Raw genomic sequence first — 115343 nt, 5'->3', positions numbered from 1 at the left:
CACGACGCGCAATTGATTCGCGTGATTGCCGACCAGCCGTTGGAAACGTTCGCTATTCAGCGTCCGGGTCGTTGCCAAAACGCCGATCACGCCACACCGACTCAGCGAGGCAGCCGGCTTGACCCCCGGCTCAAGGGCGACGATGGGCAAATCGATGGCTGCGCGAATGGCTTCGGCCGCCGCCGCCGTGGCCGTATTGCAGGCGATGACTAGCGCCTTGGCTCCGCGATGCGCCAATGCCTCGGCAATGACGACCCCCCGCTCGCGGAGAAAGTGCTCCGAACGATCGCCATAGGGTAAAAACCGGGTGTCGGCAAAATAGAAATAATCTTCATGCGGCAAGCGCTCGCGCAGGGCGTGCAGCACGGTCAGGCCTCCCAGGCCCGAATCGAAGACGGCAATGTGCTGGTTATTCAAGATTGGCCTGACAAAAAAGAAGCCCCCTTGGCGGGGGCCTCATTCAATCACAATCGGCAGCGAATTACATCCGGGCGATCATCGCGTCGCCGAATTCCGAGCAGGAAAGCTCGTTGGCACCATCCATCAGACGCGCGAAATCGTAGGTCACCTGCTTGTCGCCGATGGCCGCTTCCATGGAGCGGATGACCAGATTGGCTGCCTCGAGCCAGCCGAGATGGCGCAGCATCATTTCGGCCGAGAGGATCAGCGAGCCCGGGTTCACCTTGTCCAGGCCGGCATACTTCGGCGCCGTGCCATGGGTGGCCTCGAAGCAGGCGTACTTGTCGGAAATATTGGCCCCCGGCGCAATGCCGATGCCGCCGACCTGCGCCGCCAGCGCATCGGAGATGTAATCGCCGTTCAGGTTGGTGGTGGCGATCACGTCGTACTCGGCCGGGCGCAGCAGGATCTGCTGCAGGAAAGCATCGGCGATGGCGTCCTTGATGGTGATTTCGCGACCGGTCTTCGGGTTGGTGAAATGGCACCACGGGCCGCCGTCGATCGGCTCGGCACCGAATTCTTCCTGGGCCAGCTTGTAGGCGGTGTCACGGAACAGGCCTTCCGTGAACTTCATGATATTGCCCTTGTGCACGATGGTCACCGACTTGCGGTCGTTGTCGATGGCGTACTGGATGGCGGCGCGCACCAGGCGCGTGGTGCCTTCGACCGAAACCGGCTTGATGCCGATGCCCGAACTCTCCGGGAAACGGATCTTCTTGACGCCCATTTCCTCCTGCAGGAACTTGACGACCTTTTTCATGCCGTCCGAACCGACGGCCCACTCGATGCCGGCGTAGATATCCTCGGTGTTCTCGCGGAAAATGACCATGTTGGTCAGTTCCGGATGCTTCAGCGGCGACGGAACACCCTTGAAATACTGAACCGGACGCACGCACTGGTAGAGGTCGAGTTCCTGGCGCAAGGCGACGTTCAGCGAGCGGATGCCGCCACCGACCGGCGTCGTCATCGGGCCCTTGATCGAAACCGAATATTCCTTCAGTGCATCGAAGGTTTCCTTGGGCAGCCACTCGTCCGAACCGTACAGGCGGGTCGACTTTTCGCCGGCGTACACTTCCATCCAGTGAATCTTCTTCTTCCCGCCGTACGCCTTGTCTACCGCGGCGTCGATGACCTTCATCATCACCGGCGTGATGTCAATGCCGATACCGTCGCCTTCGATGAACGGAATGATCGGATTGTCCGGAATCGGCTGACCCGGAACGATTTTCGAACCACCTTGCGGAACCTTGATGTGAGAAGTCATAGTCACTCCATGCGTGATTTCGGTATTGCCCGGCGACCGCGTAGCCTTGCCGTCCCGCCGCCAGAGCGGAACATTATGGGCCAAAAGCGGCGGAATCGTTCAATCGCCGCGCCCGTCCCCCCGCTCGCCGCATCGCGGAGCCGGGAGACGAGCTAGGTTCCGACCGCGCCAAAGCGCCGCGACAACCGTGCAGCCGGCGACTCCACCCAGCGGTGGAAGCCCCAGGCGACAGCCAGGCTGCCGGTGAAGGCGACCGCCAGCCCGGTTGCCGCAGCGGCCGGCCAATCCGGCGCGAAGCGTGCCCAGACGGCGCTGACCAGCAGCAGAACGGGAAAATGAACGAGGAAAAGGCTGTAGGAAATGCGCCCTATCCCGGTCAACACACCGCCGCGCGGCCATAGGCGCCCCCAGCCGGTGCGCTGCGCGACGTAGAGCAGCAAGCCGACGGCTATCGCCATGAGCAGCCGCCACCGCCAGGCGAACAGTGCGGCAAGCAGCAGCAAGCCCTGAAAAGCCCAGAATTCGGCTTTGCCATCGAGGCGATGAGCTTTCTGCACCAGCACCCCCAAATAGAAGTAAGGCCAGAAATACAAAGCCCAGGCGTCGCCGGCCGCATCGAGATTGAAATGAAACAGCGCATAAGCGGCGCCCCCCCAGGCCAGCAGGGCAAATGCCGCCTGGCCGTAACGCCCGCAGCCTTGCTGCAGGACCAGCCCGAGCGCATAGGCGACCCCGAGCTGGAAGCTGATGCCGACGAACCACAGGCCCGCCGACAAGGCTTCGTAACCCAGGATGTCCTGCAGCAAGAAAACGTGGGCCACCAACTGCTTCACGGTGGCTGGCTGCCCGAGCAATTCGTCATCGACCCAGCCACGCGCGAAGCCGATGATCGCCGGCATGGCGAACACGACGGCCAGACAGGGTAGGCCCAGCCGGCAGTAACGCTGCAGGGCGAAACGGCCGAGATGACCGAGCGTCCAGTCGCGGCTACCCAGCGTGTGGGCCGCTACGTAGCCCCCGACGACGAAGAACACTTGCGTCGTGCGCGCATACTCCGCCAGCCAGTCCAGCACACCGCCCTTCAGCGGCGCCGCCCAATCGCTCGATGGCACATACAGGGCGAAATGATGAAACACGATGGACAACGCCGCGAATGCGCGCAGCGCCAAAAGAAAAGACGGTTGAATCACAGCGCCGACACGGAAAAACACAAGCGGCGCATTGTTGCATCCGATGCGTTGAAAACAAGCTGCCTGTCACACAAACAGGTTTCTTTTTCATATTTTCGTCACAGTCGGTCACAAACAAGCAATAGTCAGATGCCAACAAGTATGACCGGGCTTCCACCCTCAGATACCAAGGCGGGGCGACAGCCGCGCAATCCACCCGGAGCGTCGTCGCTCTTGGACCGGTGGTGTACCAAAGGCTACTCGCACGATCGATAGCGAACCCGACCGGCCGATTTTTTGGTCTGCCGGCCCCTTGATTACGCACAAGCCTTTCCGCAAGGTTTTCATGAACAACGCCATGGCAAAGCAAAAGCTCCGATGGTGTGTCGGAAAAGTACGGCGCAGAAAAAAATCCCCGCCCGGCAACCGCCGGACGGGGATTCTCATCTTGCCGGCCGGTTTCCACCGGCCTGGGGATCAGGCGCGAGCGACCTTGAGCGCGGCATTCAGCGTCGGGCTCGGACGCATGACAGCCTTGCACTTCTCCGAATCAGCCTTGTAATAGCCGCCGATATCCGCCGGCTTGCCCTGCACCGTCTTCAGCTCGGCCACGATCTGGGCTTCGTTGTCAGTCAGGGTCTTGGCCAGCTTGGCGAAGTGCGCAGCCAGTTCGGCATCGTCCTTCTGAGCCGCCAGTTCCTGCGCCCAATACATGGCGAGGTAGAACTGCGAACCGCGGTTGTCCAGCTCACCGGTCTTCGGCGACGGCGACTTGTTGTTATCGAGCAGCTTGCCGGTCGCGGCATCCAGGGTCTTGGCCAGCAGCTTGGCGCGGGCGTTGTTTTCCTTGATGCCCAGTTCTTCCAGCGATACGGCCAGGGCCAGGAACTCGCCCAGCGAATCCCAGCGCAGGTGGTTTTCCTGCGTCAGCTGCTGGACGTGCTTCGGAGCCGAACCGCCGGCGCCGGTTTCGTACATGCCGCCACCGTTCATCAGCGGAACGATGGACAGCATCTTGGCCGAGGTACCCAGTTCCATGATCGGGAACAGGTCGGTGAGGTAGTCGCGCAGGATGTTGCCGGTCACCGAGATGGTGTCCAGACCGCGGGCGACACGCTCCAGCGTGAAGCGCATGGCGCGGACCTGCGACATGATGCGAATTTCCAGACCGCTGGTGTCGTGATCCTTGAGGTACTTTTCGACCTTCTTGATCAGTTCGGCTTCGTGCGGACGGTACGGATCCAGCCAGAAGACGGCCGGCGTATTGGAGTTGCGGGCACGGGTGACGGCCAACTTGACCCAGTCGCGGATCGGGGCGTCCTTGACCTGGCACATGCGCCAGATATCGCCAGCTTCGACATTCTGGGTGAGCAACACTTCGCCGGTGGCGTTATCGACGATATTGGCAATGCCGTCCTCGGCGATTTCGAAGGTCTTGTCATGCGAGCCGTATTCCTCGGCCTGCTGGGCCATCAGACCGACGTTCGGCACGGTACCCATGGTGCGCGGGTCGAAGTTGCCGTGCCACTTGCAGAAGTTGATCATCTCCTGATAGATGCGGGCGAAGGTCGATTCCGGCATGACGCACTTGGAATCGTACTGCTTGCCGTCGGCGCCCCACATCTTGCCGCCCTGACGGATCATGGCCGGCATGGAGGCATCGACGATGATGTCGTTCGGGGAGTGGAAATTGGTGATGCCCTTGGCCGAGTCGACCATGGCCAGACGCGGACGGTGCTCCTGGCAGGCGTGCAGGTCGCGGATGATTTCGTCGCGCTTCGATTCCGGCAGCTGCTTGATCTTCTCGTACAGGTCGACCATGCCGTTATTGACGTTGATGCCGAGTTCGGCAAAGGTCTTGGCGTGCTTCTCGAAGGCATCCTTGTAGTAGATCTTGACGCAGTGACCGAAGACGATGGGGTGCGAAACCTTCATCATCGTCGCCTTGACGTGCAGCGAGAAGAGGATGCCGGACTTGCGGCAGTCTTCGAGCTCGGCTTCGTAGAAGTCGCACAGCGCCTTCTTGCTCATGAACATGGAGTCGATGATTTCGCCTTCCTGCAGCGCAAGCTTCGGCTTCAGCACGGTGGTCTTGCCACCCTTGGCGATCAGTTCCATGCGCACTTCGCGCGGCTTGTCGAGGGTCATCGACTTTTCGCCGTGGTAGAAGTCACCGTGGTGCATGTGCGAAACGTGGGTCTGCGACCACTGCTTCCACTCACCCATGGAGTGCGGATGCTTCCGCGCATAGTTCTTGACGGCGCCCGGCGCACGGCGGTCGGAGTTGCCTTCGCGCAGGACCGGATTGACGGCGGAACCGAGGCACTTGCCGAAGCGCGCCTTCAATGCCTTGGCTTCTTCGGTATCGGCGGTTTCCGGGTAATCGGGGATGGCATAGCCCTTTTCCTGTAATTCCTTGACGCAGGCCTTGAGCTGGGCGACCGAAGCAGAAATGTTCGGCAGCTTGATGATGTTGGTTTCCGGCAGCAGGCACTTCTTGCCCAGTTCACCCAGGGTGTTCGGCAGACGCTGCTCTTCAGTGAGGAACTCCGGGAATTCGGCGATGACGCGTGCAGACACGGAAATGTCCGCCTTTTCGACCTCGATGCCAGCCGGACCGGTGAAGGTGCGGATGATCGGCAGGAATGCGCACGTCGCCAGCAGCGGCGCTTCGTCGGTCAGCGTGTAAATGATTTTTGACTTTCCACCAGCCATGTATATCCCCTTGCGTTGGATTGAGTTTTTTAGGCCGAGGGTAAGACTCGACCCTTTGTGAACCGGTTTGCTGAAGCAAAACATTGAGAGTATCGGCCCCCATCGAATCTCAGTCAACGAAACGCGTTTTCACATTGCGATGTCCTTGAAAAATGGCATTTTTTTCCGAACATGGCCGATGCTATATTTCCGCCTGTCTATTGGATCGGGCACCATGAAAATATCGGTCGGACTCTACGGTACCAACGCGCACCAGATTGCCCTGGCCATGATCCAGGGATTCAACAAGCACTACACGCTCTTCCGGCAAACCAGCCGCGAGGCCAAGACACGCTTCGAGCAAAGCGACTGGCTGGGCGTGCACAAGGCTGTCAAGGAACGAATCCGCTTCTACGACGACCGCGTTGACGAATGCGTCGAGCGCCTGCGCAACGAATTCGATGCCGGCTCCATCGATGACGCCACCTGGCAACAGGTCAAGCTGCTGTACATCGGCCTCCTGCTCAACCACAAGCAACCCGAACTGGCCGAGACCTTCTTCAACTCGGTCACCACCAAGATCCTGCACCGCAACTATTTCCACAACGATTTCATCTTCGTTCGCCCCAGCATCTCGACGGAAAACATCGAAAGCGAGGACACGCCGACCTACCGCAGCTATTACGCCAAGGACGACGGATTGCGCGGTGCCATACGCCAAATCGTCAGCGACTTCGACTGGCACCGTCCATTTGCCGATCTGGATCGCGATCTGGAATATGTCTACCAGGCCGTGCTTGGCTACCTGAACGGCATGCCGCGGCGGGAGGTGAATTTCCAGATACAGGTACTCGCTTCCGCCTTCTATCGCAACAAGGCTGCCTACATCCTGGGCAAGGCGATCAACGGCGCAAACGAATACCCGTTCGCCATTCCTGTCCTGCAGGACGGGAACAACCGGCTCTACCTCGACACCATCCTGCTCGACTCCTGGCGGATCGGCCTGCTCTTCTCGCTCTCCCGCGCCTACTTCATGGTCGACATGGAAGTCCCTTCGGGCTATGTGCAGTTCCTGCGCTCGATCATGCCCAACAAGCCGCGCTCCGAGATCTACATCATGCTCGGCCTCGGCAAGCAGGGGAAGACCATGTTCTTCCGCGACTTCATCTATCACCTGCACCATTCGGAAGACAAATTCATCATGGCCCCCGGCATTCGCGGCCTGGTCATGCTGGTGTTCACGCTGCCTTCCTATCCCTACGTCTTCAAGATCATCAAGGACGTATTCGGCAGCTCGAAGGAAATGGATCAGGCCACGGTCAAGCGCAAGTTCATGATGGTCAAGCAGGTCGACCGCGTCGGGCGCATGGCCGATACGCTGGAATTCTCCAACGTGATGTTTCCGCTCAAGCGCTTCGACGACGAGGTGCTGGGCGAACTGCAGAAACTCGCCCCCTCCAAGTTCGAGATCGACGGCGACCAGCTGATCATCAAGCACCTGTACATCGAGCGCCGCATGGAGCCGCTGAACATCCACCTCGACCGCATGGACAAGACCAACAATCTCGACGGCATGGAGCACGCCATCCGGGAATACGGCAGCGCCATCCGCGAACTGGCCCAGGCCAACATCTTCCCCGGCGACATGCTGTGGAAGAACTTCGGCATCACCCGCTTCGGCCGCGTCGTGTTCTACGACTACGACGAAATCGAATACATGACCGACATCAACTTCCGCAGGATTCCGCCGGCACCCGATTTCGAAACGGAAATGTCCGGCGAGGTCTGGTATGGCGTTGCCAAGAACGATGTCTTTCCTGAGGAGTTCGCCACCTTTCTCCTCGCCTCGCCGCAGGTCCGCAAATTGTTCATCAAGCACCACAAGGACTTGCTTTCACCCAAATTTTGGCAGGAATCACAGCAAAAGATCCGCGAAGGACACGTGGAGGACTTTTTCCCCTACCCACAAGCGCTGCGTTTCTGTAACAATCCGACCCAAGCAGACTGACGCATTTTCATCAACAAAAAAATACAGGGGAAAAATACCCTTGTGCTACCCACTGGAGTAACAGCATGCCGCTAAGCATCGCGGTCGTGAGGGAGCGCTCGTCCGGCGAAAGCCGTGTCGCGCTGGTTCCCGAGACGGCCAAGAAGTTCGCCGCCCTCGGCGCCCAGCTCAGCATGGAGCAAAGCGCGGGCATCCAAAGCCACTTCCTCGACTCGGACTATGCCGGAGTCAAACTCGTCGGCGGTATTGCCGATGCCTACACAGGAGCCGGCCTGATCCTGCGCGTCACCCCGCCAAGCGCGGAGGAAATCGCCGCCATGCCGGAAGGCTCGGTTCTCGTCGGTCTGTTGAAGCCCTTCGAGGACAAGGCGCGCCTGGCCGCCCTCAATGCCCGCAAGATAACCGCCTTCTCGCTCGAACTGCTGCCGCGCATCTCGCGCGCCCAGAGCATGGACGCCCTGTCCAGCCAGGGCGCTTGCGCCGGCTACCAGTGCGGCCTGATCGCCGCTGCCCGCTGCACCAAGTTCTTCCCCATGCTCACCACCGCCGCCGGCACCATCCGTCCGGCCCGTGTACTGGTCATCGGGGCCGGCGTCGCCGGCCTGCAGGCCATCGCCACCAGCCGCCGCCTCGGTGCCATGGTCGAAGCCTATGATGTCCGTGCCGCCGCCCGCGAACAGATCGAATCGCTCGGCGCCAAGTTCGTCGACACCGGCGTTTCCGCCGACGGCACCGGCGGCTATGCCCGCGAACTGAGCGCCGACGAAAAGGCCCAACAGGCCGAGAAACTCGCCAAGGCCGTCGCGGCCGCCGACGTGGTGATCACCACTGCCGCCATTCCCGGCAAGAAAGCCCCCGTCATCATCACCCGCGACATGGTCGGGCGCATGAAATACGGCGCCATCATCGTCGACATGGCCGCCGAATCCGGTGGCAACTGCGAACTCACCCAGCCGGGCGAACACGTCGTCGCCAACGACGTGAACATCCACGGCCCCCTCAACCTCCCGTCGCGCATGCCGACCCACGCCTCGGAGCTGTACGCCAAGAACCTGTACAACTTCCTGTCGCCATGGATCAAGGACGGCAACCTGGCTTTCGACTGGGAAGACGAAGTCCTCGCCGGCACCGTCCTCTGTCGTGACGGTGCCACCGTTCATGCCACGGTCAAACAAGTTCTGGGAGAGTCGTAATGGACGGCCTGCTCGCGTTATACATCTTCATGCTCGCCGCCTTCACCGGCTACGAGATTATCGCCAAGGTCCCGGTCATCCTGCACACCCCGCTGATGTCCGGTTCCAACTTCATCCACGGCGTCGTCGTTGTCGGCTCCATGATCGCCCTCGGCAATGCCGATACCGTGCTCGAACAAGCCATCGGCTTCTTCGCCGTCGCCCTCGGTGCTGCGAATGCCGCCGGCGGCTACGTCGTGACCGAGCGCATGCTCGGCATGTTCAAGAAGAAGGAGGCCTGATCATGACGCTACCCGTTTACGTTCAAGGCGCCTGGTTCCTTGGCGCCGCCCTGTTCATCTTCGGTCTCAAGGGCATGAGCTCTCCGGCCAGTGCCCGCAAAGGCATCGTCATCGCCGGCTACGGCATGCTGATCGCCATCGCTGCCACCTTCCTGATCCCTGGCCTGAAGAACCTGGCCCTGATGGCCGTGGCCCTCGCCGTGGGCGGTGCCGCCGCCTGGATCTCCGGCCAGAAGGTCAAGATGACCGACATGCCGCAGATGGTCGCCATCTACAACGGCATGGGCGGCGGTGCCGCCGCCGCCATTGCCGCCATCGAGTTTGCCAAGGGCGATGCGCACAGTACCGTCACCACCATCCTCGCCGTGGTCGGTGCGCTGATCGGTGCCGTCTCCTTCACCGGTTCCTGCATCGCCTGGGCGAAACTGCAGGGCGTGCTGAAGAAGGCCTATCGCCTGCCGGCGCAGAACGCCATCAACGTCCTGCTGGCGCTCAACGCCATCGGCCTCGGTGCGGCGATGGTGGTCATGGCCCCGGCCAAGCCCGAGCTGATCCTCTTCTTCTTCGCCGTCTCGCTGGTCCTCGGCCTGATCGTCACCCTGCCCATCGGCGGGGCCGACATGCCGGTGGTGATCTCGCTGTTCAACGCCTTCACCGGCCTGGCCGTGGGCTTCGAAGGCTATGTGCTGGGCAACCCGGCGCTGATCATCGCCGGTATCGTCGTTGGGGCGGCGGGTACGCTGCTCACCCAGTTGATGGCCAAGGCGATGAATCGTCCGCTGACCAACATCCTCTTTACGCCGATGGTGGCCTCGGGTCCGGGTGAGGCGATCAGCGGATCGATGAAGGAGTTGTCCGGCCTCGATGCGGCGGCGATGATGCGTTATGCCTCCAAGGTCATCATCGTGCCGGGTTACGGCATGGCGGTGGCGCACGCCCAGCACAAGGTATGGGAGATGACCTCCATCCTCGAAGAGGCCGGGGTCGAGGTGAAGTTCGCCATCCACCCGGTGGCCGGCCGCATGCCGGGGCACATGAACGTGCTGCTGGCGGAAGCCGGCGTGCCGTACGACAAGATCTTCGACCTTGAGGAAATCAACGGCGAGTTCGGCCAGGCCGACGTGGCGCTGATCATCGGGGCGAACGACGTGGTCAATCCGAGTGCGCGCACCGACAAGACCAGCCCGATCTACGGTATGCCGATTCTTAACGCCGATCAGGCGCAGAACGTCATCGTGATCAAGCGCGGCAAGGGCACCGGTTACTCCGGCGTCGAGAATGCGCTGTTCTACACCGACAACTGCCGCATGCTCTATGGCGACGCACAACCCATGGCCGGCGAGATCATCCAGCACCTGAAGGCAATGGGATGATCATTTTCAAGACAATCGAAAAGTAGCCAACCAGGCACACTTCTACAATCCAGCCTACCGGACCCCCGTTCATGAAACGAATCGACGACCTGCTGATCTGGGCCTCAATTGCAACCTGCCTGGCGCTCTGGTTGTGGTCGCTCATAGCGGGGCCGGTGACGGCTCATGCCTTCCTTGCGCTCGCCATTCTGCTGCTGACAACCACCGCGCTTTCCCTTCGGGAGCGTCGCAACTGGCAATCGCGGCAGAAGGTCCACTTCCAGGAATTGAACAATGTCATGTCGGAGTACCAGGTACTTTCCGACGAGGCCATGGCCCACGCCAAACTGCAATTCATCTCGCTGGAAACGGAAATGAACGAAGCCCGGGAAATTATCCGCGCTTCGGTGAACCGGATTTCGGGGAGCCTGACCGGTCTTGAATCGCAGTCATCCAACCAACGGCAGGTACTGCGCTCGCTGATCGACCAGATGCTGGAGATGACCGACTCCAATGCTCGAGATCACGAAGAAGTCAGCCTGCAACGCTTTTTCGACGAGACCAATACCCTGATCGCCGAATTTGCCAGCAAGATGACGCATCTGAAGGAGACCAGTCAGGGGATCGCCAGCAGTTTCGAGCAGATGCAGGCGCAGGTCACCCGGATTTCCGGTTCGCTCAACGACATCGCCGGCATTACCAAGCAAACCGACCTCCTGGCGCTCAACGCAGCAATCGAGGCGGCCCGCGCCGGTGAGGCTGGCCGAGGATTTGCCGTTGTCGCCGACGAAGTCCGCAATCTGGCGGCACGGACCGGCGAATTCAACATCGACATTCGCAACGAGCTGACCGAAATTCTCGACTCGCTGCGCGAAGTCGGCGACCGCATCAGCGATACCGCGAACATCGACATGAGCATTGCCGACAAATCGCGCACCATGCTCAACGAACTGGGCGGCGAATTGCTGGAATTGACGGCCAAGGCACGCGAGCATTCGGCGCACATCACTGCCGTGACTGAACAGATGCACAACCTCACCCAGGAAGGCGTGATGGCCATGCAGTTCGAGGATATCGTCAGCCAGATGATGGAACGCGTCGGCCAGCGCATGGCAAACGTCGGCGAGTACATGCATGCGTTCCTGGCATTGCATCAGGACAACGAAAGCGATGGGCTGCAACGTTTCCGCAAGCGCAGCCAGAAACTGGTCGAACTGCTGGTCAATTCGCACGTCAAGAGCGATTCCCTGCGTTCGAGCCACTCGGTCAGCAACGCCAAATCAAACAACGACGGGGAAATCGAGCTGTTCTGACCGATTGGATCGGCAGTACGCCGGCTCGCTGTCCGGCATTTACAGCCCGCGCAGATACTCCGCCACAGCCCGCGCCTCATCAACACTCAGGCGCTTGGCAATATCCTGCATCTGGGCGTTGTCATTGGTCCGCTTGCGCTCCTCGAAGAGGCTCAACTGGGTTTCGATGTACAGCGTGTGTTGCCCGGCAATACGGGGCAACTTGTCCGAACCGGCACCGCTCTCCCCGTGGCAATCGCGGCACGGTAGCAAACCCTTGTCAGGATTTCCCTGCGTGTAAAGCCGCTCGCCCACCGCCCGCATGTCACCGTAGGCCGATTTGCCGCGACTCGGCTGCTGGTGGCTGAAGAAATGCGCTGCGGCGCGCATGTCGTCGTCGCTCATGTCGGCAACGACCTTGCGCATGTCGTTGCTGTCACGCTCCCCAGCCTTGAAGTTGCGCAACTGCTTGAGCAGATAGGCTTCATTCTGGCCAGCCAGCTTGGGATAGAGCGGGCTGGAACTGTCGCCGGTCGCGCCGTGGCACAGAAAGCACTTGCCCATGACCTGCTCTTCCCCACGCTGCATCAATACGGGATCTTCGGCCGCCTGCACCGACAGCGCGCAGCCCGTCACCAGCAGCACGGCCAGCAGGCGCATCAGGACTTGCCCGTACTGCCGAACCCACCCTCGCCGCGATGGCTGGCGTCGAAATCGTCCACGATATTGAAACCGACCTGCAGCACCGGCACGATCACCAGTTGCGCAATCCGATCGAGCGGATTGATGGTGAAGCCGGCATGCCCGCGATTCCATACCGAAACCATCAACTCGCCCTGGTAATCGCTATCGATCAAGCCGACCAGATTGCCGAGCACGATGCCGTGTTTGTGCCCCAGACCCGAGCGCGGCAGGATCATTGCCGCCAGCCCCGGATCGGCCAGATGAATGGCCATGCCGGTCGGCACGAGGGTGGTTTGCCCCGGCTCGACATGCAGCGGTCCGTCGATGCAGGCGCGCAGGTCGAGACCGGCCGATCCGGGCGTCGCGTACTGTGGCGGCGTTTCCCGCAAACGGGTATCGAGAATCTTGACGTCAATGTGATGCATTACATTTTTCCTGTTAACAATTGGGCAATGTGCTCGACCAACTGGCGGGCAAGCACGGATTTGGGCGCCGGTATCAGCGGATGCGTCCCCTTGTCGTCGAACAACACCAGCCGGTTATCGTCACCACCGAATCCATCCTGGATCAGGTTGCCGGCGATTAGAGGGATGTTCTTCTTGCGCCGCTTGGTCTGTGCGTACTCTTCGAGATTGCGGCTTTCAGCGGCGAACCCGACGCAGAACGGGCCTTTCTTCAGGGCAGCGACTTCGGCCAGGATGTCCGGGTTTTCGATCAGTTCGATTGGTGGAATACCGCCGGCATCCTTCTTCAGCTTGTGCTCGGCAGCGTTGTTCACGCGGTAATCGGCCACCGCCGCCACGCCGACGAAGACATCCGCGTCCGCTGCGCGGGCCATCACGGCCGCATGCATGTCGAGCGCGCTCCTCACCTTGACCCGCACGACGCCTTGCGGCACAGGCAGGTCTACCGGTCCGGACACCAGCGTCACCTCGGCCCCCGCCTGCCGGGCAGCTCGGGCCACGGCGTAACCCATACGGCCGGACGACAAATTGGTGATGCCGCGCACCGGATCGATGGCTTCGAAGGTCGGCCCGGCCGTGATCAGCACCTTGCGGCCAGCCAAAACCTTGGCTGCAAAGAAGGCGACAACCTCCTCGACGATTTCCTCCGGCTCGAGCATGCGACCGGCACCAACCTCGCCGCAGGCCTGCTCGCCACTGGCCGGACCAAGGATCTGCACCCCGTCGGCCTGCAGCTGGCGGACGTTGCGCTGAGTGGCCGGGTTCTCCCACATCTGGCGGTTCATCGCCGGCGCCACCAGCAACGGACAGTCGCGGGCAAGCACCATGGTTACCAGTAAATCGTCAGCCATGCCTTGGGCGATGCGTGCCAGAAAATCGGCCGAAGCCGGCGCAACCACGATCAAATCGGCAGCACGCGACAGGTCGATATGCGCCATGGCATTCGGCATGCGCGCATCCCATTGGTCGAGATAAACCGGTTTCCCGGACAACGCCTGGAAGGTGGTCGCCGTCACGAAATGGGTCGCCCCTTCGGTCATCGCCACCTGGACCTCGGCCCCTTGCTTGCCCAGCAGGCGAACCAGTTCGGCTGCCTTGTAGGCGGCAATTCCGCCGGTTACGCCAAGGACGATGCGCTTACCATTTAATTCCATTGTCTTACCGTTAGAATTGGACTCTGCACATTCTACCTTGGAACGAAAATGGCGATCACCGACTGGCCGGAAGGCGAACGTCCGCGCGAACGACTGCTTGCCCACGGTCCGGCGGCACTCTCCGACGCCGAATTGCTGGCTATTTACTTACGCGTCGGCGTGCGTGGCAAAAGTGCGGTCGATCTGGCCCGCGATCTGCTGAATCGCTTTGACGGCCAGCTCGGCATTCTGGTCGAAGCTTCGCTGGATGAACTGGCCAGCGTCTCCGGCATCGGTATGGCCAAGGCAGCCCAACTGAAAGCCAGCTTCGAACTGGCCCGCCGTGCACTGACACAGGAGATGGGTAGTCGGGACAACTTCACCTCTCCCGGAAAGGTTCGCGACTGGCTGCGCCTGAAGCTCGCCCACCGGCCACAGGAAATTTTCATGGCGCTGTGGCTCGACGCCCAGAATCGCCTGCTGAAAGCCGAGGAATTATTCACCGGATCGCTGACCCAGACTTCCGTCTACCCGCGGGAAGTGGTCAAGTCTGCGCTCTCCCATAATGCAGCCGCGGTCATTCTGGCGCACAATCACCCCTCCGGTGTCGCCGAACCCTCCAGAGCCGACGAGATGCTCACCCGCTCGTTGAAGGAAGCGCTGGCCATGGTCGACGTCAAAGTCCTCGATCATTTCATCGTCGCCGGTACGACCCCGCCGCTTTCGTTCGCCGAGCGCGGCCTGATATGAAAATGCAGAAACCCCTTGATCCCATTCAGGACTTTTGGTTATACTCACGGGCTTTCTTCTAGCGAATTCTGGAGCACCATCATGGCGCGAGTCTGCCAAGTAACGGGTAAAGCCCCGATGGTTGGGAACAACGTATCCCACGCCAACAACAAAACGAAGCGCCGCTTCCTGCCGAACCTGCAGTATCGTCGTTTCTGGGTCGAAACTGAAAACCGCTTCGTGCGCCTGCGCGTTTCCAACGCCGGCCTGCGCATCATCGACAAGAAGGGCATCGAAGTCGTTCTGGCCGATCTGCGTGCCCGCGGCGAAGTCTGATTAAGGAAGGATACGAAAAATGGCTAAAGGCGGTCGCGAAAAGATCAAGCTGGAATCTACAGCTGGTACCGGACACTTCTATACCACCTCCAAGAACAAGCGTACGACGCCTGAAAAACTGGAGTTCATGAAGTACGATCCGAAGGCCCGTAAGCACGTCGCTTACAAGGAAGTTAAGCTGAAGTAATTCAGCCAACTCCGGCATTCGACAAACCCGCCTTTCGGCGGGTTTTGTTTTTTCAGTTCCGGAAGCGACTCCGGAAGAGCAGGATGGCGTAACCCACGATACCGGCGAAGACGACAGCCGACCAGTTGGCCATCGACATCCCCAGGAATTCCCAGTCCCGACTGGTACAGAAGCCAGTCGCCAGGAACAGGGAGGGCATCTGCATGCCCAACCAGTCGACCAGGCTCTCGATGGCATTCGGATCGGTAAAACTGCACTCCGGCGCCAGATGCGGATAAGCCTGCATCCAGGTCTGATACGCGGCGACACCCAAACCGAGTCCGGCCAGCCCGACCGTCAGCGCCGACCAGAGCAGACGTCCCGATGGCATGACCCATCCCAGCAAACCGACGACGCCAATGGCGATATAGAGCAGACGCTGAAAGATACAGAGTGGACACGGCGCCAGACGCAACAGATTCTGCAATTCCATCCCAATGGCGACCAACCCAAGACAACCGATCCCCAATGTCGCAAACCAAGCCCTGACGGGCACTTTTGACCAAATCATTCACAAGCTTCCCAAGAGTAACCAACGGATATTCTAAGCCAGCTCAAGGCGTATGCCCCCCTTCGATCATACGGACATCGCCAGGGCAGACTGGACCCGGACCCGGCCGACCGTTAAGATTGCCGGATGAACACACGCATACTTCTTGTCGAAGACGACGAACGGCTGGCCGAACTGACCGCCGAATACCTCACCAAAAATGACCTGCAAGTCGCCATCGAGCCGCGCGGCGATGTCGCCGAGACACGCATCCTGGCGGAGCAGCCCGACCTGGTCATTCTCGACGTCATGCTCCCGGGCAAGGACGGCTTCGAAGTCTGTCGCGCCGTGCGCTCCCAGTACCGTGGCGTAATCCTGATGCTCACCGCCCGCGACGAGGACTTCGACCAGATTCTCGGCCTTGAGATGGGGGCCGACGATTACATTGCCAAGCCGGTTCAACCCCGCGTCCTGCTTGCCCGCATCAAGGCCCTGCTTCGCCGCCTTCCCTCACCCGGCGACACCCCAGCCGGCGAAGCCGACAAAATGATCTTTGGCCAGTTCCGGATCAGCCAGGCAACGCGCACCGCCACACTGGCCGGCGAAGGCATCGACCTGACCACCGCCGAGTTTGACCTGTTGTGGCTGCTCGCCACACATGCCGGCAACGTCCTGTCCCGCGACGACCTGCTACAGGAATTGCGCGGCATCGGTTTCGACGGCCTGGATCGCTCCATCGATGCCCGCATCTCGCGATTGCGCAAGAAGCTGAACGACGACCCGGAAAATCCGACCCGCATCAAGACCGTACGCGGCAAAGGCTACCTGTTCAGCAAACATGACTGGAACTGATTCGCCAGCCGAAAGCAAGGCGGCCAAGGATCATAACCAGGGGCTCGCCCGTTCGCTGTTCCGTGTTTCACTGCCGCGCTGGCGAGGTAGCCGCTACAGCCTGTCGCGGCTGTTCTTCAACTTCTATCTGCTGGCGATGGGCTCGTTCGTGGCCATCGCCTTCACCGCCGACTTTGTCATCTCGACCGCCCAGCGCGGCATTACCGACGATTACGCCCGCCGCTTCATGCGCGGTACGATCACCCTGATCGAGGACGAACTATTCCGGCACCCCCGCCGCGAATGGCAAAAGAAAGTAAGCGAACTCGACGAAAAATTCTCCTACAACCTGGGCATCGTCGAGCGCATCTCGCTCGACCGCACCCTGACGCCATTCCAGGTCAGCAAGCTGGACGCTGGTGACATTGCCATCGATCACGACGGCGACATCATGTACCACCGCCTGGGGACATCCAGTCTCGTCCTCGTGGTTGGACCGCTCGCCTCCGGCCGGAATCCCGAACTGGCCGATCGCCTGCCACTGGAACTCCGCCTCCGCCTCCTGACCTGGAGCCTGATCGGCGTCATTTTCGCAATCGCCCTGTGGTTCTGGATTCGCCCCGTGTGGCGCGACCTCGAAACCCTGCGCCAGACGGCTCGCGATCTGGGTGACGGCCATTTCGATGCCCGCTCGCCGGCCGCCAAGACACAATTGTTCGCACCGCTCTCCGACACGATGAACAGCATGGCCGACCGCATCCGCCAATTGCTGGCCACCCATCGGGAACTATCCTGCGGCATCTCGCATGAACTGCGCACCCCCATCGCCCGCATGCGTTTTGCGCTGGAAATGCTGGCCGAGACAGAAGAAAAGGAAGAACGGGAACGCCTCTGGGCCATGATGGAAGCCGATCTCGACGAGCTCGACCAACTGATCGACACCAGCCTGACCTATGCCCGCTTCGAACGCGAGACACCGGAACCCCATTTCGCCAGCGTCAAATTCGCCGAGTGGCTGACGGACGAAGTCGATTCCGTCCGGCTGCTTGGGCGCCAGCTTGAGGTCGGCGTGGATACCAGCAAGCTGCCCGATGATCTGCATGTCGACCTCGACCGCAAGGCGATGCCCTACGCGCTACGTAATCTGCTGCGCAATGCCTTCAAGTACGCGGGTAGTCGCATTTCGGTCAATGCCGAACTGGCCGGTGACGAGATACGCATCAACGTCGACGACGACGGAATCGGCATCCCCCCCGAAGAGCGCGAACACATCTTCTCGGCCTTTACTCGACTTGATCGTTCGCGCGACCGCTCGACGGGCGGCTACGGCCTTGGCCTGGCGATCGCCCGCCGGGTACTCGAATTGCACGGTGGAAACGCAACCGCCGATGCCTCACCGCTGGGTGGTGCACGCTTCACGCTCAGCTGGAAAGCCCACCAATAGCACCTCTCCTGGTTGTTACAAAGCGTCACACAAGATCAAAACCCGTTACTGCCACGCAACGCTCATACAACAGACGGCGTACTTGCGTCCCTCTAGAATGCGATGCATGTCAGAAAACGAAACCCGCCAAGAGGATGACGAGGAAATGATCAGCATGAATATCAAACAGTTTATCGAAGCAACCCGCCAGTATCTGTTCGCTCTGGTTCCGGCACAACCCGCGCTAGCCACGGTTCCGCTCAAAAAGGACCGTTAATGGCCTTTGCGGATCACCTGCCGATCAGCGAATCGCTCGGCGTCTTCGTAGGCATCGCCGGTTACGACTGGCTTGCCGAAGGCCAGGCGGAACCCCTGAAGGCAGCCATCGCAGCCATCGCAGCCGGCGGCATCATCGCCATCGCCCGCGCCTTGTTGAAACACCGCAACAAGCGCTAAAAGTTACCCTCCTCTCGAATATCCCCCAATTCGAGACCCCCCTGTTACCCCGCCTTCGTGGCGGGGTTTTTTTGGGTTGCCGGCAGGCAATCGTAATCAGAATTCGAGGCGCAGCGACAGCCAATGCACACGGTCAGCCAGGCGATTGATCGTCCGACCCTGCTGCTGCTCATTGACCATCTGCGAGACGTAGGCGATCTCTCCGCCCATCTGCCCAAGACGGAATCCCTTGGCCAGGCGCCAGTCAATCCGTTCGCTGGCTTCGATCGGCGCACTGTCATTTCTGCGCCAGCGCATGGGAGATGCGCGGAAATACATGATCGACGCAGTCACAGCGTAAGGCAGTTGCTGAACCAACATCGCCGTCTGGGAATGCGTAGGTGCCGAATCACGCGTTTGATTGATGATCTTCGGGCCGTTGTTGAAGTCGTCTGCAACCCGGGAGATATCCGTGTAATCCGCCGAAATGGAGATCAGCGCATTGCCATACATCAGCCGCGTCGTCTCGAAAGGACGCCAGTTCAACTGATACTCGTAGCCTTGGATTCGAACATTGGCCAGATTGACCGCGCTATCGGCCCGGCCGTTCGGATAGGCCGCATAATTTATCGAGTTCATCCGCAAAAACTGTACCTCCCGGTCATCCGGGCTACTAGCCGGCAGCGCCAGGGGCAGAATCTGGATGTAGTTGGGAATCCGTTCGCTGAATATCCGGACATCGGCCATTGCCCGATACTCCTTCAGTTCGGCCAGGTAACCCAGTTCCAGCGTATCGATCTGCTCCGGCTTCACACCTTGCGCATGAAAAAGAACGTCGGCCAAACCGGTTCCGCCGACGTCCCGCCTCTCCGAATGACCGGAGGTCTCATACAGGCTGGGATTCCGATGGGCACGCGAAGCAACCAGACGCAAGGTATGTCCGGGCATGACGTGGAAACTGGCACTCATGCGCGGGTCGAACATCGCCCCGGTAATATTGTCATGCTCGTAACTCGCCCCGACGTTGAAAATCAAGGGATCGGCAGCGCGATATTCCAGGTTCCCGAAAACCCGATAGGCGAACCTGCTTTTCCACGCATCCGAACTGAATTGCTCGTAAGACTGCACCTCAGTGGACTTCAGACCTGCGCCCCACATCATGCGCAAATTCTTGCGTGGCGATAGCAAGTGGTCGAACTCGAGTTCGTGCTGCTGCGAACGCCCACCAGGATCGATGATCGGAAAGAAGGTCACCGAGGAAGGCACGGCCAGATTGGTCGTGAAGTTAACCCGGGTACGATACGGTGACTGCGCCCGGTCATCGCGATAACCATAACGCAGCTTGATCTCTTCAGTCGCCGACACGATGCGGCGCCACTGAATGCCGAACGCCGTTGACGATTGCTCCATGTTGCGAATCGGATCGTTGGCATTGGCCGGGCGCCCGAGTTGGGACATGTCGCGGGCAAAAGTACCCGTCAGTTGCAACTCATCCCGGTCACTGAGCGGGATGTCGGCCCGCAGGTCAAAGAGCTGGGACTGGCGGCTGTCTGGCGAATAGGTCCATCTGCCGCTGTAGAAGCCGTACTGGAATCCGTCATCCTGGAAAGAACGCGCGGTGAAGCGAAGATTGGCCTCACCAACACTGCCGCCCCAGCGCAGGACCTCGTCGCGGATGCCGTTGTTGCCGTGATTGGCCGACACCATCCAGCCCTTGGTGAGTGCCGGGTCCATGGTGATGATGTTGACCACACCCATGAAGGCGTTGGAGCCGTATGAAACGGTATTCGAACCGCGGATGACCTCGATACGCTCGATGTTCTCCAGAGCGACCGGCAACAGGTTCCAGTTAACCCCCGACTTGAAGAGGGGCGAATACTGTGAGCGCCCGTCGACCAGCACCTGCACGCGCGGCCCGTATTCCTCGCTGGACAGACCGTAGCCCATCCCATGGTAGGCCACGATGGCGGGATCCTGATTGTGCGAGGTAACCTGGAATCCGGGAACAAGACGCAGCAAATCCTCCACCGTGCGCATACCGGAAGCGCGGATCATTTCCTGATCGATGACCGTAACCGAAGCCGGTGTTTCGGAAAGCTGCTGTGGCAGGCGGCTGACCGATGCGACGACGGGAAGGCTGGAAAAGAAGACGTCGTCCTCTGCGATCACCGGAAACGAGACCAAGGCCCCGAGCAAGGCAGACAGGCATGCGGAACGATGAAAGGGAAAACGAGTCGTTGTATTCACGGCATCCATTCGACGGGAGGTCTGCGACGCCCCCAAAACTTCGCAGGGTCGTTCTGTCTAATTATTGATTCAAAACCCTGAGAGCGGACGCGATTTTAACAAAAACATGCATCGTGCGACCTAGGAGAAAGACTAGGTAAACCCTACTACGTCGCGTTGAGAATACGCACTTCGCGCTGCGGGAAGGGGATGCCGATGCCGTTGTCCTTGAAAGCCCGCCAGATGGCGAAATTCACGTCGGACACGATGTTGCCCCTGCCTTCTTCCGGATCGTTGATCCAGAAGCCGACTTCGAGATTGATCGCGCTGTCGGCGAACTGAGTCAGGAAAACCTTGGGCTGCGGGTCGCTCAGTGCCCTGGGATGGGCTGCGGCGGCATCGACCATCAAGCGGGAGGCCAGGTCGAGGTCGCTGTCGTAGGCCACGCCCACGCTGGTCGCCAGGCGGATACGGGTATTGGAATACGTCTGGTTCTGGACGATCGACCCAATCAGTGTTTCGTTCGGAACGATGAATTCGGTACCGCCGGGGTGCTTGAGCACCGTATAGCGCGTGGTGATCTGCGTCACCTCGCCGCTGTCGCTGCCGACCTGGACGATGTTGCCGATACGGATGGAGCGATCAAGCAGGATGATGAAGCCGGAAACGTAGTTGCTGGCGATTTTCTGCAGGCCGAAGCCGAGACCGACGCCGAGCGCCCCGGTGAACACGGACAAGGCGGTCATGTCGATGCCGACCAGCGCCAGGCTGGTCAGGATGGCCACCACCGTCAATACGGCCTTCGCAACGCGTACGCCGACAATGCGCAGGTTCACATCCAGCGACTGGATGCGCATCAGCTTCGCCTCGATCAGGCCGGCGACCCAGAGCGCAAAGACAACCGTCAGGAAAATGGTGGCGATGCCGCGCAGGACCGTCCACAAGTCGATTTTCTGCTTGCCGACATAAAACTGGATGCTCTCCATCGCATCGATGACGAAAGGAGCCAGATCGGTGATGTAGAGCGCCAGCCAACCCCACACGGTGGCGGCGATGATGCGCTCCCAAGCCGTAAGCCAGGTGGCACGCGGAAAAGCCTGGCGCAGCACGAAGATGACACCGCGCACCAGCGCCATCGAACCGAACAACGGCATCGCCAGCTTGAGCAGGTTGAGATGCATGAAGGAACCGAGCGTGCCCAGCGCGATCCCGGTCAGCAGCATGCCGGTCAAGGGAAAGACCAGGCGCGCGCCCACGTCGCTCAGTCGCCCCTCACCCTCCGTATGGCGGCTCCGCCACCAGTGAGCCACCAGCCATGCCGAACCGATACAGACCACCAGGGTAACGACCTGCCAGATGAAACTCGGGTCCCGCACATCGGCGAGCAGATCGTTGATCAGGCGCAGCGCCTGGTTCTTCTCGCTCATGCCTTGCGCTCCATGGCGGCTGCAAAGAAACCGTCGGTATTGTGCCGGTGCGGCAACAGGCGCAACACCTCGTCCTCGCAGGCAATACCCTGCTTGCCGAGCAGGCCGGCAGCCGGCAACAAGGAGAAATCGGGGTGTTTTTCGAGAAAGGCCGCGACGACGGCATCGTTCTCGACCGTCAACAGGCTGCAGGTAGCATAGACCAGTCGGCCGCCCGGACGGACCAAGGTCGCCGCCGCATCGAGAATCGACGCCTGCTTGAGGGTCAGTTCGGCCACCGAGGTCTCGCTCTGCCGCCATTTCAGATCCGGATTACGGCGCAGGGTGCCGAGCCCCGAACAGGGCGCATCGACCAGTACGCGGTCGGCCTTCCCGGCCAGGCGCTTGATCTTCTGGTCGCGCTCGTGCTCGATGCGACCGGGATGCACGTTGGACAGGCCGGAACGCGCCAGGCGCGGCTTGAGATTGGCCAGGCGCTTGTCGGACACGTCGAAGGCGTAGAGCCGTCCGGTATTGCGCATCAGGGCGCCGAGTAACAGCGTCTTGCCACCGGCACCGGCGCAAAAATCGACCACCATCTCGCCGCGCTTCGGGTCGAGCAGAAAACCGAGCAACTGGCTACCCTCGTCCTGCACCTCGAAAGCCCCCTCGAGGAACAACGGATGCCTGGCCAGCGCCGGCTTGTCGCGCAGACGTACGGCGAGCGGCGACAAGGCACCGGGCTGTGCTGCGATACTGTCGGCGGCGAGCTTGGCAAGCACGGCTTCGCGGCCTGCCTTCAGCGTATTGACGCGCAGGTCGAGCGGTGCAGACTGGTTGATGGCGTGCGCCAGGGCCAGCGTTTCATCGGCACCAAACTGCTGCTCCAGGCGCTGGTACAGCCAGTCCGGCAGGTCGCAACGCACGGCGGGCGGCAGATCGGCCTCCGGCATTGCCTTGGCGGCGGCCAGCCACGCCTCCTCGCTGGCCTTGAGCACCGGCGCCAGTTCGCGCTGGCTCCAGCCACGCACCAATGCCAGCGCGGCCAGCAGGCGACGACGGTCGGAGAGTTGCCCGGCACAGCGTGCCTCGATGCTCCGCCCGCGGCGCAGCACGGCAAAAACGGTTTCTGCCACGAAGGCCCGATCGGCATGACCGAGTTGACGATGCTCCCGGAAATAGCGCGACACGACGGCATCGGCCGGGTGATCGAAGCGCAGCAACTGGCCGAGAACGGCTTCGGCGTGGGCAAAAAGGGCTGGGGTAAAGCGGGCTTTCATGGTGTTCCTAATTCGGTGGCGATCTGCTCGAAAACGTCGCCTTTCTTGTCGGTAAAACGTATTTTAACCGGCAAACGATAATGATCGAGTGCCAGCCAGATTTCGGTGACGCTGTCGGTCATGGCGCGCAGGTGCAGGGTGCGGAAGCGGCCGGCCGGCGTATCGATTTCCTCCTCGCCCAGTGAATCGAGGGCATAGCGCTCATATTTCTTGCCAGTGACCACGCCGACGGAGGCGCCATACTCCGGCCGCGGCACATAGGCAAGGTGATAGTTCAGGGACAGGATGTCCTGCGTACCCGGCGCAACCTGTCTGACCAGGCCGTCGCGGGACAGCTGAACCTGTGCGGCAGGCCAGTCGAAATCGGCGTTCTCGTTGGCATCCTTGCCGTTTTTCCGTGTCAGGTAGCGCTCGGGCTGCAGACCGCCGGCGACCAGCCTCCCGTGGCTTTCGTTTTCGAAGCGAAGCGTTTTGAACAAGGCCACCAAGCCGCTGGTTTCGGTCATCCCGTACAGATGGTAATGGCCGCCCTCGGTAAATTCCCAGCGATGCTCGGCGCGACCGATCGGGAAACCCTGACTGCCCATCAGGATGGAAAAGCGGATGACCCCGTTGGCCGGCAACATCGGCTTGGTCGGTTCAGGCAATGCCACGGATTCTGTCTTGGCCGCCTCGTCGATTACCGGAGGCGGTGCCGGATCGGCGTGTTGCACGACCGGCGCATCCTGAACCGGCTTGCCCGCCATCAGCGGAACCGGATTGGGGCTGGGATTGGGTTTGGCTTTAGGCTTGGCCTTGGGCTTCACCGTCGCCTTCTTCTCTGGAGGCGGCGGCGAAGCAGGCGGCGCCTGCAATTCGGCGTGCAACACCATGGAGTCGTCCGTTGCGCCGCCAAACAACTCGATATCCGGCCCGAACAGGGCGGCGACATGGATACCCAGCGAAGCCGCCAGCGCCAGGACGATGGCGATGGGCATGAGCGGTCAGCGCAGGAGGGGGGAAATGAAGGCGGCCCTGTCATCCAGTTCGGCCGACAGCCGAACCCGAGCGCCGTCCAGGGTCAGCCTGCCCTCGGCAAACCAGCGCACGGCCTGCGGATAGATCAGATGCTCCTGGCGCAGGACACGGGCGGACAGGGCACCTTCATCGTCGCCGTCGAGCACCGGAACGGCGGCCTGGATGATGACCGGACCGTGATCCAGCGTCGGGGTCACGAAATGCACGGTGCAGCCGTGGATGCGCACCCCCTCTTCCAGCGCCCGCTGGTGCGTGTGCAGACCGGGGAAGGAAGGCAGAAGGGAGGGGTGGATGTTCATCAGCCTGCCCTCGTAATGGCGCACGAAACCTTCGCTGAGGATACGCATGAAGCCGGCGAGCACGACCAGATCCGGCACGAAGCCGTCGATGCACTCGGCCAGGGCGGCGTCGAAGGCTTCGCGGCCGGCAAAAGCCTTGTGGTCGATGTAATGGGTGGCGATACCGGCCTTGGCCGCCGTTTCCAGCCCCTTGGCATCGGGCCGGTTGCTGATGACGGCAGCGAGGTTGACGGGCAGATTGCCGGCATCGCGGGCGGCGATCAAGGCCTCCATGTTGCTGCCGCGACCGGAAATCAGGATGACGATCTTCTTCATTTCAAAAAACTCACCGGGAGAAAAATGGTGCTGACCGCGGTCTGGGTCAGCCGGGAAAAGCCACGGCCGTTACGGTCAGCGACGATCTTGGCCATGAAATCGAGCAGGCCCATGACACGGCCGAATTCACGCTCGAAGGACAGATTGCGGTTGACCGGATCGAGCTCGTTGGACAACAGGAATAACTCGCCCGCGGCATTGCGGTCGTGGCCGAGTTTCCAGATGGCGACATCCATGTTGCGCGCCGAATTGTAGAGCTTCATTTCGTTGAGGCTGTCGAGGATGTAGAACTCATCCTTGTACTCGTAGGCAGCATCGACCATCGTCAACAGCCCGAGGACCAGGGCAGCGACCCGGTCGCCCGAGTAGGCTTCGGTGAAGGCCAGCGCCGCCGCCTGGCCTTCGCGCAAACCGTTCATTTCCGGCCAACGCTGGGTATGGCGATGGCGCAGGCGTTCCAGCGCCGCCTCGCGGCTGGGCAGACCGGCCTTCCGCCACTCTTTCGGATTGCGCTTGTAGAGTTTGTCGGCAATCAGCAGCAGGCCATCGACCACCTCCGCGCGATTGGTGTCGGCAATGCGATCGACCTCGGTCTTGGCCAGGTATTTGACGTCGACCGTGGTATCCGTACGACCGTCCTTGCCCAAGCGCGTCGAGCAAGCTGCCGCCAGCACCAGGGCAAGCAGGACGGCCAGGCCGCGCATCAGGCTTCCTTGCTCTTCAGATAACCCCAGCCGATCGGAATCAGCGACGAGATGATGATGCCGATGATGATCCAAGACAGGTTGGCCTTGACCCAAGGCATGTTGCCCAGCCAGTAGCCGGCCAGGCATAGCGATACCACCCAACCCAGCGCACCGATCAGGTTGAACAAGGTGAAGCGGGCGTAGCTCATGGCGCCGATGCCGGCGACAAAAGGCGCAAAGGTCCGGAACAGCGGCAGGAAGCGTGAAATGACCAGCGTCTTTCCGCCGTGCTTCTCGTAAAACGCGTGCGTCTTGACCAGCGCATCGCGGTTGAAGAAGCGGGAATTCTCCCAGTGGAAGACCTTGGGCCCGAGAAAGCGGCCGATCTGGTAATTGAGCGTATTGCCGAGTACGGCCGCGACGACGAGCACCGCCATCAGGGTGAACACGTCCATCCCGCCCTCACCCAGTGCGGCCAGTGCGCCGGCTACGAAGAGCAGCGAATCGCCGGGCAGGAAGGGCGTCACGACAAAGCCGGTTTCGGCAAAAACAATGAAGAACAGGATGCCGTAGATCCACAGTCCGTACTGCTGGACCAACACCGCCAGATGCTTGTCGAGATGCAGGACGATGTCGATGAACTGCGCGAAAAATTCCATGCATCTGCTCCGGGTAAAAAGTCCCGCGATTTTACCCGAAGGCGACTTTATCGACCTGTCGCCACCTCACACCTGGGCAAGTTCAGCGAAAGAACTTTCCGTTCTTGCCGATGATCGTCAAATCGACAAACGACGACGCATTGTGGCTGCTTTTCGAGAAATTGATCGCAAAACCGCCCACATCCGTTTTGCTCATGCTTTCAAGGCCGCTGATCAGCTTGTCCCGCGTCAGGTCCTTTCCGGTACGGCGCAGTCCCTCAACCAGGACCTGGGCTGCGACATAGCCCTCCAGCGAGACGAAATCGATGTTGTCCTTCCCGGCCTTCTTCATCATCTCCTGGTAGTCGCGAACAATCCTGAGCGTTCCTCGCCACGGAAACGGCATCACCTGGGCGACCGCCACGCCACTGCCGTCGGCGCCGAGTTCCTTGGCCAAGGCCATGCTGCCGACGAAGGAAACGTTGTGGAACTGGGTATTGAACCCCTCACGCTTCATGGCTTTGACGAAAGCACTGACGCTCTTGTAGGCACTGACCATGATCACGGCATCGGCTTTTACCGGGCCGATCGCTTTAACGGCAGCAGCCACGTCGGTCGAGTTTCGTTCGACCGTTCCCGTGACCACGGGGGCCAATTTGCGCCGCGCCAGCGCTTCCGTCACCCCTTTCAAGCCCGCCTGGCCATAAGCGTCGTTCTGGTAGAACACGGCAATACGCTTCAACGAGAGGGTCAGCAACTGATTGACGATCTCTTCGGTTTCCTCGTTATAGCCGGCACGCACATTGAAGATGTAACGGTTGAACGGCTCGCGAAGGGCCTGTGCCCCCGTGAACGCACCAAAGAACGGGACCTTCTCCTCGGTGAAGATCGGCAAGGCTGCCAACGAGGTTGGGGTACCCACATACCCGAACAGCGCGAAGACCTTCTCGGCATTGATCAGCTTCAGGGTATTGGCCTTGGCCCGGTCAGGCTCGTAGCCGTCGTCGAGCGACAGCAGGCGGATCTTCCGCCCGTGAATACCACCGTTTTGATTGACGTGATCGAAGTAAACCTTGGCCCCCGCGGCCATCTGCTTGCCCAACTGCTCGGCGGGCCCCGAAAACGCCGCCGACTGGCCGATCAGAATCTCGGTATCGCTCACCCCGGGCTCTGCCCGCAAACCGCTGCTCAGAATAGCCAGGAGAGAAAAAAGACCAACCCACTGTTTAATCGCCACCGTTGCCTCCCTTGAACAGGCCTGCATGCGCCGTTCCAATTGACCGATGGGCTGGATCATACGGCCAATTCCCCTGTGGCGCATCTCCGTCGAACCGGGGATTCTGGGATAATGCACGGATGCCCGTCATCGCCCGCCTACCCGACCTCCTGATCAGCCAGATTGCCGCTGGCGAAGTGGTCGAAAGACCCGCTTCCGTCCTCAAGGAGCTTCTCGAAAACAGTCTGGATGCCGGCAGCAAGGCCATCCAGGTGCACCTGGAGGAAGGCGGCGTCAAGCTGATCCGCATTACCGACGATGGCTGCGGCATTGCCAAGGAGCAACTGGCGCTGGCCCTGACCCGCCACGCAACCTCCAAGATCACCAGTCTCGACGACCTCGAACGGGTCGGCACCCTCGGTTTTCGCGGCGAGGCCCTGGCTTCGGTCGCCTCGGTTGCCCGCCTGACGCTGACCAGCCGCGAACGGGGCGCCAGCCATGCCTGGAAACTGCGTGGCGAGCCAGCCGCCGAACCGGAACCGGCGGCCCTGATGGCGGGCACGGTGGTCGAGATGCGTGACCTGTATTTCAACACCCCGGCCCGGCGCAAGTTCCTGAAGTCCGAAAGCACCGAATTCGCCCATTGCGCCGACGCCGTGCGCCGCTTGGCACTGACCCGACCCGATGTCGCGATCAGCCTGACGCACAACGGCCGCAGTCTGTTCCAGCTGGCCCCGGCCGACCCCGGCCGGCGCATCGCCGACATCCTCGGCGAGGAATTCATCGGCGCCGCCCGCCATATTGAAGCCGCTTCCGGCCCACTGACGCTGGCCGGCTTCGCCATCGATCCGACTCGCGCCACCGATGCCAAGGATGGCCAGTACGTCTTCGTCAACGGCCGCTTCGTGCGCGACAAGATCATCGGCCACGCCCTGCGCGAAGCCTACCGCGACGTCCTGCACGGCAGCCGCCAGCCGGCCGTCTGCCTGTTCGTGAACATCGACCCGGCACTGGTCGACGTCAATGTGCATCCCGCCAAGACCGAAGTCCGCTTCCGCGATTCGCGCGCCGTGCATCAATTCGTCTTCCACGCCATCCAGCGCACGCTGGCGGCGCCGGTTCAGGCCGATACCTCGCCGCGCCCCCCGCTCCCGGCACAAGGCATCGCCGCCGAGGAGAATGCTTCGTCAAGCGCCGCCTCGCGCCCGACCTGGACACCGCCCTACGAACCGCCCAACGAAGCGCCGCGCCAGGCCAGCCTCGGTGTCGCCGAGCCGGCTGCCGCTGCCTACCTCGCCTTTGCCCGCGCCGCCCAAAACATCAGCCAGAACCCGCCCCCGCATCCGGATACCCTGCCGCAGTTCGTACCATCCGGAACCGCCAGCCCGGAAGCGCCGCCGCTTGGCTATGCGCTGGCCCAGCTGCACGGTATTTACGTTCTCGCCCAGAACGCCCGCGGCCTGATCCTGATCGACATGCATGCCGCGCATGAGCGCATCCTCTACGAAAAGCTGAAGACGGCGTTCGACAACCGACAGATCGCCACCCAGAACCTGCTGATTCCGGCCGTATTCTCGGCCGATCCGCTCGACATCGCCGCAGTCGAGGAACATGGCGAGGCCCTGCGCGATCTCGGTTTCGACATCGCTCCGCTCGGTCCGAACCAATTGGGCGTGCGCAGCGTGCCGGCCCTGCTGCAATCCGGCGATCCGGCGGCCCTTGCCCGCTCGCTGATCAGCGAGTTGCGCGAACACGGCATCACCCAGCTGGCCACCGCCCACCGCAACGAACTGCTCGCCACCATGGCCTGCCATGGCGCCGTACGCGCCCGCCGCCAGCTCACCATCCCGGAGATGAACGCCCTGCTCCGCCAGATGAAGGAAACCGAGCGAGCCGGCCAGTGCAACCACGGCCGCCCCACCTGGACGGAACTGACGCTGGACCAACTCGACAAGCTCTTCCTGCGCGGACAGTAGGCATCGCCGTTCTCGGCCCAAGGGAGTCCTCGGGAAAGCTGGCCGAGCACCCCGGCGTGTTAACATTCGCCGCCATGAATGCCCGCCGCCATCCTCCTGCCATCCTGATCATGGGCCCGACCGCCTCGGGCAAGACTGCCGTCTCGATGGCGCTGGCCGACCGCTTTCCGGTCGAATTGATCAGCGTCGACTCGGCGCAGGTTTTCATCGACATGGATGTCGGTACGGCCAAGCCGGACCGCGCGACGCTGGCCCGCTACCCCCATCGCCTGATCGACCTGATCACGCCGGAGGAGCGCTATTCGGCCGCCCGTTTTCGCCACGACGCGCTCGCCGCGATGGCCGAAGCCACTGCAGCCGGCAAGGTTCCACTGCTGGTCGGCGGCACCATGCTCTACTTCCGGGCATTGCTTCTCGGACTGGCCGAACTGCCGCAGGCCGACGCCGCGCTACGTGCCGCCATCGACGCCGAAGCAGCGATCAACGGCTGGCCGGCGATGCATGCCAGGCTTGCCGCCATCGACCCGGAAACAGCAGCCCGCCTGCACCCGACCGACAGCCAGCGCCTGCAGCGCGCGCTGGAAATCTGCACCCTGAGCGGCCGCAAGATGTCGGACCTGCTCGCCGAAAGCGAAAGCCAGAAGCCGCCCTACGAATTTCTGTCCATCGGCCTGCTACCCTCTGACCGCGCCGTGTTGCACGAGCGCATCGCGCAGCGCTTCGACGACATGCTGCACGCCGGACTGGATGAAGAGGTTCGCCGGCTGCGCGAAAAATACACGCTCGATCTCGGACTGCCTTCGATGCGCTGCGTCGGCTATCGCCAGGTCTGGGAAGCCCAGGATGGCCTGATGCCTGCAGGCGAAATGCGCGACCGTGGCATCTTTGCCACCCGGCAGCTGGCCAAGCGGCAGATCACCTGGCTGACCAACTCCTTCGAGGCGGAACACTTCGACTGCCTCGACCCGGCAATGCCCGAGCGGATCGCCGCGCGTACCGACGCCTTCCTCAGTTCCTGAGCAGAACCTTCAGGTCGTCTGCCAAGGCTTCGAGCTGACCGACGATTTCCAGCGAGGCATCCTGCGTTCCGACGACACGCAGCATGAACTCGTTGGCCATGGCACTGATCATTTCTTCCTGGCGTTCCAACAAGCCGAGATGAATGAACGCCTTGGTCAGCGTCTCCTGAAACTCGATCATCACCTGCGTCAGTTCAAAACAATTGCGCCGGTAATTGTTCTGCACGCCGTCCAGCGTACCGTACAGTCTCGGCAGCGCATCCTCGATGCCGGCCCGCCGCCGGCTGGCGAGCACCTCGGTCTCGATGGCCTTCAACCGAGCATCTGCGCCCTCCGCCAGCAAGGCGCCGTTGTCCCGGATACGGCCACAACGGTCCGGATCGTCCATCGGCATGTTGTTGACCAACAAGGTCACGCCGCCGTAGTTGAATACGCAGCGCGACTTGAACTGGAAAATCCGCCCGCTGTCCCGGATATGATTGAGCACCGAAACCTCCAGCGGCAGGTTGCGCCCGTTGGCGCTGAGCGTCAGCATCTCATCGCCCATGCGCATCTGGAGTGCCGATTGCAAATCGTACTGGCGCATCGTCTCGAGCAAGGCGAGCGCCAGTTCCTCCAGCGAATCGCAGGCGAACGACTTGCTCAGAAACTGCAGCACGACACCCAGTTCGCCCATGCTGACCATGGCCGTCATCGCCGTCCGCTGGGCATACCCCGCCTGCTCGCGCAGCGCCTTTTTCTCGGCAAGAATCCGGCCCGCGACGTGGAGTTTGCTCAGCAATTCGGCTAACTCGAAGGGCTTCTGGATAAAATCCTCGCCGCCCGCTTCGTAACAGAGCAGACGCGTTTCCAGCGTATCGCTGGCGGAAACGAAAACGACCGGGATATCCTGCGTCTCCCAGTCGTCCTTCAGGCGGCGACACAAGGCGAAACCGTCCATCACCGGCATCGTCACATCGAGCAGGAAGAGATCCGGCCGCGACACCGACAGCGCATCGAGGCATGCCGCCGCCGACGCGAAGGTCTGCACCCGACAAACGCCAGCCAGGGTCGAACTCAGCACATCCAGCATCAAGGGGTCGTCGTCGACAACAAATACGCGCAAATCGGTATCCATCTCGCCCTCCTTACAATCCGGCATCATTATGGCACATTTGCCATAATTGAAATATGCAATCTGAAAATACGGCTCAGGCGATCAATTGGAAGTGAATGGGAGAAAATCCGGCAGGCGCTGCGCCGGTTCGTCGCAATCGACACAGGAGGTATCGGGTTCGAAAGCGGAGCGACAGGCATCTTCCGCCAACAAGCCATCGCGCCTGACCGGCGCAACCCGAACGAAAACGACCCCGGCACGCAGCATCCCCAGATATTCCGCTACGCCATGCGACACGTCGATCACCCGCTTGCGGTGGCGGGCATGCATACGGTCGTTGATCTTGACGATGGCGCAACGGTCGTTGTCGATCCGACGCACGGCAACCCGTGAGCCGAGGGGAAAACGATTGCTGGCAGCGGTGAATTCGCGGCGGTCGAAGCGCTCGCCTGTCGAGGTCTTGCGCCCCTGAAAGGCCTTGCCGTAGAAACTGGCCTGACCGCGCAAGCCCTGGCCGTCGTCGTCGATAATGTCGGCCGGCCCGAAATCGCCGGCCGGCAAGGCAGCCGGCTTGCGTACTGCCTTCTTGGCCTGCCGGGCTGCTGCCGGCTTGGCCGATTGCTTCTTGCCCGCCGCCCAGACGGTCGACGGGGCTTGGCACAACAGCAGGCCGCAGGCGATTGCCGCGGCCCACCGCGTGATATCAGACCACCACGGTCTGCGCTTCGTCACCCTGGCGGGCCCGAATGACGCCGATGTTGTACACCGCTTCGCCCTGCGCCTTCAGTTCGGCCATGGCGGCATTCGCATCGGCGGCAGCAACAACGATGACCAAACCGATGCCGCAGTTGAAGGTCCGGTGCATTTCCTTCTCGTCCACGTTGCCTTCCTTCTGCATCCAGTCGAACAGCTTCGGACGCGGCCAGGCGGCCTTCTGGATTTCGGCAACGGTGTTTTCCGGCAGCACGCGCGGCACGTTTTCAAGCAGGCCACCGCCGGTGATGTGGGCCATGCCCTTGATGGCGACCTTTTCCATGGTGGCCAGCACCTGCTTGACGTAGATGCGGGTCGGCGCCATGACCACGTCGGCCAGCGAACGGTCGCCGTCGAACGGGGCATTCATGTCCGGGTTGGAACGCTCGATGATCTTGCGCACCAGCGAGTAGCCGTTGGAGTGGGCGCCGGAGGAAGCCAGGCCGAGGACGACGTCGCCCGGCTGGATGCTCTTGCCGTCGATGGCCTTGGACTTTTCGACGACACCGACGGCGAAGCCGGCCAGGTCGTATTCGCCGGCCGGGTACATGCCCGGCATTTCGGCGGTTTCGCCGCCGATCAGCGCGCAGCCGGCCAGTTCGCAGCCCTTGGCGATGCCGCCGACCACGGCAGCTGCGGTGTCCACATCCAGCTTGCCGCAGGCGAAGTAATCGAGGAAGAACAGCGACTCGGCGCCGAGCACCAGGATATCGTTGACGCTCATGGCGACCAGATCCTGGCCGACCGTGTCGTGGCGGTTCAGCTCGAAGGCCAGCTTGAGCTTGGTGCCGACGCCATCGGTACCGGAAACCAGCACCGGCTCCTTGTAGCGCTTAGGCACTTCGAACAGCGCGCCGAAGCCGCCGATACCGCCCAGCACGCCGTCGCGCAGGGTCTTCTTGGCCAGGGGCTTGATACGGTCGACGAGAGCGTCGCCGGCATCGATATCGACGCCGGCATCGCGGTAGGAGAGGGAGGTATTCTGGGTCATGATGGACAAGGCCAAACTGCGGAAAAAAAACGTATTTTACCCGAAACGGCAACGCTTCCCGATACTTGCGATAGCTCGCCATCTGATCAAGCAACACCCTTGCGCCAAGGCACAGAGCAAGCCGGGCAATCGCAAATTATTCGCGGCAGACACCTGAAGACATCTTCACGCGGCAAAATAAGCGGCAGACCTTGCCTGATACAGCGTCCCCTGATCGGCACGCGCCATACCGCAAGAAGGTCATTGCCGCACGCCATGCCAAACGCCTAGAATTCCAGTTCTCCAGAACAACGAGAATTCGATGATGCAGCTTAGCGTGGGCGAAGTCCTGCAACTATCGCCCGACGACTCTTCGGCCAAGGCAGCCAAGGGCCTGGTACAGCCCGGCAAATGGCCGCGCCTGGAGTATGACGAGCATGCCGTCTGGGGCGAATGTCAGGGTAGCGGCAGCAAGCCCTACCAGGTACAGGTGGACAAATCGGGGCCTGCTTTCCGCTGCAGTTGTCCCAGTCGCAAATTCCCCTGCAAACATGGCTTGGCGCTGCTGCTTCTGTTGGCGCAGGATGCCTCGATTTTCTCGGCGGCCCCAGCTCCGGCCTGGGTCGCCGAATGGCTGGCCTCGCGCCGCCAGCGAGCGGAAAAGCAGGAAATCAGGGTTGCCGAAAAACGTGAGGCCCCGCCCGATCCGCAAGCCGCAGCGCGGCGCGAGGAGAGCCGCCGTCAACGCATGGCCGGCGGACTGGAAGAGCTGGAACGCTGGCTCGGCGACCGCCTGCGCCAGGGCCTGGCGCAATTGCCGGGACAAGCGGCAATCTGGGAGGACCTGGCCCGGCGCATGATCGACGCCCAACTCCCCGGTCTGGCCTTTCGCCTGCGCCGGATCGCCGCCCGGGTCGGCCGGGATGAAGCTTGGCCGGCCCAGGTACTGGGCGGTCTCGGGCAACTGCGCCTGCTGGTCGATGCCTTCCGCCGTCTCGAAAGCCTTCCCGCCGGCGTCCAGCAGGATGTCCGCAGCGCCCTCGGCATCAACATCGACCGTGACAACGTACTGGCCGACGGTGAACGGCTGCGCGACGATTGGCTGGTCCTCGGGCAAAGCACCGACGAAGAGGGCAATCTATGGTCACGCCGCGTCTGGCTGCTCGGCCAACAGTCGCAACGCCCGGCGCTGCTGCTCGACTTCGCCCACGGTAGCCGGCGTTTTGAACAGAACTACCTGACCGCCAGTTGCCTGCACGGCGAACTGGCTTTCTTTCCCGGCAACCGGCCGCTGCGTGCCTTGGAAACCGGCGACAGCCGCTTGCTGCCCGTCGGCACGCCGCCTAGTGTTTCCCTTGATCGCGCACTGTCCGAATTGGCCGAAGCCGTCGCCGCCAACCCGTGGCAATCGCCGCAACCCCTGTTGATTGACGGCGGCGTGCCGCAAGCCAATACGCACGGCTGGTTGCTGCGCTACCCGGAAAACCGGCAACTCAAACTACATCTGCGTGACGAGGATGGCTGGCAACTCCTTGCGGTTAGTGGCGGCCGCCCTCTCACCCTGTTCGGGGAATGGCAAGACGACACCCTGCACCCCCTCGCCGCCTGGCAGGAAAAGCTTCTCTGGCAAAAGGGCATGGAGGAGACATGAAACTCTTGCACGAACTGTCCTCCCAACTCCTGCTCGGCTGCGAACGACGGCCGCCGCCCCCATTGGAAGGCAGCGGCGAACTCGGCGCCTTTCTCCAGGCCTTGGCCCGGCAGGGCGGCGACCAGGAAAGTATGCTCTTGCGCCAGGCCGGCAGCCTGGCCATCTGCGCGGCAGCCGGCTACGCCCCGGCCAGCTCCGAAACACCAGCACCACCCGCCTGCCCGACAGAACAAACGAGGACGCCGGACGACCCGCAACTGCTGGCGACGCTGCAGCAGATTCTTATCGACGGCCCCGATGGCTTGCGCCGTGAAGCCATGCAGCGCCTGGCAAGTTGCGGATACTGCCTACCCCCGGCGCTGCTCGTCCCCGCCCTAACCCTGGGCGGTAAAAACCGCGACCTGCGCCCGACCCTCTTTCCCGTGCTCGGCCAGCGCGGCGGTTGGCTCGCCGCCCTCAACCCTGACTGGTCCTACGCCATCGGCGCCAACGCGCCCGACATCGACCTTGAGCAGTGGGAGCACGGTAGCCAGGAACAACGCAAGCAGCTACTCGAATCGTTGCGGCGAAACGATCCCGAGCAGGCGCGCCAACTGCTGCAGGAAGGGTTTTCGCAAATCGAGGCGCGCGAACGGGTCAGTCTGCTGGACGCGATGCGTATCCGCCTCGGGCCGGCCGACGAGGATTTTCTCGAAAGCCTGCTTGGCGACCGCAGCAAGGAGGTTCGCCAGCGCGCCGGCGGCCTGCTGGCGACCTTGCCGGAGAGTCGCTATGGCCAGCGCATGGCGCAGCGGATGGCGGCCTGCATCGGCCAGGAGCGCAAACTCTTTCGCACCGTGCGCACCCTGGAAGCGCCGGCAGCCTTCGCCGCCGACTGGAAGAAAGATGGGCTGGAGGAAAACCGGGCCAAGAACGAAAGCCTGGGCGAGCGAGCCTGGTGGCTCTACCAGATCGCGCGCCATCTGCCGCTCGACTGGTGGCAGAAAAGTACCGGCCTGACGCCGGCCGAACTGATCGGATGGGTTCGCGGAACCGACTGGAGCGAGGCCATCCTGCGCGCCTGGCATGAAGCTTTGCTGCGCCAACCGATGACGGACTGGAGCAGCGAATTCATCACCCACAGCGGCTCGTGGGGACTGCAGATCGACATCTTCGAACTGCTCGCCCTGCTGCCGGCGCACGAAAGCGAACGGCACTGGCTGGCCATCTTGAACGACAAGTTGCAAAACCATACGCGCGGCTTGCTGCTGGCGCGACTGCTCGCTGAATTCTCGGAGCGGCAAGCAGCGCCCTCGCCGGATTTTGCCGACCGCATCCTGGCCGAAATCCGCCGTCTGGCAAGCCAGCCGGCCTCTATCGGCAGGGGCGTTTACGAAATCTGTCAGGTCCTGCCCGACTTCGTCTGTCTCATCCCGCCGACCAACTTCGCCGCGCTCAGCGACGCTTGGGCGCTCGGCCCGGAAACTGAATATTTCAGCAAGACCCTGGCCAAAGTCCTGGCCATCGTCGAACAACGCAAAACCCTTCACCAAATTCTCAGATAGCGGACCCCACCATGAGCCAAATCCTGCGTCAGCACGCCGAACACCAATTCGCCGAGGAACTGGAAGAACTGAAGAAGGCGGATACCCGCGAACGACCGGAAAACTGGGCACTCTCGCCCTGGGCCGTCGCCGAATACTTGATGGGCTGCACGCTGGCCAACGGTTTCCAGGTCAGCGCCAAGTACATCGGCAACCGGCGCCTGATGGAAATCGCCATTGCCACGTTGGCCACCGATCGCGCCCTGCTCCTTTTCGGCGTGCCGGGCACGGCCAAGTCGTGGGTGTCCGAACACCTGGCAGCCGCCGTCAGCGGCGATTCGACGCTGCTCATCCAGGGCACGGCCGGCACCAGCGAGGAACAGTTGCGCTACGGCTGGAACTACGCCGAACTGCTGGCCAAGGGACCGTCGAAAGCGGCCCTTGTAGCCAGCCCGCTGATGCGCGCCATGGAAGGCGGTAAAACCGCCCGCGTCGAAGAACTGACGCGGATTCCGGCCGACGTGCAGGACACCCTGATCACCATCCTTTCCGAAAAATCGCTGCCGGTGCCGGAGCTCGGCATCGAAACCCAGGCGGTGCGCGGCTTCAACGTCATCGCCACGGCCAACAACCGGGACAAGGGCATCAACGAATTGTCGAGCGCCCTGAAGCGCCGCTTCAATACCGTCATCCTGCCCGTGCCGGCGAGCGAGGAAGAGGAGGTCAGCATCGTCGGCAAGCGCGTCGCCGAGCTCGGACGAGCCCTGCAGTTGCCGGGCGAACCGCCGGCGCTCAAGGAAGTCCGCCGGGTCGTGCAGATTTTCCGCGAACTGCGCAATGGCCAAACCGAAGACGGCAAGACCAAACTCAAGACCTCCAGCGCCACGCTGAGCACCGCCGAAGCGATTTCGGTCATCAACAGCGGCATGGCCCTGGCCGGCCATTTCGGGGACGGCGAGTTGCGCGCCGCCGACATCGCCGCCAGCCTGGTCGGCGCCATCGTCAAGGACCCCGTGCAAGACGAAGTAGTCTGGCGCGAATACCAGGAAACGGTCATGAAGGAACGCAGCGACTGGAAGGATCTCTATCGCGCCTGCCGGGAACGGAACTGAGCCGCCATGGCCGGCGCAGCCTCCCCTTTCCACCTGTTCGGCATCCGCCATCACGGGCCGGGCTGCGCCCGTAGCCTGCTGCGCGCCCTCGCCGAACTGCAACCCGATTGCCTGCTCGTCGAAGGCCCGCCTGACAGCGAGGAAATGCTGGCCTTGATGCTGGACGAAGGCCTGGTACCGCCGGTCGCCCTGCTCGTCTACAACCCTGACGATGCCCGCGAAGCGGTCTTCTACCCCTTCGCCACCTTCTCGCCTGAATGGAATGCGCTGCGTTTCGCGCTAGCACGGCAGATTCCCACCCGTTTCATCGATCTGCCGGCCGCCCACCGGTTTGCGCTCAGCCGGCCCGACGAAGCCGCGTTGAGCGGTGAAGCGCCTGCCGACGAGGCGACGGCACCGCCCCCGGAAAACGAAATCGAAAGCCCGCCGGAAGCTGCCATCGACGAGGCCGGCCCGAACGACGACCCGCTCGACTGGCTGGGCCGCGCCGCCGGTTATGGCGACGGCGAAACCTGGTGGAACCACATGGTCGAGGAGCGTGGCGACAGCCTGGAACTGTTCGCCGCCATCCGCGAGGCGATGACCAGCGTGCGCAGCGAAGCACCGGCCCGACAACGCGGCGCCCGGATCGAACAACGCGAAGCTTTGCGCGAGGCGCATATGCGCAAATGCATGCGCCAGGCTGAAAAAGAAGGTTTCCAGCGCATCGCCGTGGTCTGCGGCGCCTGGCACCTACCGGCCCTGAGCGACCTGCCGCCGGCCAGGGCCGACAACGAACTGCTCAAGGGCCTGCCGAAGATCAAGGTCGCCACGACCTGGGTCCCATGGTCCTACCACAATCTCAGCTTTGCCAGCGGCTATGGCGCCGGCGTGGCCTCGCCCGGCTGGTACGAATACCTGTGGCGGCAAGAAGGCGACCGGGCCGTCGGCTGGCTGGCACGAGCCGCCCGGCTGTTCCGCGACAACGGCCTGGACTGCTCGTCAGCCCACATCATCGAAGCCGTCCGTTTGGCCGAAACCCTGGCCGCCCTGCGCGAACGCCCGCAACCCGGACTCGACGAACTCGACGCCGCCTTGCGCGCCGTCGTCTGCATGGGCGACGAGGCGCCGATGCAGCTTATCCGGCGCCAGATGACCGTCGGCGACCGACTCGGCAGCACGCCGGAAGCGGCGCCGGCCGTCCCGTTGCTGCGCGACCTCGCGCAACAGCAGAAAAGCCTGCGCTTGAAGGCGGAGGCCACGCAAAAAACGCTCGACCTCGACCTGCGACAAGGCAACGATCTGGCACGCAGCCATTTATTGCACCGTCTGCGGCTGCTCGATATCGACTGGGGCAGCCTGAACAAGGCGGGGCGCAGCGCCAAGGGTAGTTTCCACGAAATATGGACGCTGCAATGGACACCGGAACTGGTCATCGCCGTCATCGATGCCAGCCGCTGGGGCAATGACGTGCGACAAGCTGCCGCTAACCGGGCCATCGACCGGGCGCTGGCGGCCGACCAGTTGCCCGATCTCTCGGAACTGGTGAATCAGGTTCTGCTATCCGATCTGGAAGAAGCCATCGCCCCGGTGTCGCAAGCGCTGGAAAATCTCGCCGCCGTCGCCAGCGACGCGCAACAACTGATGGCTGCCGTGCCGCCGCTGGTCAACGTCGCCCGCTACGGCAACGTCCGCCGAACCGACGCCGGCATGGTCGAACACTTGCTCGATCGTCTCGTGCCGCGCGCCGCCATCGGCCTGCCCGGCGCCTGTGCGGCGCTCGACGACGCAGCCGCCGAGGCGATGCGCGAGCATCTCGTCGCCATGCATCAGGCGGTACGCCTGCTCGCCCGCCAGAACCTGCTGGACGAATGGTGGCAGGCCCTGCGCCGACTGGCCCAACTCGGCAGTTGCCACGGCCTGATCTGCGGCCTGGCCAACCGCCTGCTCTTCGACGAACAGCAAGTCGCCCCCGAGCAGACCGCGCAGGCCATGAGCCAGGCCCTATCGGTCGGCAACGAACCAGGGCCGGCCGCCGCCTGGCTCGAAGGCTTTCTCAACAAAAGCGGCATGGTGCTGCTGCACGACCCGCAGTTGTGGGGCATGGTCGACGGCTGGCTGAGTGCGCTGAGCGAAGACGGCTTCACCCGCGAACTTCCGCTGCTGCGCCGCGCCTTCGCCGCCTTCAGCGCGCCGGAGCGGCGCCAGCTCGGCGAACGGGCCGGCCGGCGCAACGCCGCGCCACAGGGAATCCTCGCCGATTGGGACACTACACGCGCCGAAAAACCCTTGCCGCTGCTGCGTCTGTTGCTGGGAATCGAGTCATGAACGAAAACAATGCCGCCGACGACGCCCGCAAGCGGCGCTGGCGCCTGGTCCTCGGCGAACCGGCCGAGACATCCTGCAGCGGCTTGCTGGCCGGTGACGACCTGCGCATCGACGAAGCCTTGAGCGCCCTCTACGACGCCGACGAAGCGGGCGGCCTGCGCGGCGGCAGCGGCGCCTCGTCGCCGCGCGTCGCCCGCTGGCTGGGCGATATCCGCCGCTATTTCCCGGCCTCCGTCGTCCAGGTCATGCAGAAGGATGCCTTCGAGCGACTCGATCTGAAGAGCATGCTCTTTCAACCGGAAATGCTCGAAGCCGTACAGCCCGACGTACACCTGGTCGCCACGCTGATGTCCTTGCGCGGCGTGATTCCGGCGAAAACCCGGGACACCGCCCGCAGCGTGGTGAGCAAAGTGGTCGATGCGCTGATGAAGAAACTGGAGGAACCGATGCGTAGCGCCGTCACCGGCGCCCTCAACCGCGCGGTCCGCAACCGCCGGCCTCGGCACGCCGAAATCGACTGGCATCGCACCATCCGCGCCAATCTCCGCCACTGGCAGGAAAGCCACCGCAGCATCGTCCCGGAAACCCTGATCGGCTATGGCCGCAAAAGCCGGCGGACCCAGCGCGAAGTCATCCTGTGCATCGACCAGAGCGGCTCGATGGCCGCCTCCGTTGTCTATTCGAGTATTTTTGGCGCGGTCATGGCATCGCTGCCCGCCGTCAAGACGCACATGGTGGTCTTCGACACCGCCGTCGTCGACCTCACCGAACAACTCAGCGACCCGGTCGAGGTGCTGTTCGGCGTGCAACTCGGCGGCGGCACCGACATCAACCGGGCCATCGGCTATTGCCAGTCCCTGGTTCGCGACCCGCGCAACACCATCATGGTGCTGATCTCCGACCTCTACGAAGGCGGCGTCGAGCAGAACCTCCTGCAGAGAGCCAGCGAACTCGTCCAATCCGGCGTCCAGGTGATCACCCTGCTGGCGCTCAGCGACGAAGGCGCGCCGGCCTACGACCATCGCCTCGCCTGTAAGCTCGCCGCCCTCGGCGTCCCTTCCTTTGCCTGCACGCCCGACCAGTTCCCCGGTCTGATGGCCGCCGCCATCCGCCGCGAAGATGTCGGGCTCTGGGCCGCCCAGCAAGGCATCGTTACCGCCCGGGCGGAAGGCTGAGACGCCGGAACGGGTCGGAGCGACACGCGCCGTCCGGCACCTTGCCTTATCATTGCCGCCATCATGAACATCCTGATCGTCGACGACGAACCGGCCATCGCCGATACGCTGAGCTACGCGCTGCGTGCCGAGGGTTTCGCCACCGAGTGCTGTACGCTGGGCGGCGAGGCCCTGCTGCGGCTGCAGGCCGGCGCCATCGACTTCGTGGTCCTCGATGTCGGCCTGCCGGACATGACCGGTTTCGATGTCTGCCGGGCGCTGCGCAGGACTTCCGACATTCCCGTGCTGTTCCTGACCGCGCGCTCCGACGAGGTGGACCGCATCGTCGGCCTTGAACTGGGCGGCGACGATTACGTGCCCAAGCCTTTCAGCCCGCGCGAGGTGGCCTCGCGGATTCGCGCCATCCTGCGGCGCCTGCATCCGGAACCACGGCTGCGGGCGACAACGACAGCACAAGACACCGCTCGCTTCACCATTGACCGGGACGGCCTGCGCATCGCCTTCCACGGCGCCTGTCTCAACCTCACCCGCTACGAATACCTGCTGCTGGCGCTGCTGCTCGAGCGCCCGGGGCGCATCCTGAGCCGCCAGCAGATCATGGAAAGCGTCTGGCAAGACGGCGGGGAAAGCCTGGAACGTACCGTCGATACGCACATCAAGACCCTGCGCGGCAAACTGCGCACCGTGCGCGACGAAGAGATCATCCTCACCCATCGTGGCCTCGGCTACAGCCTCGCTGCGGACTGAATGCCGCCCCCGCAAAGGATTCGCCATGATCGTCGAACGAATTTTCATCAGCCGCGAACCCGGTGGCGCGCAACAGGCATGCGAAAGCATCCGGGTCGAACGCGGTGCCGGCATCGTCGGCGACCGTCATTTCGGCCGCAGCGACTGGCCCGGCCAGAACCTGACGCTGGTCGAAGCCGAGGAAATCGCGTGTTTTTGCGCCGAAACCGGGCGACCGGACGAGCCGGCGATCACGCGCCGCAACCTGGTCACCCGGGGCGTTCACCTCAACGATCTCGTCGGCAAGACATTTACCATCGGCAGCGCGACACTGCACGGTATCGAGACTTGCGAACCTTGTGGCGACCTAGGTCGCGCCCTGGCCGACGACACGCTGTCGGCGACAGCCGTGGTCAAACGCTGGGTCGGCCGCGGCGGCCTGCGTGCGACGGTCATCGACAGCGGCGAGATCGGCGTCGGCGCCACGATCACGGTCGACGCCTGATACTTCCATGAACATCTCCATCCGCCTTTTCTTCGGTTATTTCCTGATCGTCGGCCTGGCGGCGTGGTTCGTCCTCAATACCGTCAATCGCGAAACCGAACCCGGCATTCGCCAGGCTACCGAGGAGACGCTGGTCGACACCGCCCACGTGCTGGCCGAAATGGCCGCACTGGAACTCTCCGCCGACCGGATCAACCGGGGAGCGTTCGCCGATGCGGTACGCGCCGCCATCCGGCGCAGTCCGCAAGCCGATATTTCGGGCGTGCACAAGGAAAGCATCGATTTCCGCATCGTCGTCACCGATGCCGGCGGCACCGTGGTTTATGACTCGAAGCAGGCGGCCGTCGGCGAGGACTTTTCGCAATGGCGCGACATCGCCCGCGTGCTGCGCGGCGAATACGGCGCCCGGCAGACCCGCGAAGATCCCTACGATCCGACCTCGGCGGTCATGCACGTTGCCGCTCCCATCTTTTGGCAAGGCGAACTGATCGGCGTCCTTTCGCTGGCCAAGCCGATGGCCTCGGTAGCCCCCTATGCAGAGCGCGCAGCCCGCCGGGTCAAGGAGTCCGGCTTGCTGCTCCTCGTTGCCAGCGCCACCATCGGCCTCTTCTTCACCGCCTGGCTGAGCTGGTCGATCCATCGCCTGCGTGCCTATGCCCGCGACGTCAGCGAAGGCCGCAAGAGCGAGCCGCCGACCGGCGGCGGCCGCCAGCTGTCCGAACTGGCCGAGGCGCTCGCCGCCATGCGCGAAAAACTCGAAGGCAAGCAGTACGTCGAGCGCTACGTGCAAAACCTGGCGCACGAGATGAAGAGCCCGCTCACCGCCGTCATCGGCGCCGCCGAAATCCTCGAAGGCGACCCGCCGGCAGCGGACCGCCAGCGTTTCGCCGAGAGCATCACCGAGCAGTCGCGGCGCCTGCAGGCCATCATCGACCGCATGCTGCTGCTCGCCCGCGTCGAACAGTTGCAATCGCCCGAAGGCCTCCGCCGTCTGACCGCGAGCGAATTGCTGCAAACCTGCCTCGACCTTTGCCGACAGGCCCTGGAAGATCGCCATATCGCCTGCCGCCTGCAGGTCGGCGACGGAATCCAGCTGCAAGGCGATGCTCTCTTGCTGCAACAAGCCGTGCTCAACCTGCTCGACAATGCCATCGAGTTCTCGCCGGAAGGCGGGCAGATCGAGCTATCCGCTACCGACGACGGCGAAGACATCGTGTTCGCCATCCGCGACCACGGCCAGGGCGCCCCCGACTACGCCCTGCCGCAATTGTTCGACCGCTTCTATTCCCTGCCCCGCCCCGCTACCGGCCGCAAGAGCACCGGCCTCGGCCTGGCGCTGGTACGCGAAGTGGCCCGCCTGCACGGCGGCGAGGCATCGTTCGAGAATCACCCGGAAGGTGGCGGCCAGGCCCATTTGCGGCTGCCCCGCGCCTGACGGGCTACCGACCACCGCGAGGCAATCATGGACGAATTCATGCAGGCCGCCATTGCCGAAGCCCGTCAGGGCCTGGCCGAAGGCGGCATCCCCATCGGCTCCGTCATCGTGCATCGGGGCCGCATCATCGGCCGCGGCCACAACCGGCGCGTACAGCAAGGCAGCGCCATCCTGCATGGCGAAATGGATGCCCTGGAACAGGCAGGCCGCCAGCCGGCCAGCGTCTACCGCGACTGCGTGCTGTACACCACCCTATCCCCTTGCTCCATGTGCAGCGGCGCCATCCTGCTCTACGGCATTCCCCGGATCGTCGTCGGCGAAAACCAGACCTTCATGGGCGAAGAAGAACTGCTGCGCAGCCGCGGCGTTCGCGTCGATGTCCTGCAGAGCGAGGAATGCGTCGCCCTGATGCGCGACTTCATCGCCAGCCGGCCGGCGCTGTGGAACGAGGATATCGGTAGCTAAGCGACATCGAGAATTTGCGCGCCGCCGTGCTCGCTGGGAGCGCTGGCCGAAACCCTGGACGATCCCGAGGCGCGTCACGCGACGTAGTGACTGGAGCAGATCATCTACGGCCCACCGGCGTCGCCACCATCGCGGCAAGTCATCGCCGGAATGGTAAGGCAGATCAAACGCGGGCTTCACCGGTTGCCGTGAGGCCAAACAATCACCCCAGCGGTGATTCCATGGCCAACCGGAACAAGCTCAGGTCGGGATGGTGTTTCAATGCCTTGTTCACCTGCGGTTCGCGCAGCAGGAATTCCGGAAGCGTCCGGGTTGCCGTGAAGCAGAATCGGCGCGGCAGGTCGCTGTAGAGGGCGCGCGGCGGCGAACTGCCGGCGATGCGCTTGAGCAGGCGGCCGCTTTGCTCGCTGTGGTAGTAGATATGCGCCAGCCCCAGTTCGTCGCGAATGAAGCCGATGGCGGCCCAAAGCATGGCTTCGTCCCAGATCGGCCGGTAGGTGGCGAGGATCTGGCGGCAATAGTCGAGCGCTGTCCGTATGGAGCAATCGAGGCGGTAGAGCTTGGCGGGGGAATCGAGCCGCTCCCCTCGCCGCACTTTGTTCTGCAAGCGCTCGGCCAGCCAGGCAACGTCGCGTATCCAGTCGGACTGGATTTCCTCGATCAGGGCGGTATTGCTCGCCCAATCGAGATCGATGCGCGCCCAGGCCAGCGTGTTGCGCTTGCCGGATACCGGATGCCCCCGGTAATTGAATAGCCCCGGCGCACAGCCCAGGCGGGCGTAGTTGGCGTCGTGGCGACGGCTCAGGTTGAGTTGCAAGACCAGGTTGCAGCCGGGACGCGAGGTCTGCTGGCGGCGGCGGGCGCGATAGCTGCCGCCGCCCCAATGGTCGATGCCGAGCACGAAGGCTTCCTGCTGCGGGTCGTGATCGTGGCCGGCGATGAAAGCCTCGCTCAGGGCCTGCCGGCCGAGGGAGGCGAGCATCCGGCGCAGGCGGGGTTTTTGTAGCAGGCCGGCGTAAGGGGATTGCCGCAAGCGGGCGAGCGGCAGCTCCCCGTTGTCTTGCCGGCCGGCCAATTGGCGCAGCAGGCCGAGACTGTAGCGGTCGCGGTAGTAGTGAAAAATCTTGCGCTCATCGCCCAGGCAGGCGATGACTTCGTGGGCGCTTTCGTGGTCCATGCGGGACTCCTCGACAGGCGGTAAACGGAAGGTCGGAAGGTGTCGATACGAAGGCAGCGGGTACATGCATGTTTTTCTCCTGAATCAAAGGTGGGCGGTGCTCCGGGGAAGCGCTGGCCCTGGGGTAAAGCGGGGCGGAATGGCCCCGGCGGGTGTGTCAATCGATCTCGAATTCCGCCACCTCGCCCGTCAATAGCTCATCGAGCAGTTGCCGGGTGCGTTGGCGCATGTTGTGGCGGGTCGCTTTGCGCGTGGCCCCGTGCGGCCCGGCGCGGCGTGTGAGGCCGGGGACGAGCACGGGGTTGCGCGGGCGGCTTTGCGGAAGGATCAGCGGCGCGGTGAGTCTGGCTTTCTTGGTCATGGCTCACCCCTTCACGCACAGCACTTGGCGCAAGGTATGGACGACCTCGACCAGATCGCGCTGGTTGTCCATCACGGCATCGATATCCTTGTAGGCGGCAGGCAGTTCGTCGACCACGCCGCCGTCCTTGCGGCATTCGATACCCGCCGTCTGCGCTTCGAGATCGAAGCGGCTGTAGCGGCGCTGCGGCTCATGCGTCGGCCGGCGCCGTGCGAGCAGGAACAATACGATTGCGCATTGCCCAGGCCGCGCACGATGTAGGACTTGGCCCCCATGCTGCCGGGCACGATGCCCAGCTCGCCTTCGCGTGCCGAAATCGCCCCCTTGCGGGTGATGAAGAGGTTTTCGCCGAAATGCGATTCGCGGCTGACGTAGTTGTGATGGCAATCGACCGCCTCATCCACCAGCCTGAAGCCGGGCAGCAAAGGCTTGATCGCCTCGACCACCGCCGCCAGCATGCGCCGGCGGTTGAGCAGCGCGTAATCCTGCGCCCACTCGACGGCCTCGACATAATCGTCGAACAACGCCGAGCCTTCGCTGAAATACGCCAGATCGGCATCCGGCAGGCGCACCTGATGGCGGCGCATATCCTTCTGCGCGGCAGCGATGAAATAGCGGCCGATGACATTGCCGATGCCGCGCGAACCGGAGTGCAGCATGATCCACACCTGCTGCGTCTCGTCCAGGCATAGTTCGATGAAGTGGTTGCCGCCGCCCAGCGTGCCGATCTGGCACAGCCAGGTCTCGTTGAAACGGCGCTGCATCTTCATCAGGCCCGGATGTCGACCGACGATGCGGTCAAGCCGGTCGTTGAGCGCCCGCCCTTGCCGTTGCAGCTCGCTGCCGCGCATGCGGCTGGCGGCGTGCTGGTTGAAGCCGAGCGGCACGGCGGCCTCGATGGCCAGGCGCAAGCCGCGCAGATTGTCCGGCAGTTGCGCCGACGTCAGCGATGTACGCACGGCGTTCATGCCGCAGCCGATATCGACGCCGACAGCGGCGGGAATGATCGCCCGGTGCGTCGGAATGACGCTGCCGACAGTGGCGCCGATACCGGCGTGTACGTCGGGCATTGCGGCGATGTGGCCATGCACGATGGGAAGCGAAGCGACGTTGAGCAGTTGCTGCATCGCTTCGGCTTCGATGTCGCGCGTCCATATCTTGACGGGAACACGCGCCTTGTTGAGCTCCAATTGAATGCCCATTTTGATTCCTTGAATGACTTGCCGGCGGCAGCAAGGCCGCCATGAAGGAATCCGGGCGTGGCCGACCTATGGTCGGCGGGTTCGGAAAAACAAAAACCCCCGGCGATGGCCTGGGGGTTTTGGATCTTCCCGGCCCGGATTCGCATGAAACGCGCTCCGGGCAAAAGCATGCCTGCGGTTTAGCGCGTGGAAACCTCGAATGATGCAGACATGGTTTTTCCTCCTGGAAAAGAATGGGTTGCGATACGACGAATGGCCATTGTCATGACAGCCGCCATCCGCGTCAAGGACACATTAGGCTTTTTTGCAACATCAGTTGCATATTTACAACACCCACCGCTTCCCATCGCGCTCGTCGCCGCCTGCGCGTGCAGCTCCTTCAGGCAGGGCGAAACATCCGCCTTGAAAAGGCATCCCCAGGCGCAGTCGGCTGCGATAGCTCTGCTAAAATTGCGGGTTCGAATTTTTGGCACCGGGCCGGTGCCCGTCCCGTGGAGAAAACGCAATGTACCAGTCCCCCCTGCTTCAGGACCTGCACGATCGTGGCCTGATCGCCCAGTTGACCGATGCCGAGACGCTCGACCAACTGCTGGGCAAGGAGACGGTAACGCTGTATTGCGGCTTCGACCCGACAGCCGACAGCCTGCACCTCGGTCACCTGGTGCCGGTGCTCATCCTCAAGCGTTTCCAGGAAGCCGGCCACAAGCCCATCGCACTGGTCGGCGGCGCCACCGGCATGATCGGCGACCCGAGCTTCAAGGCCACCGAGCGCAAGCTGAACACGCCGGACGTGATCGCCTCGTGGGTCGGCAAGATCCGCGGCCAGGTCGAGCCCTTCCTCAGCTTCGAGGGCGACAATCCGGCGATCATGGCCAACAACTACGACTGGTTCAGCGGCATGAACTGCCTCGAGTTCCTGCGCGACATCGGCAAGCACTTCTCGGTCAATGCCATGATCAAGAAGGAGTCGGTACAGCAGCGTCTGGTCCGCGAAGACCAGGGCATTTCCTACACCGAGTTTTCCTACAGCCTGCTGCAGGGCTACGACTTCGCCGAACTGTACAAGCGCCACGACTGCATCCTGCAGGTCGGCGGTTCCGACCAGTGGGGCAACATCACCGCCGGTACCGACCTGACCCGCCGCCTGCACCACAAGCAGGTCTACGGCATGACCGTGCCGCTGATCACCAAGGCCGACGGCACCAAGTTCGGCAAGACCGAGTCCGGCGCCGTCTGGCTCGATCCGAAGAAAACCTCGCCGTACGCCTTCTACCAGTTCTGGCTGAACACCAGCGATGCCGACGTCTACAAGTTCCTGAAGTTCTTCACCTTCCTGCCGGTCGCCCGCATCGACGAGATCGAAGCCGCCGACAAGGCCAGCGGCGGCAAGCCGGAAGCTCAGCGCATCCTGGCCGAGGAAGCCACCCGCCTGGTGCACGGCGAAGTCGCGCTGATGGCCGCCCGCCGCATCACCGAGAGCCTGTTCTCCGGCCAGCTCAGCGACCTGACCGAAAACGACCTCGAGCAACTGGCCCAGGACGGCATGCCGGGCGTACAACTCGATGCCGCCAACGGCAGCCTGATCGACGCCCTCGTCGCGGCCGGCCTCGCCAAGTCGAAATCCGAAGCCCGCACCTTCATCCAGGGTGGCAGCGTGGCCATCAACGGCGCCAAGGCCGATGCACTGGATCACCAGATTGGCGGCGACGAGCGCCTCTATGGCCGCTTCACCATTCTCCGTCGCGGCAAGAAGAATTACGGCCTGATCAGCTGGCAGTAAGGCGGCAGGTCAAACAAAAGCCCCGGCCCTCCGCGTGGAGGACCGGGGCTTTTTTTGTGCACTGCCCTGGATCAGTGACGGGTCGCACCCGCCGGATCGTGGACCTGGACGACACGGACTTCACTGGCCGGATAGAGTTCATGAGCAAGGCCGATCCATTCCTCGACCAGCTCGCCGCTTTCCTTCACGCCATCCACCAGTTGAATCCAGCCCTCCTCGAGGGTTTTGACTTCAATCGCCACAGACATCGCGGACCCCTCCTCAAGAAGTTGATTGGTGTAAGGCGCATGCTATCGCCGACGACAAATTTTCTTTGTGAAAAAAGTCACGACCAAGCTGGAGGATGCAGGCAACGGAAGGCAACGAACACCTTCAATTAAAAAATAGCACCAAAAATTCAATGCATTAACAAATCGGACGCTCTGCAACCAGATCACAGCGATGCTACAAATATTTACTAGACGACCGGTCTAATTCATGCCAGACTGCCCTGCATGAACTCGCGTCACGACAACACCCGCCAGCACATCCTCGAAACCGGCCGCCGCATCATCGTGGGCAAGGGCTTCGCGAGCGTCGGGCTGAACGAAATCCTGACCTCGGCCGGTGTGCCGAAGGGGTCGTTCTATCACTACTTCGCTTCCAAGGAGCAATACGGCCAGGCTCTGCTGCAGGAGTATTTCGACAACTATCTGGCCAACCTCGACGAACTGTTCGCGGCCGAAAGCCCCTCCGCCCTTGAGCGCCTGATGCGCTACTGGCAGCGCTGGCTGGGCATGCAGCGCGATGCCTGCGCCGAGCAGAAATGCCTGGTCGTCAAGCTGGCCGGCGAAGTCGCCGATCTCTCCGACGCTATGCGCATCACCCTGCGCGACGGCACCGACCAGATCGTGCAGCGCATCGCCCGCATCATCGAAACCGGCGTCACCGATGGCTCGATGCCCCCGCTCGATCCGCGCATGACGGCCCAAACGCTCTACCAGATGTGGCTTGGCGCCAGTCTGCTCGGCAAGCTGCACCGCGACACCGCCGCGCTGGAAAACGCCATGGCCTTCACCCGAAAACTGCTGTCACGATAAGCATTTCACCCCACGAATGGCCGCCGCCACAGCGGCCATTTTTTGAGCCTCACAACTAGACGACCGGTCTAATCAAGCAATAACCAACCAGGAGAAGCGCATGACCACCCTGTTCGATCCCATCCAGATCGGCGACATCGCCCTCGCCAACCGTATCGTGATGGCCCCGCTGACGCGCAACCGTGCCATCGAGGGCAACAAGCCCGGCCCGCTGAGCGTCGAGTACTACCGCCAGCGCGCCACGGCCGGCCTGATCGTTGCCGAGGCCAGCCCGATCAGCCCGACCGCCCAGGGCTATCTCGACACGCCGGGTATCTGGTCGACCGAGCAGGTCGCTGCCTGGAAAGCAGTCACCGATGCCGTGCATGCCGAAGGCGGCAAGATCGTGCTGCAGCTCTGGCACGTCGGCCGCGTCTCGCATGTCTCGCTGCTGCCGGCCGGCGAAGTGCCGGTGTCATCGACCGACAAACCAGCGAACGGCGCGACCTTTACCCGCGAAGGCTTCACACCGGTCTCCAAGCCGCGCGCCCTGCGCGACGACGAAATCCCGGCCTTGATCGAGGACTACCGCAAGGCGGCACGCAACGCCATCGCCGCCGGCTTCGACGGTGTCGAAATCCACGCCGCCAATACCTACCTGCTCGAACAGTTCCTGCGTGACAGCATCAATGATCGTAGCGGCCCCTACGGCGGCAGCATCGAGAACCGCGCCCGCCTGCTGCTCGAGGTCGTCCACGCCATTACCGGCGAGATCGGCGCCGGCCGCACCGGCATCCGCCTCAGCCCGCAGACCCTCTTCACTGCCCCGCTCGACAGCGACCCGCAGGCCGTCTATGGCTATGTCGTCGAGCAACTGGCACCGCTCGGCCTCGCCTACCTGCATGTGATCGAAGGCGATACCGGCCGCACCCGCACGCCGGATGGCACATCGGTCGATTACGCCGCGCTGCGCCGCGCCTTCTCCGGCCCGTGGATGATCAACAACTGCTACAACCGCGACCTCGCGGAAAAGGCAGTGGCCGACGGCAAGGCCGACCTCGTCGCCTTCGGTCGTAGTTTCATCAGCAACCCGGACCTCGTCCGCCGCTTGCGTGACGGTGCGCCGTTGAACGAATTGCGCGCCGACAAGCTCTATGGTGGAGGCGCGGAAGGCTATACGGACTACCCGACGCTCGCCGCCTGATAACAAAAACCCCAACCCCAGGCCGCGCACCGGAAACATCCGGGCGCGGCCAACAGAGAACAGCATGAACGCCTACCGCCGCTGGCTGCCCGCCATCGCCCTCGCCGTCCTATCCCTCACCTGGGGCTACACCTGGGTGCTCGCCAAGCAGGGCCTGGCCTACGCGCCGCCCTTCGCCTTTGCGGCCGAACGCTGCGTCGGCGGCGCCCTGGCCCTGCTCGTCGCTCTCAAGTTCACCGGCCGGCGCCTGACGCTGGTCGCCCCCTTCCAGACCATCGGCATCGGCTTCACCCAGGTCGCCGGCTTCATGTTCTTCCAGACCTGGGCGCTGGTCGAAGGCGGCCCGGGCAAGACGGCCGTGCTTATCTTCACCATGCCGATCTGGACCCTTCTGCTCGCCTGGCCGCTGCTCGGCGAACGGGTGCGCGGCAAGCAATGGCTGGCTGCCGTCAGCACGTTGACCGGACTGCTGCTGATCATCGAGCCGTGGGACATGCACGCCAGCCTGTTCAGCAAGTTCCTCGGCCTGATGGCGGCCCTGTGCTGGGCAAGCGGCACCGTCCTGATCAAGCGCCTGCGGGCCGTTACGCCGGTCGACCTGCTGACGCTCACCGCCTGGCAGATGATCATCGGCGCCGTGCCGCTCATCCTGATCGCCCTCGCCGTGCCCGAGCCGGCGACGAACTGGACGCCCGCCTACGCCGGCATCCTGCTCTTCATGTCGGTCGCCAGCACGGCCATGTGCTGGTGGCTGTGGATCTACATCCTCGACCGCGTGCCGGCCTGGGAAGCCAGCCTGTCGGTACTCGGCACGCCGGTCGTCGCCATCCTGTCGTCGCGCCTCACCTTCGGCGAATCCTTCAAGGGCACCGAAATCGCCGGCATCCTGCTCATCGGCGGCGGCCTCGCCCTGCTCTCGCTGCTCGGCTGGGCAGCCAGCCGGCGCAACCCGGCGCTCGTCACCACCAAAGAAAGCGCATGAACCCGCTCGCCAATCTCAAGCTCTCGATGCTCGACCTGGTCGCCATCCGCGAAGGCGGCACAGTGGCCGATGCCCTGGCCATCTCGCTGCGCACTGCGCGCCACGTCGAAGCGCTCGGCTACACCCGCTACTGGCTGGCCGAGCACCACAATATGCCGGGCATCGCCAGTTCGGCCACCGCCGTGCTGGTCGGCCACATCGCCGGCAACACGCAGCACATCCGGGTCGGTTCCGGCGGCATCATGCTGCCCAACCACGCGCCGCTGGTTGTCGCCGAAGCCTTCGGCACGCTGGCCGAGCTCTACCCCGGCCGCATCGATCTCGGCCTTGGCCGCGCCCCGGGCACCGATGGCCTGACCATGCGCGCCCTGCGCCGCGATCGCGTCGAAACCGAAGCCGATTTCCCGCGCGACGTGGCTGAACTGCAACGCCTGCTCGGCCCGCGCCAGCCGGACCAGCAGGTCGTCGCAGTGCCCGGCGCCGGTACCGAGGTGCCGATCTGGCTGCTCGGTTCCAGCCTGTTCTCGGCCCGTCTGGCCGCCGAACGCGGCCTGCCCTACGCCTTCGCCTCGCACTTCGCGCCGGCCATGCTGCTGCAAGCCATCGAAATCTACCGCCATAACTTCAAGCCCTCGGCCAAGCTGGCCAAGCCCTACGTCATCATCGGCGTGCCGGTCATCGCCGCCACCACCGACGACGAAGCGGGCTACCTCGCCACCAGCACCTTCCAGCGCGTGCTCGGCATCCTGCGCGGCGACCGCCGCCCGCTGCCGCCCCCGGTCGACGGCTATGTCGAAAAACTGCACCCGCAGGAACGCGCCGGCATTGCCGATTTCCTCGGCGCCGCCGTGATCGGCGGCCCGGATACCGTGCGCGACGGCCTGCGCGACTTGTACGCCGCCACCGGCGCCGACGAAATGATGTTCGTCAGCGACGTCTTCGACCCCGAGCTGCGCCTGCGCTCGCTGGACATCGCCACCCAAGCCTGCTGGCAGCCCTGACCACAAAAGAACTCATGCCCGAAGCCCCGGACGCCCAACACCGCCGTGCCGTCACACTGCTCTCCGTCGCCGCCTTCGCCAGCGCGGCCGCCGCACGCCTGTGCGACCCGCTGCTGCCCGACCTCGCCCGCAGCTTCGCGACCACGCCGACCGCCGCCGCCTCGGTCATCTCATCGTTCGCCATCGCCTACGGCCTCACCCAGGCCCTGTTCGGCCCGCTCGGCGACCGCCTCGGCAAGTACCGCCTGATCGCGCTGACCACCCTGCTCAGCACGCTCGGCGCCCTCGGCTCCGCCGTCGCCTGGTCGCTCGACGCACTGGTCGTCGCCCGCATCCTGCTCGGCGCCACGGCGGCCGGCATCATCCCGCTCGCCATGGCCTGGATCGGCGACACCGTGCATTACGAACAACGGCAAGCGACGCTCGCCCGCTTCATGGGTGGGCAGATTCTCGGCGCCATCGGCGGCCAGTTCATCGGTGGCGTTTTCGCCGACACCCTCGGCTGGCGCTGGGCTTTCGCCTTCCTCGCCTCGCTGTATCTGGTCATCGGCGCCATCGTGCTGCTCGAATCGCGCGCCAACCCGAGCACCCATCACCGCCACGCCGACACAGCGCGCAAGGGCATTATCGGCCAGGCGGCGCAGGTCTTCGCCCAACCGTGGGCACGGATCATCCTGAGCATCGTGTTCCTCGAAGGCATGCTGGTTTTCGGGGCGCTGGCCTTCGTGCCCTCCTACCTGCACGAACGCTTCGGCCTCAGCCTGACCATGGCCGGCGCCGCCATGGCCTTCTTCGGCATCGGCGGCTTGACCTACATCCTCGCCGCCAAACATTTTGTCCGCCGACTCGGCGAAGTCGGCCTCGCCACCGGCGGCGGCATCCTGATCGCGCTCGGCTGGGCAATGCTCGCCTGGGGCGAAAGCTGGCTGTGGGCCCTGCCTGCCAGCTACTTCGTCGGCCTTGGCTTCTACATGCTGCACAACACCCTGCAGACCAACGCCACCCAGATGGCCCCCGCCGTGCGCGGCACCGCCGTTTCCCTCTTCGCCTCCAGCTTCTTCCTCGGCCAATCGCTTGGGGTCATGGGGGCTGCGCATATCCTGTCCACAGCCGGTATCGTTCCCATGTTGCTGATCGCTGCGGCTGGAACGCCGTTGGTTGGAAGCACGCTGGCCTGGCTGCTGGCGAGGCACCACCGCCGACAGGCAGCCTGATGGAACACGACCGGGATAGCTCCAAGTAAATCGGTTAATTCTCGGTGCGCTCGAATGAAAGACTCATAATACGGCGCATCAATCGCGACCCAAGGCACCCCGCAATGAGCAAATCAGCAAAGCAACCGATCTGGCTGGCCGAACCCGAAGAGCATAACTACCCCGCCGCAATCTCCTACCTGAGTCTTATTTTCGAACCGCAACAGGTCGCCGAACAGGTCGCTGCGCTCAAAAAAGCTGCCATGACCGCCTTCAAGGCAAAGGACATCTTTCGCGCCTCGCAACTCCCGCTGCTCGGGATCAGCAACGCTCATGTCGAAAAGAACCACGCCAAGATCGAAGCCGGCACGGCGCTTTCGCCGCTGCTGCTGATCAGGAACCCGGCGCACGGCAAAGTCATCGTCGCCGACGGCTATCACCGCGTATGCGCCGTCTATACCTACGACGAGGACGCCCTGATTCCCTGCAAGATCGTTTGATCCGTCAGTCCCACACAACGAACGGATATCAAAAGCCGATGCTAGCTTACCTCTCCCCCAGTCGATACATTGATTTCGACAACCCGGGCATCCTTGCTGTCGCCCGAAACCTCGCGCGTGAAGCGACATCCAAACATGACCTGGTGCGTCGCAGCTTCGAATTCGTCCGCGATGAAATCCGTCACAGCTCGGACTTCAAACTGAATCCGGTGACATGCAAAGCGTCGGATGTCCTGATTCACAAAACCGGCTACTGTTACGCCAAAAGCCACCTGCTCGCCGCCCTGCTGAGAGCCAACGGCATCCCCGCCGGACTGTGCTATCAACGTCTGTCCGCCGGCGACAGCGGGGCGCCGTATTGCCTGCACGGACTGAATGCGGTGTTTCTCAAGGACTTCGGCTGGTACCGCATCGACGCCAGAGGCAATAAACCCGGCATCAACGCACAGTTTCACCCGCCGAAAGAAGCACTGGCCTTCCCCATCCGCGAACCGGAAGAACGCGATCTGCCCGAAATCTGGGCCGAGCCGCTGGCAACCGTGGTCCAAGTCCTCGAACGCTACGCCACCTACGACCAGGTGCTGGCCAACCTGCCCGACGTCGAATTGGCGTTCTGACATCGAAGGCCGGCCTCTCCTGCGGCAATCAACGCAAGGCATTGGCCCAGGCGTAGTCCAGTAACATCCGAATACCCAGGAATTGCGGGCCAGGCGTCACCGCAAATACCCATGCCGACGCCAAGTCATGCCCCATCCAGCAGGACGCTAGAACTGCTGCCGCTCATTCGCCTACCGCGACCAAGGCGGATACAATCCGAATGACATAACCACTTTCCATCTTCGGAGTGTCCGGTTTGTATTTCGCCCGTATTGCGCCCTTCACGGCAAACGCCCACCCCGCAACAGGATTGCTCTGTCCGCTCCACCCGCTTATGGGACACGCACGGGAATATTGGACACTTCTGACGTCTCCTAAACGTTAGAGGGGGCCGCGTTTGCGCACAGAGAAAATTTCCGACCTCGCAGTCAATCATTTTGTAACGATACCCTCCCGTGGAGGAATTGCTCACTCGGTCGTTTCCATCGCCATCGATGGCCTGAGCATCGCCGAACTACCTATCACTGCGGCAACCAAACCAAATTCAGGCAAAAACGTAATTGCTGCTTTCCGAGGCGAATCCAAAAAAGACATTGTTGGCTGGCTAGACCCGCTAACGAATACCCCAATCGTCGTCATCCCCAAAATAGTTACTTATTACCCAATCATTCTCATATTTCTGTTCCCATTACTTTCAATATTGCTAATCACCGCACATCCAAGTCACAGAGACATTTGGGCTTTTTTTGTAGGTGCGCTTGTAGTCGCTCTTGTTCTCATACAAGCCATTGGCTGGCCTAGCGTCGCACACCATCTAAAAAAAGCCCAGGCGCAAAGTGATGAAAAAACCCTTTAGCCATCCTCTAACATCCCGCTCCAGCCGACCGTCAGCCAGCTTTGCTGTCTGCCGTCGGCTGAGCTAGCACGTTATGTCTTCACGTAGCCTCAATGAACTTTTTCGGTTATCCAAAAATTCTGGTCATGGTCGGGATACTCAGCATCCCAATCTACATAGCGTTGGCCAAAGTATTTTGGGGTGAAAAGTTTGAATCGCTGGAAGAAACAATCAAGTTCTTGTTCACGCCCGATCTTTACTCCCTTTTTAGAGGGCGGTTCTGGGATGACTGGTATGCGACAGCGAAATTTAATTTTTTCTTGTTTCTCTGTTTCGGCTGGGCCGCAGCGATAACCGAGTTATTAATGAGACATGTTATCTGAGAAACATAACCCTGCAATCAACTTGACCGACCTAACGGCGGTCAGGTTATTTGCAATTTGGGCGTCAAAATGATCGAACTCGTCTCTGTAGGGGTAGCTGCAATCGTCATCCTCGGTGGTTTTTTCACCGTTTGGATCGTCTACGAAAAATGCTGCCTCAGCCAAAACGGGCAAGAACGATCATTCATTCTATATATTCTTGGGTGCCTGTTTAGCGCCTTCCTTGGAGGGGGAATCGCCAATTCATTTGCACTCGAAATTGCTTGCTCTGGCAATGCGGGGACGGGGTGTGCATTTGGTGTTGTGGCGTTGTTGTTTCCATTCGCTTGTACAATCGGAATCGCGATATTCTTACTTATTTGGTCAAACCAAGGTCAACATGTCACTAAGAATTAACAACGCAACATCGCGACCTAACACAGCTATCAACCGAACTGACAAAAAGCTAAGCTTCTTGTCCTCTAGTTACGTCCAACGTTAGGCGAAGTAAATGAGCCCGGATGCAATAAACACAACCATTTCAATAACTTCTCTTGTTGTTGCGTTATGTACAGTATTCGCTGCACATCATTATTTTCTGCGAGCACAGCGCCAGAGAGATGAAGAGTTAATTCAAAATATATTGAAAAGACTATCAACGTTTAAAGTTGATGTGCTGGTTATAAACCGGGAAAGAAATAAAACCGGCGCCCCTATTGACAACGAAGAGCTTGACCTACTAGCAAACTGTCAGTCTCTATCGGCAATGGTCGCCAAACTCGAAGAAATTCTGCTCTCAGTCCTCAATGATAGGAAAAATCTTACTCCTGAAATAAGATCGAAAATGCAAACCTTATCGGTTCTCGTAGATGGCGCGTCGATCCAACTACAAACGATTTCCACCAAGTTTATAAACTTTAATAATAATCAAGTCGCACGACTACATGAATTGAATGGCAAGCCGCCTGAAATTAAAGCATTACTAGATCGTGTTGTAGCTGGCAGAAATACCCATGGGTAATTCGCCTACCAATCTGGTTAAGGCGCGACCGGCCCTACCTTAATCGCTAGGCCGCAACAATGTCAGCGCCAATGACTCCTTTAGTTCAACAGTTCTGGAACACGTTCAAGACTACGCAGACGGAAGATGTCGAAGCTCGCTTCTTCGAGGTCTGCGTGTTTGACGACAACGAGCCGAGTGCCAATCACTTGGCTGAGTTGGTCGTCCGCGGCATCAAGAGAGCCACAGCCGGCCTTGTCTGGTCGTTTGAGGCAGGAGAGCAGGCCGTTCCAAAGCCAGGCGATCTCAGCGTAGTCACAACCTGGGATGGCCAGCCGAAATGCGTAATCGAAACAACTCAAGTCGACATCACGCCGTTCTCCGAAGTCACCTCGGAGTTTGCAGCTGCCGAAGGCGAAGGTGATGGCTCGCTCCAGTACTGGCGCGAGGCTCACAAGGCCTACTACGCAAGAGAGTGCGCCCGCATTGGCCGGATTCCGAGCCCCTCGATGCCAGTTGCGTGTGAGCGGTTCAAAGTCGTCTATTGCCCTTCCAGCGAAGATGCGGCCTAACCAGGCTCTCGAGCCGACTCACGTCGGCGGGCCGCCGCTCGCGGCTCGACTTCAACATCAAGCTCTTATGCGCTCCCGGCTGACATCAGTCACCTCCGAGAACGATTTTCTGGGGCCGGTACATTGATCCATTCCTCGAAGCCATTGCCATCGAAGCTCATATGTTCCAGCGACGAACCTTCAAGTTTTTTGTTTCCCTGATCGGGCTGTTTCTGGTGCTGGCCTCACCGGCGATGATCTGGCCCGGTTATCTCGATTCACCGCTCGGCTTGGCTTTGGCGATTCCGTATCTGTCGATTTACCTGTTTGACCAGATCGGCATTCCCGGTTTACTCCAGAATAACGGTGCGTGCGGCTGGGGATGGTGTGCGCCTACCGCTTTCGGTTGGGTATTTCTCGTGACCTTCTGGCTTTCGGTGACCTGGTTGTTCGCCTGGTGGCTATCCGGCCTAAACCGGCCTTCTGGTGAGGTGGATCAGGCGAACTGCCCGGCAACCCAGCCGGATGACCAGGCCCACTGAAAGTTGTAGCCGCCCAGCCAGCCGGTGACGTCGACCACCTCGCCGATGAAGTAGAGGCCGGGGGCAGCCTTGGCTTCCATGGTTTTTGACGAGAGTGCCGCAGTCGACACGCCGCCCAGGGTGACTTCGGCCTTGGCGAAACCCAGCGTGCCGGACGGCATCAGCGGCCAGGCGTTGAGCGTTCTGGCGACGGCGTCGAGATCGCGATTCGACAGTTCGCTGATCGGCCGGTTCTGAAGTTTTTCGCCCCCTTGCAGCAGACACCACTCCTGCGCGAAGCGGCGCGGCAGGTGTTCAGCCAGCAGATTGGGCAGGTGTATCCGCCCCTGACGGTGCCCGGCCAGCCATTCTCCGGCATCCCGACCGGGCAGCAGGTCGATTTCGACCGGCAGCTTCTTGCCTGCGCCGTATTCCTGCATTTGCCAGTAGCTCGACACCTGCAGGATGGCCGGGCCGGAAAGGCCGCGGTGGGTGATCAGCACGTTTTCGCGGAAGGCCGCGCCTTCAAAGCAGGCCGTGGCATCGAGCGTGGCGCCGGCCATCGGCTTGAGCGGGGCCAGGAGTTCCGGCCCCAGCGCCAGCGGCACAAGGGCCGGTTTCGGGGCGATAACCGGAATGCCGAATTGCTCGGCCAGTTTGTAGCCAAAGGGACTGGCGCCAATCTGCGGAATCGACAGCCCGCCGGTGGCGACGACCAGCGACTGGCAGGAAAAAGTCCCGCTCTCTGTACGCAGCGTGTACCGCTTGTGCTCGACATCCGGGTGGCGCTCGACACCGTGCACCGCACAGTCAAGCGCCCAGCGCACCAGTACGGCATCGCAGGCATCGCGCAGCATGTCGATGATGTCGACCGCCGAGTCATCGCAGAACAACTGCCCGTGTTCGCGCTCGTGATAAGGAATGCGCCGCTTCTCGACCATGGCGATGAAGTCGTACTGGCTGAAGCGGGCCAGCGCCGAACGGCAGAAATGCGGGTTCTGTGAAAGGTAATTGTCGGCGCTGACCGTGCGATTGGTGAAGTTGCAGCGGCCGCCGCCGGAGATGCGAATGCGCTCGCCGATTTTTGCCGCGTGGTCGACCAGCAAGACCCGCCTTCCCCGCGCACCGGCCTGGGCCGCGCACATCATGCCGGCCGCACCGGAACCGATGACGATGACGTCGAAATGCATGGGGAAGTCCAATCAGAAACAGGCGCCGGATGATAAGGCAATAGGGTTATCCATCATAGAGGACACGCCAAGTTACTCGCTGACGTTATCGCATCCATCGCGGGATGCGGTTGCGGATTCGGCGCCATTCACTTCACTCCCGCTTCACAATCCTTCACCGACACTTCCACACCCGTTCACATCCGCTGCCCACACTGACTCCCAATTCAACCCAGGGAGCCAGAAATGGACAAGAAACTGCTCTTCAAGCTGGCGGCGATTTTCTTCATGTCGCTGCTTTTGCTGGTGCCGCTCGGCCTGATCGAGGGCCAGATTCGTGAGCGCAGCCAGCGTCAGAACGAGGTACAGGCGAGCATCGCCAACAGCGCGGCGGGCGAACAGCTGCTGGTGGCGCCGGTGATTGCGGTTTCGTACCGCGAACAGGTGGATGTCGCCATGCCCCGCGAGGGCAACCCGGAGCAAACCACGGTGCGTACCCGCATCGTCGAACGCACCCTGCTGCTGCCGCCGGAAAAGCTGGAGATGCTCGGCGAGACCGCCGTGGAAACACGCAACCGGGGCATCTACCAGGCGCGGCTGTTCCGCCTCGGCCTCGGCACCAGCGGGCGCTTCGTGCTCAAGCCGCTGGCCGAATTGCCGAGCGGCGGGCGTATCGTATCGGCCCGCGCCCGTCTGCTGCTCGGCATCGCCGACCCACGCGGGGTCAATAACGATCCGGAAGTGACCATCAACGGCAAGGTGTATCGCTTCGCCTCGGCGAGCAGCAAGAACGAGCCACATTCTGGAGCTACCGCCCTCGACGGCGCACAAGCCCAGGCCTTGCCGGCCAACCGGCTGGCAATCGACCTCGGCCCGCTCGATCTGCAACGCGAGAGCCGCTTCGACTTCAGCTTTCCGCTGCAACTGACCGGCACGACCCGCCTGGCCATTGCGCCGACCGGCGAGGCGAACCATATCGAGTTGAAATCCGCCTGGCCGCACCCGAACTTCGGCGGCCGCTTCCTGCCCACGGCGCGCTCTGTCGGCAAGGACGGTTTCACCGCCCACTGGGACATCTCGCATCTTGCGCGCAATTTCGAGGCGACGCAGAAGCCCGGCAGCGGCGAGGTGCTGAGCATCGATTTCGTCGATCCGGTAAATGTCTATCTGCAATCGGAACGCGCGGTGAAGTACGGCGTGCTGTTCATCGTGCTGACCTTCGCCGGCTTCTTCCTCACCGAAATCCTGCGCCGGGCGCCGATCCACCCCATGCAATACCTGCTGGTCGGGCTGGCGCTGGCCATCTTCTTCCTGCTGCTGATCGCCCTGTCCGAACACCTCAGTTTCGTGCTCGCCTACGGCCTGTCGGCAGCAGCGTGTATCGTGCTGATCGCCTTCTATCTGGCCGGAGCGCTGGGCGGCGTGCGTCAGGGTTTTGCCTTCGGCGCCGGCCTGACCGGCCTGTACGGCGTGCTCTACGGCGTGCTGCTTTCCGAGGACAACTCGCTGCTCATGGGCAGCCTGCTGCTCTTCCTCGCCCTGGGCGCCACCATGCTCGCCACCCGCCGCGTCGACTGGTATCGCCTCAGTGGTCAGATCAGTGAGCCGGAGCAGACATGAGGGCAGCAAGCTGCCGCCGGGTGGCCGTGGCCGCCGCCCGACTGACGGGTTGGACTCTGCCACCGCTGCTGCTGATCCATGCCTGGCACCTCAAGCACCCACTGCTGTTCTGGCTGCGCGACTGGGAAACCGGGCTGCTCCTCGGGGCCGCGTTACTCGGACTGATCTGGCGGCAGCGCCTGCCGCGCCGCATGGCCTGGGTGCTGCTCGCCGTGCTGGCCGTCACACTGTGGCGCGAAGCCGAGTACCGCGCCCAGCGCGATGCGGTGCTCGACGCCGGCGAGGCGATGCAGGCGGTCGGCCGGCATTTCATCGTCGGTTATACCGATTTCGAGGAGGTGAAGCTGCTTGCTTCGCGTGGCCTGATCGGCGGCATCTACCTCGCCCGGCGCAATCTGCGCGGCCGCGAGCTGGCCGAGGTGGCGGCCGAGATCGAAGCCCTGCAGGCCATCCGTCGGCGTGCCGAACTACCGCCGCTGATCGTTGCCGGCGACCAGGAGGGCGGGCCGGTGTCGCACCTGTCGCCCTTGGTCGAAGCGATGCCGCCGCTGGCCAGCATCGCCGGGCAGGGCGACGACGCCGCCTATCGCTACGGGCTGCAGCAGGCGGCCGGGCTGGCGGCGCTGGGGGTGAATCTCAACTTCGGCCCGGTGGTGGACCTGCGTCCGCCGGTTGCCGACAACCCGCACGACCGGCTGACCCGGCTTTCGGCGCGAGCCATCTCCAACGACCCGGCCACGGTCACCACGGTCGCCGGACGCTATATCGGCGGCCTGAACCAAGGCGGCGTGCGGGCGACGATCAAGCACTTCCCCGGTCTGGGACGCGTCCGCAACGACACCCACCTGTTCGCCGCCCGGCTCGACGACACGCCCAAGGAACTGGCTGCCGACTGGCAACCCTTCCGCAGCCTTGCCCACCACCCCGGCACGGCGATGATGCTCGGCCACGTGACGCTGGCCGCCATCGACCCCGAACGGGCCGCCTCGCATTCGGCCACCGTGGTCGACGGCCTGTTGCGCGGGGACTGGGGCTACGAGGGCGTGCTGGTTACCGATGATCTCAACATGGGCGCCGTGTTCGACCTCGGCATCGGCCGGGTGGCCGCCGAGGCGCTCGCTGCCGGCGTGGACCTGGTGCTGGTCTCCTACGATCCACGGCAAGTCTACCGGGCCATTCACGGCGCGGCACAGGCATTGCAGCGCGGGAAAATCGGCCGCCCCCGATTGCAGGAAAGCGCCTGGCGGCTCGACGATTTCAACCGGCGCGTGCCGCCGCCATCCACCACGGGCCGCAGTGCTAAACTCATTGAAACGGGGCCGATTCGCGTGCAGGAGGTCCCGGCCGAAGCCTGCTCCGCAACCACGAACCCGCCCGGTGACCGCATGCAGCCAATTCCCTTGTCCGGCACGCCCCTGCTGACCGGCACAGACCCCGAGCAGAAGCGGCGCGAGATTCTCGCCTGCTTCCAGGCCACCTTCGACCGCTACGAGCAGTTGTTCGAGGTGCTGACCTGCGACGAGGCCTACTACCGCAAGCCGATTTCGCTGCGCCACCCGCTGATCTTCTATTTCGGTCACACGGCGACCTTCTTCATCAACAAGCTGGTGCTCGCCGGGCAGATCGCGCAGCGCATCAACCCTCATTTCGAGTCGATGTTCGCCATCGGCGTCGATGAAATGAGCTGGGACGACCTCAACGACGTGCGCTACGACTGGCCGACCGTGGAAGCGGTGCGCGACTACCGCCGGCAGGTCCGCGCCGCCGTCACGCAGCTCATCGAGACCGCACCGCTGAGCCTGCCGATCGGCTGGGACGACCCGCAGTGGATCGTGCTGATGGGCATCGAGCATGAGCGCATCCACCTCGAAACCTCGTCGGTGCTGATCCGCCAGCACGACCGGAAGTACGTGCAGCCGCATCCAGCCTGGGCGCCATGCCGCGAAAGCAATGCCGCGCCGGCCAACGCGCTGGTCGACATCCCGGCGGCCAGCCTGCGTCTCGGCCGCGAGCGCAGCGAACCGCTGATCTACGGCTGGGACAACGAATTCGGCCGGCACATGGCCGACGTGGCCGCCTTCCAGGCCAGCCGCCACCTGGTCACCAATGGCGAGTTCCTCGCCTTCGTCGAGGCCGGCGGTTACGCCGACGACACGCTGTGGCAGGAGGAAGGCGCGGCATGGAAGGAGTTTACCGAAGCCCGTCACCCAACCTTCTGGGTGCGCGATGGCGGCCAGTGGAAGCTGCGCCTGATGCTCGAGGAAGTGACGATGCCATGGGACTGGCCGGTGGAAACCAACTACCACGAGGCCAAGGCCTTCTGCCAATGGAAGGCCCGCGAGACCGGCCAGCCGGTGCGCCTGCCAACCGAGGACGAATGGCAGTCGCTGCGCCACTTCGCCGGCATCCATGACCTGCCCGGCGAAACGGCGCCGCCGGCCAACAGCGAACTGCGCCACTGGGCATCGAGCTGCCCGGTGACGCGCTTCGCCCACGGGCCGCTGTTCGACGTGGTCGGCAACGTCTGGCAATGGCTGGAAACACCGACTTATCCGTTCGACGGCTTTGCCGTGCATCCGATCTACGACGATTTCACGACGCCAACCTTCGATGACCGCCACAACCTGATCAAGGGCGGCTCCTGGGTTTCCTGCGGCAACCAGGCCTCGCCGCTATCGCGCTATGCCTTCCGTCGGCATTTCTTCCAGCATGCCGGTTTCCGCTACGTGGTGAGCAGCGCGCCGGCCACCCAGCCGACCTCGCGCTACGAAACCGACCGCCTGGTCTCGGAATACATCGAATTCCACTACGGCGACGAATACTTCGGCGTTCCGAATTTCCCGCGCACGCTGGCACAGAAGGCTATTGCCGCGATGGGCGACAAGCCGGCCGGCAAGGCGCTCGACCTCGGCTGTGCAACGGGTCGCGCAAGCTTCGAACTGGCCCGCCATTTCGAGCAGGTCACCGGGCTCGACTTCTCGGCCCGCTTCATCGGCATCGGCACCCAATTGGCCGAGCAGGGCACGCTGCGCTACACGCTGACCGACGAAGGCGAACTGGTCAGCTACAAGGAATGCTCGCTGGCCGGACTGGGCATGGCCGAACTGGCCGGCAAGGTCGAGTTCTTCCAGGGCGATGCCTGCAACCTGAAGCCCATTTTCAGCGGCTACGACCTCGTCCTGGCGGCCAACCTGATCGACCGCCTGTACAGCCCGGCGCAGTTCCTGAGCACCGTGCACACCCGCCTCAACCCCAGTGGCCTGCTCATGCTGGCCTCGCCCTACACCTGGCTGGAGGAGCACACCAAGCGCGAGGACTGGATCGGCGGTTTCAAGCAGGACGGCGAGAACTTCACCACGCTGGATGGCCTCAAGGCGCTGCTCGGCCAGCATTTCCGGCTGGTCTCCGGGCCCGAATCGGTGCCGTTCGTGATCCGCGAAACAAAGCGCAAATTCCAGCATACGCTGTCGGAAGTGACAATCTGGGAGCGCCTCTGAGCGGGGATTCGGCATGGCGGCTGGCTGCGCGGTGCTAAAATCCGCGCTCAGCCCATTTGCCAATTGATTTCGCTCGATGCGCCAGCTCATCCTCGACCTGTTGCCGGAAAGTCCGCCCTCGCTGGACAACTTCGTCCCCGGCACCAACGCCGAGACGGTCGCGGCGCTGACCGAATGGCTGGCCGGCGGCCGCCCGGATACCTCGTTCTGTTTATACGGCGTATCGGGTTGCGGCCGTTCCCACCTGTTGCTCGCTACCGGCTTTGCCTACGTCGATGCCGCGCTCAATCCTTCGCTGGCCGGGATTGGCGCCGGCGAAGCGCTGGCCGTGGACAACGTCGACCAGCTAGATGCCGACGGTCAGGTGGCGCTGTTTGCGCTGTTCAACCAGATGAAGATGGATGGCGGCCTGCTGCTCACCGCTGCCCCCCAGCCCCCGGCCCACCTGGCGCTGCGCGAAGATCTGCGCACCCGCCTCGGTTCCGGCCTGATCTATCGTCTGCAACCCTTGTCCGATGCCGAAAAGGCCGACGCCATCGGCACGCTGGCCAAAGAACGCGCACTCAAGCTGTCGCCGGAAATGATCGGCTACCTGCTACGCCACGCCTCGCGCGACATGCGCACGCTGGCCATGCTGGTCGTCGCCCTCGACCAATACACCCTCGAACAAAAACGCCCGGTCACGCTGCCCCTGCTGCGCGAACTGCTTTCCTTGGAACACGACGCATGAATCTCGCTCTCTTCGATCTCGATAACACCCTTCTCGCCGGCGACTCAGATTTTGAGTGGGCCCAATTCCTGATTTCCAAGGGCGTCGTCGACCGCGAACTGCAGGAAGCAAAAAATATCCAGTTCTACCAGGACTACAAGGCCGGCACACTCGACATCTTCGAATTCCTGGCCTTCCAGTTGGCGCCGCTGGCTCGCCACAACCGTGCCGAACTCGATGCCTGGCACAAGGAGTACATCGAACGCCACATCCGTCCGATCATGACCGTCAAGGCACGTACGCTGGCGCTCGAGCACCTGGCCGCCGGCGACCTGTGCGCCATCGTCACCGCCACCAACAGCTTTGTGACCGGACCCATCGCCCGAGAATTCGGCATCCCGCACCTGATCGGCACCATCCCTGCCGTCGACGTGCAGACAGGCGCCTTCACCGGACAGCCGACCGGCACGCCCTCCTTCCAGGGCGGCAAGATCACCCGTGTCGAGCACTGGCTGGAATCGCAGGGCCTGTGGTGGGGTGCCTTCGACAACAGCTATTTCTACAGCGATTCGCACAATGACCTGCCGCTGATGAAGAAGGTCAAGACGCCGATCGCCGTCGATCCCGACGACAAGCTGCGCGCCCATGCCTCCGCCAACGGCTGGACCATCCTGAGCCTGCGCTGAGACCATGCTGCGCGTCCCCTTCCTGAGCCCGGAGGCGCCTTACGCGATCATCGCGATGGTGCTGTTGCTGATGGTCATCCTCCGACCGCTCAAGGCGATGCGCCCCTCGCTGATCAACACCAGTGTTTTCTTCCTCGCCTGCCTGATCGGCGACGTGCTGGCCGGTCTGGTTTCCGGCGGCTCGACCAGCCGGGCTGCGGCTGGCTGGCTGCGCCAGCTGGCGGTATTCGGCGAAGGCCTGGCGGTCATCCGCTTCGCCGGTCTGGCCTTCTTCAATGTCGCGCTGGCGCGGGTCAATCTGCGCATTTCAGGCATCCTCGCCGACATCCTGGTCATCATCGCCTACATCGGCTGGGCATTCTTCCGGCTCAATCTCGCCGGCGTCGAACTCAGCCACCTGTTCGCCACCTCGGCCATTCTCACTGCCGTGCTGGCCATTTCCATGCAGGACACCCTGGGCAACCTGCTCGGCGGCGTCGCCCTGCAGATGGATAACTCGCTGGAAATCGGCGACTGGATACGCATCGACGACCTCTCCGGCCAGGTCACCGACATCCAGTGGCGCTTCACCGCCCTGCTCACGCGCAATGGCGAAAAAGTCGTCGTCCCCAACAGCCAGCTGATGAAGGGACGCTACTACGTGCTCTGCGACAAGCACCAGAGCCAGCCCGGCTGGCGCCGCAGCATCGGCTTCAACGTCGACCTCGCCATCCCGCCCGGCAAGATCATCGACCTGATCCAAACCGACATTGCCGATGCCAATATCCCCAACATCGCACTCCAGCCCGCGCCGAACTGCGTCCTGATGGACTTCGGCCCCGGCTATGCCCACTACGTGCTGCGCTACTGGCTGCTCAATCCGCAACTCGACGACCCGACCGACTCCGACGTCCGCGTCCACATCCTGGCCACGCTGCAGCGCAACGGCATCCGTCTGGCCACCGACGACCACACCATCCACCTCGTCGAGGAAGGCGCCAAGCATCGCAAGGAAGTGGAAAGCCGGGAACTGCAACGCCGCCTGCAGGCCATCGACGGCATCGAACTCTTCGCCCGCCTGTCGGACCCCGAAAAACGCCACCTCGCCGAACACCTGCTCAAGGCGCCCTTTGCCCGCGGCGACATCATCACCCGCCAGGGCGCCATCGCCCATTGGCTCTACATCATGGTCAGTGGCGAGGCCGAAGCCTGGTGGCAACCGCCCGAAGGCCCCCGGCGCCTGCTCGAAAAGCGTGGCCCCGGCAGTGTCTTCGGCGAAATCGGCCTGATGACCGGTGCCCCCCGCCGGGCCACCGTGATCGCCAGCACCAACGTCGAAGCCTACCGGCTGGACAAGGCCGGCTTCCAGTCCATCATCGAGCAGCGCCCGGAACTCGCCGACATGCTGTCGACCATCCTCGAACGCCGCCTGCAGCGCTTCGCCGAACTGGAGCAGGGTTATACGCAGGGACAGAACGAACTGGCCCAGCGCACGCCGGGCAGCGCCGACATCGGCCGCAAGATTCGCGATTTCTTCGGCCTCAGCTGACGGGTCATGGGTAAAATCCATGAATAACGACCGACATCCGGTAAAATTCGCGTTTTATCAGCCTAACCGGCGCCAACCGTACGGTAATACGTGATCCGCAAACTCATTTCCCGCGTTTTCAGCGGCAAGAAACCCAGGGCCAACCGCCACGAGCCGGCCGTCATCCCCGTCTCCAGCCACGGCATCACCCGTGACCGCATCAGCAGCGGCAGCCGGCGCGTCTGCGAAACGCTGCAGAGCCACGGCCACAAGGCCTACGTCGTCGGTGGTGCGGTGCGCGACCTGCTGATCGATGCCGACCCCAAGGATTTCGACGTCGCCACCGACGCCACGCCGGAAGAGGTGCGTCGCTATTTCCGCCGCTCGCGCATCATCGGCCGCCGTTTCCAGATAGTGCACGTCATGATGGGGCAGGAGACGCTGGAGGTGACCACCTTCCGCGGCGCACTGGGCGACGATGCGAAGAAGGACGAACACGGTCGCGTATTGCACGACAACGTTTTCGGCTCGCAGGCCGAGGATGCCGCCCGCCGCGACTTCACGGCCAACGCGCTGTACTACGACCCGGCAACCGAGGCCGTGCTCGACTACCACCATGGCGTCGGCGACCTCAAGGCCAAGACTTTGCGCATGATCGGCGAGCCGCGCGCCCGCTACCGCGAAGACCCGGTGCGCATGCTGCGCGCCGTCCGCCTGGCCGCCAAACTCGGCCTGTCCATCGATCCGGAAGCGAAGAAGCCGATCCGCGAGATGGCCGGCCTGCTCGAAAACGTGCCGGCCGCCCGTCTGTTCGACGAAATGCTCAAGCTGTTGACCTCCGGCCACTCGGTCAAATGCCTGACCCAGTTGCGCGATGCGGGCCTGCACCATGGCCTGCTGCCGCTGCTCGACGTGATTCTCGAACAGCCGATGGGCGAGAAGTTCGTCATGCTGTCGCTGGCCAATACCGATGAGCGCGTCCGCCGTGGCAAGGGCACCTCGCCCGGCTTCCTGTTCGCGACGCTGCTTTGGCACGAAGTGCTGGTGCACTGGGAAAAGCTCAAGGCAAAGGGCGAGCCGAAGATTCCGGCGCTTTATTCGGCCATGGATGCCGTGCTCGACGTGCAGGGCGAAAAGCTGGCGATTACCCGCCGCATCGCCGGCGACATCAAGGATATCTGGGCTCTGCAGCCGCGCTTCGAACAACGTGCCGGCAAGCGCCCGTACGCCCTGCTCGAACAGCCGCGCTTCCGCGCCGGCTACGATTTCCTGGTGCTCCGTGCCCAGGCCGGCGAACTCGACATGGAAATCGCCGACTGGTGGACGCGCTTCCAGAATGCCGAAGGCGACCGCCGTGCCGAGATGCTGCTGCCCGAGCAAGCCGGCGACAAGAAGCGCCGCCGTCGGCGCAAGAAGCCGGCCAATGCCGGCGCTTCGGGTCATACCGCCAGCGAATGAAAACCGCCTACGTCGCGCTGGGAGCCAACCTCGACGATCCGGCCACGACCGTCCGCGCTGCCTTTGCCGCACTGGCCAACCTGCCGGACAGCCGCATCATCCATTGCTCGTCGCTCTACCGGACGGCACCGGTCGGTCTGGCTGATCAGCCAGAGTTCATCAATGCGGTAGCCGAACTGGAAACCAGCCTGGCGCCGGAGGCGCTGCTCGATGCCCTGCTCGAGATTGAACAGCGCTTCGGCCGCATCCGCGCCGAACGCAACGGGCCGCGCACGCTCGATCTCGATCTGCTGCTCTACGACGACCAGTGTGTCGACCTGCCGCGCCTGACCCTGCCGCACCCCCGCCTGCACCTGCGCGCCTTCGTGCTCCAGCCGCTGGCTGAAATCGCCCCCGATCTTGAAATTCCGGGCCGCGGCACCGTCGCCGCCTGGCTGCCGGCCGTCGCCAACCAGGGCATCGTCAAGCTGTGACCCTGGTCGGCCTGCACATCCCCGTGCTGTGGCAGACGGTGGTTCTGCTTGCCCTGTCGAACGTCTTCATGACCTTCGTTTGTTATAAAACGCGCAACACTTGATGAAAATCCATAACCTATACAGTGCGGTATGTATAAGCTCATCAAGTGCATACGGCACTTGATGAAATAATCAGGAAGCGACTTCTATCAAGTGCTTAACTAATGGAACACCTTACAGCGCATCATCGACAATACAGAAGATGAATGCAAGGGATGCGGTTCAATGAACAGGCGACTCAGCATTAGATCGAAATGACCTTCCTCATCGTAACGGTGTTTCTACTCGTCTATCTGGGAATGCTTTTCGACGGCCTTCCGTTTGTGCAATTGGATCGCACCGGTATTGCTCTGTTAGGCGCCATATCCCTCGTCGCGTCACAGGCTATGAGCGTCGAAGAAGCCTTTCGGTCCCTAAACTCTCCCTCGCTGATCCTACTGTTCGCTTTCATGGTGATTTCTGCTCAACTTCGATTGGGTGGCTTCTACCAGTGGATAGCACGCAGAATTGGAGCGCTACGCACTCGACCTTCGATGCTACTTGGCGCCGTTATTGCAATCGCTGCGTATCTGTCAGCGGTATTCAGTAACGACGTTGTCTGCTTAGCGATAGCACCTGTAATTGCGGAGATCTGTTTCTCCAGGAGGCTCAACCCAATACCTTTTCTCATTGGTCTAGCCTGCGCAGCCAATATCGGATCTGCGGCAACGCTTATTGGTAATCCACAGAACATGCTGATAGGCCAAACACTCAACATGTCATTTGGCAACTATCTTCTTGTCGCAGCACTTCCGGTGGCACTTAGCCTATCTATGACCTGGTTTCTAATTGTGGTCATACGACATCGTCAAGGCTGGAAAACAACAGATGAATCCAGCCCGCCTCCTGATAACGCCCGAACGGAAGAGGAAATGCAACCTAATCTTTGGCAGTCTGGGAAGTGAGTATTCGCTCAGAATTCGCCACAAATTCTCATCAGAACCCCGCCGCGAGATCGCAACTAAAAGCCGCCAACATTTCGCATTGAAAACCCGCCACGCATTCGTATAGAAATACAGCCAGTCATACTTTGTAGGACTATGTCATCGACGCAAGTTGATGGGAAATAAAGTCAAACATGAAACTGCCTATGCAGTACGCCGAGCAATCCGGCGCCATTGGTGTGATGGCTATGAATCGGGTGTCGTGTTGAGCTGAGGTGCTCCCCCCTATTCCTGTTCAACCACTACTTTAAGTCGACGAGCATCAAACAGGGCATGGTGCTTCTTGCGCGGATTGGCAAACCAGAATCGTAGTTCCGCTTCCAGTATTTTGATGCGCAGAGGCTCGTCGTTTGGCGGCTCCCAAACCTTATTGAGAATCCGGAAGGGTAGCGCGGCTAAGTGCGCTGATATGCTCTTGGTCAGTAGGTCCCAATCAGCAGAATGATCGGCGATGAGTTCCACATCCTCGCCAAAACTGTTTAACCATGCAGAAAGTCGACGTCCGAACATATTGATGGGTAGAGTGGTCTCAGCATTTCCTTCGAGGAGCGGCAATACGGCGCTAACAACAAATGGGGAGCACAGCGCACGATTGAAATCGCTGATTTCGGCATACCACTCTTGCCCACCCTCAGAGATGAACCCGGCCGAGATCAACTCGCGCTCGGCATTGCCCTCAAGATGGGTGAATTCAGTATCGAAATATATTCTCATGAACTTCGCGCAGATCTTTTGCCAGAGAGCGGCCCTAGCCTTCTTGGTGCGGTCCGTATCATAGATTCCTATTTGGCGCGTGGCACTAGGAATTCATGTGCCTTTACGATCCTTAGCCATAACCGTTTCGCCCAATTTTGGCTCTGCCCCTAGGGCTCCCAGTTGTGCGGCCCTTAACACTGGGCCTGCCAATACTCCATTAGCGTTGTTTCCCAAGCTACCCGCTTTTTGGACAGAAAGTGCAAAGTCACTCCGAGTCGACACTAAATAAGCTCGCATCATGTCTTTCCTGGCCGCTGCGGATGATTTTTCAGGGGCGACTCGCTTTTGTTTTTTCATGATTGCTGATCAGAAATTCACCGCTCCAGATCACTTTTCGCATGTTCCGTGAGGTTTACGATGCATTCGAGTTCCAAGAGATCGGAACGCAACACGGTGTGTACCGAGTCCACATATTGGCGTCCGTCTAGGAGGGTGTAAACAAAAATCTCGCCACCATGTGCCGGATCCTGGCCGCGCCATATTTCGCCAAGTGGCTCCATCAGCCAATCTCCCGTATTGTTCATTCGACCGGGACTGACAAGCATCAGCCTTGTCATCTCGATAAGACTCCCGAAATTACGGTAAAGATGGACAACCTGCTCTGCCTTACTGAGCAACATTGTCTCCGGCCATTGGCTCGAATCTGACTTGCGCACGACAAACGAGGCACAAAACCATACGGTTTCGTGTGTCAGATTGACATAGGTCCAAACGTTCTCGCCCGTACCAGCAAAGGCGGACATGATGGGGTGACGAGCATGATCAGAGGTTCGAAACACAGCATGGTTACCCGAAATGAACACTATAGATTGTAGCCCAATAGTGTTCAAAATGAGGTCATTGAGGCTCAATGATCGAGCCCCAAATGGACCTGCGCAAAGGCCTCGCTGCCGCACTAAAATCCGTTCGAAAGAGTCGCCAATTGACTCAGGAAGACTTTAGCCTGGTATCGAGCCGGACCTACTTGAGTACCCTCGAAAGAGGGATCAAGAGTCCGACACTCGACAAACTTCAGGAGATTGCCGAAGTTATGTCGGTGCATCCGGCATCACTTGTGTTATTGGCCTGCGCCATTTCAGCAGGTGATAACACTGGGGTTGTGATCGATGCAATTGCAAGTGAAGCCAAGTCAATCCTAGCAGACAGAAAGTACTGATACTACCCAACAGCTGAGAGCTACGTTACCTGCCATTCAACTGCTGACGGGGTTCAACGGTAGCTTTCGTCAGCAGCGAAGGCAGTATCTGACCCTAAGCTGAATTAGCAATTCCGAACAGCAGGCTCTGAATGACGATGGGCAGCCGCCGTATCGGTGTCTGCTGTAAACACCTTCGTTAAATGAGACTGTGACCTCCTCCCGGCTAACCGAGCAGTCGACATTAGAGATTTCCGACTTCAAGGTGAGCGAACCGGAACTCGCTCGGGGTCAGGTTGCCCAGTGAGTTGTGCGGCCTGAATTCGTTGTAATCCACACGCCAGCGCTCGATCTTTTCACGGGCGTCGCTCGGTGACGCCCAGACCACCGTATTTCTTCTTCCAGTTGTAGAACGTCGCTTCGGATATGCCCATCTTGCGACAGACCTCCCCAACAGCGGTGCCAGACTTTGCCTGACGCAATGCAAATGCGATCTGCTCTTCGGTGTATTTCGATTTCTTCATGTCAAATCTCCTGCCCGGATGGGCGTTAAATTTGCCAGAAATCTCTACTTTTCACCGCTACGGTTTTGCGGGGGAAGATCAGTTTTGCGGGGGAAGGTCAACCTCATACTGAAACTCTGAATCCAATAGTCGCCCACCTGAATGAAAACAGCTCGGCGCTACGGGAGATCAATTATTGGGTTCGCGAATGACTGCGCGCAGCAAATCAACGTGGCGACAAATGAGCTTCAGCTTGAATTAGGCCCCACGATTGCTCTTTAGGGGTGTTTGCGCCACGCGCCCGGCGGCAAAATGCCTTCAGTCCGCATTAGGTCGCCGATGGCCTTCCACCAAGTGCCGCGATGCACCAGCCGGGCATGGTGCACACCATCGTCTAGCACCTGCGCCTTTGTCATCGCGGAAATAGCCTCCCAGTTCTTCTTAAGGACATAAGTGGCGTTGTTCACCTCTGTGCTCTCGAGCACATACAGCTCGTGTCGATCCCATCCATAAACCACGTACCGGGAGAAGCCATTGCGACCGACTGCGATGAAGTCAGGTTCGAAAGCCGTAATTGTCTTCACACGCTCGCGCAGTACGGCCTGGTCTCCTAGAGAAACGGTGCGGATAACGTGGTCGACGGCCGATTCAGCACGTGCCCATGGATACTTGCCAGGCGGTAGTACCTCCCAATTCAGGCGTCGGATCGGTGTCTGCTTCACTTCAGCCAAATCTTCCTTTACCAGGCGGCACTCTCCGAACAGTTCCACGAACATATGGACGGTATTGAGCAGCAGTTCCTCGTCGACTTCACCACTTCGGAACGGGCCGGCGACGATGACGAGTGTATCTGTTGGCGCCGTGCGTATCTGCAACTCTACGCCGTGTGGTTTTTTCCACGAGCGGGGATACCGCTTATACGGCACATCAACGATCTTCGACCGCTCCACGTAGTCGTAGCGACCGCGGAATTCCTTCCAAATCCATTCTCGCTGTCGGTAATGGGTCTCGAGCGGTTGGTCCTTGTGGACGATTTCCTCGCCGTCGGCGTTTCGCCGGCTGGCGATACCGAATTCACCGGATGGTAGGAGTTGTTCACCAAGTACAAGCGGTATGGAGAAGCCCACCTTGGCTACGTCGTCGAGTCGGTCCTTCAGATCGGTGAGCACAACGTAGAAGGCCTGACTAGGGGTGAAGGGCTTCAGGTGGTTCCCGATACTGCGTAGCTTCTTTCGAATGTACATGCCAGTCCTTTTGAAGCAATGGAGAAGACCAAAGCCCCCCCAAGGTGAGTCAATTGACTATGGTGTTGAGCAGAACAGTCCTGGCTTTATCAAAGTTGTAAGCCTCAAACGGCTTTAGTTCCGCTGCAATCGACTCGATAAGATCTGATAGTTCACCATTGAGCGCATGAAGTGCCAAATAGTCATTTTCGGAACGAATGATCTTACGGGTGCCGTCTGCGACTTCCAGTAACTCAGTTCGCGCTCGGTCGTTGCACAAACCGTTCAAGAATGTCTGTAGAGACACAAGCAGCGCTGGTTCTAAATAGCCAGGGAATTTCAGCGTACTAGTAGGAGCATGCCAAACCAAAGATGCGATATCGAAACTAGACAACTGTACTTCGTTATCTGCGTCATACTTCAACGTCTTGAGTAGACGAATAGCTTTTTTCGCGCCACCATCCGTTACGTTGTCTTTTGCGTTGATGTTTTCCATATACCGGAATGGAAAGTTTCCATTAAGTTTTCCTGCCTGAATATCTAGGATTTCGACGCCACGATCCCTTCTATTGCGACTACCTTGGTAGGTTGCGGTGTCATTCCAAAGTGCTGGCACCACATCGACACTGCGCGTAAGCGATCCACCTGAGACAGTTAGGCATTTTGCCCCCGAGTTATCCACGTCGGCTTGTGGAAACGCAGTTTTCAGAATTCTATGGCAATCATTACGCAAGTCTTTTACGACCTCAACGCTATTTTTGCTGCTAGGTACGTACGTCCCTGCTGCTGGTCCCGTGCTGTCATAGAGCAGGAAGTACGATGGGAAAACGAGCAAATCGACATCACTGTAGCGACGCAGATGAATATTGAGTGGAAGTGAGCCTTGCAGGTGCACTTCCACCTGCTTGTCGCGTGTTTTCATCCCGCTTGATATCTGGCCACTCACGCGCTCCCCCTGCTCATGGCTAATCACGGTATAGCGTTTCTCGACCTCCTGCATGGCGCCCAATGCATATTTTAGACTTTCCGATTGTGTGCGCTTCTCATAGGCCTCGACGAGATCAGCGGCATCTGCAGTAACGCTGTCATAGCTCTCGTTTGCAAATTTATAAAGCCCGGTTCCCTGGCGCCGCTCCTGAAGCTTAGTAATGCGACTGCTGTAATTTTTCCTACTCATTTCAACTCCGTATGAGCAACATTTTTCCGTGGGTAAAGCGACCGCTGCTATTGAAATACATGCCATCCGCTGTGGTTACATCTTCCGAGATATGCAATTCACAGTAGCCGACATGGGCCTTAAGCTCCGGCTGTCCTGGCTTAGGCTCATTCCGATAGCTATACATCAATATAAATCCGACACCATCCTGCTTAATGATTGATGCGGCGACGCTGTTCGAGCGAGACGCATCTGCCTCAGAGTGAACATGGATTTTTTCCCAAGACTGGGTAATGGTGATAATAGATTTCCACTGGTTGGTAGTCTGCCCTGTTTCGGGATCAAGAGTGGTTCCTTGGCATGTCCATTTTCCGTTTAAATCCGGGATACCAATGACTTTGTGAACGAGAGCTTTGCGCCAAGCCCACTTGTCAAATGCAAGATGTCCCAAGGCATAAAACATAGCTGCAGTTACCGGAATAACAATGGGATCAGGACCTTGATGGGTAAGACCCAATGCATCCGCTAAAGCAAAAGCGCCTGCTGCCAAAGATGCGATCAGCGAGCTCAGTAAGCCTGCCCCCACGCCAAGCCAACGTCCTATCATGGCTCGACTGTGTCCAATTACTGAATATTCGTGCTTGGTACTCATTATTTGATCTTCTTACTCTGAGGCGAAACTTATTCAGGGTCATAGAATATCGTCATTGAAAAATCGCTGCCAGCTTTTCTGGATTACCTATATAGCATGGTCGCAATCTGGAAGTGGAGTTCAGATGGATCGTCTTGCTGAACCTTTTCAGAGTTCAGCCAATGCTTGCCTAGAAACGGCAACTTTTCCACTATCCGTCTGTGCCTAAGATATCTTTTAGGCATTTCTGTACCGTTGCTCCCCAAAGGCATATCCGTTCCAAACTGGCACAGTTAAGAGGTCAGGGAGACGTTCGCTCATCACCAAGCAATGTACAAATCGTAGATAGAGAAAGATTACTTTTAGGAAACAACTTCTGACAGAAACGTAACTTTTAGGCCAGCTTCCTGTTGGTATCGCTCTCCTAAGATGACATCACGGTTGGACGAAATAGGTCCCCAAAAATCAACTCATTTCACAAGGAGAGAATCATGAAAACCAATCTGCCTAAAATCAGCCTGATCGTTGCTCTCGGCCTATCGGTCGCCACTACCGCCTACGCTCATGAAGATTATTCCGAGGGTGCCTCGCTACACTGGCTCAGCCACGTCGTTGAATCCGAGGGCTCACCGACTACCAATCAATTGGCTCCGTACGGCTATGCGGCAACGAAGGGAGCTGATCGCGAAGTCACATTGACGAGCTCCAGCAAATATCTAAACGTGACGCGCCTGGAAACCATCAAGATCAACATCGATGGAAACAGCACGGCCTGGACTTTCGATACGCTGGGTACTGCTGCTTTCTCGCTCGCCAAAATCATCCCCGGAATGGATGGCATCACTGTCTACGTTGCCCAAGAGCCGAGCGCCCAGGGAGGCTGATCAACCTGATAGAAGAGTGACCAAATCGTCATCGCTCGGTCGGCAAATTGTCAGGAGCATATCGGTAGCATCGGAATTGCCGTACAACTCTTATTGAGGAGATCAAGATGCTGAAAAAAATGTTGGTGGTTGCCATCATGAGCGCTGTTTCCATCACCGCTTTTGCGTCCGATGAAGCGCGCGCTGCTGCCAAGCAGGTGATCGAACTGAAGGATGGTTCGACGCTCTACATTTTCAAGGATGGCAAAATGGGGATGGAAGACAAAGTCGGCCGTGCCACCCGGATGAAGAAGGATACCGTGATGGAAACCAAGGATGGTCAGAAGATCATCATGCATGGGGACGAGGTTATGCGCCTCGATGGTCTCCTGCATAAGAATCATCAGGGCGGCTGAGTCAAATCATAACTACATTGTCACTGTACGGCTCCGAGAGGAGCCGTTTCCGTTTTGAAATACCGTTTGATCACCAGGCTCAGTTCGGCCGCCCACCGGTCACCTTCCCAAGTGCAGTTTTTTTCATACAGGCTAGGTGCCAGTTCGAGAAACATTGCAAAGACTTCCGGGTCAAAATGCGTATTGCTTTCCTGACCCATGATCGACAGCGCTTCTTCTAGAGTGCTCGCTTCCTTGTAAGGACGCACCGAAATCAGCGCATCGAAAACGTCAGCTATAGCAAAAATTCGGGCTGCCAACGGAATATTCACGCCGGATAGTCCATCTGGGTAGCCGAGGCCATCAAACCGCTCATGGTGGTGACGAATCGTTTGTTCGGCACCGATTAGCCAAGGATTTCCAGCAACGATCTCCACGCCAAGCGTTGCATGGGTTTGCATAATTTTGAACTCATCCCGATCCAGCCTCTCCGGTTTGAGCAGGATTCGATCGGGAATTCCGATTTTGCCTACATCATGCAAAAACGCTCCCAGCACCAAGTTTGAAATAGTCTCGTTTGGTATGTTCATGGCTTCGGCAATAGCGACCGCAAACAGGGTAACCCGATAATTGTGCGCATCGGTGTCGGCATCCCGCTTGGCAATTGCATTCCCCAGCGAACGAATCAGGGACAAGTTGGCGTCGAGCAGTTGCTGCGACAAAGTATTGGATCGTCGCAACATTGCCAACATGAGCGGATACAACAACATTGCCGCAGCCGGCACTGACAGGCTTGCCGCCAATGCCACATGCCAGATTGACCGCCGTCTTGCCTCAATATCTTTTTCCGATATTCGGCTGATCCCTTCGACGTAACCAATCAAGCGACCGTTTTCGGCAACCAGGGGTAACCGCACCTGGATCAACTCTTCAGACCCAATCCTATGACGCAGCGAGTAACTTTCCCCTTGTGTCGGCCAGAGAGGTATGACATTTCGAAGCGAAGTGAAGCTTGTCTCGGGGAGTGCCCCCCAAGTTTCAAAGAGTACACGCCTGTCGTTCCCAAAAACTCTCATACCGACCAATTCTTCATTCAGGAGCCGAGTCAGCTCCTGATGGCCGATCGCATCCTGCACACCCGCCAATCGCATTGCTGGCGATTCGAAGTGGCGCACCCCGGCAATTGCCAACGCCTTTCCCCGTAACTCGGCTTCGTAGGAGGCTACCCAATAGGCAACGCCACCGGCCAAAATCCCGATTACCAAGGCGCCCAAGCCGAGTCGAAGAGCCAAAACGAGACGTAAACGGCGCGGTGTATCAGGCAGTGCTAAGCGATTCATTTGAGGTTCTGCAAGAGTTCCGTGAAGTGCTTGAAGTGTCCGCTGACGCGGTCCAGCGAGAACTGGTACATCAACGAATTTTCGGAAAACTTCTCTCGCTCGACATTCATTTCCACTGTATTGCCATCCGCTGCAGCTTGATACGGCACATGGTATTTCAAAGGAAATGGAGGAGCCGGAGCGCCTCCCAACAAATGTCCGGAAGCGGTGGTAGCCAACGACAACGATGCGGGTGCCCCTTGGAGTATTTGAGCCACTTCTTCAATATCAATATCGACCGCCTTGTAACCGGGGGTATCGGCGTTGGCGATATTCGAAGCCAGGAGCTGCTGGCGATAGGCGCGCACCCCAAGCATCCTTTGCTGAAAATCGTGACCAGCATGGCCGCCTCGACCGGCCGCTCCCGTTTCTTGACTACCGTAAGCACCATGTCCGGCCTCAGCATTGACGGCTCTCTGTGTTGCCGCCTGATTCAGTGCATCCGAAAATGCCGCATTGTTGGCATTGCCTGGCGGCGTACCATGCCCTTCGTGCCCACCTTGTATCAGAGTCGGAGATTTGTTCGCCATAGGCAGAACTGATGGAGCACCAGCCATCATGGATTACTCGTTCATGATCAGAATGGCTCTTACCGGATCAATCTGGCCGACTTCATGCCATTTCAATTCACTGTAGGTCACAGGCAATTCGGCCAAGCAACCATGATTGCATTCCACGACCCAGCGCCTCTGGAGCACACCCAGGCAATAGTTGTAACTCAACTGCTTCGGGTCGCAGCCAACGGCCATCGCCAATGTTCGGCAAACACACCGATCACCATGCTCTGCCGATTTGTGGATTTCCATGGAATAAACCAGCAAAGCCCTGTTACCAGAACCAATCTTTCGAATGTTTACTTCCCATCTCTCGGATGGAAATGCTTGCTCTTGTCTTTAGCGGGATTCGACTTGTCCACTTTCGCCTCCGGCATGCTTTGCGGCATACCCGTCTTTTCCTGTACATGGGAATGCGGCTTTACCTTGTCGGCCTGCGCTTCGGCAGCTTTCGGGGCTGCTATCTTGTCATCGGCGAAAGTGGTACCGCTCATTGCAGTACCAGCAAACAGAAAAGCCGCTATAAATGAAGAGACTCTCATGATCATGGCTCCTGGGTTTTGGGAAAATCTGTTCACTCCGAATTACCTGGGCAGCGTCAGTGTGGATGGCCTACGCTGTCACACCGGTGACTTATCAATTACATTGATGTCAGGAAACATGCTTGGATCGAACCTACTCGCGGGATAACTCGGACAGCAGCCGATTCTGATATTCCACCTTCTCGTGCATACAGCTTTTCCAGTAAGTACACAGAACATTCCCTTGTTCGCTCAGTGATTGCCAAGGCTGCTCAGTAGAAATAACCTCCGGAACCGATGTCGTCTGCAACAAGCCTTGCAGCATCGCGAAATGCACGGCCACTATCTTTTCTGCGTAGCTGCCGCTGATCTGAACAATACGAAGGGTTAAATCCAACTGCGAACCCAATTGATTCCGGATTCGTTCGAGTGATGGCGTCATGATGCTCTCCTTACTAATCAACGTTGATACCTCGGTAGGCAAATCAAATCTATCGCTCAACTAGCCACATTCCGCCTTCGCACCTGCTCAAGATAAAGCGGGGCAATGATCAATCATCGAGTCACTTCATCTGTCTGCCATCCGAATGCATACAACTCGTCCTGGCAGCAACGAATCTCGCAACTCCGAATACTGAGTTCCCAGTTGTCCCGCCATTGATTTGTAGGGGTCATCTTGAAACTGCCTGACTGTCAAACCGGTGACTATGGAATTACAAATTCGTACATGAATTGCAATCTTCCTTCCCCTGGAGTGGCTATCCCATCGATTGGTGTTTTTTGGAAAGATATCGCCAACATCTTGTTGAAGGGTGAAGGCCCTAGTTACACAAAAGCAGGGTCTTCAGGGAAGGCATGTAGGAAAAAAACAGCGAGAGGAAATGTACTTGCACAATCTCTTGCGCGATCACGAGGCATCGATTCGAGGATAAAGCTGGAATGACCTACCTATCGATACTCCAACACCTGTCTCACTCCCCCCTAAAGATGAAGGCCCTGCCAAGTTATGGCAGGGCCTTCATGGCAACCACACAGGAGGAGAGTGGCCGCCGGGGGGGGAGTAAATAGACTAAAACTTGCTATTTAGGTATCGAGCTCGCCAATTCGATGTGTGCCGCAGCCAGTTGCTGCGCTTCCGCAGCGACCTTTTCAAATTGATTTGCAAGAGAACTACAATGAGCAAACAAATGTGTCGAGTCACCCTTCGCTCGATTTCCGTAAGAAAAAGCCATTTTTCGATGCAGTGCTGCTTCAGCCCGATAATCCGCTGCCTTTTTGGCAAAATAATCAGCAATTCGTTGATGTTCCGCAGGAGTGGATGCTCCGGCAATACTCTCCGGAATATCACTATTAAATGGGATTGAACTGCAAGCGGCAAGCATAGCTAAAGCCAAAGCGCCCAAAATAATTTTGAGATTTTTTGTCATATCAAGCCCCATATAAAAACCACGTCAGATAGAAGCCTAAATTCCATTGCCTGTCGCGATGATGAGTACGGGATTACAAATCGCTCATGAAAAAGTCAGGATTGCGCGACATTCGATTTTTGACATCCAGACATCTGTTCCTCATTTCCTCTGTCAAGCCGCCACTGCTTGACCAGCGCATAGACCGCCAGGATTACCGAAGGTCAGGAGAGTCGAGGAAATCATGCCACCGACCATCGGTACGGTGATACGGCCCATTGCTCCGGAACCGGTCCCTGCAACCCACGCAATCTGCAGCAGCCCAGAGGAGCGAATGTGCCTCGCATCAGGCGATGATGTTGAGCAAATAGCCCGTGTGTTGGCCTTTGGCCTTGATCACAACTTCTGAAACAGGCTGCTCGTTCTGACGATGTTTGGCTAACACTTCAACTTGATCAGCTTGAAGTGCAGCCTTTTTAAAGCGGAAGCCTCTCGATTCTCGGCTGTAGTTGAATTTGCGGATGATGCCGGGAAACTACGGCTGACGGTATCAATTGACATAGGAACTCCTCTCCTGATTCGAGCATCAGGACGAATGAACCCACTTGCCTGTCAAGACGATGGCCAGCGCATTATCAAATTATCAGCAAGAAGTCATGAATGCTCGAACTAACTGGCGTTCAATGCGTTATCAATAGCTCCATTGATATCCCGGAGACACAGAAAGACCAGCCTCTTTCGCCGCTCATACTCCATTTCGGATACTCGCCACTGTGGACAGTAAGGAACACTGAGCTCCCTCTCCAGCAAACAACGTACGTTATCGATCACCGACGGCAAGATTCGAATCTGCCGCAATAGATCGGACAGTACGGATTGAAACACCTCGCGATGCCAATCATGTGTTGATGTGGTCAATGCAACCAGAATGGCAACGCAGTCGTTTATTTCAAGAGGCAATTCCTCATCAATTAAACTTGGAGCGCGCATGCGGCAACCACGATCATTGAATGCCGATCTTGCGCTGTTCAGCACGTACATAGGCGGTGATGTGTGCAACATCATCGGGAGTTACTGAGGGAACCGGAGCCATATCACCATAGGGCCAGTGATGGGCTCGGACACCATTTTTCGCTGCAAGTTGAAATGCAGCATCACCATGGTGCGACGGCTCATAAATCTTGTGCAACAGAGGAGGCCCCTTCTTGTCGCCTTTATCGACGCCTTTCAGATCGGCGCCGTGACAACTTGCACAGTTCTGCAAAAACAGGGATTTCCCTTGAACCGGGTTGGGCATTAGCCCTGGACTCGGCTGCGGTACCTGCCAGCCCTGCGCGAAGGACAAGCTTGCCACCAGCGAAAGCAGCGCGGCAGAACCGGCCTTGATGTTGTGTTTAATCATTCGAACCTCCTAAGTTGCCATGCCTGCCATGCTCCCCGTGTCCAAATAGATGCATCAAGGGGCAAAGTAGGAGCAATAAATAAATCCAGCGTCCGGCAAGATGCTCCCAATGCTCACGAATCACGAAGAAAAGGAGAACTACCACCAGCATGGCGATGCTGATTGAGACGCGGGAACGGTACCAAAGCCTTGTGTGTGAGCGAGTATCCGGGGACATGAATCTACTGTCCGAAAGCAGGGAATCAAACATACGAGTACGACCTCAGCTTTCCAAATTTCTGGCGATTCGCCACTGTTTGACCAAAGCGTAGATCGCCGGAATGACAGCCAAGGTCAGGACAGTCGAGGAGATCATGCCGCCAACCATCGGGGCAGCGATACGGCTCATTACTTCGGAACCGGTCCCCGTACCCCACATAATCGGCAGCAGGCCAGCCATGATGGCAACCACCGTCATCATCTTGGGACGAACCCGCTCGACAGCGCCTTCCATGATGGCATCGTAGAGATCATGCACACTGGGCGCCTGCCCCTCGGTACGGCGTTTGGCTTTCACTTCCTCCCACGCATGATCGAGGTAGATCAGCATGACGACACCGGTTTCTGCTGCCACACCGGCTAGCGCGATAAAGCCCACGGCGACTGCCACTGACAGGTTGTAGCCAAGCAGCCACATCAACCAGACGCCGCCGACCAGCGCAAACGGCACGGACAGCATGACGATGATGGTTTCGGTGAGGCGCTTGAAGTTGAGGTAGAGCAACAGGAAGATGATGAGCAACGTGACTGGCACGACGATCTTCATCTTCTCGATGGCCCGCTCCATGGATTCGAACTGGCCGCTCCAGGTAGCGTAGTAACCCGGCGGGAACTTCACCTTCTCGGCGACCGCCCTCTTGGCATCGGCCACATAGCCACCGATGTCCCGGTCACGGATGTCCACGAAGATATACGCCGAGAGCAGCGCATTTTCGGTACGGATTCCGGGCGTCCCCTTGGCCACTTCAACCTTGGCCAGCTGGCCGATCGGAATCATTGCGCCCCCCATGGTCGGTACCAGTACTTCACGGGCGATTTGCTGCGGGTCGGAGCGCAGTTCACGCGGGTAGCGGATGTTCACGCCGAAACGCTCGCGGCCTTCGACGGTGGTTGTCACCATCTCACCGCCCAGGGCCTGGCCGATAACCTCCTGCACGTCGCCGACGGCCAGGCCGTAACGGGCCAACTGGGCGCGGTCCGGCTCGATATTGAGGTAAAAACCACCGGTGATGCGCTCGGCAAAAGCAGAAGTCGTTCCCGGCACAGTTTTGACTACAGTCTCAATCTCCCGAGCCAGTTTTTCCATCTCACCCAGGTCTTTACCGAAAACCTTGATGCCGATCGGCGTGCGGATGCCAGTGGACAGCATGTCGATACGTGCCTTGATCGGCATCGTCCAGGCGTTCGATACACCGGGGAACTGCAAGGCTTTGTCCATCTCGGCAATCAGCTTGTCGGTGGTCATTCCGGGACGCCACTCGGACTCTGGTTTCAAGTTGATCACCGTCTCGAACATCTCGGTCGGCGCTGGGTCAGTGGCCGTATTGGCGCGCCCGGCTTTACCGTAAACCGAGGCCACTTCCGGGAAGCTCTTGATAATCTTGTTCTGGGTCTGCAGCAGCTCGGCGGCCTTGGTGATCGACATGCCGGGCAGCGAAGCCGGCATGTAGAACAGCGTACCTTCGTTCAGGGTCGGCATGAATTCCGAGCCCAGCTTACTGGCGGGGTAGATCGATACAGCCAACGCGATCAAGGCAGTCAAGATGGTCGTTTTCTTCCAGCGCATCACCCAGGCGATGATCGGCCGATAAGCCCAGATCAGCGCACGATTCACCGGGTTCTTTGCCTCAGGCATGATCTTGCCGCGTATGAAGAGCATCATCAGCACCGGTACCAATGTGACCGACAACAAGGCAGCACCAGCCATGGAAAAGGTTTTTGTAAAGGCCAACGGCGCAAACAAGCGGCCTTCCTGGGCTTCCAGCGTGAACACAGGCAGGAAGGAGACAGTGATGATGAGGAGCGAAAAGAACAGTGCCGGGCCAACTTCCTTGCACGCGGCAATCATTGCCTCGATACGTTCCGCGTGACCGTGCTCTTCCGGAAGTCGCTCGATATGTTTGTGGGCATTTTCGATCATCACGATCGCCGCATCGATCATCGCGCCGATGGCGATGGCGATGCCGCCCAGGCTCATCAGGTTCGAGTTCATACCAAGCAAGCGCATTGAAATGAAGGCAATGAGGACGCCGACCGGGAGCATCAGGATGGCAACCAGCGCACTGCGGAAATGCAGCAGGAAAACAATACAGACCAGCGCGACGATTAGACTTTCCTCGAGCAGCGTGCGCTTCAGCGTATCGATGGCACGATGGATCAGTTCCGAGCGGTCGTACACCGTCTCGATAGTGACACCCTCCGGTAGGCCTGCCGATATTTCGCCAATTTTTTCCTTGAGGTTATGAATGACTTCCAGCGCATTCTGGCCATAGCGGGCCATGGCAATGCCGGAGACGACTTCGCCTTCGCCGTTCAACTCGGTCAAGCCACGCCGCTCGTCCGGAGCCAGTTCGACGCGGGCGATGTCGCGGATCAGAACCGGCGTACCACCTTGCGCCTTGACCACAAGATTCTCGATATCGGCCGTGCCACGCAAATAGCCCTTGCCGCGCACCATGTATTCGGTTTCAGCCATTTCGACGACACGACCACCAACGTCACGGTTCGACTCACGGATCACTTTGGAAACGGCGGCCAGCGGAATACCGTAGGCCCGCATCTTCACCGGGTTGACGGTGACCTGATAGGTCTGCACGAAACCACCGATCGAAGCCACTTCGGCGACGCCGTGCGCCTTGGTCAGTTGGTAGCGCAGATACCAGTCTTGCAGCGTGCGCAGTTCGGCCAGCGTCTTGTCCTTGGCCAGCACGGCATATTGATAGACCCAGCCGACACCGGTGGCATCGGGACCGATCTGCGGCGTGACGCCCTTGGGCATGCGGCCGGCGGCGAAATTGAGATACTCGAGCACCCGCGAACGCGCCCAGTAAATATCGGTACCGTCCTCGAAAATGACGTAGACGAAGGAGGCGCCAAAGAAGGAGAAACCGCGCACGACCTTCGATTTCGGCACCGACAGCATGGCGGTGGTCAACGGGTAGGTAACCTGATCTTCAACGACCTGCGGTGCCTGGCCAGGGTATTCGGTATAGACGATGACTTGGACATCGGAGAGGTCGGGCAGTGCGTCGAGCGGCGTCTTCATGACTGCGACGACACCGCCGACAATGACGAACAACGTAGCGAGCAGGACGAGGAAGCGGTTGCGACCCGACCATTCAATAATTTTTGCGAGCATGCTATTCCCCGTCAGTGACCGGCATGGGAATTGGCTGCCGCACGCGGGGCAGCAGAGACAACGGGCTTGATGGCAGTAACCACCCATTCACCGGGCTTGCGCTCGACGAACTCAAAGGAAACCAACATGCCGGGCTTGAGTCCGCTCATCAGGGCTGGCGTCGCCACGACGAACTCCATGGTCATGCCTGGCCACTTGAGACTGGCTACCGGGCCATGATTGAGCGTAACCAATCCAGCTTTCGGATCAAACGCTTCAACCGTACCCTCCGCCTTGTGGCCGACAGCAGCCGGCTTGACCTCCTTATGTCCGGCATGTTCTCCTGTCGGCACTGCTGCGGCAGTATCTTGTTTGGGTGCGCCGCCACCATGGCTGGCATGGCCAAAACCACCGACCGCAGCCTTCAGATTGCTTTCTGCATCGATCAGGAAGTTGGCGGCAACCACCACCGGCTCGCCATTCCTGATTCCTTCCAGCACCTCGACGTAGTTGTCGCCACGCTGCCCGATCTTGACCTCACGCGGCTCGAATCGCCCTTCCTTGGCCTGAACCAGCACGATACGGCGGGTGCCGCTGTCGATGACGGCCGAGGTCGGCACGGTCACCACCTCACCCTTGGCGCCCACCGGCAGTTCGACCTGGGCGAACATGGCCGGCTTCAGTAGCTGACCTGGGTTCGGCAACTCGACGCGCACCGGTACCGTCCGCGTTTCCGCCCTAAGGGTCGGATACACATAGGTAATCGTGCCTTCAAAAATCTTGTCCGGGTAGGCATTGATACGAATCTTGGCCTTAGCCCCCGTTTTGACTTGACCAATATCCTGCTCGAATACCTCGGCAACAACCCAGACGGCAGACAGATCTGCTATCTGATAAAGGGCTTCACCCGGCTGGAAGCGCATACCCTGCAGTGCCTTCTTCTCGGTGACAATGCCGGATACCGGAGAACGGAAGGTCAGTGTGCGGCGGGCCTCGCCCGACTTGGCCAGCGCCTTGACCTGCTCGTCCGAAATATCCCAATTCTTGAGGCGCAGCAAACTGGAATCGGCCAGTTGCTTCATGCCATCCTGGGCGGAACCACCAGCTCCTTTGAGGGACTCGAGCCCTTGGGCGGCAATTGCGTATTCACGCTGTGCCGAAACCAGTTCCGGGCTATAGACCTCGAACAGCGGCTGTCCCTTGCCCACCGGCTGACCGGTAACATTGACATGCAAGCGTTCGACATAGCCTTCGAATTTGGGGGAAATTGCAAAGATGCGGCGCTCGTCTGGTTCAACCCGACCCGCGGCTCGCACAATTTTGTCGAGGGCGCGCAATTGGGCGGCCTCAGTACGCACCCCGAGCTTCTGCACTTTCTCGACACTGATCTTGATCTGGTTGGCAGCAGCCGGTTCGTCGTCCTGTTCGTCTTCGTAGACCGGGATATAGTCCATCCCCATCGGGTCTTTCTTGGGTACCGGCGAGGTATCGGGCAAGCCCATCGGATTGCGGTAGTAGAGCAGCTTGCGTTCTTTCTTCGTCGGCTCTCCGGCGGTAACCGTTGCGTGCGTACCGGAAGCCTCGAGCATCGCGCTTTTGCTGCCTCCCAGCCAGTACCCCCCGCCTCCTGCGATGGCAAGCGCCAGTACCCCGATGCTCAGTCCTGCACCCTTGTTCATAGTTCTTCCCCTAACAATCGTTCGATCTCGGCCAGTCGCACCTGAGCGTCGACCTGTGCCTTGAATTGATTTTGTTTGGCCTGACGGATTTGTCGCTGTGCATCGAGCAAGGTAGCGAAGTCCACCTTTCCCGTCTCATAACCGGCCAGAGCCGCCTGGAAAGTCAGTTCCGATTGCGGAATCAGACTGCCCGCCAGTAGATTTTCAGTACGGCGAGCCGCCTCAAGGCCAGCCAGGCTTTCCGCCAACAAAGCGGTCACTTGGTTAACAGTGAGTTCCTTACGGGCTCGGGCGGCAATAAGCATCGATTCCGATTCCCGCTCCTGAGCGCGACGCGATGCCTGCTGCAACGGGATATTCAGTTCGAGCATCAATTCCCATTCCTTGACAGCACTCTGATACTGAATGGGCGACACGCCCAGCGTGAAATCCGGATAGCGATTCTTGTAGGTCAGGTCGCGGGTTTTCTCGGCGGCCTTGATTTTCGATTCGTCGGCGAAGAGCTGTGGATTTTTGGCTCGAACCCGCTCTTCAAGCTTGGTGAAATCGAGCATGGCCGGTGCCGGAAGTTTGCGTAACTGGCTCGGTTCGGCCAGTTGGGCAGTAGTCGGACGCGACAATAAGGCGTTCAGGCGCGCACGCTGATACTGCTGCTCGGATTCGAGGGCAATCAACTCATTGCGCATGTTGGTCTGCTCGACCTGGGCGCGAATAACATCTTGCTGGGCTGCCAGGCCGCCAGCGTAGCGAACTTGGGCAACTTTCTCCAGGCGTCTCATCAGATCGAGAATTTCCCGGGTCAGACGCTCATTCTCACGGAGGTAATAGAGTTGGGAGAAATTGACCTTGATGCGCCCGGCAATATCTGCCCAAACACCCAACGCCCGGCCCTTGGCGCCATCCGCCTCCAATTCGGCAATCTCGCGCTTGAGATCGCGCTTGCCGTACCAGGGAATATCCTGCATTAGTAGATAGCGTGTGCTGCCAACACGGCTCGGCTCGAGCGTTGCGCTTTGTTCCCCGAAGCGGGTGATATCGCGCAACTCGGTCCTGAGCTTGGGATCGGGCAAAGCACCGGCAGGGACCACACGCTCCGCCGATGCATCTGCTTCCGCCTGCATGGCGGCAAACTCCGGATTGCGTGACTTGGCGTAGGCCAGCAGGCTATCGATGTTGGCGCCGGGCGCAACTTCCTGGGCCAGAGTCGGCGCTCCGAAGCCGATCATGCCGAGCAACGTAATGATGGTTAAATGTCGAAACCGACGCATGCGACCTCCCTTTGATACACCATGTCAACTAACAGCGCCAGTCGCCATGCGATCCGGTACCGTTCAATATTTGTTGTTATTTAGCCGCTTCGAAATGAACGAGGGTGAGCGCGCCATTGACGGTGTCGGCCATGAAACGGATCTTGTCCCCGGACTTCAGTTGCTCGAGCCAGGCGGCATTACTGACCTTGAAGACCATCGTCATGGCTGGCATATTTAGATTGGTGAGCGGGCCATGGGAGAGCGTGATCTTGCCGGTCGCCTTGTCGATTTTCTTTACCTGACCGTCGATCATCTGCTTTTCCGCCGCACCGCCCTGAGCTATACCGTGCCCGGCATGGTCGCCGGAAGCGTAGGCAGGTAGCCCAAGCTGCGAGGCGAAAGCGATCAATGCTGCGGCGATGAATTTGTTGTCCATGAGGTTTCTCCTGTCGGTGTTGAATCAGTGTTTGGCAAAAATGGTGCTCTCACCGGCGGCCAGAACCAGCAGCGTGCGATAGGGAACCGGTTTTGCGCTCTCCATGCCGGGCGATCCAGGCGGCATCGATGGAACCGCAATGCCGATTGCCTTGGGTTTTTCCTTGAGCAGGCGTTGAACATCGGCCGCCGGAACATGCCCCTCAACGGCATAGCCGCCCACCTTGGCGGTATGGCAGGAACCGAAGTGGTCGGGCATACCCTGATGCTTGCGGGCTTGTGGAACATCCATGACGACATGCGTGCGAACTTCGAAGCTGGCATTTTTCATGTAGTCGATCCAGTTGCCGCAGCAGCCGCAACTTGGGCTTCTGTAGACATCGATCACCTCAGCCGCCGATACAGCAGCAGAACTCACCCCCAGAAGGGCTAGCGTTGCAAAAGGAAGGAATAATCGGTTTATGGCGTTGGCTCCGTTGGCGTAATGTGAGTGCAGTATGTTGGTCACTGACCAACAAATAGCTGACCCACAAATTACATTTTCGTAATCTGTGAAATCCGCTTAATGCTTATGGGTACTGTGGTCGTGACCCTTTGCATTCTTCGCTACAGACTGCAAAGCCTCCGGCTCAGTGTGACGACTCTCATGGCCTCCAGCATGATCGTGCTCCGCCATGCCGCCATGGAAATGGCCATCACTGGCAGCAACCAGTTGCTCATAATCCGCTTTCGCCATGAGCGGCATTTTTTGCAGGAAAGCAACCAGATCCCAGATTGCTGCATCCTCCATTCCGCCCGACGACCAGGCTGGCATGCCTGAGGCCTTGATGCCGTTCTTTATGATCCAGAAGTCGCGGGCTGCATTGCGCGGTGCGGGAGACAACTCGGATTTGGCAGACAGATTTGGCGGCGTCGGATACAGACCTTTACGGATTTCTGAATCGGCCATTTCCGGAGCCAAGTGGCAGTCCACGCACATCGCCGCATAGTTTCCGGCGCCACGGCGCACTCGCTCGGTGTCTGTGAAATTCTCCGGAACATTGATATCGGATAGCCGGCTGGCAATCGATCGTTCGCGAGCGAAGGCCAAAGTCTGGTAGATGAAAGAACTGTGCGGTTCGTTTGCCGCCACATTGACGACACCCGAGGCGACAACGATGCCGCCGGTGGCGGCGCCGATGCCCAGTGCAACCATGGCGCCGACTATGAATTTATTCATGATTTATCTCCGTGGGTATGATTGTGGTTTTCAGTGCTGTCCATGCCCACTGACTGGTTTTCGGACCTGCATTTCCTGTTCAACGACACGCCCGCGTGCGGGCATCGCACCAGATCCAGCGTGATTTGAACGGGCAATATCGCCAACCTGTCCTTGCCATTCATAGGCCTGCATTCCCTTGGGCTGCTTGTACCAGCCGGGATCCTTGTAATCGCCTGCTTTCTGATCGCGACGGACCTTGAGGACAGAGAACATGCCACCCATCTCAAGCGCGCCGTACGACCCTTGGCCGCCAGTCCAAAACTGTCTCATCCTGGATGAAGCGATAATCGGCAAATGCCGATTTGTATGTCTTGGCGATAGCCAACTCGGGTGAGTGTGGATTTTCCGCCCACACCGGCCCGGCAGCGATGGCCAGGCTCAGCGCCAGTTGTTTCATGACATCTCCATTGAGTAAACGTGGAGTCTGATGCTCCAATGGTCGACATCTTGCTTTTACGAAACCAACAATCGACTGACTTATGGATTACATTTGCGTAATCTTGGAAATTCGGTGCTAAAACCGATAGAGAATTCTCCACCAATAAAAAAACGTTGTTGGAGAGAGCGATGAAAGTTCTGGTTGTCGAAGATGAACTTAAGACGGGCAGCTATTTGAAACAAGGCCTGCTTGAGGCTGGGTTCGTGGTCGACTTGGCCGCCAACGGCTTGGACGGCCTCCATCTTGCGCTAACCGAAGCCTACGACTTGGCGGTACTCGATGTAATGCTGCCAGGTATAGACGGCTGGCAGGTTTTGCAGGGAATCCGCCGGGCCGGGAAGGACATGCCAGTACTATTTTTGACCGCTCGCGATCAGGTGGAAGATCGGGTCAAGGGACTGGAACTCGGTGCCGACGATTATCTGGTGAAGCCTTTCGCCTTCTCCGAATTGCTGGCTCGGGTCCGCTCCCTGCTACGACGAGGAAACAAAACAAAGGAAGCGGAAGTCTTGCGAGCTGCTGACCTTGAACTCGACCTGCTACGGCGCCGCGTGGTGCGCTCGGGGAAACGGATTGACCTTACTGCCAAAGAATTTGCTTTACTTGAACTGCTATTGCGGCGCCAAGGCGAGGTTTTGCCACGTTCGTTAATTGCCTCGCAGGTTTGGGATATGAATTTTGATAGCGACACCAACGTGATTGAGGTTGCCATTAAACGCTTGCGGCTGAAGGTGGACGAAGACTTCGAACTCAAGCTAATCAAAACGGTTCGAGGGATGGGCTACGTCCTGGAGATCAACGAGTGACATCCCGCCGCGGTCCATCGCTTACCTTTCGACTGACCTTACTGTTTGCATTGACTGCAGCACTTGTTCTCTTCCTATTGGGCTTGCTCATTGGCAATTCGGTGGAACAGCACTTCGAGGAGCAGGACATGGAGGTGCTGACAGGAAAAATGGAGTTGGTCCGCCATATTCTTGGCCAGTCACCAGAGGTCCTATCGAGTACAAGCCTGAAGCTACAGCTGGACAATGCGTTAACCGGGCATCATGGGCTGGTGGTATCGATCCATGCTCTGGATGGGAAGCCCATCTATGCCAATGAAAAAAAAGCTCTGCCAGCGGGGCTGCTGAAAGGGCCAGCTTCCGGAGACAGCCGACCGCTCAAATGGACGACCAGCGATGGAATGCCGATGCGCGGGATTGTCAGCTTGATTATGGCAGGCGGTTTAGGACAGCCAGTCACGGTGGGCATAGCCACCGAAATGGATATTCACGAACATTTCATGTCCTCCTTCAGACAAACGCTATGGTCGTTTATTGCATTGGCGACTATGGCCATGGGCATGCTCGGCTGGTTCGTTGTGCGACGCGGCCTTTCGCCGCTCCAAGCGATCAAACGCCAAGCCTCAGAAATCACCGCAAATCGCTTGTACACCCGCCTGCCAGCTGACGCAATTCCGCTTGAACTGGCCGATCTTGCTGAAACCCTGAATGACATGCTGTCTCGTCTGGAGGATTCATTTCTGCGCCTGTCGGACTTTTCATCGGACTTGGCCCATGAACTGCGAACTCCGGTGAGTAACCTGTTGACGCAAACCCAAGTCACGCTATCAAGGGCGCGTACAGCGGATAACTATCGCGAAATCCTAGCGTCCAATGCTGAGGAGTTTGAACGGCTATCGAGGATGATTGCCGACATGCTCTTCCTCGCCAAGGCCGACAACCAGCAGATCATTCCTCACCAGGAGCGCATCGAACTAGCCGATGAAGTCGCTGATCTCTTAGAGTATTACGAAATTCTCGCTGACGAGAAAGCCATTGCGCTATCCCTCTCAGGACGAGGCGAAGTTTCCGGCGATCGTTTAATGCTAAGGCGCGCAATCAGTAACCTCCTGTCCAATGCGATACGCCATACGCCCAACGGAGGAACAATCACTACCCGTATAGCCCGAGGGGCAGAGGGAAACACCACGCTCACTGTCGAAAACACGGGAAGCACAATTTCCGCCGAACATCTACCACGCCTGTTCGATCGCTTTTATCGTGCCGATAGTTCGCGCCACCGGACAACAGAAAACTCAGGACTAGGGCTGGCAATTACACGCTCAATTGTGCTGGCTCATGACGGGAACATATCCGTGCAATCCGCCGACGGCATAACTTGCTTTACACTGTGGTTGCCCAATGGAAGTAAGACCAATTGATACGCGGAGCAACTGCATCCCCAACCATCTTATTTTTCTCCCCGCTTTTTCCTGCGGTCACGCCCAATCCTTGTGGTGAGTAGCTTTGAATAAGGAAACCGTTTTTCTCGGCATTTTAAATAGCGCTCCAACAACCAGATTCCCAGAAAAACGACAACAATCATTGCCCCAACAACTAGCAACTGAGAGGGCGTAGAGGCTAAGGTGCTCGAATGTCGGAACATTTCCAACTCACTCGTCCTTTATCTGGATGTGGTGTTCAGCGTCGTTTACGTGATGCTAGATGCAACCACTCGATGCATCGATTTGCGCAAGTTATAGAAATCTGAGGAGGAACAGGACGACTCACGACGCTGCGACGATGCTCAACCCCAAAAAACGATTGCTAGCGGGAATTGATCTTTAGTCCAGTGCTTTGGAGCATGGTTTTAGTTTGCACGTTTGAAACTGACTAACACATGGCCTAGAAATTACATCTCAGTCAGTTTTCAACAGCCAAGGACAGGGCAATGCCGTTGTAGCCGCCGCCACTCAAGCTAGCCGAGGTTTTCGACCAACCGCCGGCCAAGCCCACCAGTCTCGACCCATGTGTGGACTCCAAGTCACGGCTCCATTTGCCACTTTCCAGAAGGAATAGATTTGATTCCCCGTGTAGCGCTGACCAGTGACTGGGTGGAGAAAAAGATGTACCGACTGGTTCAAGATACACTGCTGTGCCTCAGCTGTTTTACCTTGCTTGAGCAAAGGCTTCAATGCAATAAGGCGCTCATTGTTGCGATACTTATGTATGCGATGCGCAAGCCAAAGGGGCACGTGAATCTGGCCCTCCGGACCAATTTTATCGCCGTGCTCGTCTACCCCATATTCTTTCCCCTTGGTTCCGTAGATAAGGGTGACAAGTACACTCTGTGCCTCCGGAAACTGGTCAGGATTGATGATGTTCCACTTCTTGGGTTGAAGTGGAAGGGTATCTACCCGCCAGCAAGCAGCTTCCTCGCGGCGTATGGCCGTATTGAGAATTAGGTCGGCAATTAGCCCTTCGGTATTTCCAAACACTGGCCGCTCATATACGCGCCTTCGCCACGCCTCAATTTCATCAGTTGAGGGGAACGACAGTAACCGTTTATTCACTTTTACCTTGCCCCTCCTCGACTCGACGAACTTAACCTCATGAGACCTACTGGAAGAAGGAGAGTCTACAAAGTAGGTACTGGTAACGGTCGGAATGCTGAACGGTTCACGCAGCCCCTTGTCCGCGGCCCACATCTGGTACTCGAGTGCGATCCCGATTCGAGAATTGACCGTCTCAGGAGAAAGAGACTTGTTGTAGGCAGACCAAATGCCCTTCAACATTTCTTTTTGATACCGCCCAATCAAAGTGCTAGCGTAGTCCGCCTTCATCAGGTCGACGCCCCGAACCTCAGCCCATTCCAGTGCGTTAGCAAGCCAGTAGGCAAAATTCTTCATCGACACGCGTGTGGGCGGGAGCGGGTTACGTTTTGATCCGCGCCACTTTGGATCCCAATAGCCGATTCCGCGATCGATTAAGAACTGATTTGGAAAACGAGCATATCCCGGCTCTGAATCGAAGATGATGGGAAGGTGCGCTACTTTCTCAAACCCTGCATCCTTAAGAAATTTTGGGTCAGCAAAAACAACTTTGAAACCATAATTAGGCATGTGTTTTTTTCAGTACTGAATACTTACAACGTGTTAACAAACTGATTACTGAGCAAGTGTTTTTTTGCCACAACTATAACGCCTGGTATTCGCACCTCAAGCACCTCAACGACAAGCCGTGGTGGATCGCGGCGCTGATTTCCTGGGGCATCGCGCTGTTCGAATACCTGATCCAGGTGCCGGCCAACCGCATCGGTCATACCGAGCTGGACCTCGGCCAGCTCAAGATCCTGCAGGAAGTCATCACCCTGACGGTCTTCGTACCCTTCGTCATCTTTTACATGGACCAGCCACTGAAGCTTGACTACTTGTGGGCGGCTCTGTGTATCCTAGGCGCCGTCTATTTTGTTTTCAGGTCGTAAATGTCCGCTCAAGTCATCACCCGCCGCCTGACCCAGGGCGATCTCGCCAAGCTCTACGCCGCCGGCGAGAAGGTCGTCATGTTCACCGCCTACGATGCCAGCTTCGCACGCCTGCTCGACGGCGCCGGTGTCGAATCGCTGTTGATCGGCGATTCGCTGGGCAATGTGATCCAGGGCCACGACACGACCTTGCCGGTCACCGTCGCCGACATCGCCTACCATACGGCCGCCGTCAAGCGCGGTTCCGATCGCGCCTTCATCATCGCCGACATGCCGTTCGGCAGCTACCAGGAATCGCCGGAACAGGCCTTCCGCAATGCCGTAACGCTGATGGCGGCCGGCGCGCAGATGGTCAAGCTGGAAGGCGGCGGCGACATGGCCAGGACCGTCAAATTTCTCGTGGACCGCGGCATTCCGGTCTGCGGCCATCTCGGCCTGACGCCGCAATCCGTGCACGTCATGGGCGGCTACAAGGTCCAGGGCAAGGGCGAAGCGGCAGCCCAGCGCCTGAAGGACGATGCGCTCGCCCTTCAGGAAGCCGGTGCGACGATGATCGTCCTCGAAGCCATTCCCGCCGTGCTGGCTGCCGAAGTCACGGCCATGCTGCACATCATCACCATCGGCATCGGTGCCGGCAAGGATTGCTCGGGCCAGGTGCTCGTCGTGCACGACGCCTTCGACATCCCGCCCGGCAAGAAAGCCAAGTTCGTCCGCAATTTCATGGAAGGCGCTACGTCCGTCCATGACGCAGCCTGCCGTGCCGTCGCGGCCGTCAAGGACTGCACCTACCCCGGCCCGGAACACACCTACGCGGCCTGACCCTGGATAGCCGGGCGACAGACCCGGCCCTTCGACGCAAGAGATCCCTAGCATGCAAATTCATTCCGCCATTGCCGACCTGCGTGCGGCACTGAAAAACCGTGGCCGTATCGTCTTCGTGCCGACCATGGGCAACCTGCACGCCGGCCACATCAGCCTGATGGAACAGGCCCGCGCCCACGGCGATACGGTGGTCGCCTCGATTTTCGTCAATCGCCTGCAATTCGGCCCGAACGAGGATTTCGACAAGTACCCGCGCACCTTCCAGGCCGACTGCGACAAGCTGGCGGCGGCCGGCGTCGACGTGCTGTTCGCGCCGACCGAAGCCGATCTCTATCCGGAGCCGCAGGAATACGTCGTTGAACCACCGGCCATCCAGCACATGCTCGATGGCGAATTCCGCCCCGGCCACTTCCGTGGCGTCGCCACCGTGGTCCTCAAGCTGTTCAACATCGTTCAGCCGGACGCGTCCCTGTTCGGAAAGAAGGACTATCAGCAGTTGATGGTCATCCGCAACATGACGCGCCAGTTGGCCTTGCCGATCGACATCATCGGCGGGGAAACGGTCCGTGCAAACGATGGGCTGGCCCTGTCGTCGCGCAATGGCTACCTCAGCGACGCCGAGCGCGCCGAGGCTCCGCGCCTGTATCGTCTGCTGAATGAAATCCGCGACGCGGTACGAAATGGCGACACGGATACCGTCAAACTGGAAAACGCAGCCATGTCTGCACTCGATACGGCCGGCTGGAAGACCGACTATGTTGCCATCCGACAACAGTCGGACCTGGCCATGCCCAAAGACGTAAACGCCCCACTGGTGGTGCTTGCCGCCAGCCGCCTGGGAAGCACCCGGCTCATTGATAACACTGAGATTTGATGCGGGCTGAATATCCATAATTATGCCCGTTGACAGAGGGGCTATTGTCGTTACAATGCGCTTCCCCCAACCTTCTGGATGAGTGAAACCATGCAGAGAACGATGCTGAAATCCAAGTTGCACCGCGTAACGGCCACCCATGCCGACCTGCACTACGAGGGTTCCTGCGCCATTGATGAAGACCTGCTCGAAGCGGCAAACATCAAGGAATACGAACAGATCGACATCTGGAACGTAAATAACGGTGAGCGTTTCACGACCTACGCCATTCGCGCCGAACGCGGATCGGGCGTCATCTCGGTCAATGGTTCGGCAGCCCGACGTGCTGCCCCGGGCGACATCCTGATCATCGCCACCTTTGCGGTCTATAACGAGGTGGAACTGGCCAAGCATGAGCCGGACCTGATCTACGTCGATTCGCAGAACCGCATCGTGCGTCGTGGGCACAAGATTCCGGTCCAGGCCGCCGCCTGATCGCGAAGAAATTCACGCCTGTAAAAAAACCCGCCGCTTGGCGGGTTTTTCTTTTCTGTACAATGCCCTACAAAAATTCACACACCAAAGTTGGAGACAAACAATGGGCATTATTTTCGCAAAGACCCAGAAAGGGCATGACGAAATCGCCACGAAGGCTGGAGGACTGTCGCCGCGCGTGCGACGAATCCTGATCTTCGTTGACGGTAAACGAACGGTCGAAGAGCTGCGCGGCATGATCCTCGCCGATGACCTCCAGCATACGCTGGGCATGCTCGAGGAAGAAGGCTATATCGAGTTCCACGATCTGAAAGGGGTCCCCCAGGCTGCTGTGCCACCACCGCCAGCCAAGCTGCCTTCGATCACGGCCTTCGGCGATCTGCCGGCCGAACCGGACCCGGTTCGCCTGCAGATGGCGCGCAATTTCATGACCAACACGCTCAACGCGTTCGTCGGCTCACTGGGCACCAGCGGCCTGCTGGACCGTATCGACAAGTGCGATGGGCACCAGGCGCTGCGTGACCTCTACGACGAGTGGTATCACGCCATCGTGATGTCGCGCGACGGCAAGCGCGAGGCCGAGTCGCTGCGCACCAAGCTGCTCAACGTCATCTAGACTTTAGCGACTCGCTTGGCGGCGCCTAAAAAACAGGCCCGCCAAGCCGGCCCCCAAGAGCAACATGGAATCCGGCTCGGGTACATTGTTAGCTTGCGTGACAGACCAGTTTTTTGTTGCGACCGGAGAATCCGATGCTGAGAGTCCTGTTGCAAATGAAAAAGTCGTAATCTGATCCCACGCCGAAATCGAATAGAAGAAATTTATCATCGATGCTTCATCGGGATAATTCGTGTCAACAAATAGAAAGTTATTCTCTGTCCCATCGAACGAGACCACAGCCCCACCGGTCCGCCAGTTCCCAGTATTGGTATCTAACGACGAACCAAACAAACTACCGTTTCCAAGAAAATTGACGCCATTAACTGCCACGCTGATGTTGGTTAAATTCGAAATCAGATTGCCGTTGGCATCCCCCATAAACGTCCCGGTTACTGTGGTCCCACCACCAACCACCTTGCCCGCAAATAGGTAGGAAAAGTTGTAGGCCGTCGATGCTTGTGCAGCACCGATACCCAAAGCTCCAATAAGCGTAGCGATAACCAACTTCTTGATCAGTTTATTCATGGCATTACTCCCTTTGGTAGATTTCCAGGCGAAAGCAAGCCCAATGCCATTGAAATAAAGAAATGCCAAATCAATGCCTTGTTCTGGAAAGCTTCTGGCCCCTCGCGATGTCCGTAAATTTTTCCGACAGCATTAGGCGGCCAAGTTGATAGTCACATTCAAACAAATAGGACAGTCGCAGTGCACAGACTCGATAACACCGGAGCATAGAAATAATTGGCAGAGCAGCACATCGGGTTGGCATCTGCCTGTCGCAGTAAATGAAAACGTGCAGGGCAATGGGCTCTGCCCCCAGCCTTTGCCCCCACTCTCAATCACCGAGTCATCAGCCCGCAAAAAAGGCAGCCAAGGCTGCCTTTTTATTTTGGCTCAGGCTTCCGCCTTGCCGGCAGCTTTGGGCTTGCGCGGCCGCGCCGGACGCTTGGCCTTGGCTGGCTTGACTTCTCCGCCGGTGGCCTCGACTGGTTGCGCGGCCTCGACCGGGGTATCGACAACCGTTTCCGACGATGCGCTCTTGCGCGGGCGGCGACCGCCCCGGCTTGGCTTGGCCTCCGCCTCGGGAGCGGTTGCCTCGTGGGTCGCCCCTGATTCTGCGGCCGGGACGGCCTCGACGACGCTCGCTGGCGCCTTGCTCTTTCCTCCGCGACCACGCCGCGCATCACGACGCGGCTTGGTGTCGGCATCGCCGGCCTGATCCGCAACGACTGCGGGCGCCACGTCGACAACCGGCGCTGATTCGACAACGGCAACGGGTTCGGTCACCTGTTCGGCGGCTGGTGCCCGTTCGCGCTCCCGACCGTTGCGCCCGCGGCGCCCGCCCCGGCGGCGCTGGCTGCCACCGGCCTCCGCTTCGGGAGCCCCGCCCTCGGTTTGCACCGGCAATTCCTCGCCCGCTTCGGTCACGACCGGTTCGATCACTGCACTTTCCGCCAGTGCTTCGCCTTCGATGGCTACTGCTGGCCGCACCGGTGCCCGGAAGACAAAGGCACCCTTATCGTCACGCCCGAAGCCAAGCAGGCCACGGCTCGCCGCCTCTTCGAGCAGGTTGCCGAAGCTGCGGAAACCGTAATAGCTCTCGTTGAAACCCGGATTGCGGCGCTTGACCACTTCCTTGAGTACGGAGGCCCAGATTCGTTCGCTCTCGCCGCGATCGGCAATGAGGTCGACAAAGGTGGTCATCACCAGTTCGACAGCCTTCGCCTTGCGCTCTTCCTGCTTTTCGCGACGCTTGGCTTCTTCTTCCGGCGAACGCTTCTCGCGCTCGCGGCGCTGGCCGCCGCGACTGGCCTCGCGGTCGCGGACCAGATCGTCGTAGTAGATGAATTCGTCGCAGTTGGTGATCAGCAGGTCGGAGCAGCTCTGCTTGACGCCGACGCCGATCACCTTCTTGGCGTTCTCGCGCAGCTTGGAGACCAGCGGCGAAAAGTCGGAATCGCCGGAGATGATCACGAAGGTGTCGACATGCGACTTGGTGTAGCACAGGTCGAGGGCATCGACGACCATGCGGATGTCGGCCGAATTCTTGCCCGACTGGCGGACGTGCGGAATTTCGATCAGTTCGAAATTGGCCTCGTGCATCGCGGCCTTGAAGCCCTTGTAGCGCTCCCAGTCGCAATAGGCCTTCTTGACGACGATGCTGCCCTTGGCGAGCAGACGTTCGAGAACGGGGCGGATGTCGAATTTTTCGTACTGTGCGTCGCGCACGCCCAGGGCGATGTTCTCGAAGTCACAGAAGAGCGCCATGCTGGCGGTGTCGTTGGATGCGGCCATGAAATGCTTTCAGCTTTAGGAAGACGGAGTATACCGTCTCGCCTCGCCGGCAACTGCGTGGAAGCCCCTTCCACGATGCGGGACAAGAGTCGATGCCGATGGCACATATCGGGCGTATGATGAAGTTGCTGCAACGCAGCACCCGCAGCACTGCAGCAAGCCGGCGGAGAACCGGCAACCGTCTCAGGGGTTTCGCATGAACAGCATGCTCACCATCGACGGCAACGAAGCCGTCGCCAACGTGGCCTACCGCGTTTCCGAAGTGATCGCCATTTACCCGATCACGCCCTCGTCCGGCATGGGCGAACTATCCGACGAATGGGCGGCACAAGGCCGCAAGAACCTGTGGGGAACCGTCCCCACCGTTGTCGAGCTGCAGTCCGAAGGCGGTGCCGCCGGGGCCGTGCATGGAGCCTTGCAGGCCGGCGCCCTGGCCACGACGTTCACGGCATCGCAGGGCCTGCTGCTGATGATCCCGAACATGTACAAGATCGCCGGCGAACTGACGCCGACGGTCTTCCATGTTGCCGCCCGCGCCGTTGCCACGCATGCGCTCTCCATCTTCGGCGACCATTCCGATGCGATGGCGACGCGCGGCACCGGCTTCGCGCTGCTGGCCTCGAATTCGGTACAGGAGGCGCAGGACCTGGCAGCCATTGCCTCGGCCGCTACCCTGGCCGGGCGCATCCCGGTGCTGCATTTCTTCGACGGTTTCCGCACCTCGCACGAAGTCGCCAAGATCGAGCCGCTGACGGACGACATCCTCCATACCCTGTTCGACCCGTCGCACATCGACGCCCAGCGCCGCCGCGCCCTGTCGCCGGAACACCCGGTACTGCGCGGGACGGCACAAAATCCGGACACCTTTTTCCAGTGCCGCGAGGCGCAAAACCCATGGTTCGATGCCTTCCCCGACATCATGCAGGACATCATGGACCGCTTTGCCGGCCTGACCGGGCGTGCCTACCGGCTATTCGACTATGTCGGCGCGCCGGATGCCCGGCACGTCATCGTGATGATGGGTTCCGGCGCCGAAACCGTTCAGGAGACGGTCGAGGACATGAATCTCCACGGCGGGAAAGTAGGCCTGCTCAAGGTTCGCCTGTATCGCCCATGGGCGCCGGCCGCCCTGCTCGCCGCCCTGCCGCCCACCGTGCGCACTGTCGCCGTGCTCGACCGCTGCAAGGAAGCCGGCGCCGATGGCGAGCCCTTGTTCAAGGATGTGCTGGTTGCACTGGCGGAAGATGCGGCTGGCGAGGCGCCCCGCTTCCCCGCCGTTCCACGGGTGATCGGTGGCCGTTACGGACTGGGCTCCAAGGAATTCACGCCGGCGATGGTCGTCTCCATTTTCGCCACCTGTGCCGAAACCTCGCCCAAGCGACGTTTCACCGTCGGCATCCGCGACGACGTCACCCGGCTGTCGCTACCCTTCGACCCGGCCTTCCGTACCGGGGCCGCGCGCGCCACTTTCGCCGCCGTCTTCTACGGCCTTGGCTCGGATGGCACGGTGTCGGCAAACAAAAATTCAATCAAGATCATCGGCGACGAAACCGACCTCTATGCCCAGGGCTACTTCGTCTACGACTCAAAGAAGTCCGGCGCGATGACGGTGTCCCACCTGCGCTTCGGTCAGCAGCCGATCCGCTCTGCCTACCTGACCGGCGACGGCGATGCGCGCTTCGTCGCCTGCCACCAGCCGCACTTCCTCGACACCCACGACCTGCTGGCCCACGCGGCACCGGAAGCCGTTTTCCTGCTCAACACCGACATCCCGGCCGAACAGGTCTGGGAACGCCTCCCGGCAAGCGTCCGACAGCAGATGGTCGCCAAGAACATCCGTTTCTACGTGATCGATGCCTACAAGGTGGCTCAGGAGGCGGACATGGGCCGGCGCATCAATACCGTGATGCAAACCTGTTTCTTCGCCATTTCCGGCATCCTGCCCCATGAACAGGCGATCGCCGCGATCAAGCATGCGGTGGAGAAGACCTATGGCCGCAAGGGGCGGCGCATTGCCGAATTCAACTACCGCGCCATTGACCGGACCGTGGCCTGCCTGCATCGCGTGGACATTCCCGTTGCCGCAGTTCCGTGCGACGAAGCCGCCGCCAGCGACGAAGCCGGGGATTTCATCCACCGCGTCACGCTGCCCCTCATTGCCGGCCACGGTGACCGCCTGCCGGTGTCGGCCTTCCCCGTCGACGGAACGTGGCCAACCGGCACGGCCCGCCACGAGAAACGCAACTTGGCGCTGGAGATTCCGGTCTGGGACGAAGCGCTGTGCACCCAATGCGGCAAGTGCGTCTTCGTCTGCCCGCATTCGGCGATCCGCGCCAAGGTTTTCCCGGCGACCGCGGCCGCCAGCGCACCCGCGAGTTTCAAGCACGTTCCGGCACGCAGCAAGGACTACCCGGCCGGAACCCGCATGAGCTACCAAGTAGCGCCCGAGGACTGTACCGGCTGCACGCTGTGCGTCGAGGCCTGTCCGATCCGCGACAAGTCGAACATCTCGCACAAGGCCATCAACATGGCTCCGCAACCGCCGCTGCGCGCCGCCGAGGTGCGGAACTGGGACTTCTTCCTGACCTTGCCAGACCTTGAGCGACAGAACGCCAAGCGTGCCGCCCTGCCCGGCGCGATGCTGCTGCAGCCGCTGTTCGAGTTTTCCGGCGCCTGCGTCGGCTGCGGTGAAACACCATACATCCGGCTGGCCACGCAACTGTTCGGCGACCGCATGCTGGTCGCCAACGCCACCGGCTGCTCGTCGATCTATGGCGGTAACCTGCCAACCACGCCGTATTGCAAGGACGCCGACGGCCGCGGCCCGGCGTGGAGCAATTCGCTGTTCGAGGACAACGCCGAGTTCGGCCTCGGCATGCGCCTGGCCACCGACAAGCTGGCCGATGCGGCGCGCACGCAATTGCAGGCCCTGGCGCCGCGACTCGACCCGGGGCTGGTAAGTGGCCTGCTGGAAGCCGACCAGCGTAGCGAAGCCGGCATCCACGAACAGCGCGAACGCGTTGCCCTGCTGCTGGAGGCGCTGCAGGCCATCGGCACGCCGCAGGCAACGCAGCTGGCCTCGGTGGCCGAATACCTGATCCGGCGCAGCGTCTGGATCATCGGCGGCGACGGCTGGGCTTACGACATCGGCTTCGGCGGACTCGACCATGTGCTGGCCTCCGGACAGGACGTGAATATTCTCGTCCTCGACACCGAGGTCTACTCCAACACCGGCGGCCAGAACTCCAAGGCCACGCCGCTGGGTGCGGTCGCCAAGTTCGCCGCCGGCGGCAAGCCCAACCGCAAGAAGGATCTGGCGCGCATCGCCATGGACTACGAGAATGTCTTCGTCGCCCAGGTCGCGTATGGCGCCAAGGATGTGCACACCCTGAAGGCATTCCTCGATGCCGAGAGCTACCCCGGCGTGTCGATCATCATCGCCTACAGCCCGTGCATCGCGCACGGCGTCGACCTCTCCTGCAACCTCCGACAGCAGGACTTGGCCGTCAAATCCGGCCACTGGCCGCTGCTGCGCTACGATCCGCGGCTGCGCGAACAGGGACGCAACCCCCTGTCGGTCGATAGCGCGCCGCCTTCCATCCCGTACCGCGACTTCGCACAGCACGAGGCGCGCTTCACGGTTCTCGAACGCGTACGCCCCGAGGCGGCGAGCCGCTTCATGAACGAAGCCGAGACAGCCGCCCGGTTGCGCCACCACGACTATACGGAACTCGCCGCACTGACGCCGCAGCAAGGCCAGACGGCACCGTCCCGGGAGAAATCCGATGCCTGACCTGACCACGCGTTATCTCGGGATGACGCTGAAGAACCCGATCGTTCCTTCATCGACCCCGCTGACCCGCGACCCGGATGCCCCGCTGCATCTCGAGGATGCCGGCGCCGCGGCCATCGTCATGCACTCGCTGTTCGAGGAGGATGTGCGCAACGACGAGCGGATGATCGACCGCTTCCTGATCCATCCGGATGCCTTCGGCGAAGCGAGCGGCCACTTGCCCTTCAGCAGCGGCTACGAAAGCAAACTCGACCGCTACCTGGCGCAGATCGAATACCTCAAGGGGCGCTTGGGCATTCCCGTCGTCGCCAGCCTGAACGGCGATTCGCTGTCCGGTTGGGTGGAACTCGGCCGCGAACTGGAGGCCGCCGGCGCCGATGCGCTGGAACTCAATGCCTGGCACATGCCGGGAACGGTATTCGAAACCGCCGGCGGCGTCGAGGATCGCTATATCGCCTTGCTGACCGAACTGAAAGCGGTCGTCCGGATACCCATTTGCTTCAAGCTCTCCCCCTTCTTCTCGGCCCTGCCCAATTTCGTTCGCCGGGCCGAAAAGGCCGGGGCCGCAGGGGTCTCGCTATTCAACCGCTTCTTCCAGCCGGACATCGACCTCGCCAGCATGACGGTCGTCGACCGTGCCCAGCTATCGACCTCGGCCGACGGACTCCTCGCCATGCGCTGGATCGCCATTCTGCGCGGCCAGACGTCGATCACGCTGGCGGCCTCGGGCGGCATTCACAATGCACCCGATTCCTTGAAAATGATGCTGGCCGGTGCCGATGTCACGCATATTGCCAGCAGCCTGCTCCTCAACGGCCCGTCATTGATCTCGCAGATGCTGCACGACATCGAACACTGGCTCGTCGAGCATGAATATCAGTCGCTAGCGCAACTCAAGGGGTCGATGAGCCAGCGCAACCACCCCAACCCGTCGGCCTTTGCCCGGAGCGCTTATCTGAGTGCCATAGACACCTTTACGCCGCCCGCCGGAGTCCGCTACTGAACAGGATTTCGACACATTCTTGCCGCATTTTTAACAGGCATCAAAGCCGGACCCCACACCCCCCGAATACCATCGACCCGCCAAACAATTTCCGAAAGGGGGAAAGACAATGAGTGGCGCTTTCACTAAGTCGATGGCGCGGAACATTTTCTACGGGGGGACGATCTTCTTCTTCCTGTTGTTCCTTGCGCTGTCATTCGATACTCATTCGCAACTGCCGAAGCGCGACATGCGGGCCAACATCACGCCGCAAATCGCCGAAGGCAAGAAGCTGTGGGAAGTTAACAACTGCATCGGCTGCCACACCCTGATGGGTGAAGGTGCCTACTTCGCTCCCGAACTGGGCAACGTCGTCGTCCGTTACGGCGACGAAGGCGTCAAGGCGTTCATCAAGAGCCGTCCGAAGGAAGGTATCCCGGGTCGCCGCAGCATGCCGCAGTTCAATTTCACCGACGAGCAACTGGATGCCATCGTGGCCTTCCTGAAGCACGTCAATTCGATCAACGACGCAAACTGGCCGCCTAACAGCCAGGGCTGATCGAGAGGAGAACTGAACATGCAATTCAAATCCCAAGCGGTTGCAAAACCCTACTTCATCGCGGCAATCGGCCTGTTTGTCGGTCAGATCCTGTTCGGCCTGATTCTCGGCCTGCAGTATGTGCTCGGCGACTTCCTGTTCCCCGCCATTCCGTTCAACGTGGCCCGCATGGTCCACACCAACCTGCTCATCGTGTGGCTGCTGTTCGGCTTCATGGGTGGCGCGTACTACATGATCCCGGAAGAATCCGAGACCGAACTGTTCAGCCCGAAACTGGCGCTGGCGATGTTCTGGATCTTCCTGGTCGCCGGTGCGCTGACCATCGTCGGCTATCTGGCGGTTCCGTACGCCACGCTGGCTGAACTGACCGGCAACAACATCCTCGAAACGATGGGTCGCGAGTTCCTCGAACAGCCGCTGCCGACCAAGCTCGGCATCGTCGTCGTGGCACTGGCTTTCCTGTTCAACATCACCCTGACGGTGCTGAAGGGCAAGAAGACCTCGATCTCGATCGTTCTGTTGCTCGGCCTGTGGGGTCTCGCCGTCTTCTTCCTGTTCTCCTTCTACAACCCGGTGAACGTCGTTCTCGACAAGTTCTTCTGGTGGTGGACGGTGCACCTCTGGGTGGAAGGCGTATGGGAACTGATCCTCGGCTCCTTCCTGGCCTTCGTGCTGATCAAGACCACCGGTGTTGACCGTGAAGTGATCGAAAAGTGGCTGTACGTCATCGTCACCCTGACGCTGATCACCGGCATCATCGGTACGGGTCACCACTACTTCTGGATCGGTACGCCGGAATACTGGCAGTGGTGGGGTTCCATCTTCTCCGCTCTGGAACCGATCCCGTTCTTCGCCATGACCGTCTTCGCCTTCAACATGGTGAACCGTCGTCGTCGCGAGCACCCGAACAAGGCCGCCGTCCTGTGGGCCCTGGGTACCGGTGTGATGGCTTTCCTGGGCGCTGGCGTGTGGGGCTTCCTGCATACCCTGGCTCCGGTCAACTACTACACGCACGGCACGCAGATCACTGCCGCTCACGGCCACATGGCTTTCTATGGCGCCTACGCCATGGTCAACCTGATGATGATCTCCTACGCCATGCCCATCCTGCGCGGCCGTGCTGCCAACAGCAACAAGTCGCAAGTGCTGGAAATGTGGTCGTTCTGGCTGATGACGGTCGCTATCGTCTTCATCACCCTGTTCCTGACCGCCGCCGGTATCCTCCAGGTCTGGCTGCAGCGCGTCTCCGACGCACCGCTGCCGTTCATGGTGGCCCAGGACAAGATCGCGCTGTTCTACTGGATGCGTGAATGGGCCGGCGTTGCCTTCCTGATCGGTCTGATCGTCTATATCGCCAGCTTCTTCGTGGGCGGTGACGAGAAGGAAGCCGCATAAGCGACGATTCCTCCAAGTAGCACCCAAAGGCGCGGCTCTTCGGACCGCGCCTTTTTATTTGGGCCATATCAAGGTTTGAGCTGCCTGCCGTCGCTACGATGGCGGCTATGATAAATACACAAGCAGTCCCAGCACCAGAGACTCCGTCCGGCCGCCGCCTGCCCGGCGATTTGGCCATCTGGTTCTTCATCCTGGCCGAGATGCTCGCCTTCGCGGTGTTCTTTGCCGCCTACGCCTTCGCCCGGGCGAAGAACGTCGAGATGTTCAACACCTACCAGCACACGCTGGACCGCAACCTCGGCGCGCTCAACACCTTTCTGCTGATCACCGGTTCCTGGTTCGTCGTGCTGGCCGTGCAGGCAGCGCACAAGGACAACCGGCCGGCCATCGCCCGCAACCTTCTGCTCGGCTGGCTGTGCGGCGGGGGTTTTCTGGTCGTCAAGGTCATCGAATATGCCGCCAAGTTCGGGGCCGGCATTTCGATGTCGACCAACACCTTCTACATGTTCTACATCTCGCTGACCTTCTTCCACTTCATGCACGTCATCCTCGGCATGGTCATCCTGACCATACTCTGGGTGCAGGCGCGCAAAGGCGTCTATGGCAGCCACGACGCGCACGGGCTGGAAAGCGGCGCGGCCTACTGGCATATGGTCGATCTGCTGTGGATCGTTCTCTTTCCGCTCGTATATGTGATGCGCTGACCATGGAACTGCTCAAGAACCCCGCCCATCGCGCCTGGATCATCCTGATGATCGCCACCGTCGTCACCTGGTATCTCGGTGAAGTCGGCGCGGCCGGCACTACCTCCATCATTGCCATGCTGCTCATCGCCTTCGTCAAGGGGCGCCTGGTCATTCTCGATTTCATGGAGCTTCGCGAAGCGCCGCGGATGTGGCGCATTCTGCTCGAAGGCTGGCTTATACTCGTCTCCAGCCTGATTCTGCTTGCTTACTGGATCTCCCTCACATGACCGAACTGCCTTTCTACGAACCTTCCGGCAACGAAATTTCCCTGTTCGAACACGCCTTCAACCAGCGCCTGCCGCTGCTGATCAAGGGGCCGACCGGCTGCGGCAAGACCCGCTTCGTCGCTCACATGGCGGCGCGCCTGAAGCTGCCGCTGTACACCGTGGCCTGCCACGACGACTTGACCGCCGCCGATCTCGTCGGCCGCCACCTGATTTCCGACAAGGGCACCTACTGGAACGACGGCCCGCTGACCCGCGCCGTGCGCGAAGGCGGCATATGCTACCTCGACGAAGTGGTCGAAGCGCGCAAGGACACCACGGTTGTGCTGCATCCGCTGGCCGACGACCGCCGCATCCTGCCCATCGACCGCACCGGCGAGACGCTTGAAGCACCGCCCAACTTCATGCTGGTGGTCTCCTACAACCCCGGTTACCAGAATCTGCTCAAGGGCCTGAAGCCTTCGACCCGCCAGCGTTTCGTGTCGATGAGCTTCGACTTCCCGAGTACCGAGCGCGAAACCTCGATCCTGATCGGCGAAACCGGCTGTGATGCCGACCTCGCCAAACGCCTGGTCGGTATCGCCCGCGCTTTCCGCGCCCTCAAGGACCGCGACCTGGAGGAAGTGGCCTCGACCCGCCTGCTGGTCTATGCCGCGACCCTGATCAAGTCCGGCTTCGATGTCTCAGCCGCCTGCCGTGCCGCGCTGGTCGAAACACTGACCGACGAGCCGGAAACTGTCGAGGCGCTGATGGAAATCGTCAATGCGACATTCGGACGCTGATACCGGTTTCGACGAGCGGATTCCCGGCCAGAACCTGGCCGTGATCGCCGAGTCGCTGTTTCTCGGCAACCTGCTCGTCGCACCCGGTATCTGCTTTGCCGTCCTGCTCTGGCTGTGGGTGCGCAACAAGGACGATGCACCGGCCCTGGCCCGCCATCATCTCAAGCAAGCCACCTATGTCAGCCTGTGGGGCGGCTTGCTGATCGTCACCCTGAGCGCGCTGTTCATCGCCTTCGGCGGTTTGTATTGGGAATGGACCTGGGTGCTGGTGATCATGTATTTCACCTGCATTCACTCGACGCTGGTCTGCTTCGGCGCCTACGCCCTGTCCAAGGCGCTGGCCGGCCAAATCTGGCGTTTTCCGTTGATCGGCCCGGCCGTCGACCGCCGCCCGGAATGAGCAAACCCGCGTTGCAACGCGCCCGCTTGCTGGCGCAGATGGGTTTTTTCGCGCTGTTCACGGTGACACCGATCTTCGACCTCTTCCGCTACGACCTGACGGAAAGGCACGCCTACTTCCTGACCATGCCGTGGCATCTGGGTATCGACGAACTCATCGCCGGGACCGGCGATCCGAAAGCGGCCGCCGTCAACATCATTCTTTTCCTGTTCCTGCCCGTCCTCGGTACGCTTGCCCTGATCATCGGCGTCGCCTGGAAATGGGGCCGCCTCTACTGCGGCTGGCTATGCCCGCACTTTTCCGTGGTCGAAACCATCAATCGCCTGATGCTGTTCGCTACCGGCAAGCATTCGGTATGGGACAAGAAGCAAACCCCGCCCTGGGAGCCGGACGGCACGCCGATGCCCCGCGACTGGCGCTACTGGTTCGCCGTCGTGCCGGCCGCCATCGGCTTCGCCTTCGCCTGGGCCGTGGTCGGACTGACCTATCTGATGCCGCCGTTTCAGGTCTATGGCGGGCTGCTGAATCTCTCCCTGCTGCGCGGCGAGGTGATCTTCCTGTGTGCGGCAACGACCGTCCTGACACTGGAATTCCTCTTCGCCCGCCACCTGTTCTGCCGCTACGGCTGCGCCATCGGCATTTTCCAGAGCTTTGCCTGGATCGTGAACAAAAAGGCGATGGTCGTCGGCTTCGATCGCCAGCGCATCACCGATTGCGCCAATTGCATGAAGGGCTGCGGCACGGCAGCCAATACCACGCTGGCCCGCCAGAACCTGCGGTCGGTCAGGCATGCCGAACCCCCGCCGCCGTCCGGCAGCGCCTGCGATGCGGTCTGTCCGATGCGCCTGAAACCGCGCAACGTCAAGCGCTGGATGTTCGCCTGCACCCAATGCGGACAGTGCATCTCGGCCTGCGCGACGACCAATCGCGACAACCCTGACGGGCAGTTGCTGCGTTGGGTCAGCAACGATGCGGCCCGGCGCAACGAAGCCGGTTTTTCAGCCCTATCAAATACAGACGAGGATGCCGGAGGCAAAATCTGACCCATGGAAGAATTCATCGGCAAAATCTGGCATAACTGGGTCACCAAGGCCGCCGGCGGGCATTACCCGCAAGCCGCCGTCAAACTGGTCGACGTTGAAAAGACGGCGGGCATCCTGTTCCGCGCTTTCGGTGGCGATCCGGGCCTCAAGATCGCCGCTGCCACCGCCGAGCAGCATGGCGCCCGCCGGCGCTGGCTGGAGCGATTGGCCGGCAGCAACGAAAAGGTCTCGCCAGCACGACGCGATGCCGAAACGCTGCGCCTGCCACCCGAGATTGCAGCATTCCCCGACAGTGCGCTGAATCGCGACCTCTATCTCTGGTTGTCGGCCATTGCCGCCTGCGACATCGCCCCGGAGAAGCCCTGGTTCCTGCGCAACCAACTGGCCGCCGCCAGCACGCTGCAACGTTATCCCGGCCTGCGCCCGCGCTACGAGCGCCTGGTCGAGGCCCACATCGCCAGCCGTATCCCCCCGGCCGACATGCTGCCCGACGAAGCCGCCCAGGAAGAGGCACTGCGTCAGGCACTGCGCCAACCGGGAAGCCAGGCAGGCCTGCCGCCCCTCACCTCGAAAAAATCCAGACCGCCGCAGCCGATACTGCTCTGGTTGGTCGCCGCCGATGAGCGCAGTCGCGGACGGGTGGCCGACCCGGACGAGGAACTGCCTCCGGAAGGCAGCGGCAATACGGAAGCCACGAAGGAAGCGCACAAGGCCGAGCAGGTCGAAACGCCGGACAACAAGACGCCCATGCTGGCGATGTTCCGTGCCGAAAGCCTGCCCACCTGGGCCGAGTACGTGCGCGTCAACCGGGCCTTCGACGAGGATGAAGACCCGAACGCCAAGGATGCGGCCAAGGATCTCGACCAGTTGTCGTTAACCCGCGATGGCCAGACTGCCAAGTCGCGGGTCAAGTTTGACCTCGATCTTCCCTCGGCCGCCGAGGACGATACGCCGATCGGCCCCGGAATCGCACTACCGGAATGGGACTATCGCAAGTCGCTGATGCTGGAAAAGCACTGCCTGCTCCAGCCGATGATCGCCCGCGACGCCGAACCCGCTGCCCTGCCGCAGGCGTTGGCGGCCACCGCGAAGAAGCTGCGCGGCCAGTTTGCCGCCCTTGCGCCGCAACGGCGCTGGCTGAAGGGGCAGCCCGACGGCCCTGAACTCGACGTCGATGCCTGCGTACGCAACCTCGCCGACCGCGCCTCCGGACATACGCCGGAAACCGGCGGCTATCTCGCCCAGGCCCGCTGCGAACGCGACCTGGCCTGCCTGTTGCTCGCCGACCTGTCGATGTCGACCGATGCCCCCATTTCGGATAGCCATCGCATCGTCGACGTGATCCGCGACTCGCTTCTGCTTTTCTCCGAGGCGCTGACCGCCACCGGCGACCGCTTCGGCATCTACGGCTTTTCCTCGCTGCGCCGCCAGAACATCCGCTTCCACCTGCTCAAGGATTTCGGCAAGCGCTACGATGCCGCAGCGCGGGGTCGCATCCTGGCCATCAAACCGGGCTACTACACCCGCATGGGTGCCGCCATACGCCAGTCGGCGAGCATCCTCGCCGAGCAACCGGCCAACCGGCGCCTGTTGCTGATCATCACCGACGGCAAGCCCAACGACCTCGACCTGTACGACTCGCGCTACGGGATAGAAGACACCCGACTGGCGGTCCACGAAGCGCGCGCCATGGGACTCACGCCGTTCTGCGTCACCATCGACCGCGAAGCGGGCGCTTACCTGCCCTATCTTTTTGGTCCGGCCGGATTTTGCGTCATTCGCAAACCGGAGGAACTGCCGCGGCGACTCCCTTTGCTCTATGTGCAGCTGACCCGCCACTGAATTAATAGTCACTAAAGGTATTGCCAAAGAACTAGTACAGTGCCACCATCGGCCGTCCTCGTTCAGGCACGGTTCACTATGCATGGAAATCACCCCATCAATATCGAAGCTCTACTGACCCACGTACCGCTTTTCAACAGCCTGGCACCGGAAGAGATTTCGCGCATCGCCAAGAGCACGCGTGAAATCCACGCCAGCAAGGGCGACATTCTTTTCCACAAGGGCGATCCCTGCTCGGGTTTTCACCTGCTGGTCTATGGCCAGATCAAATTGGCCTTCACTTCGCAGCAGGGCAGCGAAAAGGTCGTGGAAATCCTGACCCAGGGCCAGAGTTTCGGCGAAGCCATCATGTTCATGGACAAGCCCTACATCGTCTTCGCCCAGGCCCTGACCGACTCGCTGCTGCTGCACGTTTCCAAGGCGGCCGTGTATGAAGAACTGCAGCGCGACCACAATCTCTGCCGCAAGATGTTGGCCGGCATGGCCATGCGCCTGCACCAGCTGATGACCGACGTCGAATCGTATTCGCTGCATTCCGGCAAGCAACGCATCATCGGCTATCTGCTGCGCGAGCTTCCCGAAAGCGAACATGACGGGATCAATGTTGCAGTAACCCTGCCGACCAACAAGGGGGTCATCGCCTCCCGTCTCAACCTGACCCAGGAGCACTTCTCGCGCATCCTGCACGAATTGACCGAACTCGGATTGATTGTCGTGGAAGGCCGGAAGATCCATATTCCGAGCGTCGTAAAGTTGCGCAAGCACGAAGGCTGACAGGCACATCCATCCGACAGTCTTTCCGAGGCTGGGCAACAAAAAGGGGCGATCTGGATCGCCCCTTTTTCATTGACCGATGCTGATGCCTATCAGTCGGTAACCAGCTTGTTATTGGTCAGCAATTGCTGGATGACCTGCTGATCCGACCCGCTGAGCACGACGCCCTGCAGGGTGATCTGCTGATCAACAAGCGAAGCGCTGTAGCCCGCCGAGAAACCGCCAGTCGAACTGATCCGGACGATGGTATCTGCGCCCGATGCCTCGAAGTGCAGGTAGTTCGCCAGATTGCCGACATTGGTCCCACTGTGCAGCTCTCCGACCAGGAGATCGCGCAGATCGAGCTTGTCCCCGGCGTTCTCGTTAAAGTCGACGACAACATCAGAGGCCGGCGCTCCCGGTGTTCCACGATCGGCGAGCATCCAGACGAAGGTGTCGGCGCCACTTCCGCCGATCAACGTATCGTTCCCCTCGCCTCCGATCAACACATCGTTGCCGGCGCCACCACGCAGGGTATCGTTACCAGTACCGCCGTCCAGAATGTCGTTACCGTCTGTGCCGGCCGTACCGCCAAGCCGGTCATCACCAGCCCCGCCCTTGATCAGGTCATTCCCGGTCGTACCGTTCAAAGACGTCGTGTCGTTGCCGGTCGTACCCAGGATGTCGCTATACCCATTGACTTCGTCATAGAGCGAGTCGGTCGCCAAGAACTTCGGACGAACCTCGAGATTCAGTGTCTGCGATGCGGACGACGCAGCACCTCCCGTCGACGACTCCGTCGCAGTAGCTGTCACGCCGAGGCTCAGCGAGCCCGTAAACGAATCGGCAAAGCGCAGTTGGGCACTGGCCAGTTCGCTACCGGCGATCGTGATCGTGTCGCCCACCGCAGTATGGGTACCCTGGCTGGTAACGATGGTTGCACCGGCCGGCACACCGGAAAACGACAGACTCAGCGCCTCCGAACCATCCGAATCGACCAGGGCGGCGCTCAGGTAGTTGGCCAGACCAACGGACGTGAAGCCACCACCCGCGTTGCCGGCACTGACCCCCTGGAAGGCGATCATCTTCAGGTCATCGATGAAGGCACCGCGCCCACTGGCGTCGAACGAAGTGGCATCCGTCCGGATCATGACGGTATGGCTGGCACCATCCCCGGTGAAGCTGAAGGTCAGGCTCTTCCAGTCGATTGAGGTCTGCGGACTGGTTGCGGCATATTGCTGCACCAGCACGCCGTCAACATACACCCCGATACGCGTGAAGCCCGAATCGAAGCCCGGCCGCCCGGCATAGTCGAACGACAATTCGTAGACATTTCCGGCCACGGTGCTGACCGAGCGACTGATGCCCAGCGTCTGAACCAATGCACCGGTGTTGTCGGCGTTGTTCAATTCGAGGAAATTGTTGCCGTTGCCCGGTGCCGCATAGACGGTGTTGTATCCGCCATCCTGACGCACTTGGGAGTCACGATTCGACCACACTTCAAAATAGTTGGTACCACCGGCAAACGTGTCGGGAGTCGTTACCAGATTCCAGCCTTCAAGCGTACCGGCACTGACTGTCTCGCTCGTATTTGAGGAGTTCGCAACGGTTTCCCAGCCATTCGAGAAAAGCAGCGACGAGGAGGAGGCCTTGACCGTCAGCGTCGGCGCATCGGCCACCGGCGAGATATCGACTGTCACCGTGCCGGCACTGGTTGCTCCGCTGGAATCCGTAGCAGACACCTGGAAGGTCGCGTAGTGATTGAGCTGGTTTCCGGTCCCAGCCGTCGGGAACATGCTTCCGCCCGATTCATTGATATCCGGAACGAAGCGGACAAAGCCCGAATCAACCGTAGCCTTGGAAATCGCCTGACCCGCAGTCACATTCACCCAAGCCGATCCGTTATAGACCTGCAAGGTGCCATCTGCCGGCAAACTGGTGATCGTGGCTGCAGTGATCGTCGGACTATCGACATCGCTGATTCCGAAATTGGCCCACGTCAGTGTCACCGGCGTATCTTCGGTTCCGGATAGCGTGCTGCCGGTGACTACCGGTGCATCGTTGGTACCGTTGATGGTGATGGTCAGCGTCGCCGTGCTGGTGTCGCCGTCGGCATCGGTGATGGTGTAGGTGTAGGTGTCGGTCAGGCTCTGCCCCGTCTTCAGGGCATTGACCGCCGGGTTGGCGTTGTTCAGCGTGTAGGTGTAGCTGCCGTCGCTATTCAGGACCAGGCTGCCGTAGGTCAGTGTCGGACTGGCTGCCGTCACCGGGGTGGCGCGGGTATCCGCGCCCAGGTTGTCGTTGCTGTAGACGTTCCCGCTCACCGTGTTCGGCGCGGCGTCTTCGGTGATGCTCGCCGTGT

115 protein-coding genes and 2 pseudogenes (1 of these 117 running past the window's edge) are annotated in these 115343 nt (G+C 60.4%); 66 read left to right on the top strand and 51 right to left on the bottom strand.

Annotated elements, in window-relative coordinates:
• The 4 genes from murI to F1002_RS13035 form a co-directional block, all read right to left on the bottom strand.
• Positions 1–417, bottom strand: partial view of a glutamate racemase gene (murI, locus tag F1002_RS13050; RefSeq protein ID WP_223879591.1) — the 5' portion only. The gene continues 369 nt to the left of window position 1, outside the view; the window shows 417 of its 786 coding nt (coding positions 1–417); its start codon is at positions 415–417; its stop codon lies beyond the left edge, outside the window.
• A 64-nt stretch (positions 418–481) separates the two neighbouring features.
• Positions 482–1723 (bottom strand): NADP-dependent isocitrate dehydrogenase, encoded by a 1242-nt coding sequence (gene icd, locus F1002_RS13045; RefSeq protein ID WP_150429480.1) that lies wholly within the window; start codon positions 1721–1723, stop codon positions 482–484.
• A gap of 152 nt (positions 1724–1875) precedes the next feature.
• Positions 1876–2913, bottom strand: a complete 1038-nt coding sequence (locus F1002_RS13040; protein WP_223879590.1) for an acyltransferase — start codon at positions 2911–2913, stop codon at positions 1876–1878.
• A gap of 456 nt (positions 2914–3369) precedes the next feature.
• On the bottom strand, positions 3370–5607 hold the full coding sequence (locus F1002_RS13035) for an NADP-dependent isocitrate dehydrogenase (protein WP_150429478.1): 2238 nt from the start codon (positions 5605–5607) through the stop codon (positions 3370–3372).
• Between the two features lie 214 nt (positions 5608–5821).
• Between F1002_RS13035 and aceK the strand changes: the two genes are divergently transcribed.
• The 5 genes from aceK (at position 5822) to F1002_RS13010 (ending at position 11733) form a co-directional block, all read left to right on the top strand.
• Positions 5822–7594: a bifunctional isocitrate dehydrogenase kinase/phosphatase gene (aceK, locus tag F1002_RS13030; RefSeq protein WP_150429477.1), complete on the top strand. Its 1773-nt coding sequence runs from the start codon at positions 5822–5824 to the stop codon at positions 7592–7594.
• A gap of 65 nt (positions 7595–7659) precedes the next feature.
• Entirely contained in the window at positions 7660–8787 is a 1128-nt protein-coding gene (locus F1002_RS13025) for an NAD(P) transhydrogenase subunit alpha (protein WP_150429476.1), read from the top strand.
• Positions 8787–9068, top strand: a complete 282-nt coding sequence (locus tag F1002_RS13020) for an NAD(P) transhydrogenase subunit alpha (protein ID WP_150429475.1) — start codon at positions 8787–8789, stop codon at positions 9066–9068. Before F1002_RS13025 ends, F1002_RS13020 begins: the two co-directional genes overlap by 1 nt.
• A 2-nt stretch (positions 9069–9070) precedes the next feature.
• Positions 9071–10441, top strand: coding sequence for an NAD(P)(+) transhydrogenase (Re/Si-specific) subunit beta (locus F1002_RS13015; protein WP_150429474.1), 1371 nt, complete (start codon positions 9071–9073; stop codon positions 10439–10441).
• Between the two features lie 71 nt (positions 10442–10512).
• Complete coding sequence (locus F1002_RS13010; protein ID WP_150429473.1) at positions 10513–11733, top strand: methyl-accepting chemotaxis protein; 1221 nt, start codon at positions 10513–10515, stop codon at positions 11731–11733.
• A 39-nt stretch (positions 11734–11772) separates the two neighbouring features.
• Here F1002_RS13010 and F1002_RS13005 read toward each other — a convergent pair whose 3' ends face one another.
• From F1002_RS13005 to coaBC, 3 genes are read right to left on the bottom strand one after another with little or no spacing between them, the layout of a single operon-like run.
• A complete protein-coding gene (locus F1002_RS13005; RefSeq protein ID WP_150429472.1) occupies positions 11773–12372 on the bottom strand; it encodes a cytochrome c in 600 nt (199 codons plus the stop codon).
• Positions 12372–12821 (bottom strand): dUTP diphosphatase, encoded by a 450-nt coding sequence (gene dut, locus F1002_RS13000; protein WP_150429471.1) that lies wholly within the window; start codon positions 12819–12821, stop codon positions 12372–12374. The genes F1002_RS13005 and dut overlap by 1 nt, the downstream gene beginning before the upstream one ends.
• On the bottom strand, positions 12821–14014 hold the full coding sequence (gene coaBC, locus F1002_RS12995) for a bifunctional phosphopantothenoylcysteine decarboxylase/phosphopantothenate--cysteine ligase CoaBC (RefSeq protein ID WP_150429470.1): 1194 nt from the start codon (positions 14012–14014) through the stop codon (positions 12821–12823). Before coaBC ends, dut begins: the two co-directional genes overlap by 1 nt.
• A gap of 48 nt (positions 14015–14062) precedes the next feature.
• Between coaBC and radC the strand changes: the two genes are divergently transcribed.
• The 3 genes from radC (at position 14063) to rpmG (ending at position 15245) form a co-directional block, all read left to right on the top strand.
• The gene (gene radC, locus F1002_RS12990; protein ID WP_150429469.1) at positions 14063–14743 is read left to right on the top strand and encodes a DNA repair protein RadC; all 681 of its coding nucleotides are present in this window, start codon (positions 14063–14065) and stop codon (positions 14741–14743) included.
• 81 nt (positions 14744–14824) lie between these two features.
• On the top strand, positions 14825–15058 hold the full coding sequence (gene rpmB / locus F1002_RS12985) for a 50S ribosomal protein L28 (protein WP_150429468.1): 234 nt from the start codon (positions 14825–14827) through the stop codon (positions 15056–15058).
• 19 nt (positions 15059–15077) lie between these two features.
• Entirely contained in the window at positions 15078–15245 is a 168-nt protein-coding gene (rpmG, locus tag F1002_RS12980) for a 50S ribosomal protein L33 (RefSeq protein ID WP_011288870.1), read from the top strand.
• Positions 15246–15297: 52 nt separating this feature from the next.
• Here rpmG and F1002_RS12975 read toward each other — a convergent pair whose 3' ends face one another.
• Positions 15298–15795, bottom strand: a complete 498-nt coding sequence (locus F1002_RS12975; RefSeq protein WP_150429467.1) for a disulfide bond formation protein B — start codon at positions 15793–15795, stop codon at positions 15298–15300.
• Between the two features lie 126 nt (positions 15796–15921).
• On the opposite strand from F1002_RS12975, the gene F1002_RS12970 reads away from it, so the two are divergent.
• The 4 genes from F1002_RS12970 to F1002_RS12960 all read left to right on the top strand — a co-directional run bounded on the left by F1002_RS12970 (position 15922) and on the right by F1002_RS12960 (position 18484).
• The gene (locus F1002_RS12970) at positions 15922–16626 is read left to right on the top strand and encodes a winged helix-turn-helix domain-containing protein (RefSeq protein WP_150429466.1); all 705 of its coding nucleotides are present in this window, start codon (positions 15922–15924) and stop codon (positions 16624–16626) included.
• On the top strand, positions 16613–18049 hold the full coding sequence (locus F1002_RS12965; protein WP_150429465.1) for an ATP-binding protein: 1437 nt from the start codon (positions 16613–16615) through the stop codon (positions 18047–18049). The genes F1002_RS12970 and F1002_RS12965 overlap by 14 nt, the downstream gene beginning before the upstream one ends.
• 106 nt (positions 18050–18155) lie before the next feature.
• Entirely contained in the window at positions 18156–18305 is a 150-nt protein-coding gene (locus F1002_RS21025) for a hypothetical protein (protein ID WP_191090400.1), read from the top strand.
• The gene (locus F1002_RS12960) at positions 18305–18484 is read left to right on the top strand and encodes a hypothetical protein (protein WP_150429464.1); all 180 of its coding nucleotides are present in this window, start codon (positions 18305–18307) and stop codon (positions 18482–18484) included. Before F1002_RS21025 ends, F1002_RS12960 begins: the two co-directional genes overlap by 1 nt.
• A 96-nt stretch (positions 18485–18580) precedes the next feature.
• On the opposite strand, the gene F1002_RS12955 is transcribed toward F1002_RS12960, so the two are convergent.
• From F1002_RS12955 to F1002_RS12920, 8 genes are all read right to left on the bottom strand, one after another.
• The gene (locus tag F1002_RS12955; RefSeq protein WP_191090399.1) at positions 18581–20710 is read right to left on the bottom strand and encodes a TonB-dependent siderophore receptor; all 2130 of its coding nucleotides are present in this window, start codon (positions 20708–20710) and stop codon (positions 18581–18583) included.
• 146 nt (positions 20711–20856) lie between these two features.
• Positions 20857–22116, bottom strand: a complete 1260-nt coding sequence (locus F1002_RS12950; RefSeq protein ID WP_150429462.1) for a mechanosensitive ion channel family protein — start codon at positions 22114–22116, stop codon at positions 20857–20859.
• Complete coding sequence (locus F1002_RS12945; protein ID WP_150429461.1) at positions 22113–23375, bottom strand: RsmB/NOP family class I SAM-dependent RNA methyltransferase; 1263 nt, start codon at positions 23373–23375, stop codon at positions 22113–22115. The genes F1002_RS12950 and F1002_RS12945 overlap by 4 nt, the downstream gene beginning before the upstream one ends.
• Positions 23372–24352 carry a DUF3108 domain-containing protein gene (locus F1002_RS12940; protein ID WP_150429460.1) on the bottom strand — a complete coding sequence of 327 codons (981 nt, stop codon included), beginning with the start codon at positions 24350–24352 and terminating at the stop codon, positions 23372–23374. Before F1002_RS12940 ends, F1002_RS12945 begins: the two co-directional genes overlap by 4 nt.
• Positions 24353–24358: 6 nt before the next feature.
• Positions 24359–25006, bottom strand: coding sequence for a phosphoribosylglycinamide formyltransferase (gene purN, locus F1002_RS12935; protein WP_150429459.1), 648 nt, complete (start codon positions 25004–25006; stop codon positions 24359–24361).
• Positions 25003–25710 (bottom strand): hypothetical protein, encoded by a 708-nt coding sequence (locus F1002_RS12930; protein WP_150429458.1) that lies wholly within the window; start codon positions 25708–25710, stop codon positions 25003–25005. Before F1002_RS12930 ends, purN begins: the two co-directional genes overlap by 4 nt.
• Complete coding sequence (locus F1002_RS12925) at positions 25710–26351, bottom strand: DedA family protein (RefSeq protein WP_150429457.1); 642 nt, start codon at positions 26349–26351, stop codon at positions 25710–25712. The genes F1002_RS12930 and F1002_RS12925 overlap by 1 nt, the downstream gene beginning before the upstream one ends.
• Before the next feature lie 82 nt (positions 26352–26433).
• Complete coding sequence (locus F1002_RS12920; protein ID WP_223879589.1) at positions 26434–27627, bottom strand: ABC transporter substrate-binding protein; 1194 nt, start codon at positions 27625–27627, stop codon at positions 26434–26436.
• A gap of 59 nt (positions 27628–27686) precedes the next feature.
• Here F1002_RS12920 and mutL point away from each other — a divergent pair, with 59 nt between their 5' ends.
• Together mutL and miaA are read left to right on the top strand one after the other, a co-directional pair.
• The gene (mutL, locus tag F1002_RS12915) at positions 27687–29522 is read left to right on the top strand and encodes a DNA mismatch repair endonuclease MutL (protein ID WP_150429456.1); all 1836 of its coding nucleotides are present in this window, start codon (positions 27687–27689) and stop codon (positions 29520–29522) included.
• A 74-nt stretch (positions 29523–29596) separates the two neighbouring features.
• Entirely contained in the window at positions 29597–30541 is a 945-nt protein-coding gene (gene miaA / locus F1002_RS12910) for a tRNA (adenosine(37)-N6)-dimethylallyltransferase MiaA (protein WP_150429605.1), read from the top strand.
• Here the strand turns inward: miaA and F1002_RS12905 are convergent.
• The 3 genes from F1002_RS12905 to purM all read right to left on the bottom strand — a co-directional run bounded on the left by F1002_RS12905 (position 30531) and on the right by purM (position 33381).
• Complete coding sequence (locus F1002_RS12905) at positions 30531–31658, bottom strand: PleD family two-component system response regulator (RefSeq protein WP_191090398.1); 1128 nt, start codon at positions 31656–31658, stop codon at positions 30531–30533. The two genes, miaA and F1002_RS12905, sit on opposite strands and share 11 nt — an antisense overlap.
• A gap of 81 nt (positions 31659–31739) precedes the next feature.
• A complete protein-coding gene (locus F1002_RS12900) occupies positions 31740–32300 on the bottom strand; it encodes a septal ring lytic transglycosylase RlpA family protein (RefSeq protein ID WP_191090397.1) in 561 nt (186 codons plus the stop codon).
• 40 nt (positions 32301–32340) lie between these two features.
• The gene (gene purM / locus F1002_RS12895; RefSeq protein WP_150429453.1) at positions 32341–33381 is read right to left on the bottom strand and encodes a phosphoribosylformylglycinamidine cyclo-ligase; all 1041 of its coding nucleotides are present in this window, start codon (positions 33379–33381) and stop codon (positions 32341–32343) included.
• On the opposite strand from purM, the gene F1002_RS21020 reads away from it, so the two are divergent.
• The 10 genes from F1002_RS21020 (at position 33380) to F1002_RS12850 (ending at position 44259) form a co-directional block, all read left to right on the top strand.
• Entirely contained in the window at positions 33380–33538 is a 159-nt protein-coding gene (locus F1002_RS21020) for a hypothetical protein (RefSeq protein WP_191090396.1), read from the top strand. The genes purM and F1002_RS21020 overlap by 2 nt on opposite strands.
• 144 nt (positions 33539–33682) lie before the next feature.
• A complete protein-coding gene (locus tag F1002_RS12890) occupies positions 33683–35011 on the top strand; it encodes an SWIM zinc finger family protein (protein WP_223879588.1) in 1329 nt (442 codons plus the stop codon).
• Positions 35008–36555, top strand: a complete 1548-nt coding sequence (locus F1002_RS12885) for a DUF5691 domain-containing protein (protein WP_150429452.1) — start codon at positions 35008–35010, stop codon at positions 36553–36555. Before F1002_RS12890 ends, F1002_RS12885 begins: the two co-directional genes overlap by 4 nt.
• Before the next feature lie 11 nt (positions 36556–36566).
• On the top strand, positions 36567–37646 hold the full coding sequence (locus F1002_RS12880; protein WP_150429451.1) for an AAA family ATPase: 1080 nt from the start codon (positions 36567–36569) through the stop codon (positions 37644–37646).
• 6 nt (positions 37647–37652) lie between these two features.
• The gene (locus F1002_RS12875; RefSeq protein WP_150429450.1) at positions 37653–39953 is read left to right on the top strand and encodes a DUF5682 family protein; all 2301 of its coding nucleotides are present in this window, start codon (positions 37653–37655) and stop codon (positions 39951–39953) included.
• Entirely contained in the window at positions 39950–41128 is a 1179-nt protein-coding gene (locus F1002_RS12870; protein WP_150429449.1) for a VWA domain-containing protein, read from the top strand. Before F1002_RS12875 ends, F1002_RS12870 begins: the two co-directional genes overlap by 4 nt.
• A gap of 63 nt (positions 41129–41191) precedes the next feature.
• Positions 41192–41875 (top strand): two-component system response regulator CreB, encoded by a 684-nt coding sequence (gene creB, locus F1002_RS12865; RefSeq protein WP_150429448.1) that lies wholly within the window; start codon positions 41192–41194, stop codon positions 41873–41875.
• A gap of 25 nt (positions 41876–41900) precedes the next feature.
• Positions 41901–42359, top strand: coding sequence for an MOSC domain-containing protein (locus F1002_RS12860; protein ID WP_150429447.1), 459 nt, complete (start codon positions 41901–41903; stop codon positions 42357–42359).
• Between the two features lie 7 nt (positions 42360–42366).
• Positions 42367–43794 (top strand): two-component system sensor histidine kinase CreC, encoded by a 1428-nt coding sequence (gene creC / locus F1002_RS12855; RefSeq protein WP_150429446.1) that lies wholly within the window; start codon positions 42367–42369, stop codon positions 43792–43794.
• Positions 43795–43821: 27 nt separating this feature from the next.
• A complete protein-coding gene (locus tag F1002_RS12850) occupies positions 43822–44259 on the top strand; it encodes a nucleoside deaminase (protein WP_150429445.1) in 438 nt (145 codons plus the stop codon).
• Positions 44260–44461: 202 nt separating this feature from the next.
• Here F1002_RS12850 and F1002_RS12845 read toward each other — a convergent pair whose 3' ends face one another.
• The 3 genes and pseudogenes from F1002_RS12845 to F1002_RS12835 all read right to left on the bottom strand — a co-directional run bounded on the left by F1002_RS12845 (position 44462) and on the right by F1002_RS12835 (position 46867).
• Positions 44462–45436, bottom strand: coding sequence for a hypothetical protein (locus tag F1002_RS12845; protein WP_150429444.1), 975 nt, complete (start codon positions 45434–45436; stop codon positions 44462–44464).
• A 157-nt stretch (positions 45437–45593) separates the two neighbouring features.
• Entirely contained in the window at positions 45594–45797 is a 204-nt protein-coding gene (locus F1002_RS12840; protein WP_150429443.1) for a hypothetical protein, read from the bottom strand.
• 3 nt (positions 45798–45800) lie between these two features.
• Positions 45801–46867, bottom strand: a pseudogene (locus F1002_RS12835) (RtcB family protein).
• 637 nt (positions 46868–47504) lie between these two features.
• Here F1002_RS12835 and tyrS point away from each other — a divergent pair.
• Positions 47505–48779: a tyrosine--tRNA ligase gene (gene tyrS, locus F1002_RS12830; protein ID WP_150429442.1), complete on the top strand. Its 1275-nt coding sequence runs from the start codon at positions 47505–47507 to the stop codon at positions 48777–48779.
• Between the two features lie 71 nt (positions 48780–48850).
• Here the strand turns inward: tyrS and F1002_RS21015 are convergent, their stop codons facing one another.
• Entirely contained in the window at positions 48851–49027 is a 177-nt protein-coding gene (locus tag F1002_RS21015) for a hypothetical protein (protein ID WP_191090395.1), read from the bottom strand.
• 246 nt (positions 49028–49273) lie between these two features.
• Here F1002_RS21015 and F1002_RS12825 point away from each other — a divergent pair, with 246 nt between their 5' ends.
• The 12 genes from F1002_RS12825 to F1002_RS12770 all read left to right on the top strand — a co-directional run bounded on the left by F1002_RS12825 (position 49274) and on the right by F1002_RS12770 (position 58604).
• Positions 49274–49858 (top strand): TetR/AcrR family transcriptional regulator, encoded by a 585-nt coding sequence (locus F1002_RS12825; protein WP_150429441.1) that lies wholly within the window; start codon positions 49274–49276, stop codon positions 49856–49858.
• A gap of 100 nt (positions 49859–49958) precedes the next feature.
• Complete coding sequence (locus tag F1002_RS12820; protein WP_150429440.1) at positions 49959–51041, top strand: alkene reductase; 1083 nt, start codon at positions 49959–49961, stop codon at positions 51039–51041.
• Between the two features lie 64 nt (positions 51042–51105).
• On the top strand, positions 51106–52023 hold the full coding sequence (locus F1002_RS12815; RefSeq protein ID WP_150429439.1) for a DMT family transporter: 918 nt from the start codon (positions 51106–51108) through the stop codon (positions 52021–52023).
• Positions 52020–53024, top strand: a complete 1005-nt coding sequence (locus tag F1002_RS12810; protein WP_150429438.1) for an LLM class flavin-dependent oxidoreductase — start codon at positions 52020–52022, stop codon at positions 53022–53024. The genes F1002_RS12815 and F1002_RS12810 overlap by 4 nt, the downstream gene beginning before the upstream one ends.
• Before the next feature lie 14 nt (positions 53025–53038).
• On the top strand, positions 53039–54238 hold the full coding sequence (locus tag F1002_RS12805) for an MFS transporter (RefSeq protein WP_150429437.1): 1200 nt from the start codon (positions 53039–53041) through the stop codon (positions 54236–54238).
• A 104-nt stretch (positions 54239–54342) separates the two neighbouring features.
• The gene (locus tag F1002_RS12800) at positions 54343–54717 is read left to right on the top strand and encodes a hypothetical protein (RefSeq protein WP_150429436.1); all 375 of its coding nucleotides are present in this window, start codon (positions 54343–54345) and stop codon (positions 54715–54717) included.
• Complete coding sequence (locus tag F1002_RS12795; protein WP_223879587.1) at positions 54714–55334, top strand: transglutaminase family protein; 621 nt, start codon at positions 54714–54716, stop codon at positions 55332–55334. Before F1002_RS12800 ends, F1002_RS12795 begins: the two co-directional genes overlap by 4 nt.
• Positions 55335–55711: 377 nt before the next feature.
• Positions 55712–56170 carry a hypothetical protein gene (locus F1002_RS12790; RefSeq protein WP_150429435.1) on the top strand — a complete coding sequence of 153 codons (459 nt, stop codon included), beginning with the start codon at positions 55712–55714 and terminating at the stop codon, positions 56168–56170.
• 431 nt (positions 56171–56601) lie between these two features.
• Entirely contained in the window at positions 56602–56928 is a 327-nt protein-coding gene (locus F1002_RS12785; RefSeq protein ID WP_150429434.1) for a hypothetical protein, read from the top strand.
• A 94-nt stretch (positions 56929–57022) separates the two neighbouring features.
• On the top strand, positions 57023–57532 hold the full coding sequence (locus F1002_RS12780; RefSeq protein ID WP_150429433.1) for a hypothetical protein: 510 nt from the start codon (positions 57023–57025) through the stop codon (positions 57530–57532).
• Positions 57533–57603: 71 nt separating this feature from the next.
• Complete coding sequence (locus F1002_RS12775; RefSeq protein ID WP_150429432.1) at positions 57604–58083, top strand: ASCH domain-containing protein; 480 nt, start codon at positions 57604–57606, stop codon at positions 58081–58083.
• Between the two features lie 161 nt (positions 58084–58244).
• Positions 58245–58604 (top strand): hypothetical protein, encoded by a 360-nt coding sequence (locus F1002_RS12770; protein ID WP_150429431.1) that lies wholly within the window; start codon positions 58245–58247, stop codon positions 58602–58604.
• Here F1002_RS12770 and F1002_RS12765 read toward each other — a convergent pair.
• Entirely contained in the window at positions 58559–59773 is a 1215-nt protein-coding gene (locus tag F1002_RS12765; protein ID WP_150429430.1) for an NAD(P)/FAD-dependent oxidoreductase, read from the bottom strand. The genes F1002_RS12770 and F1002_RS12765 overlap by 46 nt on opposite strands.
• 225 nt (positions 59774–59998) lie before the next feature.
• Between F1002_RS12765 and creD the strand changes: the two genes are divergently transcribed.
• The 8 genes from creD (at position 59999) to F1002_RS12725 (ending at position 70688) form a co-directional block, all read left to right on the top strand.
• The gene (creD, locus tag F1002_RS12760; protein ID WP_150429429.1) at positions 59999–61372 is read left to right on the top strand and encodes a cell envelope integrity protein CreD; all 1374 of its coding nucleotides are present in this window, start codon (positions 59999–60001) and stop codon (positions 61370–61372) included.
• The gene (gene ovoA, locus F1002_RS12755) at positions 61369–64869 is read left to right on the top strand and encodes a 5-histidylcysteine sulfoxide synthase (protein WP_150429428.1); all 3501 of its coding nucleotides are present in this window, start codon (positions 61369–61371) and stop codon (positions 64867–64869) included. Before creD ends, ovoA begins: the two co-directional genes overlap by 4 nt.
• A gap of 76 nt (positions 64870–64945) precedes the next feature.
• Positions 64946–65599 (top strand): DnaA regulatory inactivator Hda, encoded by a 654-nt coding sequence (hda, locus tag F1002_RS12750; protein ID WP_150429427.1) that lies wholly within the window; start codon positions 64946–64948, stop codon positions 65597–65599.
• Positions 65596–66264 (top strand): HAD family phosphatase, encoded by a 669-nt coding sequence (locus F1002_RS12745; RefSeq protein ID WP_150429426.1) that lies wholly within the window; start codon positions 65596–65598, stop codon positions 66262–66264. The genes hda and F1002_RS12745 overlap by 4 nt, the downstream gene beginning before the upstream one ends.
• A 4-nt stretch (positions 66265–66268) precedes the next feature.
• Positions 66269–67792, top strand: coding sequence for a mechanosensitive ion channel family protein (locus F1002_RS12740; RefSeq protein ID WP_150429425.1), 1524 nt, complete (start codon positions 66269–66271; stop codon positions 67790–67792).
• 90 nt (positions 67793–67882) lie between these two features.
• Positions 67883–69229 (top strand): polynucleotide adenylyltransferase PcnB, encoded by a 1347-nt coding sequence (gene pcnB / locus F1002_RS12735; protein ID WP_150429424.1) that lies wholly within the window; start codon positions 67883–67885, stop codon positions 69227–69229.
• A complete protein-coding gene (gene folK, locus F1002_RS12730; protein ID WP_150429423.1) occupies positions 69226–69702 on the top strand; it encodes a 2-amino-4-hydroxy-6-hydroxymethyldihydropteridine diphosphokinase in 477 nt (158 codons plus the stop codon). The genes pcnB and folK overlap by 4 nt, the downstream gene beginning before the upstream one ends.
• 296 nt (positions 69703–69998) lie before the next feature.
• Complete coding sequence (locus F1002_RS12725; RefSeq protein WP_150429422.1) at positions 69999–70688, top strand: SLC13 family permease; 690 nt, start codon at positions 69999–70001, stop codon at positions 70686–70688.
• 264 nt (positions 70689–70952) lie between these two features.
• Here F1002_RS12725 and F1002_RS12720 read toward each other — a convergent pair whose 3' ends face one another.
• Entirely contained in the window at positions 70953–71441 is a 489-nt protein-coding gene (locus F1002_RS12720) for a hypothetical protein (RefSeq protein WP_150429421.1), read from the bottom strand.
• Positions 71442–71797: 356 nt separating this feature from the next.
• Complete coding sequence (locus F1002_RS12715) at positions 71798–72334, bottom strand: hypothetical protein (protein WP_150429420.1); 537 nt, start codon at positions 72332–72334, stop codon at positions 71798–71800.
• Between the two features lie 14 nt (positions 72335–72348).
• Here F1002_RS12715 and F1002_RS12710 point away from each other — a divergent pair, with 14 nt between their 5' ends.
• A complete protein-coding gene (locus F1002_RS12710; RefSeq protein WP_150429419.1) occupies positions 72349–72639 on the top strand; it encodes a helix-turn-helix domain-containing protein in 291 nt (96 codons plus the stop codon).
• Between the two features lie 223 nt (positions 72640–72862).
• Here F1002_RS12710 and F1002_RS21515 read toward each other — a convergent pair whose 3' ends face one another.
• The 5 genes and pseudogenes from F1002_RS21515 to F1002_RS12690 all read right to left on the bottom strand — a co-directional run bounded on the left by F1002_RS21515 (position 72863) and on the right by F1002_RS12690 (position 76152).
• Complete coding sequence (locus F1002_RS21515; protein WP_191090394.1) at positions 72863–73006, bottom strand: integrase core domain-containing protein; 144 nt, start codon at positions 73004–73006, stop codon at positions 72863–72865.
• Positions 72981–73142, bottom strand: a pseudogene (locus F1002_RS21005) (transposase); the annotation flags it as partial. The pseudogene F1002_RS21005 and the gene F1002_RS21515, both read right to left, overlap by 26 nt.
• A gap of 257 nt (positions 73143–73399) precedes the next feature.
• Positions 73400–74365, bottom strand: a complete 966-nt coding sequence (locus tag F1002_RS12700) for a hypothetical protein (protein WP_150429417.1) — start codon at positions 74363–74365, stop codon at positions 73400–73402.
• Positions 74366–74414: 49 nt separating this feature from the next.
• The gene (locus tag F1002_RS12695; protein ID WP_150429416.1) at positions 74415–75521 is read right to left on the bottom strand and encodes a hypothetical protein; all 1107 of its coding nucleotides are present in this window, start codon (positions 75519–75521) and stop codon (positions 74415–74417) included.
• Position 75522: 1 nt separating this feature from the next.
• Positions 75523–76152 carry a hypothetical protein gene (locus F1002_RS12690; protein WP_150429415.1) on the bottom strand — a complete coding sequence of 210 codons (630 nt, stop codon included), beginning with the start codon at positions 76150–76152 and terminating at the stop codon, positions 75523–75525.
• A 470-nt stretch (positions 76153–76622) separates the two neighbouring features.
• Here F1002_RS12690 and F1002_RS12685 point away from each other — a divergent pair, with 470 nt between their 5' ends.
• Together F1002_RS12685 and copK are read left to right on the top strand one after the other, a co-directional pair.
• Complete coding sequence (locus tag F1002_RS12685; protein WP_150429414.1) at positions 76623–77015, top strand: CzcE family metal-binding protein; 393 nt, start codon at positions 76623–76625, stop codon at positions 77013–77015.
• A gap of 107 nt (positions 77016–77122) precedes the next feature.
• Positions 77123–77410 (top strand): periplasmic Cu(I)/Cu(II)-binding protein CopK, encoded by a 288-nt coding sequence (gene copK / locus F1002_RS12680; protein ID WP_150429413.1) that lies wholly within the window; start codon positions 77123–77125, stop codon positions 77408–77410.
• Between the two features lie 20 nt (positions 77411–77430).
• On the opposite strand, the gene F1002_RS12675 is transcribed toward copK, so the two are convergent.
• The 16 genes from F1002_RS12675 to F1002_RS21000 all read right to left on the bottom strand — a co-directional run bounded on the left by F1002_RS12675 (position 77431) and on the right by F1002_RS21000 (position 91049).
• Positions 77431–78729, bottom strand: a complete 1299-nt coding sequence (locus tag F1002_RS12675; protein ID WP_150429412.1) for an HD-GYP domain-containing protein — start codon at positions 78727–78729, stop codon at positions 77431–77433.
• Entirely contained in the window at positions 78726–79328 is a 603-nt protein-coding gene (flgB, locus tag F1002_RS21260) for a flagellar basal body rod protein FlgB (protein WP_223879586.1), read from the bottom strand. Before flgB ends, F1002_RS12675 begins: the two co-directional genes overlap by 4 nt.
• A gap of 3 nt (positions 79329–79331) precedes the next feature.
• Entirely contained in the window at positions 79332–79574 is a 243-nt protein-coding gene (locus F1002_RS12665; protein WP_150429411.1) for a hypothetical protein, read from the bottom strand.
• A 47-nt stretch (positions 79575–79621) separates the two neighbouring features.
• Positions 79622–79864 carry a hypothetical protein gene (locus F1002_RS12660; RefSeq protein WP_150429410.1) on the bottom strand — a complete coding sequence of 81 codons (243 nt, stop codon included), beginning with the start codon at positions 79862–79864 and terminating at the stop codon, positions 79622–79624.
• A gap of 133 nt (positions 79865–79997) precedes the next feature.
• Complete coding sequence (locus F1002_RS12655; protein ID WP_150429409.1) at positions 79998–80285, bottom strand: hypothetical protein; 288 nt, start codon at positions 80283–80285, stop codon at positions 79998–80000.
• A 637-nt stretch (positions 80286–80922) separates the two neighbouring features.
• Entirely contained in the window at positions 80923–81270 is a 348-nt protein-coding gene (locus tag F1002_RS12650) for a hypothetical protein (protein WP_150429408.1), read from the bottom strand.
• A 982-nt stretch (positions 81271–82252) separates the two neighbouring features.
• Positions 82253–82651 (bottom strand): c-type cytochrome, encoded by a 399-nt coding sequence (locus F1002_RS12645; RefSeq protein ID WP_150429407.1) that lies wholly within the window; start codon positions 82649–82651, stop codon positions 82253–82255.
• A complete protein-coding gene (locus F1002_RS12640; protein ID WP_223879607.1) occupies positions 82644–82802 on the bottom strand; it encodes a DUF2933 domain-containing protein in 159 nt (52 codons plus the stop codon). The genes F1002_RS12645 and F1002_RS12640 overlap by 8 nt, the downstream gene beginning before the upstream one ends.
• Positions 82803–82913: 111 nt before the next feature.
• Complete coding sequence (locus tag F1002_RS12635) at positions 82914–86048, bottom strand: efflux RND transporter permease subunit (protein ID WP_150429405.1); 3135 nt, start codon at positions 86046–86048, stop codon at positions 82914–82916.
• Positions 86049–86059: 11 nt separating this feature from the next.
• Positions 86060–87706: an efflux RND transporter periplasmic adaptor subunit gene (locus F1002_RS12630; RefSeq protein ID WP_150429404.1), complete on the bottom strand. Its 1647-nt coding sequence runs from the start codon at positions 87704–87706 to the stop codon at positions 86060–86062.
• Positions 87703–88932: a TolC family protein gene (locus tag F1002_RS12625; RefSeq protein ID WP_223879606.1), complete on the bottom strand. Its 1230-nt coding sequence runs from the start codon at positions 88930–88932 to the stop codon at positions 87703–87705. The genes F1002_RS12630 and F1002_RS12625 overlap by 4 nt, the downstream gene beginning before the upstream one ends.
• A gap of 118 nt (positions 88933–89050) precedes the next feature.
• Positions 89051–89392, bottom strand: a complete 342-nt coding sequence (locus F1002_RS12620; RefSeq protein ID WP_150429402.1) for a copper-binding protein — start codon at positions 89390–89392, stop codon at positions 89051–89053.
• A 24-nt stretch (positions 89393–89416) separates the two neighbouring features.
• Positions 89417–89899 (bottom strand): DUF411 domain-containing protein, encoded by a 483-nt coding sequence (locus tag F1002_RS21255; RefSeq protein ID WP_223879585.1) that lies wholly within the window; start codon positions 89897–89899, stop codon positions 89417–89419.
• 54 nt (positions 89900–89953) lie between these two features.
• A complete protein-coding gene (locus F1002_RS12610) occupies positions 89954–90610 on the bottom strand; it encodes a cytochrome c (protein ID WP_150429401.1) in 657 nt (218 codons plus the stop codon).
• Positions 90611–90640: 30 nt separating this feature from the next.
• Complete coding sequence (locus F1002_RS12605) at positions 90641–90865, bottom strand: hypothetical protein (RefSeq protein ID WP_191090393.1); 225 nt, start codon at positions 90863–90865, stop codon at positions 90641–90643.
• 10 nt (positions 90866–90875) lie between these two features.
• The gene (locus F1002_RS21000; protein WP_191090392.1) at positions 90876–91049 is read right to left on the bottom strand and encodes a hypothetical protein; all 174 of its coding nucleotides are present in this window, start codon (positions 91047–91049) and stop codon (positions 90876–90878) included.
• 170 nt (positions 91050–91219) lie between these two features.
• Between F1002_RS21000 and F1002_RS12600 the strand changes: the two genes are divergently transcribed.
• Entirely contained in the window at positions 91220–91897 is a 678-nt protein-coding gene (locus F1002_RS12600) for a heavy metal response regulator transcription factor (protein ID WP_150429400.1), read from the top strand.
• A complete protein-coding gene (locus F1002_RS12595) occupies positions 91894–93297 on the top strand; it encodes a heavy metal sensor histidine kinase (RefSeq protein WP_150429399.1) in 1404 nt (467 codons plus the stop codon). Before F1002_RS12600 ends, F1002_RS12595 begins: the two co-directional genes overlap by 4 nt.
• Before the next feature lie 531 nt (positions 93298–93828).
• Here the strand turns inward: F1002_RS12595 and F1002_RS12590 are convergent.
• A complete protein-coding gene (locus F1002_RS12590; RefSeq protein ID WP_150429398.1) occupies positions 93829–94977 on the bottom strand; it encodes a hypothetical protein in 1149 nt (382 codons plus the stop codon).
• A gap of 56 nt (positions 94978–95033) precedes the next feature.
• Between F1002_RS12590 and F1002_RS12585 the strand changes: the two genes are divergently transcribed.
• The 5 genes from F1002_RS12585 to F1002_RS12565 all read left to right on the top strand — a co-directional run bounded on the left by F1002_RS12585 (position 95034) and on the right by F1002_RS12565 (position 98125).
• Complete coding sequence (locus F1002_RS12585; RefSeq protein ID WP_223879584.1) at positions 95034–95339, top strand: DMT family protein; 306 nt, start codon at positions 95034–95036, stop codon at positions 95337–95339.
• Entirely contained in the window at positions 95340–96158 is an 819-nt protein-coding gene (gene panB, locus F1002_RS12580) for a 3-methyl-2-oxobutanoate hydroxymethyltransferase (protein ID WP_046536362.1), read from the top strand.
• A 52-nt stretch (positions 96159–96210) separates the two neighbouring features.
• Positions 96211–97035 carry a pantoate--beta-alanine ligase gene (gene panC, locus F1002_RS12575; RefSeq protein ID WP_150429396.1) on the top strand — a complete coding sequence of 275 codons (825 nt, stop codon included), beginning with the start codon at positions 96211–96213 and terminating at the stop codon, positions 97033–97035.
• Positions 97036–97125: 90 nt separating this feature from the next.
• A complete protein-coding gene (panD, locus tag F1002_RS12570) occupies positions 97126–97509 on the top strand; it encodes an aspartate 1-decarboxylase (RefSeq protein WP_027459146.1) in 384 nt (127 codons plus the stop codon).
• A gap of 103 nt (positions 97510–97612) precedes the next feature.
• Positions 97613–98125, top strand: a complete 513-nt coding sequence (locus tag F1002_RS12565) for a hypothetical protein (protein WP_150429395.1) — start codon at positions 97613–97615, stop codon at positions 98123–98125.
• A 3-nt stretch (positions 98126–98128) separates the two neighbouring features.
• On the opposite strand, the gene F1002_RS12560 is transcribed toward F1002_RS12565, so the two are convergent.
• Positions 98129–98692, bottom strand: a complete 564-nt coding sequence (locus F1002_RS12560) for a PEP-CTERM sorting domain-containing protein (RefSeq protein ID WP_150429394.1) — start codon at positions 98690–98692, stop codon at positions 98129–98131.
• Positions 98693–99061: 369 nt separating this feature from the next.
• A complete protein-coding gene (locus F1002_RS12555; RefSeq protein WP_150429393.1) occupies positions 99062–100462 on the bottom strand; it encodes an NYN domain-containing protein in 1401 nt (466 codons plus the stop codon).
• A gap of 196 nt (positions 100463–100658) precedes the next feature.
• Here F1002_RS12555 and nifJ point away from each other — a divergent pair, with 196 nt between their 5' ends.
• The 11 genes from nifJ to F1002_RS12500 all read left to right on the top strand — a co-directional run bounded on the left by nifJ (position 100659) and on the right by F1002_RS12500 (position 113002).
• On the top strand, positions 100659–104255 hold the full coding sequence (gene nifJ / locus F1002_RS12550; RefSeq protein WP_150429392.1) for a pyruvate:ferredoxin (flavodoxin) oxidoreductase: 3597 nt from the start codon (positions 100659–100661) through the stop codon (positions 104253–104255).
• A complete protein-coding gene (locus tag F1002_RS12545) occupies positions 104248–105258 on the top strand; it encodes a dihydroorotate dehydrogenase-like protein (protein WP_150429391.1) in 1011 nt (336 codons plus the stop codon). Before nifJ ends, F1002_RS12545 begins: the two co-directional genes overlap by 8 nt.
• 109 nt (positions 105259–105367) lie before the next feature.
• A complete protein-coding gene (locus F1002_RS12540; RefSeq protein ID WP_150429390.1) occupies positions 105368–105796 on the top strand; it encodes a cytochrome c in 429 nt (142 codons plus the stop codon).
• Between the two features lie 18 nt (positions 105797–105814).
• A complete protein-coding gene (locus F1002_RS12535; RefSeq protein ID WP_150429389.1) occupies positions 105815–107191 on the top strand; it encodes a cbb3-type cytochrome c oxidase subunit I in 1377 nt (458 codons plus the stop codon).
• Between the two features lie 107 nt (positions 107192–107298).
• Positions 107299–107895, top strand: coding sequence for a cytochrome c oxidase subunit 3 (locus tag F1002_RS12530; RefSeq protein WP_370452164.1), 597 nt, complete (start codon positions 107299–107301; stop codon positions 107893–107895).
• A gap of 2 nt (positions 107896–107897) precedes the next feature.
• On the top strand, positions 107898–108164 hold the full coding sequence (locus F1002_RS12525) for a cytochrome C oxidase subunit IV family protein (protein WP_150429387.1): 267 nt from the start codon (positions 107898–107900) through the stop codon (positions 108162–108164).
• Positions 108161–108943, top strand: coding sequence for a CbbQ/NirQ/NorQ/GpvN family protein (locus F1002_RS12520; protein ID WP_150429386.1), 783 nt, complete (start codon positions 108161–108163; stop codon positions 108941–108943). Before F1002_RS12525 ends, F1002_RS12520 begins: the two co-directional genes overlap by 4 nt.
• Positions 108924–109343 (top strand): hypothetical protein, encoded by a 420-nt coding sequence (locus F1002_RS12515; protein WP_150429385.1) that lies wholly within the window; start codon positions 108924–108926, stop codon positions 109341–109343. Before F1002_RS12520 ends, F1002_RS12515 begins: the two co-directional genes overlap by 20 nt.
• Positions 109340–110386: a 4Fe-4S binding protein gene (locus F1002_RS12510; protein WP_150429384.1), complete on the top strand. Its 1047-nt coding sequence runs from the start codon at positions 109340–109342 to the stop codon at positions 110384–110386. The genes F1002_RS12515 and F1002_RS12510 overlap by 4 nt, the downstream gene beginning before the upstream one ends.
• A gap of 3 nt (positions 110387–110389) precedes the next feature.
• Complete coding sequence (locus F1002_RS12505) at positions 110390–112228, top strand: nitric oxide reductase activation protein NorD (RefSeq protein ID WP_150429383.1); 1839 nt, start codon at positions 110390–110392, stop codon at positions 112226–112228.
• A gap of 78 nt (positions 112229–112306) precedes the next feature.
• A complete protein-coding gene (locus F1002_RS12500) occupies positions 112307–113002 on the top strand; it encodes a Crp/Fnr family transcriptional regulator (RefSeq protein WP_150429382.1) in 696 nt (231 codons plus the stop codon).
• Between the two features lie 92 nt (positions 113003–113094).
• Here the strand turns inward: F1002_RS12500 and F1002_RS21445 are convergent.
• A partial coding sequence (locus F1002_RS21445; RefSeq protein ID WP_191090391.1) for a VCBS domain-containing protein occupies positions 113095–115343 on the bottom strand: 2249 nt, incomplete at its 5' end.

The sequence above is a fragment of the Dechloromonas sp. CZR5 genome (assembly GCF_008711155.1).
In the GTDB taxonomy this organism is placed as follows: Bacteria; Pseudomonadota; Gammaproteobacteria; order Burkholderiales; family Rhodocyclaceae; genus Azonexus.
This window is presented reverse-complemented; position numbering and strand designations above follow the sequence as displayed.

Bases quoted from the DNA above. Each gene is read 5' to 3' on its own strand.
- F1002_RS12775 (WP_150429432.1), top strand. From the start codon at position 57,604: ATGACTCCTTTAGTTCAACAGTTCTGGAACACGTTCAAGACTACGCAG.
- F1002_RS12700 (WP_150429417.1), bottom strand. From the start codon at position 74,365: ATGTACATTCGAAAGAAGCTACGCAGTATCGGGAACCACCTGAAGCCC.
- F1002_RS21015 (WP_191090395.1), bottom strand. From the start codon at position 49,027: ATGTCTGTGGCGATTGAAGTCAAAACCCTCGAGGAGGGCTGGATTCAA.
- F1002_RS12820 (WP_150429440.1), top strand. From the start codon at position 49,959: ATGACCACCCTGTTCGATCCCATCCAGATCGGCGACATCGCCCTCGCC.
- F1002_RS12945 (WP_150429461.1), bottom strand. From the start codon at position 23,375: ATGAAAGCCCGCTTTACCCCAGCCCTTTTTGCCCACGCCGAAGCCGTT.
- icd (WP_150429480.1), bottom strand. From the start codon at position 1,723: ATGACTTCTCACATCAAGGTTCCGCAAGGTGGTTCGAAAATCGTTCCG.
- F1002_RS12770 (WP_150429431.1), top strand. From the start codon at position 58,245: ATGTTCCAGCGACGAACCTTCAAGTTTTTTGTTTCCCTGATCGGGCTG.
- dut (WP_150429471.1), bottom strand. From the start codon at position 12,821: ATGCATCACATTGACGTCAAGATTCTCGATACCCGTTTGCGGGAAACG.
- F1002_RS13035 (WP_150429478.1), bottom strand. From the start codon at position 5,607: ATGGCTGGTGGAAAGTCAAAAATCATTTACACGCTGACCGACGAAGCG.
- F1002_RS12890 (WP_223879588.1), top strand. From the start codon at position 33,683: ATGATGCAGCTTAGCGTGGGCGAAGTCCTGCAACTATCGCCCGACGAC.
- F1002_RS12605 (WP_191090393.1), bottom strand. From the start codon at position 90,865: ATGTTCTCTGTCCTCAAGGTCCGTCGCGATCAGAAAGCAGGCGATTAC.
- F1002_RS12565 (WP_150429395.1), top strand. From the start codon at position 97,613: ATGGGCATTATTTTCGCAAAGACCCAGAAAGGGCATGACGAAATCGCC.
- radC (WP_150429469.1), top strand. From the start codon at position 14,063: ATGGCGATCACCGACTGGCCGGAAGGCGAACGTCCGCGCGAACGACTG.
- creD (WP_150429429.1), top strand. From the start codon at position 59,999: ATGGACAAGAAACTGCTCTTCAAGCTGGCGGCGATTTTCTTCATGTCG.
- F1002_RS21025 (WP_191090400.1), top strand. From the start codon at position 18,156: ATGTCAGAAAACGAAACCCGCCAAGAGGATGACGAGGAAATGATCAGC.
- F1002_RS12645 (WP_150429407.1), bottom strand. From the start codon at position 82,651: ATGATTAAACACAACATCAAGGCCGGTTCTGCCGCGCTGCTTTCGCTG.
- F1002_RS12510 (WP_150429384.1), top strand. From the start codon at position 109,340: ATGAGCAAACCCGCGTTGCAACGCGCCCGCTTGCTGGCGCAGATGGGT.
- F1002_RS12660 (WP_150429410.1), bottom strand. From the start codon at position 79,864: ATGAGAGTCTCTTCATTTATAGCGGCTTTTCTGTTTGCTGGTACTGCA.
- F1002_RS12650 (WP_150429408.1), bottom strand. From the start codon at position 81,270: ATGACAAAAAATCTCAAAATTATTTTGGGCGCTTTGGCTTTAGCTATG.
- F1002_RS12740 (WP_150429425.1), top strand. From the start codon at position 66,269: ATGCTGCGCGTCCCCTTCCTGAGCCCGGAGGCGCCTTACGCGATCATC.
- F1002_RS12515 (WP_150429385.1), top strand. From the start codon at position 108,924: ATGCGACATTCGGACGCTGATACCGGTTTCGACGAGCGGATTCCCGGC.
- copK (WP_150429413.1), top strand. From the start codon at position 77,123: ATGCTGAAAAAAATGTTGGTGGTTGCCATCATGAGCGCTGTTTCCATC.
- F1002_RS13005 (WP_150429472.1), bottom strand. From the start codon at position 12,372: ATGCGCCTGCTGGCCGTGCTGCTGGTGACGGGCTGCGCGCTGTCGGTG.
- F1002_RS12785 (WP_150429434.1), top strand. From the start codon at position 56,602: ATGATCGAACTCGTCTCTGTAGGGGTAGCTGCAATCGTCATCCTCGGT.
- rpmB (WP_150429468.1), top strand. From the start codon at position 14,825: ATGGCGCGAGTCTGCCAAGTAACGGGTAAAGCCCCGATGGTTGGGAAC.
- F1002_RS12520 (WP_150429386.1), top strand. From the start codon at position 108,161: ATGACCGAACTGCCTTTCTACGAACCTTCCGGCAACGAAATTTCCCTG.
- aceK (WP_150429477.1), top strand. From the start codon at position 5,822: ATGAAAATATCGGTCGGACTCTACGGTACCAACGCGCACCAGATTGCC.
- F1002_RS12970 (WP_150429466.1), top strand. From the start codon at position 15,922: ATGAACACACGCATACTTCTTGTCGAAGACGACGAACGGCTGGCCGAA.
- rpmG (WP_011288870.1), top strand. From the start codon at position 15,078: ATGGCTAAAGGCGGTCGCGAAAAGATCAAGCTGGAATCTACAGCTGGT.
- F1002_RS12885 (WP_150429452.1), top strand. From the start codon at position 35,008: ATGAAACTCTTGCACGAACTGTCCTCCCAACTCCTGCTCGGCTGCGAA.
- panB (WP_046536362.1), top strand. From the start codon at position 95,340: ATGTCCGCTCAAGTCATCACCCGCCGCCTGACCCAGGGCGATCTCGCC.
- F1002_RS12690 (WP_150429415.1), bottom strand. From the start codon at position 76,152: ATGAGTACCAAGCACGAATATTCAGTAATTGGACACAGTCGAGCCATG.
- F1002_RS12880 (WP_150429451.1), top strand. From the start codon at position 36,567: ATGAGCCAAATCCTGCGTCAGCACGCCGAACACCAATTCGCCGAGGAA.
- coaBC (WP_150429470.1), bottom strand. From the start codon at position 14,014: ATGGAATTAAATGGTAAGCGCATCGTCCTTGGCGTAACCGGCGGAATT.
- panC (WP_150429396.1), top strand. From the start codon at position 96,211: ATGCAAATTCATTCCGCCATTGCCGACCTGCGTGCGGCACTGAAAAAC.
- hda (WP_150429427.1), top strand. From the start codon at position 64,946: ATGCGCCAGCTCATCCTCGACCTGTTGCCGGAAAGTCCGCCCTCGCTG.
- F1002_RS12665 (WP_150429411.1), bottom strand. From the start codon at position 79,574: ATGGAAATCCACAAATCGGCAGAGCATGGTGATCGGTGTGTTTGCCGA.
- F1002_RS12940 (WP_150429460.1), bottom strand. From the start codon at position 24,352: ATGCCCATCGCCATCGTCCTGGCGCTGGCGGCTTCGCTGGGTATCCAT.
- F1002_RS12860 (WP_150429447.1), top strand. From the start codon at position 41,901: ATGATCGTCGAACGAATTTTCATCAGCCGCGAACCCGGTGGCGCGCAA.
- F1002_RS12975 (WP_150429467.1), bottom strand. From the start codon at position 15,795: ATGATTTGGTCAAAAGTGCCCGTCAGGGCTTGGTTTGCGACATTGGGG.
- F1002_RS12745 (WP_150429426.1), top strand. From the start codon at position 65,596: ATGAATCTCGCTCTCTTCGATCTCGATAACACCCTTCTCGCCGGCGAC.
- F1002_RS12805 (WP_150429437.1), top strand. From the start codon at position 53,039: ATGCCCGAAGCCCCGGACGCCCAACACCGCCGTGCCGTCACACTGCTC.
- flgB (WP_223879586.1), bottom strand. From the start codon at position 79,328: ATGATGGCTGGTGCTCCATCAGTTCTGCCTATGGCGAACAAATCTCCG.
- F1002_RS21020 (WP_191090396.1), top strand. From the start codon at position 33,380: ATGATGGACAAGGCCAAACTGCGGAAAAAAAACGTATTTTACCCGAAA.
- panD (WP_027459146.1), top strand. From the start codon at position 97,126: ATGCAGAGAACGATGCTGAAATCCAAGTTGCACCGCGTAACGGCCACC.
- F1002_RS12965 (WP_150429465.1), top strand. From the start codon at position 16,613: ATGACTGGAACTGATTCGCCAGCCGAAAGCAAGGCGGCCAAGGATCAT.
- F1002_RS12655 (WP_150429409.1), bottom strand. From the start codon at position 80,285: ATGACGCCATCACTCGAACGAATCCGGAATCAATTGGGTTCGCAGTTG.
- F1002_RS12635 (WP_150429405.1), bottom strand. From the start codon at position 86,048: ATGCTCGCAAAAATTATTGAATGGTCGGGTCGCAACCGCTTCCTCGTC.
- F1002_RS12875 (WP_150429450.1), top strand. From the start codon at position 37,653: ATGGCCGGCGCAGCCTCCCCTTTCCACCTGTTCGGCATCCGCCATCAC.
- F1002_RS12720 (WP_150429421.1), bottom strand. From the start codon at position 71,441: ATGAGAATATATTTCGATACTGAATTCACCCATCTTGAGGGCAATGCC.
- creC (WP_150429446.1), top strand. From the start codon at position 42,367: ATGAACATCTCCATCCGCCTTTTCTTCGGTTATTTCCTGATCGTCGGC.
- purN (WP_150429459.1), bottom strand. From the start codon at position 25,006: ATGAAGAAGATCGTCATCCTGATTTCCGGTCGCGGCAGCAACATGGAG.
- F1002_RS12925 (WP_150429457.1), bottom strand. From the start codon at position 26,351: ATGGAATTTTTCGCGCAGTTCATCGACATCGTCCTGCATCTCGACAAG.
- F1002_RS12620 (WP_150429402.1), bottom strand. From the start codon at position 89,392: ATGGACAACAAATTCATCGCCGCAGCATTGATCGCTTTCGCCTCGCAG.
- F1002_RS13015 (WP_150429474.1), top strand. From the start codon at position 9,071: ATGACGCTACCCGTTTACGTTCAAGGCGCCTGGTTCCTTGGCGCCGCC.
- F1002_RS12815 (WP_150429439.1), top strand. From the start codon at position 51,106: ATGAACGCCTACCGCCGCTGGCTGCCCGCCATCGCCCTCGCCGTCCTA.
- F1002_RS12500 (WP_150429382.1), top strand. From the start codon at position 112,307: ATGCATGGAAATCACCCCATCAATATCGAAGCTCTACTGACCCACGTA.
- F1002_RS21000 (WP_191090392.1), bottom strand. From the start codon at position 91,049: ATGAAACAACTGGCGCTGAGCCTGGCCATCGCTGCCGGGCCGGTGTGG.
- F1002_RS12825 (WP_150429441.1), top strand. From the start codon at position 49,274: ATGAACTCGCGTCACGACAACACCCGCCAGCACATCCTCGAAACCGGC.
- F1002_RS12920 (WP_223879589.1), bottom strand. From the start codon at position 27,627: ATGATCCAGCCCATCGGTCAATTGGAACGGCGCATGCAGGCCTGTTCA.
- F1002_RS12530 (WP_370452164.1), top strand. From the start codon at position 107,299: ATGATAAATACACAAGCAGTCCCAGCACCAGAGACTCCGTCCGGCCGC.
- F1002_RS12810 (WP_150429438.1), top strand. From the start codon at position 52,020: ATGAACCCGCTCGCCAATCTCAAGCTCTCGATGCTCGACCTGGTCGCC.
- F1002_RS12840 (WP_150429443.1), bottom strand. From the start codon at position 45,797: ATGACCAAGAAAGCCAGACTCACCGCGCCGCTGATCCTTCCGCAAAGC.
- F1002_RS12960 (WP_150429464.1), top strand. From the start codon at position 18,305: ATGGCCTTTGCGGATCACCTGCCGATCAGCGAATCGCTCGGCGTCTTC.
- F1002_RS12545 (WP_150429391.1), top strand. From the start codon at position 104,248: ATGCCTGACCTGACCACGCGTTATCTCGGGATGACGCTGAAGAACCCG.
- F1002_RS12540 (WP_150429390.1), top strand. From the start codon at position 105,368: ATGAGTGGCGCTTTCACTAAGTCGATGGCGCGGAACATTTTCTACGGG.
- F1002_RS12630 (WP_150429404.1), bottom strand. From the start codon at position 87,706: ATGAACAAGGGTGCAGGACTGAGCATCGGGGTACTGGCGCTTGCCATC.
- F1002_RS12505 (WP_150429383.1), top strand. From the start codon at position 110,390: ATGGAAGAATTCATCGGCAAAATCTGGCATAACTGGGTCACCAAGGCC.
- F1002_RS12685 (WP_150429414.1), top strand. From the start codon at position 76,623: ATGAAAACCAATCTGCCTAAAATCAGCCTGATCGTTGCTCTCGGCCTA.
- F1002_RS12610 (WP_150429401.1), bottom strand. From the start codon at position 90,610: ATGAATAAATTCATAGTCGGCGCCATGGTTGCACTGGGCATCGGCGCC.
- mutL (WP_150429456.1), top strand. From the start codon at position 27,687: ATGCCCGTCATCGCCCGCCTACCCGACCTCCTGATCAGCCAGATTGCC.
- F1002_RS12780 (WP_150429433.1), top strand. From the start codon at position 57,023: ATGAGCCCGGATGCAATAAACACAACCATTTCAATAACTTCTCTTGTT.
- F1002_RS12625 (WP_223879606.1), bottom strand. From the start codon at position 88,932: ATGATCGGCTTCGGAGCGCCGACTCTGGCCCAGGAAGTTGCGCCCGGC.
- F1002_RS12765 (WP_150429430.1), bottom strand. From the start codon at position 59,773: ATGCATTTCGACGTCATCGTCATCGGTTCCGGTGCGGCCGGCATGATG.
- F1002_RS12640 (WP_223879607.1), bottom strand. From the start codon at position 82,802: ATGCTGGTGGTAGTTCTCCTTTTCTTCGTGATTCGTGAGCATTGGGAG.
- F1002_RS13025 (WP_150429476.1), top strand. From the start codon at position 7,660: ATGCCGCTAAGCATCGCGGTCGTGAGGGAGCGCTCGTCCGGCGAAAGC.
- miaA (WP_150429605.1), top strand. From the start codon at position 29,597: ATGAATGCCCGCCGCCATCCTCCTGCCATCCTGATCATGGGCCCGACC.
- F1002_RS12590 (WP_150429398.1), bottom strand. From the start codon at position 94,977: ATGCCTAATTATGGTTTCAAAGTTGTTTTTGCTGACCCAAAATTTCTT.
- F1002_RS12800 (WP_150429436.1), top strand. From the start codon at position 54,343: ATGAGCAAATCAGCAAAGCAACCGATCTGGCTGGCCGAACCCGAAGAG.
- tyrS (WP_150429442.1), top strand. From the start codon at position 47,505: ATGTACCAGTCCCCCCTGCTTCAGGACCTGCACGATCGTGGCCTGATC.
- F1002_RS12695 (WP_150429416.1), bottom strand. From the start codon at position 75,521: ATGAGTAGGAAAAATTACAGCAGTCGCATTACTAAGCTTCAGGAGCGG.
- F1002_RS12535 (WP_150429389.1), top strand. From the start codon at position 105,815: ATGCAATTCAAATCCCAAGCGGTTGCAAAACCCTACTTCATCGCGGCA.
- F1002_RS12870 (WP_150429449.1), top strand. From the start codon at position 39,950: ATGAACGAAAACAATGCCGCCGACGACGCCCGCAAGCGGCGCTGGCGC.
- F1002_RS12525 (WP_150429387.1), top strand. From the start codon at position 107,898: ATGGAACTGCTCAAGAACCCCGCCCATCGCGCCTGGATCATCCTGATG.
- F1002_RS12560 (WP_150429394.1), bottom strand. From the start codon at position 98,692: ATGAATAAACTGATCAAGAAGTTGGTTATCGCTACGCTTATTGGAGCT.
- F1002_RS13010 (WP_150429473.1), top strand. From the start codon at position 10,513: ATGAAACGAATCGACGACCTGCTGATCTGGGCCTCAATTGCAACCTGC.
- F1002_RS12850 (WP_150429445.1), top strand. From the start codon at position 43,822: ATGGACGAATTCATGCAGGCCGCCATTGCCGAAGCCCGTCAGGGCCTG.
- ovoA (WP_150429428.1), top strand. From the start codon at position 61,369: ATGAGGGCAGCAAGCTGCCGCCGGGTGGCCGTGGCCGCCGCCCGACTG.
- nifJ (WP_150429392.1), top strand. From the start codon at position 100,659: ATGAACAGCATGCTCACCATCGACGGCAACGAAGCCGTCGCCAACGTG.
- F1002_RS12950 (WP_150429462.1), bottom strand. From the start codon at position 22,116: ATGAGCGAGAAGAACCAGGCGCTGCGCCTGATCAACGATCTGCTCGCC.
- folK (WP_150429423.1), top strand. From the start codon at position 69,226: ATGAAAACCGCCTACGTCGCGCTGGGAGCCAACCTCGACGATCCGGCC.
- F1002_RS12930 (WP_150429458.1), bottom strand. From the start codon at position 25,710: ATGCGCGGCCTGGCCGTCCTGCTTGCCCTGGTGCTGGCGGCAGCTTGC.
- F1002_RS12905 (WP_191090398.1), bottom strand. From the start codon at position 31,658: ATGGATACCGATTTGCGCGTATTTGTTGTCGACGACGACCCCTTGATG.
- F1002_RS12725 (WP_150429422.1), top strand. From the start codon at position 69,999: ATGACCTTCCTCATCGTAACGGTGTTTCTACTCGTCTATCTGGGAATG.
- F1002_RS12710 (WP_150429419.1), top strand. From the start codon at position 72,349: ATGGACCTGCGCAAAGGCCTCGCTGCCGCACTAAAATCCGTTCGAAAG.
- purM (WP_150429453.1), bottom strand. From the start codon at position 33,381: ATGACCCAGAATACCTCCCTCTCCTACCGCGATGCCGGCGTCGATATC.
- F1002_RS13020 (WP_150429475.1), top strand. From the start codon at position 8,787: ATGGACGGCCTGCTCGCGTTATACATCTTCATGCTCGCCGCCTTCACC.
- creB (WP_150429448.1), top strand. From the start codon at position 41,192: ATGAACATCCTGATCGTCGACGACGAACCGGCCATCGCCGATACGCTG.
- F1002_RS12675 (WP_150429412.1), bottom strand. From the start codon at position 78,729: ATGAATCGCTTAGCACTGCCTGATACACCGCGCCGTTTACGTCTCGTT.
- F1002_RS12845 (WP_150429444.1), bottom strand. From the start codon at position 45,436: ATGGACCACGAAAGCGCCCACGAAGTCATCGCCTGCCTGGGCGATGAG.
- F1002_RS12600 (WP_150429400.1), top strand. From the start codon at position 91,220: ATGAAAGTTCTGGTTGTCGAAGATGAACTTAAGACGGGCAGCTATTTG.
- F1002_RS12555 (WP_150429393.1), bottom strand. From the start codon at position 100,462: ATGGCCGCATCCAACGACACCGCCAGCATGGCGCTCTTCTGTGACTTC.